Origin of the sequence: Pseudodesulfovibrio sp. S3 (assembly GCF_004025585.1) — a bacterium.
GTDB lineage: Bacteria > Desulfobacterota > Desulfovibrionia > Desulfovibrionales > Desulfovibrionaceae > Pseudodesulfovibrio.
Map to the genome: position 1 here is coordinate 1 of NZ_QTZO01000012.1, position 90,748 is coordinate 90,748.

Sequence of the window (90,748 nt, forward strand, 5' to 3'; positions counted from 1 at the left end):
GGCTTGCTGTCGTAGGGGGAGGCTTGTGCGGGAGGGGGGCGGGGACGAGAGCCGCTGTTGGATGCCGTTGGCATCCAAGGCGCTCCACTGGATGCGAAAGGCAATCCGCTTTTTTTCCGAACTCGCCACGTCGTTTTTGAAGCATCTTACAGCGAGGGGCAATTGGAAGCGGGGCTTAGAGCCTGTTGTGCGCGGCGGAGCGTGGCCCGGAAAGCGTTCGTTCACGAACTTTTTTTCCCGGGCAGTGGAGCCGCGCTACAGGCTCTTGGTCCCGATTCCAGGATTACAGCCCAAAAAAGGCGTTTTTGCCTACTTTTGTCGCCTTGAACAAAAGTAGGGCGCTGTAAGAGCGCAACACTTCAAAAGGATATAGAGCCTAACCCTCACCGCGAATGCGCTACGAACAAAACAACCAACCCCACCCTGAAGGGAATACGCGCTCATCACCACCGCGAATGCGCGCACACCCTCCCTTCAACAAATTCAACAAACCACCCCCACCACCCTTACAACGCCGAACAATTGGCCCCGAAGCCTAGAGCCTGTCTTGGGCGGCGAAGCGCAGCCCGATTGAGTCCACTGGGTGGACAATCGTTTCGGGCAGCGAAAGCCGCCTACAGGCTCTTGGCTTCGGGGCCAGGCTCACAGCGCAGAAAAGCGTTTTTTGCTTCATTTTTGTCGATTCGGACAAAAAGAAGTCGCTGTAAAAGCGAAACACTTCGTAGGGAAAACGAGCCTAAGCCTCACCGCGAATGCGCTACGAACCTAACAAACAACAACACTCGGTATAGAGAACGACTCATCACCACCGCGAATGCGCACACAACATATGAAGAGAAAGGGAAAAAAAGGGTCAGGCCTGCGCAGCCTCTCCTGTGGAGATGGTCCGTCCGTCCCTGGCCTTGTCCGTGTCGATGAACCGATGCAGCATCGTCTCCACCTCGCCGAGATTCACGGTGGTATCAAGACAGGGACCATTGGGCCGCTGGTTGAGTACCCCGTAAACAGGCAGGGGATAGGTGTCCTGGATGCCGCTGGAAAGGTCGCGGTAACAGGCCACGGCGATGATCAGCCGGGGCCTGAGCTGGACCACGATGCGGCGGGCGATGGTGCCGCCCGTGGCTATGGCCAGATTGACGCCGTACCTGTCGTGCAGGTCGAGCAGTCCGGCCATGGGGCATTTGCCGCACCGCTTGCAGTTGTTGATGTCATAGGTAAGGCGCCGGTCGCATTTGGAATTTTGCAGACAGTGCGGCATGAGCAGCAGGATGTCCTTGGGCGCATACCGTCCGGCTTCGGCCAGAACCAGTTCGTTATTGACTGTGATGAAGGAAAGTTTGATGTGCTGCTTATCGATGCCGAGCACGCGACCGAGCAGGACCATGAGCGGCAGGAAGAGCTTGATGGTCAGGCCCCGGAAACGCTTGGCTCCGGGCAGTGGCTTCTTGGTGATGATATTCAGGAAAAGGCCCCAATAGGCAACGCAGACGAACCCTATCAGGATGAGGATCACGCCGCCCAGCACCCATTTTGCCGCCGGGTGGATGGTGTCCAGCCCAATGAACGGGACCACCCATAGCAGGGCCAGGAACAGGCAGATGATCAGGCATGAAAAGCTGATCAGGCCGACAAAGAGGCGTTTGCGCGCTGTGCGTATGGACCTGGGCTGTTCCAAGGCACTTCCTACTTGCATTCCTTCATGTATCCGCAGCTGAAAGCCGTGGCATCCATGGCTTTTTTCCCCTGGGGCTTTACTTCCGGGGTCAGGTATATCTTGTCGGCGGTGACGATGCCGAGGTGGCCGTCCATCTCGCCGAGGATGGTGCCGGGAGCGACCTTGGGGGCCGACTCCTCCGAGACCATGCCGGGGGAGACGTTCAATCGGATGGTCTTGCCTTCCGGATTGGTCCAGTCGAAAAACGCGCCGGGCCAGGGATACATGGCTCGTATCTGGTTGTGGATGGCCTTGGCGGGGCGGTTCCAGTCGATCCCGCCTTCTTTTTTTTCCAGTTTTTTTGCGTAGGTGGCGATCGTATTGTCTTGCGGTTTGAGGTCGTAAGCCCCTGTTTGCAGCCGGGCCAGGGCCTCGCAGATGCAGATGCCGCCGAGCTTGGCCAGTTCGTCGTGGATGGTGCCCGCGTGGTCGTTGTGGCCGATGCGCAGGGCGCGCTGCACCATGACCGGACCGGTGTCCAGGCCCGCTTCCATCTTCATGATGGAAATGCCGGTGACCACGTCGCCGTTCTCGATGGCCCGCTGGATCGGGGCCGCACCGCGCCATTGGGGCAGCAGGGAGGCGTGGATGTTCAGCGGGTGCAGGACGGGGATATCGAGCACGCTCTGCGGCAGGATCAGGCCGTAGGCCGCCACCACCAGCACGTCCGGCTTGAGTCGGGCCAGTTGGTCGATGTCCGCCCGGTCCTTGAAATTCACGGGCTGGAATACCGGGATATCGTTTTCCAGGGCCACCACCTTGACGGGTGAGGGCTTGCACTGCTGTCCGCGTCCGCACGGGCGGTCGGGCTGGGTGTATATGCCGACGAGTTCGGCGGCATCGAACTTGAGCAGGATACTGAGCGCCTCGGCCGCGAAGTCAGGGGTGCCCATGAACACGGTGCGCAGGGGTTTCAGTTTCACTGCGCCCCAGGCCTCGGGAGTGTTTGTGCTGGTGGCCTTTACTTCCATCTGAGCGCCTTTTTTCTATATATGGCCTTTTTCAGGCGGCCGGTCCGGTCGGCCAGGGTGATGCCGTTCAGGTGGTCGATCTCGTGCTGCAGGATGATGGCCAAAAAACCGTCCGTATCCACGCAGACGTCCTTGCCGTCGCGGTCCAGGGCCTTGACTTTGACCCGTTCCTTGCGCTGGACCTTGACGTTCAGCTCCGGGCAACTCAGGCAGCCTTCTTCAGACTCCACCTCACCGTCACATTCCACGATCTCCGGGTTGATGAACACCCGCAGGTCGCCCCTGATCTTCGGGCCGGTCTGGTCCACGCAGATCAGTCGGATGGACTCGCCCACCTGGGGTGCGGCCAGACCCACCCCGTCGGACTCGTACATGGTCTCGATCATGTTCTCGATGAGCTCCTTGAGCTCAGGGGTGACCTCGGTGATCGTTTCGGCCTTGGCCGCCAAAACCTCATCGGGCCAGGTACATATTTCCAGTTTCATTTTTCTTGCCTCCGGCGGCCCAAGAACCTTTTGAAAAAGGTTTTTGGGAATCTCCAAAACTTTTTGTCGCGTCGCAGAGCCGGTATACGGCCTCGAAAAGATGGGTGCGACGTTAAGTGACAGGTCTTGTGTATATTAATAAGTTCTAAAATTCAAAAGGCGAGTGTTTGCACGACTCGCCATCTTCACCAAAGGTTTTTGCCATTGAGCGGTGCGCCTGTTGATTCCGCATGGCTTCGAACGGAGTGAGCTATAAAAAGTTTTGAAGGGAGAGCGCGAGAGGGAAACTTTTTCAAAAGTTCCCCTCTCGCATCTTTCTCCTAATCTTCTTTCTTCTTCTCGCGCAACCGGATGCCCAGTTCGCGGAGCTGTTTGCTCGGCACTTCGGACGGGGCTTCGGTCATGAGGCAGGTGGCCTTCTGGGTCTTGGGGAAGGCGATGACATCGCGGATGGACTTGGAGCCGGTCAGGATCATGATCAGCCGGTCCAGGCCAAAGGCGATGCCGCCGTGGGGCGGTGCGCCGTACTTGAGTGCGTCCATGAGGAAGCCGAACTTTTCTCGGGCCTCGTCGTGGTCGATGCCGAGCGCGGAGAACATGGCCACCTGCTGCTCCTGGGTGTGGATGCGGATGGAGCCGCCGCCCACCTCATAGCCGTTGATGACCAGATCGTAGGCGCGGGCAATGGCTTGGCCGGGGTCGTTTTTCAGCACTTCCATCTGCTCGGGCCGGGCCGAGGTGAAGGGATGGTGCCGGGCCACGAACCGCTTTTCGTCGGCATCGTATTCGAGCAGCGGGAAATCCGTGATCCAGACGGCTTTAAAGTCGCCTTCCTTGATCAGGCCGAAACGCTTGGCCAGTTCGCAGCGCAGGTTACCGAGGGCGGCATTGGCCACGTCGGCCGGTCCGGCCTGGAAGAAGAGGATGTCGCCGGGTTTGCAGCCGGAGCGCTCACGCAGGGTGTTGATCTCCTCTTCGGAGAAGAATTTGACGATGGGCGACTGCCACTCTCCGTCCTCTTTGACCTTGATCCAGGCAAGGCCCTTGGAGCCGTAGATTTCGACGAATTTGGTGTACTCGTCGATTTCCTTGCGGGACAGCTCTCCGCCGCCGGGCACGACCATGACCTTGACCAGTTCGGAGGAGGCAAAGACCTTGAAGCCGGAGTTTTTGAACACGTCGGTGATGTCGATGTGCTTGAGCTCGAAGCGCAGGTCCGGCTTGTCCACACCGTAGTCGCGCATGGCATCGTTGAACGTCATGCGGGGAACGGCGGGCAGGTCCACGTTGATGGTTTCCTTGAAGAGCGTCCTGACCATGCCCTCGGCCATGTCCTGGATGAGCGCTTCGTCGGGGAAGGACATCTCAATGTCGATCTGGGTGAATTCTGGCTGGCGGTCGGCGCGCAGATCCTCGTCGCGGAAGCATTTGACGATCTGGAAATAGCGGTCCATGCCCGAGACCATGAGCATCTGCTTGAACAGCTGCGGGGACTGGGGCAGGGCGTAGAATTGGCCCTGGTTGACACGGCTGGGCACCAGGAAGTCGCGGGCGCCTTCGGGTGTGGACTTGGTCAGTACCGGGGTCTCGATTTCGAGGAATCCCAGGGCGTCCAGGTAGCGGCGCACGCTTTGGGCGGCCTTGTTGCGGAGGATGAAATTTCGGGCCAGCGCGGGGCGGCGCAGGTCCAGGAAGCGGTATTTGAGCCGCAGGTTCTCAGATACTTCCACCCGGTCCTCAATGGGGAACGGCGGGGTTTCGGAGGTGTTGAGCAGCTTGTACTCGGTGACTTCGATCTCCACTTCGCCGGTGACCATGTTCGGGTTGGACATGCCTTCGGGGCGCGGGCGGACCTTGCCCTTGACCGCCACCACGTATTCGGGGCGGATGGCGTGGGCGCGCTCGTGCACTTCGGCGTTGTCCTCGGGATTGAAGACCACCTGGGTCAATCCTTCGCGGTCGCGAAGGTCGAGGAAAATCAGCCCGCCGTGGTCGCGTCGGAACTGGACCCAGCCCATGAGGCAGACCATCTCGTCCATGTTGGCGGCGGTCAATTCGTTGTTGTGGTGCGTTCTGCGCCAGCCGCCCAGGTCCTCGATGACGCGGTATTCGTCGTAATCTCTCTCTTGCTCAGACATTGTCTCTCCGTCTCAAATGATGTCGGTCCAGGGTGTCCGGACCGTTTTAGTCGTGTTTACAGACTCGCCAGGTACAGGGCGCGGTCCAGGGTTTCCTGTTCCATGTCGCCGACCATGTCCTTGACGGTGATGGTCTTGTTCGCCAGTTCCTCTCCGCCCATGATCAGGCAGGTTCGGGCGCCGGATTTGTTGGCCGATCTCATGCGGGATTTCATGGACCCGCCGCAGAAGCTGACTTCGCCCGAAAGTCCCTTGTCGCGCAGGGCCTGGGCAAAAAGCATGGCCTCGTTGGCCGCGTCCTGATCCACCACGGCCAGGTAGAAATCCGGTTTTGCGGCTTCGAGCTGATCCAACAGCAGGGCGAGGCGCTCCATGCCGCAGGCAAATCCCGTGGCCGAACAGTCCGGGCCGCCGAGGGTCTTGATCAAGCCGTCGTACCTGCCGCCGCCCGCCACCGCGGTCTGGGAGCCGATGTCGTAGCTGGCCACCTCGAAACAGGTGCGCACATAGTAGTCCAGGCCGCGCACCAGCCGGGTGTTCAGCTCATAGGCCACGCCCGCGCCGGTCAGGATGGATTTCACGTCCGAGAAATGGGTCTCGCATTCGCCGCAAAGATGGTCGGTGATGGCCGGGGCGTCCGCCACCAGTTCCTTGCAGGCGGGCACCTTGCAGTCGAGCACGCGCAGGGGATTGGTCTCCATGCGGCGCTGGCAGTCCTCGCAGAACGCGTTCTTGTCCTTGGACTTGTAGAAGTCGATGAGGGCCTGCTTGTAGGTCGGGCGGCATTCGTGGCAGCCCAGCGAATTCAGTTCGATGGTCAGTTTGGTCAGGCCTATCCGGTTGAGGAACGTCTTGAGCATGAGGATCAGCTCGGCATCGGCCTGGGCCTCGGGCGCACCGAAAATCTCCGCATTGATCTGGTGGAACTGACGCTGGCGGCCTTTTTGCGGACGTTCGTAGCGGAACATGGGGCCAAAGGTGAAAAATTTCGAGATGGCACCCGGCTGATGAATCTTGGACTCGATGAAGGCGCGGACCACACCTGCCGTGGCCTCGGGACGCATGGTAAGGGAGCGGTCCTTGCGGTCCGGGAAGGTGAACATCTCCTTGCCCACCACGTCCGTGTCTTCGCCGATGGATTTCTGGAAAAGTTCGGTCTTCTCGAGAATGGGCGTGCGCAGTTCGCCGAAACCGTATCGGGAAAACACCTCGCGGGCGTTGTTTTCCATGTGCGTGAACTTGGCGGCCTCTTCCGGGAAAAGGTCCACGAATCCTTTGATCTTTTGTATTTTGGCCATATCGTGTTCAATATCCTTAATGATTGTCATGTGGCTGGAACCGAATCTGGTTAGACCATACGCGTTGGATTGTCAAAAAGAGAGTGGCGTATTGTGCTGGGGAAATGACGAATATGTCAAATGGCACAGCGCCTCCGAAGTTCACGGAGGCGCAGCCAGGACGGTTTCTGTAGGATGGAGTGGTGTCAGATGAATATCAGGAAGCCGAAAAAACAGGCAGAAGCCAGTCCGAGTTGGAGCAGACGGCTTCTGGTTCCTTCAGCCTGACTGATGCCCCAGCAGATGGTCACAGGCACGGTAAATGCGGTGGCTGCCTTCACCCAGAGGGGCAGCGGCATGTGCAGGAGGACGGCCTGCGCGTAGACCACCAGCGGCATGTGCCATATATAGATGGTGTAGGAAGCCTTGCTCAAGGATTCCCGCCAAGGGGACGGTCCGGCCAGGAAGCGGCGGGTCAGGTTCACGGCCAGTGCTGTGGCGGAGACTGCCATTACGGCTCGGAGCAGCCCATGGATCGCGGCGTACCCGAGCGGGCTAGAGGGAGTGGTCATGAACGTGGGAACCAGGGCCAGCATGGCCGCCTGCGCCGAAAGGAACAGAAGGAGCCAGAGCCATGTGGTGCCGGGGAAAGGCCGTGGCGAATCCACGTGGGGACGGGCCAGGACCCCGAATACGAATATACCTGCATAGAGGGGCAGTCGGGTGGGTTGGAAGAGCAGGAATGGGCCGAATCTGGCCCAGGCCCAGTCCGGGACCAGCAGGTTGATGGCGGCGAATCCCAGGGCCGGAATCATGATGGCAAGCAGGATGAGGGGTTTCAGACTGTGGAAGTTGGGACGAAATCGGAACAGCCTGCGGCAGCCCGCATAGGCGAGGAAAAAGAGGAGCAACAGGGAAAGGAACCACAGGTGGTGGGGGGAAACTGCGTCCGCATAGTGTGCACCCTGCTGCATGTCGGCGATGACCACGAATCCCCAGTCCGTGAAAGTGGATATCCAGTGCATCCAGTATCTGAAGAACGTGAGAGGGGTCTCGGTTCTATGCAGGTAGCCCAGGTAGACCATGGTCGGCAGGTAGATAATGGGCAGGGCCAGCAGGGGGATGCCCAGTCGTTGGGATTTGGCCTTGAGGAATCCGGCAGTGCCGTTTCGGTCCAGGGAGGGCGTGGCAAATACGCCAGCCACGAAGAAGAGTACGGGGAGGGCGAAGGTGTCGATGAGCAGAATCAGAATGTCGAAGACCGGAGCCTGCGCATCCCGGGCGTGCCACCACGGGATGATCGCGGCGTATGCGCAGGCCGCGTGGAGCAGGACGATACACAGGACCATGAGGGCCCGGAGGTTGTCGAAGGAATGGTTTCTAGGCGGTGTCATTGTTCCCCCTTGCGGTTAAGAGGGGTGGTATTTCCCCCTTTTCCAGCGCATCCCTGGTGGCAGTCAATCCCGCCATGGAGAAGCGCATGATGTGGTCGATCAGCGGCTCCTGGTATTTGCTGATGCCGGGATGCTCCGGGTAGACCCGGCTGAACACCGGCCAAAAGGCCAGGTAGTAGAATATCTGGCCGCCCACGCTGGCCAGGCTGTCCCGGATCAGGAAGTCCGGGGCGTCCTCCCCGAGGATCTCCCGGATGATGCCTGACAGTTCCTCGTTGTCCGGACGGGTGAACTGTTCCACGAGGTCGTCAAGGTGCTGTGACGGCGACATCATCTCCCTGAGGACGATGGTGGTGATGTCCTTGGCCACAGGGTGGTCGCTGAATCCCACCTCCACCATGATGGTCAGGAACCGTCGCAGTTTTGCCTTCGGGGAAAGCCCGTTTGAAGGCTGCGCTTTTTCCTGTTCTGTCCTGCGCCGCAGGTTCTCTGCGAAAACCATGTCCAGAATGGCTTTGTAGAGCTTTGCCTTGGAGCCGAAATAGTAGTTCACTGCCGTGGCATTGGCCGTGCCGGCTTCGCGGCAGATATCCCGGACCGTTGCCTGGTCGTATCCGTCCCGGGAAAAAAGCCGCACTGCCGCGAAGAATATCTTGTCTTTGGTGGTCGGATTGTCCGGCATACCCATGGTCGTTCCTCCTGGTTGCCCGTCAAGGATAGCCGGTTGCCCGCCAAATAACAATGCAGGTGTATAATGCGATCGATTAATGCAATCGCATTAATCTGTGGTTCTTGTCAAGGGGGAGTATCAATAATTTGGATTTGACCTGGACAGACAAATTCTCCACTCTTGCCGGTGAAGGAGCAAAACATGACCACTATCACGGCCTGTACCATGGATTGCGGCGACGCCTGTTCGTTGGTGGTCGACGCGGAGAGGAGGTCCGTCAAGGGCAACCCGAAGCATCCGTTCACCAAGGGGTTCTGCTGCAAGAAGGGGAGCCGCTATTTCGAGCGGCTGGATGCCGAGGATCGCATTGTCGAACCGCTCGTCAAACGCGGTTCCGGGTTCGAGCCGGTGTCCTGGGATGAGGCCATGGGGCTGGTCGCCTCCAGGCTGGATGCGGCCCGTGCCGTGCCCGAGTCCATCCTGCATATCCATGGCCACGGCTACAGGGGAATCCTGGGCAAGGCCAGTTCCATCTTTTTCGAGAAGCTCGGCGCCGCCACCACCTACGGCGCGGTCTGCGACGACACCGGCATAACGGCCTGCGTCCGCGACTTCGGCGTGCTCAATCACAATGCTCCCGAAGATATCCTCAATGCCGACCGGGTGGTCAACTGGGGCCGGGACATGACCCGCTGTTCCATCCATCAGTTGGCGCTCATCCAGAAGGCGCGCAAGCAGGGTGCCGAGGTGCTGACCATCTCGCCCGGCGGCGACGGCACGCCTGAGTTCTCTGACGTCAACGTCCAGATCCGGCCCGGCACTGACCGGTTCCTGGCCGCAGCCGTGCTCAAGCTCTATCTGGAATCCGGCGCTCTCAATCCCTGGGTGCTCAATCGTACTGCCAATTGGCCCATTCTGCGAGGTCTTGTCGACGGCCTGAATTTCAAGGAGTTGTGCGCCGCATGCGAGGTCCGGGTGACCGATGCGGAGATGGTCTACGACTGGTACGCGGACACGGGCAACGTGGCCACGGTTCTGGGCTGGGGGTTGCAGCGTCACCTTTTCGGCGGTGAGAACGTCCGGTTCATCAACGCCCTAGCCATGATCTCCGGCAATGTCGGGGTCAAGGGCGGCGGGGCCTATTTCAATATTTCCTCGAACCGCAACCTGGGCACCTGGGCCCATCTGGTCAAGGGCGGGGTCAAGCCCGGCCAGCGGCGGGAATTGCTCATCCAGAATATCGGCATGGAGATTCGAAAGGCGGACCCGGCCGTGGAGTTCGTCTGGATAGACGGCCACAACGTGGTCAACCAGGTGCCGGACTGTCTGGCCGTGGTCGATGCCCTGGCCGCGCCCTTTGTGGTGGTTGTGGAGGGGTTCATGACCGACACGGCCATGCAGGCCGATGTCATCCTGCCGCCCGCCTTCATGTTCGAGCGGCGGGACGTGCTCGGTTCGTTCGTGCACAACTGCGTCAACCATTGTGCCCCTGCCGTGGAGCCGCGCGGTCAGGCCCGTTCCGATTTCGACATCCTTTCCGAGTTGGGTTCCCGTCTCGAAAAGCCGCTTGTCCTGCCGGATGCCGAGACCTGTATTCGCGAAGGACTCAAACCAGCCAATATTTCCTATGGCGAGCTCATGGAAAACGGGTTCGTCAGGGTGCATTATCCACAGGTGGCTTTTGAGAAAATGGAGTTCGGGCATCCGGACGGGCTGTACCGGTTCCCCGAGGAGCTGCACCCCGAGCCGGAGCGCGACCCGGATTACCCTCTCCAGCTTTTGACCCTGGTGCGTGGTGAATCCCTGCATTCGCAGATCGCAGAGCTGGACCAGCGGGGTATACCCACAGTATGGGTGTCCAAGAAGAACCCGGCCTGGGCCGCTCTCAATCCTGCCATGGATGCCTACCTGGTCACGGAACAGGGGGCCATGCAGGTGCGGGTGGAAACTCTGGAAGACCTGCATCCACGGGCCGTGATCATCCGCCGGGGCGGGTGGATGAAGTACGGCCACAGCGCCAATGTCATCATCAAACCCATGGTTACGGACATGGGCGACGGCACGGCCTACTACAGCCAGACCTGCCGTTTGGAAAACAGATAGCTGACCCAAGGAGAAAGAATGGAATCCTGGAAAAGAATACTGCTGGCGGCGTGCCTTATCTTAACCCTTGTTTCGGTCATTGGGTGCAGCGAGGAAGGCCCCATGGAAAAGGCGGGCAAACAGCTCGACCAGGCGGCTGAGGACGCCGGCAAGGCCGCCAAGAAGATATTCGAATAGGTACGCATTGTTGGGGGATGGTCGTGCTCCCGGTTTGATGGCGTCTGGCTCCTTGCTAATATCTTCGGACGGGGATACCTTTTGCGCATGCATGATCATTCACTAAAGCCGCTTCCTCCGGCGAGACGGGTGGCTCTTGAAGCCCTTTTCCGTTGTCTTATGGAAAAGCAGGATATTCAGGCCGCGCTTGATAAGGCCCTGAGCGCTGGCGTTGGCGATCCCCGCGATGTAGGCCTGGCCACGGAGTTGTCGTATGGCTACCTCCGGCTCAAGGGGCGGCTCGAATACATTCTTTCCCGATTCCTCAAGGACCCCGGAAAACTCGGTCCCAAGATGCGCCTTGCCATGGGCCTGGCGACTTACGAAATCCTGTTTCTCGACAAGATTCCGGCCTATGCCTCCGTGGACTGGGCCGTGGAGTTTTCCAAATCCAAGCCCGGCGCACGCATGGCCGGCCTGTTCAATGCCGTGCTCCGGCGCGTGTCCGAATTGGGCGATATCGCTTTTGATCCCGATTACTTCCGCAAGGATGCCTCCCTGCCCGAGTTCCTGACCCGATGGTACTCCTGCCCGCAGTGGCTGGTGGACATGTGGTGGCGCGAATACGGCCAGGAGGTTGCCACCAGATATCTGGAGGCACAGATCAAGCCGCCTGCGCTCGGCTTCAACCTTTTCGGCCACCCGGAAGCGGATGAGCTGTACGCCGAGATCGCGGGTTGGCCCGAGGTCATCGACATTGAGGGCATGAGTTTTGCGCTGCCTGCCGGTACGGTTTTCGAAGGGGAGCCGGACCCGCCCATGGCCCGCCAGTCCTTTGCAGCCCGCCAGGCCGTGGAGGCGCTGGGACCGGAATCCTGGCCCGGTCCGGTCTGGGACGCCTGTGCAGGACGGGGCGGCAAGACGCGAATCCTGCTGGAAAAAGGCATCGATGTCTTTGCCTCGGACCCGCACAGCGGGAGGCTGTCCGCACTGCAACACAATCTGCCCGGAGTGGAGACTTTCGTGGCCAATGCGGCCACGGCGTCCCCGCCCCGCAAACCCGGAACCATCCTTCTGGACCTGCCGTGCTCCGGGTTGGGTGTCCTGTCGCGACGTCCTGACACCAAATGGAAGCGCAAGCCCTCCGACTTGGCCGATCTGACCATCCTTCAATCGGAAATCCTGGAAAATGCCTTTGAGCAGGTTAAGCCCGGCGGCCGGATCGAGGTCATCACCTGTACCCTCAATCCCGAGGAAAACCAGGGACTGATCGGGCGGTTTCTCAAGGAGCATCCCGAGGTTTCCGTCAAGCGGGAATGGACTACCCCGTCGGATTCTCCGTTGAACGAGTTCTTTTACGCCGTGTCGCTCAAACTGGGCTGACGCCGGTGTCGTTGTTCTGTTGTGTGCGGACCCAGGGCGAAACAGTCCTGGGCCCGCATTGTCTTTCGGGGAGGGTCAGCGTCCCATCTTGGCCCCCATCCAACTGGCCGGGGTGACGGATTCGGGAACGCCTTCGCGAGCGTCCACGCCGCGGGCTTCCATGAGTTTGTCCTGGTACATCTGCCAGTATGATTGGGCCAGGGCCGTGGACCCGGACAGCGGATAGGCCAGGGTGGCGGCCAGCCGGGCGGACAGGGCCTCGGAGAGCAGGGCGTCGTACTTTTTTGGGTCTGTCTCTCGACGGACATAGGAGATGTAGAGGGGCGCTTCCTCGTCGCACAAAATGATGCCGGACTGAATCTCCCAGTCCTCCACCTCTTCTCCGTCCTGTCCTACTATGCGGATAATGCGCAGGAAGTCCGCAGGCAGGACGTACTTGTACTCCCATTTCCACAGGGGCGCAGTGGTTCCGGCGGCCAGTTCGGCCTGGGCCATGGCGCAGTTCCATGGGTGCGCCCGGAGCACGGCGTCGCGTACGGCGGGCCAGCGGTGGTTGCACAGCCCGGCTGCCTTGGACTCGTCGCCAAGGGACATGATGACGTCCTCTCCCAGATCCAGCAGGGCGTTGTTGCAGATTTCAATCACACTTGTTGCCATATCCATTACCTCGTTTCGCCTGAAGTTGCAGGGTGCATCCCGGTCGCCCGGAGCCGCGGCCGCGGGCGGTAAAAGCGTATCACGGGTTTTTCGCGATAGCCTGAACAGGCAAAGAATGTCAGGGAAAAGCGGACGATTGGTATATAAAAGCAGCTTGACACCGTTTGCCAGTAAGGGGCGAGGTGTGATTCCATCCACGGAATGAATGCCAAGGTTGACACGCGGCCCGGAAAGACTAACCCTGTCACATTCGGGAATGATTGCAGGCTGACACGACATCGGAGCAGCCAGTCATGACGGCGTAGAAGAGCGTCCTATTGGAGTTGTGCGAGTATCATGGAAGATGTTTCACTGATCGATCTCGTGAGCGGTATTTCCACCGCGCTTGATTATGTATCGCCTACGGTCACCGGCCATCACCGCAGGGTGGGGATGGCTTCGGTGGTCATGGGCAATCATTTCGGGATTGGTTCCCCTTCGATCCTTGACCTGCTGCTGGCCGGGTTGATGCATGATATTGGCGCGTTTTCCCTTGATGCAGTGCTTGACGGCCTGTCCTTCGATTCCACCCTTACGGAACATGCAGCGGTGGGGCATCGACTCCTCAAAGACCATCCTTTCCTTGAAAGGCCTTCCCGAATGATCAAGTACCACCATACCAACTGGGAGGACTTGCAGGCCGTTCGGTCGGAGGAGGATCGGGAGGTACTGCTCATGTCCAACATCCTCAACCTGGCCGACCGTGTGGATATCTTGCGAAATGCCGAACGGAAAGGCCACACCCGGGAAGAGGTTCAGGCCATTGTGGCCGGGTATGGTGCAGAGTTGTATGCGCCTGAGATCCTGTTTGCTTTTGAAGAGTTGTCTCAAAGCGGGTTGTTCTGGCCGCTGATGGAGAACATGAGCACGCCCGTGAAGAACGTGTTGGGTCAGGACCTCTTGGAGGTGCGTATCACCCCGGACCAACTGGTCGAATTTTCGCATTTTTTCTCGCACATCATTGACTTCAGGAGTCGGCATACGGCCACCCATTCCCTCGGTGTCGCCGAGACGGCCGTGCAACTGGCCAAGCTGGCCTGTATGGACGAGCAAGAGCAGAAGTGTATGCGCCTTGCCGCGAATCTGCATGATATAGGCAAGTTGTCCGTGCCAGTCGCACTTTTGGACAAACCTGCTGCCCTTGATGAACAGGAATATGCCAGGATGCAAGACCACGCTCTGGTTTGCGAGAAGGTGCTGCGCGCGCTTCCAGGGCTGGGAGAGGTGGCGGACTGGGCCTGCCAGCACCATGAAAGACTGAACGGCAAGGGGTATCCGCACGGTTTGAACGCCGGGCAGCTATCGCTGGGAAGCCGGATACTGCAGGTGGCGGATGTGCATACGGCCATAACCGAAGACAGGCCCTATCGCTCCGGGATGAACAAGGAGAGCGCCATTGCCGTGCTCCAATCCATGGCGAAACAGGGCTTTCTGGATAGGGACATAGTGGGCCTGGTCATCGAGAACCATGACCGTATCGATGCGATTCGGCGCATAGTTCAGGTCCGGGCCTTGTCCGATTTCAAGAAATTCACGTCCCTGGATCAGTAGCAGGCGGTCCGCCGGATCAGGCTTCTGCAAATATCTCCCGAATCTCCTTGATGTCCGAGGTCAGGCCAAGGGCGCACATGAGGCGTATCCGGGCCTTGGGACCGCCGAGCCGCCCAGCCATGATGACGCCCTTTGATTTCAGGTCGGCCCCGCCGCCAGGGTATCCATAGATGGGCCAGACTCCGCCTTCGATACAGCGGGTGGTCAAGACCACGGGCACCCGTGCCTGCAGACAGGTTTCTATGCCTTCGACCATGGCCGGGGGGACATTCCCGGCTCCGAATCCTTCGATGACAATTCCTTTTGCCCCAATGCTTATTGCATGATCGAGAAGTGATCGGTCAATGCCGGTATAGGCAGTGATGAGGGGTACTTCCGGGACAATGTTCTCGGGGCTGATCTTGCGGCGCGGGGAGGGGGTGGAGTTGCGTTTGGCCAGGATCACGGACTCTCCGGCAACGTAGCCGACCACGCCCGCCTCGCGGGATTCAAAGGCGTCCACGTTCAGGGAGTTGACCTTGACCGCTTCGCGCGCGGCAAAGATGCGGTCGGTCATGAGGATGCAAGCGCCGACGCCCGGGGGCAGGGGGAGTAGGCAGGCCCGGATGGTGTTGGCCAGATTGCGGATGCCGTCGTACCCGGATTCGGAATAGTAGCGCATGGACCCGGTCAGGATGACGGGCTTGTCGGAGTCGATGATCAGGTCGCACATGTAGGCTGTTTCGGCCAGGGTGTCGGTGCCGTGCAGCACCACCGCGCCGAGGACGTTCTCCTGCTTCAGGGCCGTTTCCACGTCGCGGGCCAGCCGGAACATATCCTTGGGGGTCATGTGAGGACTTGGCTTGTCCGACCACAGGATCGGGCGCAGGGCAACATCCGCTTCCGACGGTTTGAATTGGTTGAGCAGGGCTTCGAAGTTGCCGCCGGGAGCCACGCCGTCACTGCCCTCGACCGGGGACATGCCGATGGTTCCTCCAGTAAAAAATACTACTATTTCAGCTTTTTTTGTCATGTCTCATGCTTGTTGCGGTTGGTTGCGGTCGTTTGTTGACTCAGCTTGGAATAACACTTGCCGCTTGTTGCAGGGCCTTGCGGATGACTTCCTCGTGCACGGCCCCGGTGATGGGTGGCTGGCCGGGGATGAGGAAGGTCGGAATGGCGGTGACACCGGCCGCCCGTGCAGCCATGGACCCTTCGGCCACGGTGCCTGCATGGACCCTTTCATCGAGGGCGGTTTTCAACGCGTAGGTATCCAGTCCGCACCGGACCGCCTCATCCAGGATGACCGACAGGTCTCCGATGTTCCGGCCGTCAGTGAAATACGCCTCGAATATGCGCCCGTGAAAGGCCTGGAAGGCTCCGGCGTCCCTGGCGAACTCGGCGGCTTCAAGGGCGAGCCGTGAATTGGCGAGCAGGGTCATCTCTTTGAACCGGATGCCGTAGGGCTTGCCCCGTTGGTTGCAGGACATGGTCACCTGGTCGATGTCAATTTGATCGAAGAGTTCGGTCATGATCCGCCCCTGGGGTGGGGTGTCCGGGTGTATCTCATGGGGAATCCAGGTCTCCTCTATGTCGAACTCGTTCTTGAAGTGGTCGACAATGCCCTTGCCGACAAAGCAGAACGGTCAGATGAAATCCGAAAATATGGTGAGCTTGATCGGCATGGCCCGTCCTTTGGGTAACGTTTTCTCTACTCTAAGGATGGCACTTGAAAAGTAAAGTCGTTTCAGGGCGTGGTCTGCGCCGTAGATGCCTCACTGTGCCTTGGCCGCTTGCAGCAGGGCCTGCTTCAGCAGGTTGATCCGTTCCGTGTCGAGCAGCCGTTGGCCGTCCAGGGTGCGGACGTGGAATATGTCGGCGGCCCTGCCCTTGATGGTGGTGATCTTGGCCAGGTGGATGGACAGGGAGTGGTCGGCCAAGGTGCGGGCCATGTCAAAGAGAAACCCGGTCCGGTCCGTGGCGGCCACTTCGACCACGGTGTAGAAATCGCTTGTCTTGTTTTCGATGGACACCAGCGGGCGGAGCTTGGGGCCGGTGCGTCCCCTGGTCAGCGGCGAGTTGCGCCGCTCTTCCAGGCGCGCTGCCAGATCGAGTTTGTTGACCAGGGCGTACCCGATGGAACGGCTGACGCGGGCCCAGACCTCTTCGAGATAGAGGTTTTCAGGTGGTTCGTTCACGGTGAAGACATCCACCACCGTGCCGTCTTTCCAAGTGAAGATGTCGGCGGCCAGGATGTTCAGGCCGTGCAGGGAGATGGCTCCGGCCACGGTGGCGAACAGGCCTTGTTGGTCCATGGCGGCAATGGTCAGTTCATAGGTGTTTTCCGCCTTGCCCGGTGCGGCTTCGATGAAATTGACTCCTTTGCCGCCGATGGAGGAGGGTTTGCGTATGCGGTCTTCGGCCACGCCGTCCCTGAGCCGTTTTGCCAAACGGATGTGTGCGGCGATTGCCGTTGGAGTGAGGGCCAGAAAGGCACGATGGGGCATGGCCTGCACTGCCGCGCTGACAAGGGCCGAGTCCTGATCCGAGGCGGAGATGAACACGGCGCTTTTGGCGTGGGACAGGTGTTTGGCGGCGTCCGGCTCTGACAGGGGACCGTGCTCAAGGAGGTTGCGGACCTTGAAATAGAGTTCGCCGAACAGGGAGCGGGTCCAGGAATTCCAGGCGCGCGGGCCGGTGGCCATGGAATCGGCCACGGACAGAAGGTAGAGCATGTCCAGTCGTTCGGGCGTGGCCACAATCCCGGCGACTTCGGCGGCCACACGTTCGTCCGACAAGTCGCGCCGGGTTGCGGCCTTGGGGAGGAGCAGGTGGTGTTCCACCAGGAAAGCCACATCGTCGATGACCTGTTGTTCCCGTTCGTAGATGGTCAGAACCTCACGGGCGATATCGGCACCGGCCTTGGAGTGGCTCGGTTCGCCCTTGCCCAGGTCGTGAAAAAAACCGGCCAGGATCAGCCGCTTTGGGTCAGGGATTCGGGCTGCCAGTTCGCCTGTCCAGTCCGAGTCGTCGGACAGGAAGCTGGACAGAAGGGCAACGGTAGCCAGGGTATGCCTTCCTACGGGGTGGACGTGGTAGTCGTTGAACTGGATGAGGTGTTCCACGTCGCCGAATTCCGGGAAGAGGGCAGGCAGCAGGCGGGTTTCGAGCAGCCCCTCGCAGGCCACGCCGCAGTGCGGGGCCATGAAGATTTCCACCAGTATGGACAGGGTCTCTGCACGGGCCACGAGCCTGCCTGCGAACCGGCCGGGATTACGTCGGATGATGCGGCGTGCGCCCCAGGTCAGGGGCAGCCCGCTGCGGGCGGATTCCAGGAATGCGCCCAGTACGTTGCCAGCGGTTACAGCCGACTGGCTCTTGAAAAACAGGCCCTCGGGGCAGGCTGCGATGTTGCGGATGGAGAGCTTTGGCAGCGGAGCGGGGTGCTTTTCGGGAAAGCCCTCCTGGAACATGGCTTCGCGCATGGTCTTGATGCGGGTCATGGCCTGGTGCAGCCGGGAGAGGAAGAACTCCACGGCCCGACCCGTGTCCTGGGGGGATGCGTCCTTGACCGCAAAACCCATGAGTCGTGCCGTGGGCGGTTGGAGGTCAAAGAACAGCCGGTCGTTCTTGCGCCCCGCTGCCAGGTGCAGGGCCGTGCGTACCCGGTTCAGAAAGGCCTGGTCATCGCGAAGGCGCGAGAATTCCTCGGGCAGGAAGACCGGTTTCAGGCCCGTTGTTTCGAGCACGCGTCGCAGCCAGAACACCTGCTGGCCGTCGCGCAATCCGCCGAGTCCGTTTTTCAGTTCGGGTTCGAGCAGGCCGGAGGCGTCACCGTACTGCCGGGCGCGTGACCTGTTGTGATCGCGCAGGCTCCGGGCAAAAAAAGTGCCCGTCTTCTTGAGGACCTTGGCTTCAAAGTCGGTTTGGAACAGGTCGAAGACCTCGGCGTCTCCGGCCAGGGGGCGGGCGTCCATGAGCGAGGCCAGAACCTGGAAATCCTTTTTGGACAGCGAGACGCAGTCCGAGATGGTGCGCACGCCGTGGCCCAGGTCAAGGCCGAGATCCCAGAGCGGGAAGAGCAGGGTCTTGATGAAGGGTTCGGCCCCTGCGGGGATGCGCTGTTTGAACAGGACCAGTACGTCCACGTCCGAGCCTGGACAGAGTCTTCCTCGACCATATCCACCCACGGCGACCAGGGCAAAGGCGAATTTTTGTGCCCCGGCTTCCCTGATGCGGTCCCGGAAGTAGCGATCAACCAGATGGGTGTACTCCCAGGCGAACCCGCCCACGGAACCGGCTTTGGCCCGCTTCCACAGATCAGCCCTGGCCTGTTTCAGCTTGACGGCGGAGTCGGGCAGGTGGCTGTCTGGTCGCATGGGATGAACCTGGGGCGTCAAGGGTTGCATGACAAGATGGGAAAAAAGGCGGTCGGGGGCCTTTCCATTCCCCCGACCGCTGGCCGGCCTTGGGTCAGGCCGGTTCCGGGCAGGCGTCGGGACTCTCAAACCTCGCGTGCGGCCCGGGAGAATCGGCCCGGAATCGTCCGGGACGATGGTGTTCTAGATGTCCGGGATGGCCGGCCGGTTAAATGGCTTCTTCGCCGGTTTCGCCGGTACGGATACGGACCACTTCGTCCACTGTGGAGACGAAGATCTTGCCGTCGCCGACCTCGCCGGTATAGGCTGCGCTGCGGGCGGCTTCCACTACCTGGGATGCGAAGTCGTCTTCGACCACGGCCTCGATTTTGATCTTGGGCACAAAGTCCACCTGATATTCCGCGCCCCTGTACACTTCCTTGTGGCCACCCTGGCGGCCGCATCCCTTGACCTCGCTGATGGTCATGCCCTTGACGCCGATGCCCGACAGGGCGGTTTTTACCTCGTCGAGCTTGAAGGTCCGGGTGATGATTTCTATCTTCTTCATGTCACTGTCTCCTTACTGCCACTGATATCCGGTCTCTGAATGTTCGGCAATGTCCATGCCCTTGTCCTGCTCCTCTCCGGTTGCCTTGAGGCCGATGGTGGCGTCCACCGCCTTGAAGAGGATGAAGGTCATGACAAAGCAGAATCCCCAGGTGGCGACCACGGATACGAATTGGACCCAGAGTTGGTGGGGGTTGCCCGCGATCAGCCCTTCTGCGCCGACCGTGGCCAGCACGCCGGTGGCCAGTGCTCCGTAGGTGCCGCCCACGCCATGTATGCCGACCACGTCCAGGGCATCGTCATACCCGAACCTGTTCTTGAGCATGATGCCCCCGTAGCAGATGATGCCCGCACCCAGGCCGAGCACGATGGCCCACATGGGGGTGACAAAGCCTGCCGCCGGGGTGATGGCGACCAGACCGGCCACAGCGCCCGAGGCTGCGCCCAAGGTGGTGGCCTTTCCGCCGTGCACCCATTCCGCGATGATCCAGGACAGGGCCGCAGCGGCCGCAGCCATGTGGGTGGTCACAAAGGCGTTGGCTGCAACGCCGTCAGCGGACAGGGCGGAACCGGCATTGAAGCCGAACCAGCCGAACCAGAGAATGCCCGCGCCCAGAATGGTCATGGGCAGGTTGTGGGGGATGAACGCTCTGGTGCCGTGGCCTTTCCTTTTACCTATGAGGATGGCGCAGCACAGGGCCGCGGCCCCGGAGCTCATGTGTACGACCGCGCCGCCGGCAAAGTCCAGGGCGCCCATCTCGCCCATCCAGCCGCCGCCCCAGACCCAGTGGCACATGGGGGCATAGACCAGGATCAACCAGAGGGCGGAAAAGACCATGAATCCTGCAAACTTCATGCGCTCGGCAAAGGCGCCCGTGATCAGTGCGGGCGTGATGACCGCGAACATGCACTGGAAGATCATGAAGGTCAGGTGGGGCAGGTTTTCGGCAGGCGACCCGGCGTTGTCCAGGCCGACGCCGCTCAGGAAAGCGAAGTCCAGCCCGCCGATCAGCCCGTTGATGTCGGAACCGAAGGACAGGGAATATCCTATGACCGCCCACAGCACGGACACCAGCCCGAGCATTATGAAAGACTGCATTATGGTCGCGAGAACGTTTTTCGAGCGGACCAGCCCGCCGTAGAACAGTGCCAGGCCGGGGGTCATGAACATGACCAGGGCCGCACAGATCAGTATGAAAGCGTTGTCTGTGTAGTTCATCGTTATACCTCCGGGGTGCCCTAATGCAAAAGAGGGGCCAATGAAAAACGGCTAAAATAAGGGGTTTTATACAAAATGGTTTTGTTTTCGATTAACAAAAGTGCAAAAAAATCGTAAAATTTACGAAATTTGTTAAAAATGTGGATAATGATGTAGGTTTGCTCCGGGCGCGGTGCCATTCTTACGGGAAAGGCAGGGCGCTTTCCTGTGACCGATTTGACCACATTGCTTCAAAACGATAGGACTTGTTGAGATTATGAAAGAAGGGAGTCGGCGCTGCACGGCCAGGGAGGTTGGACCATGCACATGAGAACCAAGAGCGCGTTGGTCGTTATTGTCGGGCTGGCCCTGGCTTTTGCCGTGGTTTTCAGCTTCGATTACACGGATCGCTATGTCAGCGACCGTTTTAACAAGGCGATTCAAAACGCTCCGGCAGGGACTGGCGAGTCCTTTTCCCTGGACGCCCTGATGGAATACTACGACTGGGATTCGGTCTGTGTGGTTCTGCCCGGCTCGGATCACGGCTTCACCACCCTGATGGGCCGCGATTACGAACATCAGGCCACGGATATTGGCTCCTGGAGCCTGGTTTTCATCAAGGGAGAGGCGGTTACCGCCGAGATTACCATTGATCGGACCTTTCTCGAATACCCTGATAATCTGGAAGCGCACTGCTTCGACCGATGGGGTGCTGTCTTCTTCCTGAACAGGGATGATCAGGGCCAACTGCATCTTACCTTTTCCGGGCATTAGGGTTGAGTATGTCCAATCAAGCCCTGGAAAATGCAGCCCTTGCACTGAAGAATGCCCGGTGCGCCCTGGCCTTCACCGGGGCGGGTATCTCCGTCGAGTCCGGCGTTCCACCCTTTCGCGGGCCGGGCGGCGTGTGGTCAAAGTATGACCCGGACATGTTTGAAAAGGGATACTTCAAGCGCCACCCGGAAGAGGTCTGGCCTCTGCTGAAAGAGATTTTTTACGACACGCTCGGCCGGGCCAGGCCCAACCCCGCCCATACGGCCTTGGCCGAACTTGAAGCTGTGGGCAAGCTGGCCGGGATCATCACCCAGAACATCGACTCCCTGCATCAGGCCGCCGGAAGCGGGGTGGTCCATGAATACCATGGCTCCACCCGGCGTATGCAGTGTATGCACTGCCGGGAGTTCTTTGCCTCCGAGACCATATCCCTGGAAAAACTGCCGCCCCTGTGCCCGCATTGCAGCGGTCTGCTCAAGCCGGATTTCGTGTTTTTCGGCGAGGGTATTCCCACGGCCGTGCACATTGCTGCCGTTGAACTGGCCGAACAGTCGGACGTCTGCCTGATTATCGGCACGGGCGGTCAGGTCATGCCTGCCGGACGCATTCCCTATATCGTCAAGAATCGGGGAGGCACGATCATCGAGGTCAACCTTCACGATACGGATTACTCCTACACCACCAGCGACTATTTCCTGCAAGGCAAGGCGGGCGAGATGACCCCGAAGCTGGTCCGCTTGGCGTTGGCCTGACTGTCCGCTGAACCGGGATTCGTCGTTGCTCCCTCCCCACGGTGCTGATATTGCGTGGGGTCGGAGATAATAGCTGTAAACAATAAAGGCCTGATGTTGACAGTATAGGATCTTTATTTCTTATTCACAGTATAAGACCAGTACGTTATTGCAGGGCAAGGAATCTGTTAACCGTGAATTCAATGAGGGTTGCGTATGGAGATGTTTATCAATCTTACTCAAGCAATTGTCAGTCTGGTCATCGTGTACATGTTGGCCTTGTACTTACGGCATCGGAACGTTCTTGAGGAACAGCATTCCTTAATTCTTGCGCGGATCGTCACGGAATTATGTCTCCCTGCAGTGGTTTTTGTCAATCTGGCTAGCGCAAGCATATCCCCGGAATACATGCGTCCTGCATTCGTGATGTTAGGAGCAGAGCTGTTATGCATAGCTCTGGCCTGGGGTGCAGGAACGGCGTTTCGTTTATCCAGAGCGGAAAAGGGAGCAATAGTATTTTGTGCTGCCTTCGGGTCATCAACTTTTCTGGGATATGCGATTATAATGCAACTGTATCCCGACACCCCGCAAGCCATGACCGAGGCTGTTCTCATCTCAGAAGTCGGCGTCGGCTACCCCATTTTCATCTTGGGCCCCATGCTGGCTGCGTACTTCGGCAGTTCAGGGGTATCTTTCCGGGAGAACATCGGAGCCTCCCTGGCCTTTTTTAAATCTCCGGTCTTTTTTGCGCTGCTTCTGGGCCTGGCCTGGCAGCCACTGGGATTGCCCGGGGAAGAAAACGGCTTGCTCCGCCCTCTTTTTGATGTCTGTCATGTACTGAGTCAGGCATTGACGCCGCTTGCAATTCTTGCCGTCGGACTGATGTTCAAAATTCCAAATCTCAGGCAATGCCTGGTAATGCTGACGATTGTGGTTGCCATAAAACTCCTGATCAAACCGTTTATGCTGTCCTACGTGTCCGATTTAATGGGATTTGAAAAACTCTGGAAGGATGTTCTGGTCCTGTTGGGAGCGATGCCCCCGGCAGTGCTGGGAGTTGTTTTCTTGCGCCGGTACGGCGGAGATGCTTCCCTGGCCTCGGCCTTGTTGCTGGTGGCAACCATTCTGAGTTGCGTGACAATTCTGGGAGTTTTCTGGGCCGTGGGGTAGCTGGAACACCTGCTGCGCTTGCGAAGTCTGACCGTCCATGCCGGAAGAATGACTCGGCATGGATGTACTTGATAAAAGCCGGAAACTCACATGATCCCCAGTCCTTGAAACAGGGAGACCCTCACCCGTTAGGGAGCCTCTACTCGAAGCAGATACTATAATGGGAAACTTGACGATGTACGGGGAAAGCGTTTGACAGAGTGTCGCTTCAGCCACCCCAAAAGCCCCTCGCCTTACGATGGCCAGGGGCTTTTGGGCGGTCATGGATGCCGACTAGGCCAAGTCTTTTTGATGCCAGTTCCAGGCTGTGCGCACGATGTCGTGGACATCGCCGAATTGCGGGTGCCATCCAAGGATTTCGCGGGCGGCGGAGGCTGAGGCGACCAGGGCCGGGGAGTCTCCGGCGCGGCGTTCGGATTCCGTGACCGGAATCTCCCTGCCGGAGACCTCGCGGGCCACGTCAATGATCTCGCGTACGGAAAAACCGTTGCCGTTGCCCAGGTTGAAGGCGCGGGACGCACCGCCTGATTCCAGGAAGTCGAGGGCCTTGACGTGGGCGTCGGCCAGGTCCGTGACGTGGATGTAGTCGCGCAGGCAGGTGCCGTCCGGGGTCGGGTAGTCAGTGCCGAAGATGGTGATGTTGTCGCGCAGTCCCAGGGCCGCATGCAGGATGAGCGGGATGAGATGGGTCTCGGGCTGGTGGCGTTCTCCGATCTCGGCATCCCTGTCTGCCCCGGCCGCGTTGAAATAGCGCAGGCAGACGTGCTTCAGGCCGTAGGCGTGGTCATAGTCGGCCAGGATCTGCTCGATCATCCGCTTGGACCAGGCATAGGGCGACAGCGGCGAGAGCGGGTGATCCTCGGCGATGATGTCCGTGATTGGCTCGCCGTAGACCGCAGCGGTGGAGGAGAAGACCAGTCTTTTCACGTCCGCCTTGAGCATGGCGTCCAGGAGATTCAGGGTGTTGCGCACGTTGTTGCCGTAGTAGATGCGCGGCCTTTGCACGGATTCGCCCACGGCGATGAAGGCGGCGAAGTGCAGGACCTCGCCGATGTCGTGACGGGAGAACACGCCCTCGATAAAGGCGGGATCGCCCAGGTCGCCGTGCTCGAACGCTCCCCATTTGAGGAAGTCGCGGTGTCCGGCCACCAGGGAATCCAGGACCACCACTTCGCGCCCGAGCTGCGTCAGGGCCTTGGCCGCATGGGAACCGATATATCCGGCGCCGCCGGTGATGAGTGTCTTTTTCATGCCCGTTCAATACTCCACGCCGAAGGAAAAGAGAAGCCTGCTTCGCCCGTCCGAAAGGTTTGAGCTCTGTATTTTTGAAAAAGGCTTTGTTCCTGAGGGCGCGTGCTTTAGCCGAAGGCGCAATAAAAAAGTTTGGGAGAGTTCAGAGAACCCTTTTCAAAGGGCTCTCCGGCGAGGAGCCGCCGGAGGCCATCCTGAAAAGGGCCTCTGGAAGAGAGTACTCTAGGACTGCATCCGCCCGATCAGTTCCTTGAGGGAGGCGGCTAGGGTGGACAGGGCATCGAGGTCGGCCCTGGCTTCGGTCATGGCGTGCGCCGTTTCGCTGGAAATGGTGTTGATCTCTTCGGTGGCCCGGGCAACTTCCTCACTGGTGGCGGACTGCTCCTCGGCTGCCGTGGCGATGGAGCGCACCTGGTCGGCGGCCATGATCACGCTTTTGTGGATATTTTCGATGAATTTTCCAGCCTCGTTGGCCAGTTCCGTGGATTTCTGGATGGAGGAGACCGCGCTTTCCGTGGCCGTCACGTTTTCGTGGGTGCCGGTCCTGATGGCCTGAATGGCCTCGTCCACTTCCTTGGTGGCGGTCATGGTTTTTTCGGCCAATTTGCGGACCTCGTCCGCGACCACGGCAAAGCCGCGCCCGGCCTCTCCGGCGCGGGCGGCCTCGATGGCCGCATTCAGGGCCAGGAGGTTGGTCTGGTCTGCGATGTCGTCGATGACCTGCATGATCGCTCCGATGTCCTTGGTCTGCTGGTCCAGGACGGCCATGGATGTCTTCAGGGCTTCGGATTGGCGTCCCACACCCTGGATGGCTTCGACCACCTGGTTCACGAGCGAGGCGCCCTCTTCTGCCAGATCCCGCATCTGGTCGGCGTTGACCGATGCGTCGGATGCGTTGCGTGCTACCTCCAGGACCGTGGCGTTCATTTCCTCCATGGCCGTGGCGGTTTCTCCGGCCCGGTCGCGTTGGATTTCCGAACCGTGGCTGGCCTCGTCCACCTGTTGGGACAGGGTTGTGGAAGCGGTGTCCAGCTGTTCGGCGATGGCTTCGGCCTCTTTGGCAGCGTCCACGATGATCTTGTGCTGGTGCAGGGCTTCGGCCTCGCTCTGTTTGATTTGCGTGGTCTCGGTCAGGATGGTGAATGCGCCGACAATGCGTCCATCCAGGTCCTTGATGGGGGATATGTCCACCAGCAGGTGGTAGGGACGGCCCTTGCGCCCTTTGCCCTCGGTGACCTGGGCCACGACGACCTTGTCTTTGCGCATGCATTCGCCGAGCATGGTGGGTTTGTTCTTGTCGCCATAGATGAATTGAGCCATGTGCATGCCGATGAATTTTGAGGGCGGGTCGTCGATCTGGAGGAGGTCCAGCTCCGGCTGGTTGAGAAAGGTGATGATCTCGTTCGTGTCCACCACCACGCAGGGCTGGGTCAGGCCTGACAGCAACCCCTGGGCCAGGCCGAGCTTGGTCTTGAGTTCGCCCGTCATGCTCTTTACGGCTTCGATAGCCTCGCTGATGGCGTCTTTAGGCAGGTATTCGATGGTGGTGTCGTAGTTGCCCCTGGCCACCTCATGGGTGAAGTTCGAGAGCTTGCGCAGAGGTTTGATCAGGGTGCGCACCAGAATGATGCTTCCAAGAGTCGCACCCAGTATGCCTGCAACGACAATGATGCCGGCCATTATCAGGAGACTCTGCTTCATTTCAACCAATTTGGCCGGGTCTACCTGTAGCTCTCCGAGGGCCGTGTCCACCTGATAAATGATGCCGGCTGCAAGAGCGATGGCGGTCAACGCCACCATGCCGGTCACGCCGATGGAGAGCTTGAACCGAAAGGGAACTCTTTTGGGATCGAACATACACATGCCTCTGTGTGGTTTCAGATAACGAGCGTTTGCCCTTAACTGTTCGGGATATTACTCTAGATATTCTTTAGATTCTGTACGGGGGTCAGCCCTTTCTGTCAACATGCCCCGGCGCTCGAATCAAAAAAGCAGTGTGCTGACCGCGGCCCCGGCCAGGACCACCCACAGGACATCCACGCCCAGGCGCAGGGCCGCAAAGGCGAGCAGGGTGAAGACGGCTTCGGGCGCGTCCCACTGGACGCTCATGCCGAATCTGAATGCGACCGCAGCCATGAGACCTACCAGGGAAATCAGGCTGCCCTTGAGCACGCGCCGGGCCAGGGAGGAGCTGGTCAAACGGTCGGCAAAGGGTGTGGCGGCGCAAAGGAAGATGAGGGAGGGAGAAAACACGGTCACGGCCGCGACCAGTGCACCGACGGCCCCGGCCAGGGCGTATCCAAGGAATGCGCCCGTCATGACGATGGGACCGGGCGTGATCTGCCCCAGTGCGATGCCGTCCATGAACTGGCTGCCGGTCAGCCAGTGGCGAACTTCCACCACCTCATGAAGCATGAGCGGCACGGACACGTATCCGCCGCCAAAGGCGAAGCAGTCGATCTTGATCATGAGCAGGCCCAGATCGAACAGCCTGGGGTCGGTCAGGTAGAGGGCGCCCATGAAGACGGCCAGCCCGGCCAGGAGCAGTCCGGCGAATTTCAGCGGCTTGGTGTCGGTCCCGGCATGGTGGAGCGGGCGACCTCCCTGCTCATCCTTCAACAAGATTACGGCCAGAAAGCAGACCACGGCCATGGCCAGGATCGGGTTGCCCCTGAGGCCGAGCCAGACACCTGCCAGGCAGGCCAGGAGCCGGGCGGACAGGGAATCCAGGTATTGCCGGGCGAAGTTCAAGGCGGCGTGGAGAATGAGGGCCACGATGACGAGCTGCATCCCCTGGAACGCAGCGGTCACGGCTTTTACGTTGCGGGCCGAGAAATAGAGCGCGGACAGGCCGAGCATGAGCAGGAAGGCGGGCAGGCTGAAGCCCAGATACGCGGCCAGGGCACCGGGGCCGCCGCGTGCGCGCAGCCCCACGTAGGCCGCCACCTGCATGGCCGTTGCACCGGGAAGGAGTTGGGTCAGGGAGATGCCGAGCCGGAAGCTGTCTTCGTCAAGCCACTGTTCCCGATCCACGGCCATGGTTCGGATATACGGCACCATGGCAGGCCCGCCGAAAGCGGTCAGCCCGAGCCTGAAAAAACGGCAGAAGATGCGGATCAGGGAAGGGCTGGTCGAGGCGGCGGTCATTCTTCGAAGGCCAGTCGTTTGATGATCACGTTGGACACGAGCATACCGTTTTTGGTCAGCCTGAGTCGTCCCCGGCTGATGCGGACCAGATTTTCGCGGTGCAGGGCGGTGATGAGCTGTTCCTGCCTTTTGACCAGATCAAAGCCCGTGCGTTTGCGGTACTCCTTGAGATCAAGGCCCTGGCTGGTGCGCAGGGAAAGCATGACCATCTCCTTGAGCAAATCGTCGTCGGTCAGATCCTCGAAGTCGTTGCCCACCATGGCCCCCCGGATATAGGCATCGTATTCGTCCATGTAGCGCGGGGTGGAAAACCGCCTGCGCCCCAGGGTGGATACGGCGGACGGGCCGAGGCCGAGGTAGTCCGAACCGTCCCAATACCCGGAGTTGTGCGAGGACATGAAGCCCATGCGCGCGAAATTGGAAACCTCGTAGTGCATGAAGCCCATGGATTCGAGATATTCGGCCCCGTATATGAACATGCGGCCCTGCTCCTGGTCCTGGGGCAGGGTCAGGTCGCCGCCTTCGCCGCACCGTTTGGCCATGAGGGTGCCGGGTTCCAAGGTCAGGTTATACGCCGAAATATGTTCGGGCCGCATCTCGGCCACGATTCTGAGCTGGTCGAGCCAGACCTTGAGCCGCTGGTCCGGCAGTCCCCAGATGAGGTCCAGGCCGATGTTGCCGAATCCTGCCCGCCGCGCCTGGTCAAAGGCCTGGTAGGCCATGGCCACCGAGTGGGGCCGCCCCATGACATGGAGGTCGGCGTCCTTCAGGCTCTGCATCCCCAGGGACAGCCGGTTGAAGCCGATGGAGAGCAACCCCCGAAAATAGCTCGCGTCCTGGGCCGAATCCGGGTTGGCCTCGATGGTCACTTCCATGCCGGGGTTGAAGGTGAACGCCTTGTCCAGTTCCTTCATGATCCGGTCGAGCTGGCCCAGCGGGATCAGGCTCGGCGTGCCGCCTCCGAAATATATGGTGCGCAGTTTCGGTTTTTGCAGCCGCTGGCCCCAGAGAGCGATCTCCTGGAGCAGCAGATTGAAATACCAGGAAAAGGTGACCTGATTGAAGGACTGGGAATGGAAGGAGCAATAGTGGCAGCGGGACTGGCAGAACGGGACGTGGATGTAGAGCAACAGTCCTTTGCCGTTGTTCCCGTTGGTAGGCTTTCTCTTGCTCCCGGCCTCGGGGAAAGCGGGTTTTACCGGGACGTTTTCACCATAGATTCTGCCCATGGATCACCTCCGCACGTGGCGGCTGGAAAACGTGATCAGCGTGCCGATGAAGATATAGGCGGTCGCTGCCAGACCGATCAGGGCCACGGAGAGCGCCGCAGGGAATGCGCCCAAGGATACCAGCAGAAGGCCGGTTCCCTCATAGAGCATGATGATCGAGATGGCCCAGATGGAGATGACCCGGCCCTTGTGGGCGAACCAGGCGATGATCGCATAGGTGGCCACGGCCAGGATGCCCATTCCCCAAGTCTCGCCCGTATTCAGCGCCAGCCCTTTGAGTACTGCGGTCACGGTCTTGATGATCAGAAAACCGACGAGCACGGTCTCGCGCCGCAGGAGAAATTCGATCAGCGTGCGCATGGCCTAGCCCTTCAGTTCCTTCTTGTACCGCTCGTTTTCGCTGTACAGGCAGCCGCAGTACTGCTGCCGGTATATCCCCCACTCCTTGGAGGTCTCGATGCCCTCCTGCCAGCCTTCGCGGAAGTCGTGATAGAGAAAGTTCGTATGGGCCGATTCCAGGTCGTGTGCGAGGGCCGCGATGCCATCGTGTTTCTGGTGTTTTGAATAGAGCAGCGTGGTGGTGAAAAAATTGAATCCGCCCTTCTTCGCGATCTGCGCCGTGCGCTCCATGCGCATGGCATAACAGTGGAAACAGCGATTGTTCTCGCGGTGGGCCACGGCCCGGAACCACTCCTGCGGCCGGTATTCGTCGTCCTTGACGATGACCCTGATGCCGAGCTTCTCGGCCACGGCCAAACACCCGTCCCGCCGCTTCACGTATTCCATGAGCGGATGGATGTTCGGGTTGTAAAACAGACCCGTGACCTCATATCCCTGGTCCAGAAGGGTTTTCAGGGTGGTGATGGAACACGGTCCGCAACAGATATGGAGAAGCACTCTTTTCATATGGCAGCCAGTTTGAGCGCATTTGCCCCGGTTTGTAAAGGGAGGGGAGGGGGTGATGCCTTCCCCCAGACCTCCATCCCCTCCCTTTCCCAAACTTTTTGGTGTCGCTTTGCGGGGTGGGACGAAACATTGTCAAAGTGCTTTTCCTGTGCATTCTTTATCAAAACGGGGTGTTGCGGATATCCCGTGTTACGCTTTTCGCAAATAATCAAGGGCTGCCGTGGGCAGTTCAAAGGAGAAAGCGAATGCGCGTATTTGAAATGGAACTGAGGCGCGACCAGAACGGTCGCATTGTCGATAAAATCGAAATGGTTAAGGGAAGACCGGTCGCAGGGGTCTACGCTTATGACGCAGCGGGGCGTCTGTTTGAGGCGCGCATTGACGGGCGGCTTGTCTGCCGGTGCTATTACGACAAGGCGGGCCGCCGTATGCGGGATTATCTGCCCGCAACTGCCCAATGCCATGCGCCGGGAAGATGGGGCCGTGTTCATCCTGCACGTTGATCAGGTCGGCTCCTTGCGAATTGTTGCCGACACCAGTGGCTACGTGATAAAGGAGGTTCTGTATGATCCCTTCGGCGGCATCACGGAGGACATCAGTCCGTGGCTTGCCCGACCCCATCGGGGATGCCGGAGGCGGCCCGGACTGGTACGGGTATTGTCTGGATGATCCGGTCAACGGGGTGGCCCCAATGTCTTTTCATCGATCCCCGCTCCATGGTAGGCTGTTTTCCTGAACCGTCAGCGAGGACACTCCATGCCTGAATATACCGGTATCAATCATTTGGCCATGGTCACCGGCGATATGGACGCCACTATCCGTTTCTGGCGCGATCTGCTGGGGATGCGCATGATCATCGGGTTGGGGCATCCCGGGTATCGCCATTACTTCTTCGAGATATCCGAAAACGACATGATCGCCTTTTTCGAGTGGCCCGGTGTGGAGCCGCTGGAAGAGCGGGACCACGGGTTCCCGGTCAAGGGGCGGATCGGTTTCGACCACATTTCCTTTGGCGTGGCTTCGGAAGACGATTTGTGGGAGATCAAAGACAAGCTGGAGGCCGCCGATATCTGGTGTTCCGAGGTGGTCGATCACGGGTTCATCCATTCCATCTACGCCTTTGATCCCAACAACATCCCCATCGAGTTCAGTTCCAGTGTGCCCGGTGTGGACCTGCGCAAAACCCCGGTCATGACCGACACCGATCCCAGCAGCGAGGCTCTCAAGGGCCCGGAGCCGCAGACCGGGGTGTGGCCCGCAGTGGGCAGCCCCACGCCCGCGAGCGAACGGGCCTCCTACGAGGGCGAGGGTCGGAAGGTGATTGAGGCCCTGCGCAAGCTGGAGGCCGGGGAATAGAGCGGCCAGGCTGTCGAGTTTCTCTTGTAAATGGTCCGCAAGTCACCTAGGGCTTTTGGCTCAAGGAGAAACCGTGACCAGACCCGCTGCCCATATTTCCTTTCAGTACCCCTGCCGCAGGGGCGCCTTCATCCGCCGCATAAAGCGGTTTACCGTGGAGGCCGAGGCCCTGGACGGGCCGGACAGGGGCGTCATCCTCAAGGCGCACACCAACAATACGGGTTCCATGCTCGGTCTGCTCAAGCCGGGCGCAACGGCCCTGCTTTCTCCCGCCGCCAATCCCGACCGCAAGCTCAAGTACACCCTCGAAGGGCTGGAACTGTCCGGGGCCATGGTCGGGGTGAACACCCTCACGCCCAACCGCATGTTGTATGCGGCCTGGCAGGCCGGGGCCATGGCCGAGATGGACGGCTACGCGCATTTTCAGAAGGAAGCCAAGGTGGGGCAGAGCCGTCTTGACGCGCACCTCTTCGGCGAGCGCGGCGAGCTCTGGGTGGAATGCAAGAACGTGACCATGGTCGAGGACGGCGTGGCCTGCTTCCCGGACGCGGTCACCGAGCGGGGACAGAAGCATCTGCACGAGCTCATGTCCCTTGCTGAAACCGGGGTGCGGGTGGCCCTGTTCTTCCTGGTTCAGCGGCCTGACGGCCACTGCTTCGGCCCGGCGGATTTCGTTGATCCTGTCTATGCGCAGCTGTTTTATCGGGCCTTGGATGCAGGCGTGGAGGCGTGGCCGTATGTGGCTGAAGTGGATGAAAACGGCATACGCCTGGGCCACAGGCTGAAGGTGGTGCGGCCGTGAGTTCGCTTTTGGTCGGTGCAATCCTCATCAGCTTTTCGTCGGTCATGGTGGTCCTGGCCGGGCTGCCGCCGGATGTGACCGGATTCTATCGGCTGACGATCGGCGGACTGGCCATGCTGGCGTTCCTGGCCCGGCAGGGCAAGCTCGGGTTGTTCACGCCCAATGTCCTCAAGTGGGGGTTGGTGGCCGGGGTGTTCTTTGCCGGGGACTTCGTGTTCTGGCACCGGTCCATTACCTTTGTGGGACCCGGCCTTTCCACCATGCTCGGCAATTTCCAGGTCATTCCCATGGCGGTCGTATCCGCGCTGTTCTTCAAGGAGCGGATGCCGCCACGGCTGTATATTGCCATACTTTTGGCTCTGGCCGGACTCTATCTCATGGTGGGCGTGGGATGGGACGGGTTTACTTCCGACTATCGGATGGGCGTGATCTTCGGCCTGCTCACCGCAGTGTTCTATGCCCTGTACATGCTCTCCCTCAAGTATGCCCTGGCCAAGGACCGTGCGGATTCGCTGGTCATGGCTGCTGCCGCTGCCCTGTTCACCGGTGCGCTGCTCGGGGGCCTGGCCGTGGGGCAGGGCCAGGCGTTCGCTTTCCCGTCAGTTCAATCCGTGGTCGCCATTGCGGCCCTGGCTCTGATCTGTCACGCCGTGGGCTGGTTTCTGATCACCCGGGGTATCCAGGCCGTGCGAGGGGCATTGGTGGGGCTGATCCTGTTGTTGCAGCCCACTTTGTCCTTTCTCTGGGACATCCTGTTCTTCGGCAAGCCGGTCAACTGGGTGGAATTGTCCGGCGTGGGCTTGGCCCTGGTCGGCATCTACATCGGTTCCATCAAGGACAGGAAATGAAAAAACCGCCTTGCGGGCGGTTTATCGATCAATGATTCCGGTCTCAGTCCTTTTGCAGACAGACCCTTTTGCCTTCTTCCAGTTCCCGTTCCTTCTTGCGCAGTTCGCGGCGCAACTCGGCTTCCTTGTAGCGCCGTTTGGCCGTCTCGGTTTCGAGTTTCAACGGAGGCACGGGCGTGGGTCTTCCGTTTTCGTCCAAGGCCACGTAGGTCAGGTAGGCGGAGTTGGTATGACGGACTTCGCCGGTCCTGAGGTTTTCCGATTCCACGCGCACGCCGATTTCCATGGAGGAGCGGCCCACGTGGTTGAGACTTGCCTTGAAGGTGAGCAGTTCGCCCATGTAGGCGGGCTGTTTGAAGGCCATCCGGTCTATGGAGACCGTGACCGTGTTGCCGCGGGAATGTCGCTTGGCCACCACTCCGCCTGCGGTGTCGATATGCTTGAGTATGACGCCGCCGTGCAGATTGCCTGCCGGGTTGGCATCCTGGGGCAGAACCAGGTGGGTCATGAGCACCTCGGATTCTGCTGCTGATTTCGGTTCCATATTATTCCTCCCTGGATTTGCCGTATTGCACGCGCGCCTCCCAGACCAGTTTGCCGATCTTGCGGCCCAGGTCGGTCTGACGTGTTTTCATGAGGGCCTCGGCCGCTTCCAAATTGCCCTGCTGTTTGAGCAGGGTGGCGGACTCGAGGTCGCGCAAGTGTTTCTCGCACTCGCGTATCATAGCCGAAAGGTTCATGCTTTCCAATTCTTTTGGCACACGGACGCTGCGTACTTTCTTGCTCATCTCCACCCCCCGGAGTTTTCACTTTGTCATTCAAAGTGATGACAGAGCGTGGGGCGACGGTCAAGACCGTATTGCGCGATTTCCTCAAGTGGGGCAAGGTGTGGATATGAATGTCTCACCAGCCTTTCGGGGCATCGTCCGTAATATCTGCACCACCGTGACGCTCATCGGTCTGTGCCTGCTCGGCGTGGTCGGGCTGGAGGCCTATGAGGGCAAGCTGGTCGCGCTTTTTTTCCCCGGCATGGATCACAGCGTAAAACACCAGGCATACGCCCTGCTCCTGAGTTTGCCCGTGCCGCTTCATGTCGTGTTCATCGGCCTGATCATACAGAAGCAGTGGCTGACAAGGGGCATGGCCCGGTTCGCCTGGATCGGCATCGTCGTTTCGGGCCTGTGGCTCGGCGCGGCCCTGGCCGTGAAGGCGCTTGTTCTGTGACCGACTCCGGTCCGCAAAGGCTGTTTCCCGCAATGAAAAAGGCGCGCCATGCTCTGACACGGCGCGCCGATTGATGTTTTCAGCCTGATGCAGGCTACATCACCCGGCAGCCGTCTTCGGTGACAAGCACCTGGTATTCCCAGCGGATGCCGCCCCAGGCCGGGTCGTACAGGCCGGGCTCCACGGTGACCACCATGCCGGGTTCGAGGACGCCCTGGGCGGCTCTGGACAGGCTCGGCGGCTCATGGGTCTCCAGGCCGACGCCGTGGCCCAGGCCGTGGGTGAACATGCCTTCCACCCCGTCTTTCTGGAAGACCGCGTAGGAGGCCAGGTAGGCGTCCACGCAGGACAGGCCGGGGCGGATGATGTCAATGGCCGCGGCTTGAGCGGCGCGCACCTGATCCATGGTCTTTTTGAAGCGGTCGGACGGTGTGTCGCCCACCCAGAAGGTGCGGGTCTGGTCCGAGTTGTACCCCAGGTAGCGGCAGCCGGTGTCGATGAGCACCAGTTCGTTCTCGCGGAGTTTGGTCTCGCCCGGAATGGCGTGGGGCAGGGCCGCGTTGGGGCCGACTCCCACGATGGTGGAAAAGGCCATGCCTTCGGCTCCGTGCTCGCGGAAGAATTTCTCCACAAGCCAGGAAATCTCTCTTTCGGTCCTGCCGGGGATGAGTTGGCCTTCAATGTATTCGAACAATTCATGGTTGAGCCGGATGGACTCGTCCATGCGCCGGATTTCGTCGGCGTCCTTGATGATGCGCAGGCTCTCCACGATGTTTTCCGTGGGCGTCAGGCTGACGAACTCGGTGAGCTTGTCGTAGTCGAACAAATGCAGCGCCTTGGGTTCGAAACCCATGGCGGTCACGCCCTTGCCGTTGAGGAAGGTGCAGATCTCCAGATGCTTCTTGGCAGAGTAGACGCAGATGTTTTTTTCGTCCCACGTCTTGCGGGCCGCATCGACATACCGGGGATCGGTGAAGAGGTAGTCCTCGCCCGGGGTGATCACGAGCCAGCCAGAGGATTCGTTGCACTGGGCGTCGTGCAGTTCGAATCCGCTCAGATAATAGCGGTTGGCAGCCAGGGACACGAGCATGGCGGGCAGTTCGCGCGCCTGCATTTCCTCTTTCAGGGCTTCGCGGCGTTTTTCGAAGATGTCGGTGTTCATGAGGTGTATCAATCCAATGTGTAGGTCGTTTCAGGGGTGCCGCGAACCATGCGCTGCGCCCATTCCACCCCTTGCATGACGGAGTGGTCCATGTTGGACACCTCGTATTTCCAGCCGCCGAAACGGCCTCGCGAATAGATGCCCATGGCTTCCAGCCTCGGCTGGAGGACGCGGAGCGCGCCGTCGCGCTCCAGACACGGCACGGGATAGCCGTAATCCACGGCCATCTCCCATCGGCTCAGGATGTCGTTTACCCTGTCCGCGTGCAACATGGTGGTGTTTACCAGACCCTCGATGGTCCGGTCCATCAGTTCATCTATGTTTTCCTGCTTGTGTTTCGAAAAAGAGGATTCGCACATGAACCCGAGCTGCTCGCCGGGGCGGGCCACGTTGTTGGGGGAATAGTTGTGGAAATTGGTCACCCGGTAGAAGGGGGAATCCGGCTCGGGGTAGTACATCCAGCAGCGAGAGTTCCGTTCGGCCTGGTCGTGGATATCCAGCCCCACCCCGGCCACGTAAACCGAATTGTGCGTGAGCCTGCCTGCCGCGTTTGTCATGGCGTCGTCCTTGGCCGTGAGCCAGTCGCGAGCCAGGATGTCGATGGGCGCGGTATTGAGTAAAGTCTCATATTTCACGGTCAGTCCCGTTTCCGTGGTCGCGGTCCCGGCCTCGGCATCGATGGAGACCACGGCCTGATCATATCGTATGCGGTCTTTCACACGATCGGCCAGCCTGCGGAATATCTCGCCCGTGCCGCCGTGGAGCGGGAACTTGAAGGTGTTGTTCGGTCCCCAGGCCACGTCGTCCTGTTCTAGGATGATGTTCCGAAGCACTTTTTTGAGGTCCACCACGGACACGCGCTCGCCGATCCAGCCGAACTGCATCAGTTCGGGCGGCGTGGCCCAGACCTTGAAATTGTAGGGGGTCATGAAGTGCCTGGCGATGCCCGTCCCGAAGATGCAGTCGATCCATTGGGCGAAGTTTTCGGGCGCAATCTCGTTCCGGTTGCCCGGCAACAACCCCTTGACGCATTCCCAGCGCGCTTCCTTGGGCAGGTGGCGGATGTTGTTCTGGAACGGGTAGGGGACCCATGTCTTGTTGGAGCGCACCCAGGATTCGCGCTCATGCTCCAGCCGTTCGTCGCCGAGCAGGGAGTCCATGAGGTCGTCGAAATACGGGTAATGGGAAAAGACCACGTGCCCCCCGATATCCCAGGTAAAGCCGTGTTCGTCACGGAAACTGGAGGCCAGACCGCCCGCATGTCCGTGCCGTTCCAGTATCAGGAAGTCGTCCTGGCCCAGTTCCTTCAGGCGATGCGCTGCGCCCAACCCCGTGGGACCGGCTCCGATAATCAGGTATTTCGTTTTCACTGTGTTCTCTCTTGCAAGGGAAGTTCTTTCCAATCCCGTTTACTTATCAAGTTTGGTGCCAGGCATGTTTTGCCCTGTCAAACCGGCTGGTGAAAATTGATATTCTTAAGCAGCCGCTTCTTGTCCTTGATAGCCGCCTCGTGTGCCGCCTCGCCAAAGCCCTGCGCGATCATGTCCAGCCTCACATCGGCCATATCCACGCCGAGTTCGGCCTTGATCCGCTCCGACTCGTTCATGGCGGACTGCATGATTTCCATGGCCGTGTTGTCGTCCACGCCAGCCCGTTTCATGATGTCGGCCACACAGTTATCCACTTGATACCGGGCCATTACACGCCCCCTTTGATGATGCATTCGGCAGCCACACGGAACGCCTCGGAGAGCCGTCCAGCCTGTTCGACGCCACGGTCAGCCGCCTTGAGCTCCGCCAGCTCCTGCTCGGTCACACGACCGGCAGCGGCCATGGCCTGGACCTCCTCCACGTCACGCGCAAACGCCTCGTCCGACTCCATGTCGTCCATGGGGTCGGGCAGGTCGCGCTCCGGTCGTTCGGTACGCCAGTCCAGCCGCTCGGCCGGCGGGAATTCATTGAATCGTTCGGAAAGAATGCGGGAAAGGGATTCCCCGGCTTGATCGAGATCGGCCCCGTTGAACAAACGCACATGCGCCCTGCCGTCCGGCAGGAACTCGACGGAACCATTAGCCTTCCCGTTCACGGAAAATCGTTGCGGCCCCTTGCGCGACACGCCCGGCTGACCGTCCATGGTCCAGCGCACCGCGTCCTTGACGATCTCGGCAATGTCCTCGTCGGTCAACTCGACATCAAGCCCGCGCTCCCGCAGGAATTGCGCAAACCAGGCCTTGATCTGATCCCACATGGACCGCTCCATGTCGGTCAACTCGCCGCCCTGGACAAGTTTTTCGCCGATATGGGCCAGCATCTCCTCGGCAGCCTCGCGCCTGTGCGCCACATTGTCGAAATTCAGCCGGTAGGCCTGCCGGATATCCTCCAAGTTCTCGGCCCCGAAATGGTCATACACCGAATCCATCAGTGTATTGAACTTCGCATCATCCCCGATCAACCCGCGCAGCCCATGATGCACACCCTGTTCATGCATCCAGATTGCCACGGCCTGATCCACGGAATCAAAGGCATCCGCCACGATGTAGACAGACTGTCCATCGTTGACGCCGCGCACCCCGCCGACCATTTGCCGTTCCCGGTACTTTGCCTTGACGTGTTCCGGCAGCTCGGCATAGGTGTCCACCACCTTGAGCGGAGCCGCATTTTTCGCCTTGCGTTGCAACCGCTCCACAACCTTGCGCACTTCGCCCCGATGGTGTATACTTTCATCGAAAGAGGTATCGATCTGGACGACGCTCTCACTATGTGAGGCTTGGGTTGACCCCGGGGAGCCGCCGGGCGCCAGACGCGCCTCTTTCGCTTTCACCCAGTTATCAACACCCTTGGTGCTATCCATAAACGTTGTGGTAACATACGACTTTCTGCCGTTCTTGCCAGAAACGGTCTCGACAGCAACTGCTTGAGATATCCCACCATTATTTTTTACGAAGATATAAGATTTTCCACCGTACGTATTCTTACGGGGGTCTCCCTCTATTTTTTTATCATATCCTTCAAGGACATCCATAATTAGAGGAATAGCTTGATCGGCTTCACCCGGATGGCGTTTATAAATATGATTGACCGCGTGCGAAGTGAGTAAGACACTTCCTGTTTCATGGCTTTGACCTAGTTCAAAGAAGGAAGCCTTTCCTTTTGGGTTGTTGCGAACCTGATTGACAAACTTGCCAACCGTCGCCACATCATTACGATACATGGCCGCATGGAACCGAATCCCCGGCCCGTCTTCCCCGCCCACTTCGATATCCGCGATATGCCGCTTGACCCAGGTATCCGTATCCAAACCCTGCGCCGCTGCCAGCCCGTCCCACCGCGTCAGAAAGGCCTCTGCCTGCACAGAATCAAGCCCGCCATCAGCAAGTTGCTTGAACGCCTTGCCCCGGTTGAACTGCCCGGCCTCCACCACATCCTTCAGGATAGGCCCCACATCCACCGGCTTGCCGTCCGACACATCCAGTGTCGCCTTTTGCAACCCGCGCAACACGGTTTCCTTTGTCTCGCCTCGAAAATGCTTTGCCCAGGCTCCACCGGCCCCATGTTGAGGATAGTGGTCCTGTCAGGCAGGATAATAATCATTATAAGCCTTAGCCTCTTGCCAAGCGCCGGGGAGGCGCTTACTTTATACCCATGACCAGTAAATTTGATCCAGAATTGTTGTACGTGGAATGCAGCCAGTGCGGTCAACCGATCCTCTGGAAGCGTGGAATGACGACTCAACTGCTGAAGCTGGCCAACATCGACCCGTCCTCCCTTGACGAGCGGTGTGTGATCATGTCCGACGGGTGCCCTGCGTGCGTCCCGGAAATGACGACATTCACCACCCAGGTCATTCGCCTGAACCGCGAAAAGAGCGGGCAGAAGTCCAAATCGGCCATGGTCAATTAGAGCCGATCTGAACAGCTTGGACGAAAGCGTCTGTTTTCCGGATAACACCCCGGAAAACAGGCGTTTTTTTCTTTTCCCCGACCGTTTCCCCGAATGCTTGCCATTGTCTGATCCCGTCTGTCTGCTTTTGCTTGTCATTTGGTACCCGAACACCGACCGATTTTTCCCGGGCGCGTCTGCTCCGTCTCGCAAAATCCACGTCGGGCACTCGATAATATGTTGAATTAATGCGTTAAAATTTTTCATATTGTTCTGTCCGCAAGTCTTCTGCCCGCCATACCCCGTCAAGCTGTTTTTTTATACCCCTCAGCTCCGCTCGATAGCCGATCTCTTCCCGGCCCGAAACCCGGGGCTATGCTCTTTCGCAAATACGGGAACTGACCCCGAAAACAAGGAGCAGACGAGAAATGAGCTTAGCCACACCCGCAATCACCAATTTCACGGCAGGCGAGATCAGCCCGCGACTGGAAGGGAGGACCGATCTTTCAAAATACTACAACGGCTGCCGTATTCTGGAGAATTTTCATGTCCATCCGCACGGCGGGGCCACCCGGCGCTCCGGGTTCCGGTTCGTGGCCGAAACCCTGAACCCGTCCAAGCCCGTCCTGTTGATACCGTTCGAATTCAGCGCCTCCGAAACCTATGTGCTGGAATTCGGCGAGGACGACCAGGGCCAGGGGCGCATGCGCGTGTTCTCCGGCCATGGGGTCGTCCTTTCGGGCGGGGAAGAGTATGTCCGTGACATTCCCTACACCTCGACCGAGTTCGACCGGATACGCCATGCCCAGTCCGCAAACACCCTGATTCTGGTCCATCCCGACCATCCCCCACGGGAGATGCTTCGTGTGGATCACGACAATTGGACCCTCAAAGAGATGGCTTTCATCGGCCAACCGGAGAATTGGAAGGCCAATAATTATCCTTCTGCCGTGGGGTTCTATGAGCAGCGGCTGGTCCTGGCCGGGACGCCGGACAGTCCGGCCACCATCTGGATGTCCCGCACCGGCGCATTCGCCGATTTTCGTCTCAAGACCCGGGAAGTGCCCATTGACGGCTGGCGGGACCGGGAGATCAAGGACGGTAATGCGGACAGCATTCGCGACGGCAAGGCCGGGGATACCGTGGTGCTGCTGAACGGCGACGGCTTCGAGGCAAAGGACGGCCTCAAGGGACAGCATCCTGACGGGACCACCCGTTACTACAGGTACAAGGGGGCCAAGAACTACTCTGCCTCCGGTACGAACCTGACCATTACCTTTGCCGACGATCCGGCTGACAAGCAGATCGAGTCCATCTGGGATGATCGGGGTGTGTTGAATGAGGAGTACTGGGACTGTTTCGAGACAGGGGACCGAACGGATGCTCCGGCCGGGGAAGAGCCTCTGGACGACGACGGCCTTGAAGTGACCCTGTCAGGTCGTCAGGCCAACGGCATCGAGTTCATCGTTTCGCGCAGCAGCCTGTGGATCGGCACGGCGGGCGGGGAATGGACTTTGGCCGCATCGTCGAGCGAACCTTTGTCCCCGGGGAACGTCAAGGCCAACCATGAAGGCACCTGTGGTGCCTCCTCGACCAGGCCCGAGTCGGTGGGCTTCGCCACCCTCTATATCCAGCGGGCTGGCAGAAAGATCCGCGAGATGTCCTACCGGTACGAGTCCGATGCCTATGTTTCCAGGGATTTGACCCTGTTGTCCGAGCACATCACCGAAGGCGGCCTGACCCGGCTCGCCTATGTCCAGGAACCGGATTCCATACTCTATGGGGTGCGGTCCGACGGCGTGCTCGTGGCGTTGACCTATGTGCCGGACCAGGAGGTGGCGGCCTGGTCGCGGATCATCACCGACGGCGCGGTGGAGGAGGTCACCTCCATCTACAACGATGCAAAAAAGCGTGACGAACTGTGGATCGTGGTGGCCCGGGCCGTGAACGGCGAGCAACGCCGCTACATCGAATACCTGGAAGGGGACTTCGACGGCCGCATCGAAAACGCCTTCTACGTGGACAGCGGTTTGACGTATGCCGGCGATCCTACGGATATCGTGCAGGGATTGGATCACCTGACGGGCAGGACCGTGTCAGTGCTGGCCGACGGTGCCGTGCAAAGAGACAAGGTGGTGGGCCAGGACGGAACGCTTGTCCTGGACCGGCCCGCCTCGATCATCCACGCCGGGCTTGCCTATGCTTCACGGCTGCAACCCATGCGCCTGGACGCAGGCAGCCAGCGTGGAACCTCCCAGACCAAAAAGAAGCGCATCATCAAGGTTGCGGCCCGGTTCTACCAGACCTTGGGGGGCAGGATCGGGCCTGACGCGGCCAATCTGGAGCCGGTCTATTCCCGCTCGCCTGCAACGCCCATGGGACAATCTCCGGGCGCGTTTGACGGCGACAAGATCGTGAATTTTCCCAAGGGCTGGGGGCGAGACGGCCTGTTGACCATCGTACAGGACCAGCCCCTGCCCATGTCCGTACTGCTCATCGTCCCGCACCTGGCGGTCAATGAATAACCGGATAAACCATTTAAATAAAAAGAGGAATAATCATGGGAACCAATTCCACGCAGCCGCTGGATACCCTGGAGCAGGGATTCGGTCTGTTCAACGATTTTCAGCAGCGCATCAACAGCCGGTCAAAAGGCGAAAATTCGGTTCAGGCACGGCTTTGGGAGACCGAAGCCAAAGGCGATGCGCATGACATCCGGCAAAAGGCCGTCAAGGATGGCGAGGCCCTTCGCGAAGAACGGGAAAAGACTCGGTCCGGCCACAACACGGACTGGGGCGGCTCAAACCTGGCCATGTCCGGCTCCAAGAAGCTCATTCGGGATGCAGAGCGCATTCAGGACAGGCAGGACGAGGAGGACGTGCTTTTCCAGGGTGAGATGGGTGCGCGCGGGGTGTTGGACGACGCCCGGCACAGGTCGAACCTGTTGCGTATCAATTCCGGTCTGTCTGCGGATCGATCCACCCTGTCCCTGGGGTCCAAAATCTACGGAACAAGGAGCTAGGCATGACCCTGTCTTCCACTGAATCGAAAACCATTTATGGCGGCAACGGCTCCACTTCGGCATTTGCCATCCCGTTCATGTTCCTGTGCAATGACGACATCCAGGTGGTGCTCATCAATGTCGAGGATGTCGAATCCGTGCAATTCCAAGGAACCGACTACCAACTCACCGGGGCCGGGGAACAGACCGGAGGGGTGTGCACCATGACCGTGCCGCCTGAAGTCGGACAAACCCTGGTCATCCGTCGTGAACCGGCTATTGTACAGGAAGTGGACTATGTGGAGAACGATGCCTTTCCGGCTGCCACCCACGAGGCCGCCCTGGACAAGTTGACCATGATCTGCCAGACACTGGCCGAAAAACTGGATCGGACCATTTCTTTCCGCGTGTCCTCGGCGGTCACGGGCGTCACCTTGCCCGATCCGAGCGCCGACAAGATGCTGGGATGGGACAGTGCCGGAAACAAGCTGGTGAACCGAAACCTCGTGGCCCTCGGCTCCGTTCCCACTCCCGTTCCCATCAGTCAGGGCGGCACCGACGCGGACAACCCCACCGAAGCCCTGTTCAACCTGGGGTTCGGCTCGGCCGGGCTGACCGTGGCGGGGTGCGAGGAAAACAGCGAGGTCGTTGCCGCCATCGGTGCCCAACCGGCTGATGCGGACATTCTCAAGGCGGATACCGCCGACCTGCTTCGGGCCGTGTATGGAGACGAGGCGCAGGCGCACATCGGCACGGACCTGTCCAACCTGACCGTGGCCCGCAATAATGTCGCATGGACCTTGACCGCGGACAGCGCGTTCAGCGAGGTGGCCCTGCCCTATGACGGCACCTATGTCTTTCACGTCTATCCGGCCGGTAACGCCTTGACCCTTGCCGCCGCGTACAAGACCGACGGCAACCTGCCCGATCCTGATCCCGCTGCCGGAGAAATCCGTATTGCGGTGGAGCAATACAATTCGCGCAAGACCATCGTGAACTTGCAGAACATGGAGGCGTAACCATGCTGACGCCAAAAGAAACCGGCGGGACCGGCGGGGGCGGCGTCTATCCGCTCGATATCCCGTACTCGGCCCTGTGCGAAAGCGGGTACAGCTCCACGGGCGCGGTGGCCAACGACTGCACCATTGCCTTGGGGTTCAAACCCACTGCGGTGGACTCCACCAAAACCCTGTGCGACCCGACGCACCATTACCTTTTGACCATCAAAAAGACCGGCGACACCGTTGAAGTCTGGAAACAGGGCACGCAACTGGCTAATTATACCGGAAGTGTAGGAAGTAATTACGCTGGATTTATTGGTGCGCTGTTGTTGGCCTATGCTGGAACACACCATGGGTACTATAGTAGGCTGGTAATTGCCGAAAGCGGGTTAACACATACTGACTTCTGGCAACAATCCTCCACTGTCCCTGGCCTGTGGGTGCCGAAGTCTATCAGTGGTTTGACCCTGCACATGTTGCTTGACTTTTCCAACGCCGCCGACCTTGGAAACGATACGAGCGGGAACGGGAATCACTGGACCTTGACCAGTGCAACGCAATCCACAGATACGCCGACGAACAATTGTTGCACAATAAACCCCTTATCCTATTCAGGCGGTGGTTACGCAAACGGTAACTTGTCTTGGTGGGTGCCCGCAAACAACCGAGGCTGTCAGGGTTGGTACGGCATGACAACCGGCAAGCACTACTTTGAGTGCCAGCATACTAACGGTAGTTGTATGATTGGAGTTACCCCCTGGCCTAGCGATACTAATCATGTAGCATACCGCCAGCATGGGATCGGGTGGTATTCATATCCGGGCGATTCACGTATTATGCATAGTAATGCAAATACAATAAATCCATATGGTTCCCCTTATTCTCCCGGAGACATTGTACAAGTAGCGGTTGATATGGAGGTGGGTGCTGTATGGTTCGGCGTGAACGGCACATGGCATTATGGAGCCACAGAGGCTGAGATATTGGCCGGAGATACAACCCATGCTGCTGCAACATGGACGCCTGACGGGCGAACCTATTTTCCCGGTGCCGGTATGTATGGCGGCTCTACAGTGGCCTTTGCGTTTGCCGAGAGTGACTTGACGCACACGCCGCCAACCGGGTTCCTGACGCTTGAAGACAGGAACAGGGCGGAGCCGACGCTATTGAACCCGGAAGAGTATTTCACGGTTGCGTCATTTGTCGCGCCTTCTGCTGCCTCGCAAAATATCACGGCGGGCTGGGATGCGGAGAACGAAGACTGGCTTTTGATACTCAAGTCCGTGAGTGGTGGAGCATCAATCTGGATAGACACTATGCGGGGATTGAACAAGGCTTTGTACTGTCCCGGCACAGCCGTAGAATCCACATTGGCAGCCCCATTGACCGTATCGGGTAGCACCATAACCTTGCCGGACAACCTTCTTACGGACGGCCAGGCGTACATGGCCTATATATTCCGCAAATCGGCCACCGCCGGATTTGATATGGTCCAATATACCGGGAATGCCACAGCGGGTCACACCATCCCGCACGGCCTTGGAGCGGTGCCAAAATTCGTTGTTACAAGAGCACGGAACAATGGGCAAAGCTGGATTACGCAGGATGCTTATACCGGGCCGACCAAGTTTATGTATCTTGACGGCGGGGCGGTTGCCGCCACGAATGCGGCTCCTTGGAACAACGTAGCAGCAACATCCACAAACGTGACGCTTGGCAACGCCGCATACACAAACGGCAATACTGTCAATTTCATCATGTATCTTTTTGCCGACGCTGAGCTTTATAAGTTTATTGAGTACCAAGGCAATGCCAATGCAAATGGTGCGTATTTTGATACAGACGGCACGCCTCTTGCCACCATGTTTCATAGAAATACTGCCATAAATAGCAGGTGGTTCATGCACAACCGGGAGCGAAGTCCGGTCAATCCGGTGCAAGAATGGTGGTCTACCCAGGAAATTGCCGTATATACCACCGCGCTGTTTGACCTCCTGTCTACGGGTGAGAAGATGATCAGCACAGATACTTTCTCAAACGGGAACGGACAAGGGCACATAGCAATAGTCGCACGAACTCAGAACAAATACAGAAACGCCATTTAGGAGGCAGTATGTACAGATATCCAGACGGAACAATCAAATTGAACCCGCCGACGAAACTCGAATTTGCGGGCTTCATCCGCAAGTTTGCAGACCTGACCCGCGAACAGCGGGACGGGCTGGGCTACAACGAGGCCGTGCCTGTCGCCCGCGACCCGTTCACCACATACACAACAGAGTGGGCCAAGGGCGCGGATATGATCTACCGCGAAGAGATCACCAGTGCCGTGGTGGACGAAGCGGCCAGGGCCGAGCATGAGGCCGGACAGGTCAGGGCCGAGCGGGATCGGTTGCTTGCCGGGTGCGATTGGACCCAGGTAGCGGACGCGCCCGTGGATCAAACGGCCTGGGCCGCCTATCGCCAAGCCCTGCGCGACGTGCCGGAACAGGAGGGCTTCCCCGGCGCGGTGGAGTGGCCGGGGGTGCCGGAGTAGGGAGGCCGATTGTTCGGGCCCGGTTGAGACGTATTTATTGTCGTCTATTCCAAAGGGGTGTGCTCTCGTCAGGAGATGCACCCCGTTTGCTATTCGGCGGTCAGTCGGATGATCCGTTCCCGAAAGTTCGGATACCGTTCCATCAGCTCGGACCGGCTGGCGTGGGCGTAATCCGCGAATTCGAATCCCGGCGCCACGGTGCAGCCCATGAGAGCGAACGCGCCGCCCGGCACCAGGCGCATTCCCTGCCAGGAATGCCGGGGCACGAGAACCTGCGGTTTGTGCCCGGCCATCAGGTCGTTGCCCAGGGTGATCACCTGGCCGGTTCCGTCCGGGTGGAGTTGGAGCATTTCGCACGGACCGCCTGCATAGAAGTGAAAGATCTCGTCCGATTCGAGGCAGTGCATGTGGGAGAAGGTCTCGGGCGTGAGCAGATAGTAAATGGCGGTCGAGTGGCAGCGGTCAGCCGTATACCGGCCCGGCAGCATGTCCTTGGCAAAGGTTTCGTTTGCGCGGTGCGTTTCCAGAAACCAGCCGCCTTCTTCTGGGTGGGGGACCAGGCCGAGTCTGGTAATGATGTCGCGGGCGGTCGGTGTACTCATGATTCGCTCCCTAACCGTTGTAATGCGGCGGAGGCACGTCCAGGCCGCCGGACTGTTCCATGTCCGCGTCCATGTCCCGGACCTTTTTCGCCAGCCGTTCCACGACCCTGTTCAGGTCGGTGATCTGTTTCTGCTGCTCATAGAGCTGATCGTTCAGCTTTTCCATTGTCCTGTCCTGAAGGGCGACAAGGCTTTCCAGCCGCTCAAGGCGTTTTTCCATGGTTCCCTCCTTGGGGAGTCCAATATGCGCCAAGGGCAAGAGAAAGGCAATAACAGGCTTACGGCCTGTTGGTCAGGTAAACGCCTGAGATGACCATCAGGCCGCCAAGGGCCAGGGAAAGGTGGATGGGTTCGTTCAGAATCACGAAGCCCATGATCACGGCAAAGACCGGCACCATGTTGATGAAGATGCCCGCACGGGACGCGCCGATGATGCTGACGGCGCGGTAATACCAGAAATAGGCCAGGGCCGTTGCCAGGAAGCCGAGGAAGACAACGCAGATCCAGTCCACGGGCCTGGCGCGCAACACGTCGGCAACCAACCCCTCGGACAGGGCGGCGGGCAGGAGCATGAGGGTGCCGGTGAAGCTCGACCAGGCCACGGAGGCCAGGGGCGGCAGGGTTTTCATGACCGAGCGTCCACCCAGGGTGTAGGCGGTCCAACTGACGACACAGCCGAGAATCATGTAGTCGCCCCGGCTGATTCCTCCGGCAAACAGGGCCAGGGGGTTGCCGTCGGCGATGACCACGGACACGCCTATCAGCGAGGTCAGTGCGCCGAGGATGCGCACCGGTCCGAATTTTTCCTTGTAGAACAAGGCCGAAACCACGGCGATGCAGACCGGGATGCAGGCCACGATGAGGGCGGCCCGCCCAGCCGAGGTTGTCTGTAATCCGGTGAAGAAGAAATAGCTGTAGGCGAAAACCCCCGTACCTCCCAGGAAGGTCACCGGAAGTATCTGTCTTCGTTTGAGTCTGGGGAGACGGCCTTCGGCTCGCCAGCACATGATCAACAGGATGATCGAGGCCAGCCCGAAACGCAGGAATGCCGCGGTCATGGGGTGGATGGACTGGGCCAGGATGCGCCCGGCCACCCAGGTGCCGCCCCAGAGCATCATGCTGATGACGAGCAAGGTGTAGGTGTACGAGAGGGATTGCTTCATGGTTGAAAGCTATATATCCGCTCCAGCGACGAGTCCAGACCCCGGAGCCTGTTATTGCCGATGGGGGATATCGGCGACCCTTATGACCTCTGCTTCTTCGTCCCCTCGTACAGTTCATATTCCAGCAAGCGGCATTCGATCTTGGCGTTCCAGAAGATGCGGCGGCTCTTGGTGCGCAGCCCCACGCGCTTGGCCAGATCGCTGTTGCCGGTGAAGATGAAGCCGGTCTTGCCTCCGCACCGCTGCTTGAAGAAGTCCCCGATGGACTTGTAGACCTCTTCGAGTTTGTCCAGGTCGCCGAGGCGCTGGCCGTATTCCGGGTTGAGCATGATCAGGCCCGGCCCGTCCGGGATGTCGGTCTCGGAGAAGTCGCAGACCTCGAATTCGATGAAGTCGCCTACTCCTGCCAATCGGGCATTGTCCCGAGCCGCATCTACGGCCTCGGGATCGTGGTCCGTGGCGATGATCCGGCCCTTGATCTCGGGATTTTCCGCATCTTCGGCCTCGGCCAGCATCCCATCCCAGGTCTCGGGGTCGAATCCGAGTACCTGCATAAAGGCAAAATTGTCGCGCAACAGGCCGGGCGCGCCGTTCATGGCCATGAGCGCGGCCTCGATGGCCAGGGTGCCGGCGCCGCACATGGGCGCAATGAAATGGCTGCCTGTTTTCGCCAGCTCGGGCCAGCCGGAGGCCAGGATGCAGGCTGCGGCCAGGGTCTCCTGCATGGGGGCCGTGTGCGGCCGCTTGCGGTAGCCGCGCCGGGGCAGGGGGTCGCCCGTGGTGTCCAGGTAGATGGTAGCCTGGTTTTCGCGCCAGTGCAGGAACAGGCAGACGCCGTTGGTTTCCGGGCCGGAATCCGGCCGCTCATTGTATTTATCCATGAACCGATCGGCCACGGCATCCTTGACGCGCAGGCCTGCGAACCGGGAGTCGTTGACCGTGGTGTCGCGAATGGAGGCGTCCACCCGGAAATAGCCGTCACGGGCGATAAATTCCTCCCATGGCAGGGCCTTGATCTCGCGGTACAGCTCGTCCGCGTCAAAGGCGCGGAAGCGTTTCAGCTCGAAGAGCACCCGGTGGCCGGTGCGCACCCAGAGGTTGAGGCGCATGCAGTCGTTGAGCGTGCCGTAAGTCTCCACGCCCGCGTCCAGGGCATGGGTTCTGGCAAAGCCCAGTCCCTCAAGCTCTGCCTTGAGGTATTCGGGCATGTCCTTGGGGCAGGTGACCAGGATAGGGGCTTCTTGGGTGAAAATCGTCATAGGGTGTCTCCGGTGGAAACGGCTAGAGCGGACGCAGGTCCCACTGTGCAGCGGGGTCGGTGTCCGGTCGGGAAGGAGGTTCGGGCCTTTGTGGGGCGGATTCTTGTTTCTTGTTGGGCAGGGGGGTGGCAGCCGAGGCGGACAGGGCAAGGAACAGGGCCAGCCCCATGGCAGCGCCCAATGCCGGGCAGTACAGCAGGGGGGTGGACATGCCCTGGGCAAAGATGGCAGCGGCCAGTCCGGCTCCCATGCGTGTCGGCCGTCGCAAGAGCAGGATGAGGAGGCCGGACAGGAAGAGCAACGGCACGATCAATCCCCATCCCAGCAGCAACCGGAGCCAGAAGGACGGAATCTGTTGCAGGTGCACGCCGAACAGGGCCGGCGCTCCGGTGACCGCTTCCCAGATCGAGGTCATCTCGGGCGGAAAGGTCATAGGCAATGCGCGGTCCAGGGGCAGGCCGAAGATCAGGAGCGAGGGGTCCAGTGAAAACATGTTCAATGATTTGGCCCATAGCCAATAATCCACGAATCTGGACAGGTCCGACGGCGTGGCGGGCAGCAGAAAGGTCACCCCGATGAGCAGGAAACAGATCAGGCAGACGCACATGCGTACCACTCTGGACCCTCGGCCAAAGCACAGGAATATCCATCCGGCGGCGAACAGGCCGGTGCGGGACAGGCAGGCCATGATGCCCGCCAGGATCAAGGTGCGCCATATGGGCAAGCCCTGATCAGGCTCGAACAGGCCTCCGTCAGCCTTGCCCGGCCTCAGTCCGGCACACAGGGCCACGAGCAGCAGTCCGGCCAGCACGTTGCTGTCGCCGATCCAGCGCATGGCCGGTACGGCCTGGTGGACAAGGATTTCCACGACGAGATCCAGGATGCACAGGACGCCCAGGGCCGCTCCATATCGCTGGAACGCGGCCCGGTCGGGCAGGCCGAAGGTGACGGCCCATAGCCAGCAGAATCCGAGCATGACGACCGGGGTCAGTTCCGGGGCCATGGAGGCAAAGGTTTCCAGCTGCCGGAGGAGTTCTTTTTGGCGCAGGAACAGGATGGACACCAGCCCCATGAACATGGCGACTTCGAAGAAGAAACGCTTTTTGAGGCGGGCGCCGGACCGCCGGAAGAGAATGGCATGGACAGCGCCGAGTGCGGCCAGAATGACCCATGGCAGAAAGGGCGACCCATCTGTCGGGGGCATGTGTCGGATCAGCACAGTCCCCAGGGGCACGGCCAGATAGGCCACTGCAAGAGGGACAGCCGCCAGTCTGGATGCGGTCGGTGTCGAGGGGTGTGTCTGTTCCATACGCATGGTCATTTACCTCTTTGAGCAACACAGGTAAAGGCGGCTTTACGTCCGTCAAAAATGGTTTCTTCAATTATTTCAGGGCAACTTTTTTTATCGTAGGTCTTTTTTCGGGCCTTTTTTGGTTGTCAAATATTTAAGTTAACTTGATGTAATAACAGACTAAATTTAGCCGTGCCGCAGTGTGCTTTTATAACCTCCCTAAATGTTTTGAAAATATTGTCCGATAGGAATAAATAGTATATGGTAACAATGTGTTGCCAAGCCTGGGGGGGCATGGGTGGACAGTGGTATAATTGCTGGAGTATCCATGAAAAAGGTTACACAGAACTTTTCTGTGAAAGCGGTTCTTGCCTTTTTGGTCATGAGTGTCATGGGTGGGCTGCTTCCCGGTTGCGCCGTTGTCGGACCGCTGTTGAGCCTTGGCGGCATGGCCGGGTTTGCACCGCTCCAATATGCTTCCATAGCCTATACTGTGGGCGAATTTTCCTACGAATACGCTGCCAATGACCATGCGCCGAACGAGGTCATAGAAAACAAAATCGACTCCGTGGTCAGGGGCGAGGCCTTTACGTTGCCTGATTACATGCAGGCTGAACCGGCAGGCCCCGAGGCCCCGGTCATGGTGGCCGAGGCTGATTCGGCTGCCGAGGATCCCGCGCTTTTTGCCGATGCCCGACAGAAAAGGATCGAAAAACTGCTCGGTCACCGTCAGGAACAGTTGGAACGGCTGGAACTTAGGCGCATGGCCTTTCTTCAGGCCCGGTCCAAGGGCGACCACCTGAGCTTGACCCGGACCGCCATGGTCTCAAGCCCGGATCTGTTTCAGGGAGCGGTGGATGAGGTGTCCCTGGATTGAGCGATTTCAGGCCAGTGAGTATTTCAAACCCCGCCTCGCGGGGTTTTTTTGTCATGATCGGTCAGAGCGGCCTTGGATTCGTATTTGCCCATGCCTTGTCTTGGTGATCGTATGCGCCTGTCGGTTTAGCGTCTCGTCATCGTTGATTGCGCCTCTGAACATTCCGGGAATAATTTCAGGAATCCATGTGGGCAGGAGCCTCTTTGCTTGACTGCCTCATGGCGGTGGCCAGGCGGGCGCTGCCCTTGCCCTGTTTCCCGAATCATAAAAACCCGTTGATTGAGCAATTTTGTCCAAGCTTTTCCCTTGTGAGCAGACTATTCCTAGCAGACAGGACAGAGGTTGAATCATGGCCGTAATGCAATCCAATCGTTTCCAATTTGTAAAAGCCGAGAGCGAAATCGGCATGACGGTTCTCAATGCCGTCATGTCGGATTTTTCCTACGCCAAGCATGCGCACCAGGAGCTGGCTCTGGGTGTCACGATCGAGGGTGTCCAGGAGTTTTCCTGCAACGGCAGTTTGTTTCGCAGCCATCCGGGCAACATCATGCTGTTCAACCCCGGTGATGTGCACAACGGCAACCCGGGAAACGAGGATGCCTTGAAGTACACAATGCTTTATCTTGACCCGGACGACATGCTCCGACTCGTGGGCAGTACCGCGGATTCCGGCAGGGCGCAGTTTCGGTTTCTGGAAACGCATTTTGAGGACAGGTGTCTTCAGTCCCTGATCCTGAACATGTCGCATCTTGTTACCGCAACAGGCCGCTCATCCCTTGAATACGAACACTGTCTGTACGAGCTGGCGAAAAGGCTTGCCCAAAGAATGGGCATTTTCAGTCCTGATGCCTGGACCGGTCACAAAGATGTTTTGCTGTTGAGGGCCAAGGACTACATCCATGACAACATAGCAGAGGATATTTCGCTCGCTGATCTCAGCCGGGTGGCAAATATTTCGAAATTCCATTTCATTCGTTTGTTCCGAAGCCAGTTCGGGTTGACTCCCCACAAGTATATCCTCATCCACAAAATCAACAGGGTGAGAGAGGCTCTCGGAACCGGGGCATCCCCTTCCGTGCTTGCACAGGAGTTCGGTTTTTTTGATGCAAGCCACATGAATCGCCACTTCAAGCGGTCATACGGCATCACGCCCAAACAGTACCAACATCAGTTGATGAAATGAGGACCGCCGCATGGTTGGCATTCTACTCTATTGCGTGGCGGTGATGTACACCCCCGGCCCCGTGAATATCCTCAGCCTCAATTGCGGAGTGCAGCGCAGGTTCGCCGCACACATCCCGTTCTGCCTGGGAGTGGCTGTTGCGTTGAGTTTCTGGTTTCTGCTGATGGGCTATGCGGGCAGTGCGGTGGTCGATGAAAAAGCGATGCCTCTCATTACCGCTTTCGGCGTCAGTTTTATCCTGTATCTCGCCTACAGGGTCATCTCCTCGGACGTAGACACCGCTCGGGACGGAAACAACGCTGCCGTCCTCAAATTCAGTGACGGCCTGCTCATGCAATTGCTGAATCCGAAATCGTTTTTGGCCGTCCTGCCCGTGACCGCAGTGCAGTTCCCGGCCGCAGGTATTGGAGGAAGCGGGATCGCGGTCTGGTCCATCGGGCTTGGCCTTCTCGGTTTCGGAGCGCCACTCGCCTACGCCGCCTTTGGCTCGGCAGTGGCCCGACATGTCGAAAACAGCTGTTTTCTCAAGTATTTCAATGTTGTAATGGGCGTGACGCTGGCCGTTGTCGCTTTGGATATGGCGTATCAGCATATATACCTCGCGCTGCGATAGCAGCCCTGCCGAGAGGCTTGCAGGGGACGGGACCTGTGCCCCGGATGCCGTTTATCCCGCCGTGACCGTCAATATTTCTTTCCACACGGTGGTGTATCTCGGAGAGCGCATCTCCCGTTTCATCTTCCATCCCTGCTTTACGCCCGATGCGGCAAAAGAGACCGTGTCCCGGCCCCATCGGGAGTTGAGGCTGTCCACGGCCTGCATGAGCGGCCGGTCATCCGGCCTGTGTGCCGGAGGCAGGGCCAGCAGGTTGAGCCACCGGCCTCGCTCCGGCTCCAGTCCCGAAAGCATGATGCCGCACTTCTTGTATTGGTAGCCGTCACGAAAAATGCGCTCCATGCCGGATGTGGCTGCCCGGATCAGGGTGGGGGTGTGGGCCGTGGCCACGGCCAGGGGGACGGACAGGGCGTTGGAATACTGGGGCTGGCCGAGTTTGAAGGTGTTGGTCTCCAGGGAAATCAGCAGGTTTGAGGTCACCGACCGCTGTCTGCGCAATTTTTCGGCGGCCCTGGTTGTGTACTTTGCCGTGGCTTCCAGTATGTCTTCAAGCCGTGTCACCGGATGGCCGAAGGAACGCGAGGAAACAATGGTCTTCTTGCTTGCCGGGCCGTCCGTCAAACCAAGGCATGGCAAGCCGCGCAATTCAAGCAAGGTGTGCAGTCCGGCAACCGTCATCTTCTTTTGCACCCAGTCCCGTTTCAGCCCGCGAAACTTGAGCGCGTTGTCCACGCCCATCTTGCGGAGCCGTTTGGCGTGGCGCGGTCCGATGCCCCAGATGTCGCCGATTCCGGTCCATTCAAGTACCCGGTCTGGGGCAGGGCTGGTCCCGAAGTCGAAGACGCCCCGGCATCGGGCCTGCTTTTTGGCGAACCGGTTGGCCAGTTTGGCCAGGGTCTTGGTCGGGCCGATGCCCACTGACACCGGGATGCCGGTCCAGGCCTGGACCGTGGCCCGCAACCGGCGCCCGAAAGCCTCGGCCCCGCCCGGTACGCCGGTCAGGTCACAGAAAGCCTCGTCAATGGAATAGACCTCCACGCCCGGACAGAATCGCGACAGCACCCGCATGACCCGAGCGGACATGTCCCCGTACAAGGCGTAGTTGGACGAAAATACGGCCACCCCATGCCGTTCCAGCATGGACCGGCATTTGAAATACGGCGCTCCCATGGGCACGCCCACCCCTTTGGCCTCGTCCGAACGTGCGATCACGCACCCGTCGTTGTTGGATAACACCACCACGGGCCGCCCCACCAACTCCGGTCGAAACGCCCGTTCACACGAAGCATAAAAATTGTTGCAGTCCATCAATGCATAACTGTTCGGCATAGGTTCCCCCCCCTGGACTCCCCCTCCAGAACTTTTTGTCACCGCTTCGCGGGGCCTGGCAATCAAGACGGGTTTCGTCTGGTACCCAAGCAACCTCTCTTTCCGGCCTTACAAAGCAAATGGAAAGCCGCTTAAACCTTATGGACCACATGCAAGACCACGCCCCAGACCTGAAACTCCGTCTCCTCGGAGAGGGGGATCGGGGTGAAGTCCGGATTTTCCGGGGCCAGTTCCAGCCCTGTGGGCGTCTTCCTGAGTCGTTTCACCGTGAACTCGCCGTCCACCAGGGCGATGATCACGTTTCCCGGCCGCGGGGTCTGGGACCGGTCCACCACGAGGATGTCGCCGTGGTGGATGGATGCCCCGATCATGGAGTCGCCGGACACGCGCACGAAAAATGTCGCTTCCGGGCGGGGCACCAGATATTCGTTCAGGTCCAGGGTCTTTTCCAGATATTCTTCGGCCGGGGAGGGGAAACCGGCGGCCACGCTTTCGCCGGCCAGGCCGAGCTGTAACCGCATCCGGTAATCAAACCGCGATACCTGACCGACCCAGACCCCGGTCAGGCTGTCCGGATATGTATACAAGGGCATGTGTGCTCCGTTTTTTTTGTTAAGCTTAGAAAAACATTTTGCTGTCAAACAGTCTGTTTGTCAAGGTTTGATTGACATCGGTGTTGCGTCAATCGGGTCGAGAGAAAATGCGCTCTCACCGGTGAGTTGTTGACGATTGTGTGCGGCCCACTTGCAATTAACAGTGAAGTCATGCAGGTTTTTTCAGTATGCCAAGAATTGGGGTTTTAGGGCGACTGAAACAACGTCTACCTCTGGAGGAACCATGAAAAGACGTGATTTTTTGAGCAAAGCCGCCATTGCCGGTCTCGCGGGCGGCACTGCGTTGCTTGTAGGCTGTCAGGGCGAGGACAAACCTGCCAATCAGGCTGCCGCACCGGTGCAGGTCAAGAAAACCGTCACTTGGAAAATGGTCACCACATGGCCGCCCAAGTTGCCCATCTTGCAGACCGGCGCAGAAAATTTTGCCAAAAAAGTGGAGGCCCTGTCTGACGGCGAGATGGTCATTCAGGTCTACGCCGCCAATGAACTTGTCCCTGCACTGGGCGTGTTCGACGCTGTTTCCGCAGGCACGGCTGAGTGCGGTTCCGGTTCAGCCTATTACTGGGCTGGCAAGGACCCGGCATGCCAGTGGTTTTCCGCAGTTCCCTTTGGCCTGAACGCGCAGGGTCTGAATGCTTGGTTCTATTCCGGCGGCGGCCTCGACTTGTGGGACGAAGTCTATGGGCAGTTCAACCTGATCGGCCGCCCCATGGGCAACACCGGTGTCCAGATGGGCGGTTGGTTCAACAAGGAAATCAACGACATCAAGGATTTTGAAGGCCTCAAGATGCGCATCCCCGGCCTGGGCGGCAAGGTCATTGCCAAGGCTGGCGGCACCGTGGTCCTGTTGGCCGGCGGCGAAATATACACTTCCCTTGAGCGCGGCGTCATCGACGCCACCGAATGGGTCGGTCCCCTGCATGACCTGCGCATGGGCTTCTACCAGGCCGCCAAGTATTATTATTACCCTGGGTGGCACGAGCCTGGAACCTGCCTGGACGCCATGTTCAACAGGGATAAGTTCATGGCCCTGCCCAAGCGCCTCCAGGCCGTCCTCAAGACAGCCGCTGCCGAGACCAACCTTGAATCCCTGTGCGAATTCGAGGCCCGCAACGGTGCAGCCCTGGAAGAACTGGTCACCAAGCACAACGTGCAGCTCAAGCGCTTCCAGGAAAATATCCTGGCCGACCTGCGCGTCATGGCACGAGAGGTCATTGCCGAAGAGGCGGCCAAGTCCCCGCTGGCCACCAAGGTCGCTGCCGGTTTCGACACGTTCCAGAAGCAATGGGGAGCCTGGTCCGACGTGTCCTCGCGTGCCTATTTCGACACCATAGCCGAACGCTACATCAAGTAGTCCGGCGCCTTGGCGCAAAAACAAGGCGCGGCTGAAGAGGCCACGCCTTTTTTTGCGCCTCGCGCCGGAGTGCCGGCTTGCGATAGCGGGCCATCTGCACATTTTCCGGGTGCCTCCCAATCCTCAGCGTAGCTGGGCTACGCCTCCGGTTGGGAGGCACCCGGAAAATGCACATCTGACCCACTCTTGCAAGCCTCGGTGCGTCGGAGAGCCGCTGTTTGCAGCCTTTGGCGGCAAAGGCGCTCCGTGAGGGCGAAGGGATTGGCAGGGGAGCCGCTGTTTGCAGCCTTTGGCGGCAAAGGCGCTCCAGGGGGGGGAGAAAGACGTTGCTGGCGCAACGGGTGTGTGTGTTCTGTTAGTTGCTGAAGATGGCTCTGGGGAGCCAGGTGGCCATTTCGGGGAAGATGACTACCAGGCTCAGGCCGATCAGTTGGAGGATGACGAACGGGATGATGCCCTTGTAGATGTGTCCGGTCTTGACCTGGGGCGGGGCCACGCCCTTGAGGTAGAAGAGGGAGAAGCCAAAGGGCGGCGTCATGAACGAGGTCTGGAGGTTCACGGCGAACAGGATGGCGAACCAGAGCGGGTCGAATCCGAAGTCGGCCATGATCGGGGCCAGCACCGGGATGTGGATGAAGGTGATTTCGATGAAGTCCAGGAAGAAGCCGATGACAAAGATGATGGACATGACGATGAGCATGACCGTCCATTTACCGAAGGCCAGGTGGGTGATGTAGTCGCGGATGACGTGGTCGCCGCCCAGGCCCCGGAAGACCAGGCCGAAGGCGCTCGCGCCCACCAGGATGATGAAGACCATGCAGGTCAGCACGGTCGTGGTGGTCATGGTTTCCTGCAATCGTTTGAAGGTGAAGCGGCCGTTGGCGATGGACAGGATCATGGCCCCGGCGGCACCCACTGCCGCAGCCTCGGTCGGGGAGGCCACGCCCGCGAAGATGGAGCCGAGCACGCAGGTCATGAGCAGCAGCGGCGGGATGAGCGCCTTGACCACGCGGGTCCACAGACCGGCCCTGAGGATCTCTTTCCATTCCTTGTCCGGGATGGCCGGGGCGCAGGTCTTGTTGAAGTGCGAGTAGACGATGATGTAGAGGCAGTACAGGCCGACCAGGACCATGCCCGGAATGACCGCGCCCATGAACAATTCGCCCACGGACACGCCGATGATGTCGCCGAGCAGGATGAGCACGATGGATGGCGGGATGATCTGCCCCAGGGTGCCCGAGGCGGAGATGACGCCGGTGGACAGCTCTGTCTGGTAGCCGCGCCGGAGCATGGTGGGCAGGGAGATCAGGCCCATGGTGACCACGGTGGCGCCGACGATGCCGGTGGACGCGCCGAGCAGCATGCCCACGATGACCACGGACACGGCCAGGCCGCCGCACATGCGGCCGAACAGCAGGGCCATGGTCTCCAGCAGGTCTTCCGCCAGCCCTGACCGTTCCAGCATGACGCCCATGAAGATGAAGAGCGGCACCGCGATCAGCGTGAAGTTGTTCATGATGCCCCAGATGCGCATGGGGAGCAGGTTGAAGAAATCCCATCCGAAGCCGACGAGGCCAAAAATCAGGGACGTGCCGAGCAGGGTGAAGGCCACGGGGAAGCCGAACATCAGCAGGACGGTCAGCACCGCGAACATGATCAGCGGGAGGGCTTCCGTCATTTATGCGCCCTCCCTTTCGGTTCTTCATGAGGCCTGTCGATGAGTGTCAGGAATGACTTGATGCCCATGGAAATGCCCTGAAGGGCCACCAGGATGAAGCCGACGAGGATGAAGGCCTTGAGCACGTAGCGGGCAGGCAGTCCGCCCGGGTCCGGGGAGCCTTCGCCGATGACATAGGACATGCGGAAGAATTGCCAGGAGGTGTCGAGCACGAGAAAACAGCCCGGCAGCAGGAAGAGGATGACGCCCAGAAGGTTGGTCCAGGCTTGTCCTTTGGGGCTGAGTCGCTGGTAGAAGACGTCCACGCGCACATGCCCGTCCACCAGCAGGGTATAGCCTGCACCAAGGAGGAACACGACCCCGAACAGGTGCCATTCAAGCTCTTGGACGGCTACAAAGGAGGTGTCGAAAGCGTATCGCATAATCACGTCCGCGGTGACCACCATCACCATGAGCAGGGCGATATAGCCCGCCAGTTTGCCGAACCAGGTGTTCAGCCGGTCGATGCATCGGATGAGGCCAGTCAGAATTCCCATCAAAACCCTTCCTTGGAACGCAGTGGCATGTTCGTCCAACCAGATGAACACGTTGGGATCATCGCCCGGCAGGGCAGGCAGGAATGCCGGACAACCATCCATTATGACCGATGACACCGGGCAGGACTCCGGGTGATTGTAAAAAGGGGGACGCGTCTTGCAAACCGGGAATCGCCTGGCTGATCGGAGTTAAAGTGCTTTTTCCACGCCGTCGGCATTCGGTTTTATCGGGAAGGCAATATGGAAGGTGCTCCCCCGGCCAACCTCGGAGTCGGCCCGGATGGAGCCGCCGTACCGTTCCACGATCTGTTTGGTGATGGCCAGTCCCAGGCCGGCTCCGCGCGCGCCATAGTCTTGCGCGGTCTTGTCCTTGACCTGATGGAATTTGGTGAAGATGTTCTCTATGTCTTGGGCGGGGATGCCGCTGCCGGTGTCCTCCACCTGGATGGTGAGGGTCTGGCCGTCCGCTTCCGATCCGGCCCGCAGGATGACCCGGCCCGATCGGGTGAACTTGGCGGCATTGTTGAGCAGGTTGATGATCACCTGGGTCAGGCGGTCCGGGTCCACGGTCATTTCGGGCAGGTCGTCTGCGATCTCCACCAGCAGCCTGAGGTCGGGGTTTTGGGCATAGAGTCCGGTCACGGCCTGGGCCGCATGTCTGAGCACCGGGGCCGGAGCGATCAGCTGATCGTCCCAGTTCATGCGTCCGGCTTCGATGCGGGTCAGGTCCAGGAAGTCGTTGACCAGTCTGGTCAGTCGCTCCCCTTCCTGAACGATGATATCCAGGTTGTTGCATATGCGGCTTCCCATTTTGTGCATATCAGCCTGGCATTTGGCCGCAGGCAGGAAGACCTTGCAGAAGTCCCTGTGAATCAACTTGGCAAAGCCGAGCACACTGGTCAGGGGGGTCCGCAGTTCGTGGGAGACCGAGGACAAAAATGCGGTTTTGAGCTGGTCCAGTTCCTTGAGGCGCAGGTTGGCCTGCTCCAGCTGCAGGGCCTTGTTTTCCAGATCCATGGTGCGCTCGGCGACCAACCGCTCTAGCTGCCGGTTCATCTCGGCCAGCTCCTGTTCGGCCTGTTTCCGCTTGGTGATGTCCACGGCAAATCCTTCGATGATCTCCAGATCGCCGTTTTCGTCAAAGATGCCCCGGCTGTTGATGATGACCCATCTTTTGGATCCATCCTTGCGGAAGATTTCCGCTTCAAATCCAGAAACCGTTCCGCTTCTCTCCAGGATGGCGAGCATGTTCTTGCGGGTGTCGCTGCGGACGTAATGCTGGTCTTTGATGTGGGTGACTGCCTCAATCATTTCTTTGGGCGAGTCGTATCCGAGGAGCTGGGCCATGGCCGGGTTGGCGCTGATGAATTTCCCCGACGGGGTGGACTGGAATATGCCTTCGACCGCACTCTCGAAAAGGATGCGGTATTGTTCCTGGGCGTCGAGCTGTTTTTGCTGGGCGCGTTTGCGCTGGCGGCGGCTGTCGGCTTCGCGCAGTTCGCGTTCCACTGCCGGGATGAGTCTGGCCCAGTTGCCTTTGCGGACATAGTCGCTGGCCCCCTCCTTGAGGATCATGACCGCATTGTCCTCGATCAGCACTCCTGAGATGACGATGAACGGGATGTCCAACCCCTTTTCCTTGACTATTCTCAAGGCCTCATGCCCGTCAAAGGCCTGCATCTGGTAGTCGGACAGGATGATGTCCCAGGTGCCTTTGTCCAGGGCGTCGGTCAGGGCCCTGGCCGTTTCCACCATTTTCCAGTCCGGCTCGTAGCCGCCCCGACGGAGTTGGCGCAGTGTGAGCAGGCCATCATCTTCACTGTCTTCAACGATCAAAACACGGATCGGTATGCCCATTTGGCCTCCTCTGGTCATCATTCACCCGGAAAAATATCGTACAGCCCCTGCCAGTCTCGGCCTCGGCCAGGATTTCGCCGTGATGGCGGTTGACGATCCGGCGGGCCGTGGCCAACCCTGTGCCCGGGCCCGGATATTCATCTTCGCCGTGCATGCGCTGGAACACGCCGAACAAGCGGTCTTTGGCGTAATGCATGTCGAATCCGGCTCCGTTGTCGCGGATGAAGCAATAGTGTAGGCCGCCATGCTCTTCGATCCCGAAGGTGATGCGGGGATCATTTGCTGCGGCCGTGAATTTCCAGGCGTTGTCCAGCAGCCTGGTCAGCAGCGTCCGGGCGAGCAGCCGGTCCATGATTACGGTGACACCCTGTTCCACAGTCAACTTCGGGGTGTGGTCTGGGTAGGTTTTAGCCAGGACGGCATTGACCTCTTCGGCCAGTGCCGAAAGATTCACCGCCTCAGGGGTGATGTCGTTCCGGGACTCGCGGGACATCTCCAGCAGGGCATCGATGTACCGGTTGATCTTCATGCCGTTGCTGCGCACCCGTTCCAGAGAGTCTCTGCCCGAGTCTCCCAGAGCATCGGCATGGTCTTCGATGACGGCTTGGCTGAACCCGTCGATGGCCCTGAGCGGCGCGCGCAGGTCATGGGAAATGGCATAGAGCATGAGGTCCATCTCCCTGTTCAGCTCTTCAAGCATGCGTTGGCACTGGGCGGGCGTCATGGCGTTGGCTGGCCTCCGTTCGGACCGATGTTCAGGACCAGCCAGTACAGCCCCAGTTGCCGCACCGCCTCTGAGAACTGGTTGAAGTCCACGGGCTTGCGGATATAACTGTTGGCTCCCAGGCTGTATCCGTCCAGGAGATCCTGCTGTTCTTTGGAGGAGGTCAGGATGATGACCGGCAGCAGCCTGGTCCGTTCGTCCTCGCGGATGCGCGTCAGTACTTCCAGGCCGTTTATCTTGGGCAGCTTGAGGTCGAGCAGGATGATCTGGGGGGTATCCTTGCAATCCCGGCCGGCATGTTTCCCGGTGCAGAAGAGATAATCCAAAGCCTCGGCCCCATCCGTTGCTATGACCACGTTGTTCATGATGTTGTTCTTTTGGAAAGCCCGCAAGGTCAGAGCGACATCGTCAGGGTTGTCCTCTATCAACAGGATGGATTTTGCAGCGTCTTGGGACATGATGATCTCCCGCGTCTATAGTGTGAATGAAAATGTCGCGCCCTTGCCGATTTCGCCTTCGGCCCGGATTTGGCCGCCGTGCTTGCGGATGACGCGGTCCACTATGGCCAGACCGATGCCGGTTCCTTCGAACTCGTCCTGGGTGTGCAGGCGGGAAAAGGCCTGAAACAGTTTGTCGGCGTAGCGCATGTCAAACCCGGCCCCGTTGTCTCGCAGCACGAACCACTTGGTGCCGTCAATGGTTTTGGCCTTGAATGTGACCTTGGGGTGTTCGTTGGCACTGCTGAATTTCCAGGCATTGCCCACGAGATTGGTCATCAGCAGCCGGACGAGGTGCGGGTCGGCGCGGGTCTTGAGGTCCGGTTCGATTTCTATCTCCACAATGGTGTCGGGGTCGTGCTCCCTGATTTCCAGGATCACATCGAGCATGATTTCGCCCAGATCCACTGTTTCGCAGGTGACGCCGAGACGGCTCATGTGCGTCAGGGCCAGAATGTCGTCGATGAGCATGCCCATGCGCTGGCTGGCCAGCCGGACGCGGTCAAGATAATTGAGGGCTTCCTGTTCGAGCTTGTCTCCGTAGTCTTCGATCAATGCCTGGCTGAAGCCGTCGATGGCTCTGAGCGGCGCACGCAGGTCGTGGGATACCGAGTAGGAGAATGATTCCAGCTCGGTGTTGGCCGCTTTCAGTTCCATTGTCCGTTCCCTGACGCGTCTTTCCAGATCTTCGGCCTGGGAGGAGAGCAGGGCTTCCCGTTCCATGTAGTAGTCCACGCGCTGTTTGAGTTCCCCGGGCGAGAGCTTCAGCTCGGCCAGGATTTCGGCATACATGCTGGAGAGCTTGTCTCGCTCTTTTTCCGTGTAGACATTGGCGGACATGATGGCTGCATGGGCTTCGGCCGTGCCGACGGCCCCGGCCAGGGCGTTCTCCACCTCGCCCAACAGTTCAGCCAAATCGGCAAGAGATATCATGCGCTGCTCGGCCAGACCGGCTCGCCGCACGCTCTTTACGAACAAGGCTCCGGCTTCTGAGTCGTCCATGTAGCGCGTCAGGGCCGCGACGATGCTGTGGGTCTTTTCCTCCAGGTCGATGCTGGCCTCGCTGGAGGCGATGGCTCGTTTGTCCTCGCGTTGGAGGATGTTGACGAATCCCTTGGCCAAGGTCATGCCCGTGGCGCTTTGGGTGCAGGCCATGGACCCGGACACGTAAAGACCGATGTTGACGAACATGGACCAGAACACACTTTGGCCCAGGGGGTCCATGGAGGTCAGACCGAACAGCGCTTCCGGCTTGAGCAATTCGATGCCGAAGGGGCCGTTTAGGGTCATGGACTGGAATGCCCAGTCGCTGCGGGCAAAGGCGGGGACGACCAGGGTATAGAACCAGATGGTGTAGCCGCCGGCCAGGGCGAGTTGCGCACCGATCTTGTTGCCCTGTTCCCAGAAGAGCCCCCCCAGGATTGGCGGTGCAAATTGGAGGGCTGCGGCAAAGGATATCAGTCCCATGTTGACCAGCATGAACGAATTGCCCACCGCGACTTCGAACCAGTATCCGGTCAGAATCACCAGGGCCACACAGAACCACCGGAGCCTGATCAGATGGCGTCGCAGGAACATCAGTTGTTTGAAATTCCCTATGATGGGCAGCAGGATATGATTGGTGAGCATGGTCGAGAGCGTCATGCTTGAAATCATGACCATGGAAATGGCCGCGGACACGCCTCCGATATAGACGAGCATGGTCAGCCATGGGCGTGAGTACCACATGGGCAGCTTGAGAACGAAGGTGTCGGCCATGTCCGGTGAAAAACCGATACGCAATCCCTCCAGCGCGATGGGCACCACGAAAATGGAGATGAGCAGCATGTAGAGGGGGAACAGCCACATGGCCGTGGTCAGGTGTCTTTGGTCACTGTTCTCGATGACGGCCACATGGAACTGGCGGGGCAGGAACATGATGGCGGACATGGACAGGACCAGATAGGTGGCCCAGGTCGAATACGGAGTTTCCACGGGACCGGTCAATGAGATGATTTCGTTGAGGTGCAGGCCCATGGCTTCGGCATTGGCGAAGACGTCGCGGAATCCGTTGTGGGCCACGAAGGTAATGAAGATGCCGCAGGCCAGGAATGCGGCCAGCTTGACGATGGATTCCACGGCGACCACGGTGATCATGCCCGGATGCCGTTCCGTGGGATCGAGTTTGCGGACGCCGATCATGATGGTGAAGCCGATCATCAGGATGATCGAGAGGGGGCCGACCTGCTCCCGCACCCAGGAAGTTGTGGGGCCGGGATCTCCGGCGATGGTGTTGAAGGTCGCGACAACGGATTTGATTTGCAGGGCCAGATAGGGAGTGGAGCCCACCAGGGCCGCGCAGGAGGCCATGGCCGCCAGACTGAGAGACCGATCGTATCGGGCAGAAATGAAATCCGCGATGGAGGTGATGTGGAACTTGTTCTTGATGCGCACCATGCGCCGCATGATCTGCCACCACAGTATGATGGTCAGGGTGGGACCGATGTAGATGGTGGTGAAGAGCATGCCCGAGCTCACGGCCTTGCCCACACTGCCATAATAGGTCCAGGATGTGGCGAACACGGCCAGGGACAGTCCATAGACAAAGGGATTTCCGGCGATTCTTTTGCTCAAGGGCGAACGGCTTTCCACCCACAGGGCCAGCAGGAAGAGCAGACCGAAATAGATGAGCATGACAATGACCACGACCAGTGGATTGAACATGTTCAGTCCTTCTTGTCCGTGGTTGTTGCGCGGTGGAGGGCGTACCCTGTGACCATGAGCAGAGCCACTATTACCGTCCAGACGACGAATATGTAATAGAATGCGGTAACGCCTCCGTCGTCTGCCGTGATGGACAACAGAGGCCAGTTGAAGAACAGCACGCCTACATGGAAGAGCAGGATGGCACTGGTTCGGTTTTTGAAGAATCCGATGATTCTGTTCAAGCACGTCCTCCGGTGTGTTGGGGTCTTTTCCATGCCTGCCGGTAGAGTGGGGTCTGAATAATTTGAACATAACAGGTTGCGGCAAAAGTGCAATTATAGATAGGCGGTTGTTTTGCCGGGCAAAAGAAAGCCCGGCCCCGCAATTGCGGAACCGGGCGGTTGTGGGAAGGAGGTTGGGGTTTAGTAATGCATGTCCTCATCGGTCATCGGGGTTGCAAGGGTCTTGTAGGCCCAGAATTGGTACGCGATGACGAGGGGCACGAACACCAGGGCCACGCCGAGCATGATCTGCAGCGTCAGGAGGCTGGATGCGGAGTTCATGATGGTCAGGCTGTTGGCCGGGTTGGGATTGGACGGGATGAGGGCCGGGAAGATGCCGACCACGCCGAACAGTGCCGTGCCGCCGATGTACAGGCAGGAGGATGCCCAGGCCATCCAGTATTTCCTGGCTCCGAGGTAGGTGCGCATGAGCACCAGTCCGGCCACAGGCAGGAGCAGGATGACGAACAGCACCGGGTAGACCAGGTAGTTGTTGAACAGCTTGGTGGACAAGGCGGTGAAGGCCAGGAACAGGACCGTCAGGACCACCACGCCGGGCCACAGCTTGACGGCGATGCCCTCTGCGCGGACCTGCAACTCCCCGGTGGTGCGGATGCACAGCCAGAGCGCTCCGTGCATGAGGAAGATGCTCACGAACAGGATGCCGCCCGCAATGCCGTAGGGGTTCAGCAGGCCGAGCAATCCGGCCTGGGAGAACCCGGTTTCATCCAGGGGGATGCCCTGGAAGATGTTGCCGAAGGCCACGCCGAGCAGCAGGGCGGGCAGGAAGGAACAGACCGCGTGGGCGGTGTCCCAGATCTTTTTCCATGCGTCGCTGTCCACCTTGGAGCGGAATTCGAATGAAACTCCGCGCACGATGAGGGTGAACAGGAGGAGCATCAGGGCCGTGTACAGGCCGCTGAACATTTGGGCATAGGCGTAGGGGAAGGCGGCAAAGGTGACGCCGCCGGCCGCGATCAGCCAGACCTCGTTGCCGTCCCAGAAGGGACCGGTGGCGTTGAACATCGCCCTTTTTTCGGCTTCGTTCTTGGCCAGGAAGGGGAGCAGGGTTCCTACTCCCAGGTCAAAACCGTCCAGCATGAAGTATATGGCCCAAAGCACTCCCCAGAGGACGAACCAGATCATCGCCATGTAGTAGTGCAGCGAACCGATTTCCAGTATAGTTTCCATAAGTTTCTCCTTTAATCCGCTGTGTTAGACCTGGATCGGGCTGTTGTCTTCAGGCCCTTTCTTGGCGAGCTTGATCATCAGCCAGATTCCGGCGGCACCGAGCAGGGAGTAGAGCAGGGTCATGAGCACCAAGGAGAAGCCCACTTCGCCGGTCGCTACCGGGGATACCGCATCACTGGTCCGCATGAGTCCGTACACTATCCACGGCTGGCGGCCCACTTCCGTCAGGGTCCAGCCCGCCCAGATGGCGATGTAGGGCAGGGGAATGCAATAGGGCAGTACCTTCAGGTAGAGGGGATACTTGTCGAGTTTGTTGCGCATGAGCCAGCCAAAACCGGCAAGGAGCGGGAAGAGCGTGCCCAGGCCGACCATCAGGCGGAAGGAAAGGAAGGTCAGGATCACGGGCGGCCGGTCTTCCTTGGGGAAGTCGTTCAGCCCCTTAACCTCGGCGTTGAAGTCGTTGTAGGCCAGGAAGCTCAGCACGCCGGGCAGGGGCAGGGCTTCCAGCACGTTGCCGTCTTCACCCGGAATGACCAGAAGATTCATGGGCGCATTTCTCTGGGTTACCCAATGGGATTCCATGGCCGCCAGCTTTGCGGGCTGGGTCAGGGACATGTTGTTGCCGTGGATGTGTCCCTCCACCGCTGTGAAGATGGAGAAGACCAGGGCAACGGTCACGCCGATGTTGAAGGATTTCTTGAAGAAGCTTTCGTTGCTCTTGCGCAGGAGGTGCCAGGCGGAAACGCCCATGAGGAAGAAACCGGCCAGCAGCAGGGATGCCGGGATGATGTGGAAGAATTCCAGCCAGGCATATTTGTTGACAATGATTGCGAAGAAGTCGGTCAGCTCCGCACGCCCGTTGCGCAGGGTGTACCCCACCGGGTTCTGCATGAAGCCGTTGGCGATGAGAATCCAGATGGCGGACAGGTTCGATGCGCCTGCCACCAGCCAGGCAGTGGTGGCGTGGGCTTTGGGCGAGAGCTTTTCCCATCCGAAGTGCCAGACGCCGATGAAGGTGGACTCCAGGAAGAACGCGGCTGTGGCCTCGATGGCCAGGAGCGAGCCGAAGATGTCGCCTACATAGGCGGAATATCTCGACCAGTTGGTGCCGAACTGAAATTCCAGGGTGATGCCGGTGACAACGCCCAGGGCGAAGTTCACCAAAAATATTTTGCCCCAGAATTTGGCCATTTTCTTGTATACCTCGTTGCCGGTGCGTACATAGGCCGTTTCCATGCAGGCAATGAGCACGGAAAGACCGAGCGTCAGCGGCACGAAGATGAAGTGAAACATGGTGGCCGCAGCAAATTGCAGCCGAGAAAGCATCAGCACATCCATACAAACCCCCTTGCGGATATTGCTTTGAAACACCTTATCGATCAATTAAAAGTCAACATTTGAAGGTGTATACCTTCCCGTAAAGAACAAGGCAAGAATAATTATTATTCTCAGCCTACTTGTTTTTCATGCTGATGGGCTGTCCCGTGGATTCGAGCACTGCCCTCCAGTAATTGGAGCAGGTGTTGATTCGTTTCTTGCCTTTGGTCACCAGGTCCATGGGTATATGGACGTACCGCCCGTTCCAGCGCGAGATGACCAGCCCGGTACGGCCCGACATGCCGGCATGGACCGCGTGTATGCCCAGGAACGAGCAGTATATGCGGTCGTTGGCATTGGCCGGTACCGAGCGGATGATGTAGCTCGGGTCGATGTATTTCAACGTGGCTTCAATACCCTGATTTTTGAAATGATTGAGAATTTCTTCCTTGAGCAGGGTGGCGATGTCGCTCAGTTTGACGTTGCCCGAAGCGTCTTTTTTCCCGGACTCCTTGAGCATGTCCTGCCCTGCGCCTTCGGCAACGACGATGACCGCATTGCCGCTTTTCTTCATGCGCTTGTCCAGGGCGGCCAGGAAGCCGTTTTCGCCGTGGATGTCAAAGGGGTCTTCGGGGATGAGACAGAAATTGATTTCCTGGCAGGAAAGGGCGCTTTGTGCCGCGATAAAGCCCGCGTCCCTGCCCATGACCTTGACCAGGCCGATTCCCCAAGGCGCTCCGGTGGCCTCCACGTGCGCTCCTCTGAGGGCCAGGGTGGCGGTTTCCACCGAGGTGTCGAAACCGAAGGACGGCGACGCATAGTTGATGTCGTTGTCAATGGTCTTGGGCAATCCCACCACGGAAATGGACAGGCCTCGATTGGCGATTTCGTCCACGACCTTGGAGGCGGCGCGCATGGTGCCGTCACCGCCGATCATGAACAGGATGGAGACGTTCATGCGTTCCAGGGCGTCCACAATGACCTCCGGGTCCTGGGGGCCGCGGGAACTGCCCAGAACAGTGCCGCCGAATTCGTGTATGCGGCTGACGAAATCCGGGGTCAACTCGATGACGTCGTAGCCTTGTTCCGGCGCGAAACCGGCGAGGCCGTACTGGATGCCGAGCACGGACGAAACCTTGTATTCATGGTGGGCGGTCATGACAATGGCCCTGATCACGTCGTTCAGTCCCGGGCACAGGCCGCCGCAGGTGACCACAGCGCACTTGGTCTTGCTGGGGTCGTAATAAACCTTGTCACGGGGACCTGCCGGTTCGAAATAGACATGCACCGGCTTTTTCTTGCTTCGGCTGGTTCCTTCCACGTTCTTTCGGGAAATATTGACCAGTACGGCATCGTCTTCTTCGACAAACCAGCCGAATTTGATCGGATTCATGACCTTGGCGGTGCCGACGGTGGCTATTGTGGTGTCTTTAGGTGTGCCACCTTCACCATTGGATGCTTTCATTTGGACCTCTTGGCTTACGGAAATGGGATATTGGACTTATTGTTATAATGATTTTCGGTCGCGGGCAAATTATAAATGCGTTTTATCGACGTGTTACAGATGGTGTGGCCTCACCGAGGCGCCTGGTGCCCGGGGGGTGATCCGGGCCGACCCCGCTGAAGGAGTTTTTCGCTCACTTGACCTTTGCAGGTAAAGTCCTATTTACTGGCTTTGCGACTCATTGTGATGATTGGAGGTTGTCACTCATATGACTAGTCAGATCAAGACCGTGCTGTTCCTGGGCCTGCTCACCGGCCTGCTCATGATGCTCGGCGGGGCCATGGGTGGCCGGGCCGGGTTGTTCCTGGCCTTTGCCCTGGCCATGCTCATGAACGTGAGCAGCTATTGGTATGCGGACAAGATCGTGCTCGGGATGTACAAGGCCCGCGAACTTTCGCCCGGCGACGCTCCGCACATCCATCGGGTGGTCGAGGAAATGGCGGCCAATGCGGGCATTCCCAAGCCGCGCATCTTTCTCATTCCCCAGGACGCCCCCAACGCCTTTGCCACGGGACGTGACCCGGAACATGCCGTGGTGGCCGTCACGCGGGGCATCGTCAACATGCTCAGCCCTGCCGAGCTCAAGGGCGTGCTTGCCCACGAATTGGGGCATATCGCCAACCGGGACATCCTCATCCAGACCATCGCCGCAGTGCTGGCCGGTGCCATCGTGTACATTGCCACCATGCTTCAGTGGACGGCCATATTCGGAGGTATGTCCGGTGACGACGACGAGGGAGGCAGTCCGCTGGCCGCTCTGGCCATGGCCTTTCTCGCCCCTGTTGCCGCCACCCTGATCCAGATGGCCATTTCCCGGTCGCGCGAATATCTTGCCGATGCCACCGGGGCGCGTCTGTCGCATCCCTTGGACCTTGCCGGGGCTTTGGGCAAGCTCGACGCCGTCTCGCGCCAGGTGCCGCTTGAGGGCAACCCGGCCACGGAAAACATGTTCATAGTCAATCCCTTCAGCGGCCGCAGGGCCACGTCCCTGTTCGCCACGCATCCTCCCATCGAAGACCGCATCGCCAGGCTCCGGGCCATGGCTCAAGGCAGGTAATATGAAACAGCTTTCACTCCTCCTCGCTCTCGCCGCACTGCTCCTGGCAGCCGCTCCTGTCCATGCCGACCATCGGCGTACCCCGGTGGTCATGGCTGTGGAAGCGGTCAGTCCGTCGGTGGTGAACATCACGGTGACCGTGAAATCCCAGGCAGGAGGACGTTCTCCCTTTGGCGATCCTTTTTTCGACCAGTTCTTCAAGGAATTTTACGGACAGCAGCAAAAGCAGACCCAGAGCCTGGGGTCCGGCGTCATCATCGACGGCGACAAGGCCCTGGTGCTGACCAACGCCCATGTGGTCTCATCGGGCGGCGACATCCTGGTCCGCCTCAATGACGGTCGGGAGTTCCGGGCCGAACTGGTCGGTTCGGATTCGGATTTTGACCTGGCCGTGCTCAAACTCACCAACGCTTCGGGCCTGCCCCAGGTCTCCATGGGCGATTCCGGCGACATCTACATCGGAGAGACCGTCATCGCCATCGGCAACCCGTTCGGGTACTCCCATACCGTGACCACCGGCGTTGTTTCCGCCCTGAATCGGCCCATGAAGACCGACAAGGGCGCTTACGGGAGCTTCATCCAGACCGATGCGGCCATCAATCCCGGCAATTCCGGCGGCCCGCTTCTGAACATCAACGGTGAACTCATCGGCATCAACACCGCCATCCAGGCCCGGGCAGAGGGCATCGGGTTCGCCATTCCCATCAACAAGGCCAAGCACGTCATTGCCGAACTCCTCGACTCCGGCCATGTCGCGCCCATCTGGCTGGGCATGTTCGGTCAGGACATTGATCAGGCTGCGGCCCGGTATTTCAATCTCAAGAGCCTCAAGGGGATGCTCGTGAGCGAGGTCTATCCCGGAACCCCTGCTGCCGGGGCCGGTATCAAGCCCGGTGATATTGTCCTGTCCCTGAACGGGCAGACCGTGGACAACAAGACCGATTACCTGACCAGGCTGTACAGCATGACCAAGTCCGAATCCCTGAATCTGGGCGTCCTGCACGACGGAAAGCAGTCCAGGCATTCCTTGCGGCCCCAGGTGCTGGACAAGGGCATGGCCCTGGATCTGGTCCGCACGCGCTGGGGTTTTGAACTGGCAGATCGTCCCAGTGGAACCGGCGCCGAGGTGACTCTGGTGGTGGCCGGCTCCGCCGCCGCCAAGCTCGGGTTGCAGCGCGGCGACATCATCCACCAGATCGGCAACCGCAGCCTGACGTCGGGCATTGACCTGCTCAACGCCTTTTTGCGCAACCGCATGCAGCAGACCGTCATGATGCGCGTCCAGCGTGGGCGCAACCTCTACACCGTCAGACTGACAATCTAGGAGCAGAGCCATCCGGGACCAACGACGATATTGGACCGACGCGTGTGCGGCCAAGACCTTCACCACTCCGTTCAGGCTGGATGTGTTTTCGCAATACGTCCCCAAGAATGCCCGTATCCTTGATTTCGGCTGCGGCTATGGCCGGACTTTGGCTGAGTTGAGCGCAGGCGGGTACACCGAGCTGACCGGCATCGATTTTTCCCCATCCCTGATCGAGCGAGGCCGGGCTGAGCATCCCGAGCTTGACCTGGCCGTCTACCCCGGCGGCCCGTTGCCCTATGAAGACAACGTCTTTGACGCGGCCATCATGCTCGGCGTGCTGACCTGCATGCCGGAAACCCGGGGCCAGGCCGAGGCCCTGCTTGAGCTCAAGCGCGTGCTCTGTCCCGGCGGTCTGCTCTACGTCAACGATTTTCTGCTCAACCGCGACAAGCGCAACCTCGACCGGTATCAGGAAGGCCAGGAGAAGCACGGCATCTACGGCATCTTCGACCTGCCGGACGGCGGCATAGTGCGTCATCACGACCGCAACCACATGGAGGCGCTCTTCTCCGGCTTCCACACTCTCCTCTTTGAAGAAACCGTGTACGAGACCATGCACGGGCATCATTCCCAGGGTTTCTATGCCATGGTGCGGATGCCGGGGTAGGGGGCTTTCGATCGCAGGGCATGCGGTTTGGGGAGAGCTGCCGTTTGCGTTCGAGCGTCCAAGATGCTTTGGCAAAGTGAAGATATGCGATGATGTATGCTCAGGGCATAAATAAACCCGGCTGCTCCAAATGGAGCAGCCGGGTTTATGTCGTTTATCTCAAGTCGTCTACTGCAACAGGTCGGGCCTGGCAATGTCGATCTCGGCGTTCTTGCTGAGGTCATCCATGAATGCAGCCAGGTTTTCCTGCTGGTAGTTCTTGTTTGCCTGTTCGATCCAGTATTCTTTCTGTTCCTTCCATGTCTCGTCAGAGGCAGGAATGTGTTCGTTCAGGCGTGCCGCGACAACGATGCCGCCGGACAGGGTGTAGACCAGTTCCATCCAGCTCGTGTCCTTGGCCTCGAACGCGGCCGTGGTCAGGGGGGTGCTCTGGCCCAGATTCGGTATGTTGCCCTGACGGTCAAAGGGTTCGGAGGTCTTGATGCGGGACGCGTAGGTCTTTGCTGCGGCAGCGCTGTCCGGACCGGTCAGGGCAGCCAGGATTTTCTCGGCCTCTTTTTCGGCCATTACAGCGCCTTTCTGGCCCTTGATGGTGTTGACGATGGTCGGTTTGACCAGGTCAAGTTCCATGAGGGTGGGCGGAGTGTCGGACACCTTTTCCACGAGCATGTAGCCGCCGTTGATGGCTGCCGGGGTCTGCTGGACAGCGCCCGGAGCCAGGGTCTCAATGGCATTGGCTGCGTCCGCGGTTAAACCAAAGGATTGGGCAAGGAACTGGGTGGGCATCGGCTCGGTGGTCACGGCCTTGAGGCCGACCTCGGCGGCGATTTCGTCGATGGTCATGCCGGAAACCAGACGGTCCATGGCCTGGTCGAGCAGTTCGGTGACTTTCTCGGAAGCCTTTTCCTGGGCGATCTGGGCCTTGAGCTCGTCCCTGGCATCTTCCAGGGTCTTGGCAGAGGCTTCCGTGCGATCCTCAACCTTGATGATGTGCCAGCCGAACTGGGTCTTGACCAGGCCGGAAATCTCGCCCTTGTTCAGGGCAAAGGCAACCTCTTCAAATTCGGGGACCATGGCGCCGCGTCCGAACACGCCGAGGTCGCCGCCGCGGGGTCCGCTGGGGCCTTCGGAATATTCGACGGCCAGGGCTGCGAAATCCTCACCGGCCTGGGCCTTCTTGAGCACTTTCTCTATCTTTTTCTTGGCGTTTTCCTTGACGGAATCCGGGTCGGAATCCTTGACCATCACCAGGATGTGGCGGGCATGGACCTGTTCCGGTTGTTGCAGGGATGCCTGGTTGGCTGCGTAGTAGGCTGCGATCTCCTCATCCGTCACGTTCTGGTATTCGGCCAGGGCGGCGGGAGTGAAGGGAATGTATCGCAGGGTGACTCGGGCCGGAATCATGAACCGGTCTTCGTTGGCCTGGAAATAGGCGGCCACTTCATCGTCACTGACGGTAATTTCGTTGCGGAAGTCGGCGGGGGTGATTTCGATGTAGTCGATACGAACCTGTTCGCCGACCCAATCAAAGATATGGCGGGCCTGTTCGGGAGAAACCTGGGCAGAGGCGGTCGCGGCCATTTTGACCTTCTCGATGGTCAGTTCCTGCTTGTAGTCGGCCTCGAACTGGGCCGGGGTCATGTGGATCTGCTTGAGGACAGCCTGGTAGACGTTCTTGTCGAACGCACCGTTGTCGTTCTTGAACATGGGCTGGGCCGCAATGCCAGCGAAGACTTCCTTGTCCGAGGCGGCAATGCCGAGCTTGGCGGCTTCGGCCAGAAGCAACTTCTGGCTGATCAGTTCGCCTATGACCATCTGCTTGAATTGCGGCGTCTTGAGCTGGGCCTGGGAGACGTTCGGGTTGGAGCGCCCAATGGACTCGACCATGCGCTGGTAAGCCTGGTCGAATTCCGCTCGGGTGACGATCTGATCATTCACCGAAACCAGGACCGGGTCTCCCGTGTTGCTCAGTCCTGACATGCCGAAGGCAAAGACAAAGACGACGATGATGACGGCAAAAAGAATCTTGACGATCCAGCCGGACGCGTTTTCACGCATTATCTCTAACATTTCTGCTCCGATAGCTGTATTGGACAGGCTGCCTTCCCTTTGTGGAGAGGCAACACCATGCCTGTGTTACTCTTGGCCTTGCCTGACGGCGTTAAGGAGGCCACCTGCCTGGATAATCTCCAGTTCCTTTTTGGTCAAATCATTTATGACCGGGATGGCTACGCCAGCGCCGGTGAGAATGTCGACAGTGCCGCCGGGAGTGATGTCCCCTGCAGGGATGGTCAGGTCGGCCCCTTCGGACAGCTTGTCGTAGTCGGCCGGATTCACCAGCAGCAGCGGCAGGATGCCGAAGTTGACCAGATTGGCCCGGTGGATGCGGGCCAGGGATTTGACGATCACTGCCTTGACGCCGAGGTGGCGCGGGCCGAGGGCCGCGTGTTCGCGGCTGGAGCCCTGGCCGTAGTTCTCGCCGCCCAGGATGACGCCTTTGCCGTGTTCCGTCATCCGGCCCACGAACCCCTCGTCCACGCGGCTGAAGATGTACTGGCTGATGGCCGGGATGTTGGAGCGCAGGGCCGTGATCTGGGCGCCGGCGGGCAGGATGTGGTCGGTGGTGATGTTGTCCCCCACCTTGAGCAGCACCTTGGCCTCGACGGTCTTGGGCAGGGCGTCGAAATCTTCCAGGGCCACGATATTGGGTCCGCGCAGGACTTCAACAGCCCCGGCATCTTTGGTCGGAAAGACGAACAGGTCGCGAATGGAAGGCACTTCCTCGGGCAAATGCACGCGCTCCGGAGCCGGACCCCATGTGGCGGGATCGGTGAACTCGCCGTCAAGGGCGAGACGGGCAGCGGTCTGGGCCGAGGCCAGATAGACCTGGCCGTCCTGGGTGCCGGACCGGCCTTCGAAATTGCGGTTGAAGGTGCGTACCGAAACACCGGCCGAGACCGGGGAGCCGCCCATGCCGATGCACGGGCCGCAGGAACATTCGAGCAGGCGCGCGCCCGCATCCAGCAGGGGCTCGATCAGCCCTTCGCGGGCCAGCATCTTGAGCACCTGCTTGGAGCCGGGGGAAATGAGCAGGTCGGTTTCGGGCGGGGTCTTTTTCCCGGACAGAATCTGGGCGGTGTTCTTCATGTCCGAGTAAGAGGAGTTGGTGCAGGAGCCGATGGCGCACTGATCGATCTTCTTGCCCGCCAGGTCCTTGACCTTGCACACCTGGTCCGGCATGTGCGGCTGGGCCACCATGGGCTCCAGCTCGGACAGGTTGATGGTGATGACGTCGTCGTATTCGGCATCGGCGTCGGCCACCAGTTCGGTCCAGTCGTCCGCACGGCCCATCTTGGCCAGGAAATCCCTGGTCCGTTCATCGGACGGGAAAATGGAGGTGGTGGCGCCCAGTTCGGCACCCATGTTGGTGATGGTGGCGCGGTCCGGCACCGAGAGTGCTGCCACGCCGGGACCGGCGTATTCGAAGACCTTGCCCACGCCGCCCTTGACGGTCAGTCGGCGCAGCAGTTCCAGGATGACATCCTTGCCCTGGGCCCATCCGGTCAGTTCACCGGTCAGCTCCACCTTGACCACTTGGGGCATGGGAATGAAGTAGGCTTCTCCGGCCATGGCCAGCGCCACGGACAGGCCGCCCGCGCCCATGGCCATGGACCCGATGCCGCCTGCAGTGGGCGTGTGGGAGTCCGAGCCGATCAGGGTTGCGCCGGGCTTGGCGAAGTTCTCCAGATGCAGTTGGTGGCAGATGCCGGTTCCGGCAGGGGAAAAGACTGCGCCGGATTTGGCGGCCACGGTGCGGAGATAGCGGTGATCGTCGGGGTTGCGAAAACCCATCTGCAACGTGTTGTGGTCCACGTAGCTGACGGACAGGTCCGTGCGCACCCGGCCTATGCCGATGGCTTCGAACTGCAGCCAGGCCATGGTGCCGGTGGCGTCCTGTGTCAGGGTCTGGTCGATGCGCAGCCCCACCTCTTTGCCGGGAACCATTTCGCCGGAAACGAGGTGCTTTTCAATGATCTTTCGGGTGATGTTCTTGCCCATGCTTTCTCCTCAAATACGCAATAGGGTCTCTCTCAAAACCGCCTGTGCGGATGGAACCGTCCGGGTCTCTCAACTCCCGGTCACGCATGTTCCAGGCGGGGGAATTCCTCTTCCTACAAGGTGTCCGTCCTGTTTCGGATCAGAACAGGAAACCGTTTTTGATACCGTCGGCAGTATCCAGTTCGGCAATACCGAGGTTGATCCGGTTGATCTTGTTGGTGCGGAATTTGATTTCCACATCCAACCGCAGTTTGTCCTGCTGCAACCGGAAGATTTCCTCGTGATGGTAGATGCCGTTCTTGGGGTCTTCGGCTTCCATGAGCTGGCGTACCGCCAGCTTGGTCTTGTCGCGTTCCAGGGTCAAGGCTGCAGCCTCCGCCTCCAGGGTGGGGACGTCGTTACTGAGCCGTGTCTTATCGGATTTTGATTCTTTTGCGTGAGTCATCTTTTATCTCTCTTACCGGCTTGGGTTTCATCACGCCGGTGGGCAGGGAGTTGTAGAAGTTCCAGAATTCGGGCCAGGTTGCAGTCACCTCGCCATGGTTTTCCAGCACGATGCCGCCAGGCACGGAGTAGGCGGCAAGGGCGCACCCCATGGACCAGATCGGGTCCGGGCTGAACCATGTGCCGTCCCACTGGAAGGTGCCTGCCTTGAGCTCGATCACGTCGTCCGCCAATTCGTAGCTTGCGCCCAGGCGGTCGAGCAGCTCCACGGCCACGTCGTTGTCCGCGCCGGAAATCCGGGCGTTGCCGATCTTCAGGGCCAGGGCCAGGGCCAGGGGCATGAAGTCCGGGGAGTTGCCCAGGGTGATGTCGGCGGATTCAGGCAGTTCGCCTTCCATGGTGGCAAAGACGTTCTCTGTGGCCACGTCGACCCTGAGGCCGAGCGCCTTGAGCTGTGCGAGTACGCGGTCCGCCTGGTCGTTTTTGGGCCAGGAACCTTCGATGTTGATGCTGCCGCCGCTTAAAATCGGCAGGGCCATGAGCAGGGAGTTCAGGCGCACGGACAGGGGCAGTCTCGGATTGTGGTCCATGGTCGGGACACCGTCGGATACCGTGACCGAATCCTTTTCCAGCTTGGCGGTGATGCCGCAGGCGGTGAGCACTTCGACGGCTTCGGCCACCCTGTCGCGGGCATCGCTGGTCAATCCCTGTATGGTCAATCCGCCGGGGAAGGACCAGGCCGCCAGGGTCAGGGCGGCTGCAAAGTCCGGGTCCAGGGAGCCGGGCAGGGTCACGGCTTCGTCCATGAATCCGCCGCATTCGAGCCGGACGGGCAGGCCGGGGTTGTTCGGGTTCATGGGTACCAGGCGTGCGCCCAGGGAAGGCAGCACCTTGTTCAGGGCGGAGGCGTCGAGAAGTTGCAGGGCCGGTTTGCCGGTAAACTTGCAGCGGCCCGCATGGCCCAGGGCCAGACAGAGCAGCATGTAGAAGTTGAAGGGATCTTCACCCACGAAAGCCATGTTGCCTTCGAATTCCAGGGTCTTGCCACCTTCATTCCTGATCCAGTCGTCGTCCCAGGTGATGGGCGCGCCCACCTGCTTCAGGGCCTTGGCCAGGTCCTTGTTCGGGGCGTTCATGGTCACCGGGGCCAGTTTTATCTGCGTGCCGGAACTGGCGGCCATGGCCAGCATCATGCGGGTGTAGCGGAAGGACCGGGGACCGGCGATGCCGGCCTTGATGTGATCCACGCGCGGGGCGAGCTTGTAGCCTTCGCCTTCGAATTTCTGGCGAATGTCGGCCAGGGAGAACTGGTTGAGCAGTGTGAAGAGCTGCTTGGAGAGTTTGGCGTCCAGGCCGGCATCTCCGGCCATCTGGTCAAAGGAGCCGCGCAGCAATTTCTCCAGCTTGGGATCGACCAGGGATTTCTGGCGGGATTTGCGCCATGCGCCTTCCTTGCGGATGAGGAACGCCCGCTTTTCCAGCAGGCCCAGAATCTGGCCGTCGATGTCGGAAATATCGGTATAGCGGTGCCCGGCAACCAAGTCGGACTTGCCCGGGGCGTCTTCATCCTGGACAGGCCTTTCGGGTTTGCGTCCGAAGAAGTCGCGGCCGTCACGGTTGCCGCCACGCTTTTCGAATTTGCGCGGTCCACGGCTGTCTTCGCGTTGCGGGCGGTTCGGTCTGTCGCTGTTTCGGGAGGTGTCGCGGCTGTCGTCGCGGCGGGGACGGCTCGGTCCGTCGCTGCTTCGGGAGGTGTCACGATTGCTGTCGCGCGGAGGGCGACCGGAGTCGCGGGTATCTTTGCGCGGGCGGTCCGAGGAGGGACCACTGCTGTCGTCTTTGCGGATCTTGATCATAGTCTTTCCGTCTTCCTTATAAATGATATGGTTCCCCGTAAAAACAGGGAAAGGCTTCTCTAGCCCGAAAGAGCGCGATATGCAAGCACTGGGTATCTGTCGTCTGTGGCGGTTTTTTGCTGCGAATCACTTAGCATGTCGGGACTGGACAAGTTCCGCCGGAAGATGCAGATTATACAGAAGCGTGTTGCTGGATCGAACAGTGGTCGGACCACCTGCTCGGACAGAGGCATGGCCCATGAAATTTGATTCCTTACGGACACATCCGTGAAACCAACCTCTTGAAATAGAATGGAGGATCACAATGAAAAAGATTTTGATTGCAGCATTGTTGGTGTGTTTTCTCGCCGCCGGATACGGTTGTGCGGGTAAGGCCCAGCAGAGTGCGACGGTCGGCGGCCTGGCCGGAGCAACCATCGGTGCCCTGACTTTCAACAACAAACTGCTCGGTGCAGCCGTTGGTGCCGGTGTCGGCGTACTCATGGGCTACATCGTGGGCAACGAATGGGAAAAGCACGACGAACAGCAGGTTCAGAAGACCCTTGAAACCGGCAAGTCCAACCAGTCGACCGCCTGGACCAACCCGGACACCGGAGCCAACTATTCCGCCACGCCCAGCCCTCCCTACATGGAAGAGAACAAGGTCTACCGGGATGTGGTCATCAAGGACGAGAAGGACGGCGAATCCATCATGGCCAAGGCTTGGCGTGACGACAAGGGCGTCTGGCATCTCAAGCAATAGTTTTGCCTGAACGAACAGTCCTTTCGTTTTACTGTCTCTACAAGGGGAGCCGCGATTTACATTGGCGGCTCCCCTTTTTTTGCGAGCGGCGAAAATAAAGCGGTTTCTACAGAGCAGGGGGCCGCCGGAGCGCACCGAGTACGCCCCGCAGGGTCACGGCCCCGATGACGGTCACGCCGCCGGCAACGGCCCACAGACCGGGGAATTCTCCGTAGCCCACGGCCACGAAAATCGGGTTGAAGATCGGCTCCAGCATCATGATGAGGATGGCCTCGAGCGCACCGAGCCGCTTGATGGCCCAGGTATACAGGACGAGCGAAACGCCCTGTTGCAGGATCCCGAGATAGAGCAATCCCATCCAGCTTTCGGCTGAAGGCAGCGCATCGAACATGAACGGCAGGCCGCACAGGGCGGTCAGGACATGCCCCATGATGACCGATTCCACGGGGGATGCGTCTTTTTGCGCCCGCATGCACAGGGTAAAGACGGCATAGGACAGGCCCGTGCCCATGGCGATGATATTGCCCCAAAGGCCGGAGGGTGAGAGCCTGTCCAGGAAGAAAAGGGTCATGCCGCCCACGGTCACCCCGATGAACACCCAGTCGCTTTTGCGCGTCTTTTCCTTGAGCAGCCACGGCGCGAGCAGGGCCACATAGACCGGCGCGGTATAGGCCAGCAGGATGGCATTGGCCGAAGTGGTCAGCTTGGTGGCCACCACATTGGTGATGAGCAGCCCGGCATACCCAATGGCCGCCCCCCACTGGATGGGCGAAAAGCAAAAATGCAGCCGCTTGCGGAAAAGCACAGCCAGGGTAAGGGCTGCCAATCCGCTGCGAACCCCGGTAATGGCCATGGGGTTCCACTCGATAAGCTTGATGGCCAGCCCCCCGGAACTCCAGATGAGTGCTGTGGCCGCCATGAGCAATATGGCTTTGGTCTTGTCGGTCATACGATCTATTTCTTGCGGCAAAAGCACAACGAAATCAACCACGAATATTCCTTACTCCTTACGCAAGCGACTTTGGGGCGGCACGCCCCAAACAGCGGCTCTTCCTCTCCGTCGGCGCGAGGCTTGGGAGAGTGGTGCAGATGTGCATTTTCTCGGACGCAGCCCAACCGGAGGCGTAGCCTGGCTACGGTGAGGATTGGGCAAAGCCCGAAAAATGTGCAGATGTGCCGCTTTCCCAAGCCGGGTCCGGCAGCCTTCATCTGACACATGAAAAGGGGAGGCTGCGTGAGCAACCTCCCCTTGGAATGGTCAGCTAAAGCCGACCGGCAGCAAACTATTTCATTGCGGAGCCGGAAGCGGCCTTCTGCATCTTGACCTCGACCTTTTCGGTCAGGCTTGCGTAGTAGGCGCGCAGGCGGACGAGGACTTCGTCACGACCAAAGTGATCGACGACGTCTTCGCCATCGGACAGGGCCTTACGCAGCTTGGTGCCGGACAGGATGACGCGGTCTTCCTTGGTGTGCGGGCAAGTGCGCATGGAAGCCATGCCGTCGCACTTGTAGCAGTAGAAGGTCCAGTCGATGTTCATGTTGCGGCAGAGCAGGGCCTTGCCGGGCTCGGCGGTGCAGCCGTCCTGGTAGGGGATCTTCTTGAAGATGTCCTGAGCCTCGAACAGGCCGTAGAAGTCACCGACGCCAGCGTGGTCACGACCGATCAGCATGTTGTTGATGCCGTAGTTCTGACGGAAGGTGGCGTGGATGAGGCCTTCGCGGGGACCGGCATAACGCATGTCCAGGGGGTAACCGGCGTTGATGACGTTCTCGGGAACGAAGTAGTTGTCGATCAGGATCTGGATGCACTCGATGCGGACGTCACCCGGGATGTCGCCGGGCTTCAGGTTGCCGATCAGGGAGTGGATCACGACGCCGTCGCAAACTTCGACAGCGATCTTGGCCAGGTATTCGTGGGAGCGGTGCATGGGGTTACGCAGCTGCAGGGCGGCAACGTTGGACCAGCCACGCTTTTCCATCTCGGCACGGATCTGGGCGGGGGTCAGGTAGACACCGGGGAAACGCTTGGCGTAGTCGCCTTCGGACAGGACCTTGACCGGGCCGGCCAGGTTGTACTTGCCCTGGGCCATGACCATCTGGACGCCGGGATGATCTTCCATGGCAACGGTCCAGAACTTGTCGTCAGCGGAGTCTTCGCCTTCGCCCTTGTAGACGAGTTCGCATTCCCACTTCTTGTCGGCTTCGGTCATCTCGTATTTTTCTTCGATCTTCATGGTGGCGTAGACGGTGCCGTCTTTGGCCTTCAGAGCGACTTCGTCACCGACCTTGACGTCTTCGTCATTGGTGTCCAGAGTGACCGGGATGGGCCAGAAGGTGCCATCGGCCATCAGGAACTTTTCACAAACGCCGGCCCAGTCGGCCTTGTTCATGAAGCCGTTCAGCGGAGAGAAACCGCCGATGCCCATCATGATCAGGTCGCCTTTGGCGCGATCGGAGATGTCGAGAGTCTTGAGGCCAGCGGCCTTTTTGATTTCAGCTTCGAGCTCAGCGCCTTTGAGCAGGCAACAGACGAGACCTTTTCCACCGTGAGGTGCTACGAGGTTAGACATTTAAGCCTCCTAAAAAAAATGTTTTCTCATTCATTCCATAGCCTTAAATTCATGGCGTGCCGATTCAGCCGCTTATAAACCATGATTATTTCCCATATCGAGGGTTCGCCTTTATTGTACGTTTGTGAAAGTCGTGTCAAGCGGTTTTTTCCGGCGATCACCTTACAAATTTATTGTATTGGGCGGCAGTTTGACGCCATAGACTTTGTCATAAAAAAGTCTAGAGAAATCAACAGCAAAGCCAGGGATTAATGCCGCTATTCCAACTAGTTGCAGGGCAGGGTTTTATTCGGTTGTTCCAGGGGAAAAAAGACTTGCAATTGCCTGTTTGTTTGCACTAAAAATTGGGAAGTTTAAGATGGGAACACTCACTGCGACGTCAGCCAGCCTTTTCGGGTGGGAATGAGGATAGGCATTAGGTTTGCGGACAGTGCCCCAGAAGCCAGAGCCAGGCTTGGCGAAATACGCTTGTTCAAAAATTCACTTTCACGTTGACAAGGTTGTTCCGTCTTGCTAATTCCCAAATTCCGCCCGCTTGTCGGGAGGCGATTTTTGTTTAGGTAGAGGATGTCGGTTATTGTGAATAATAAAACCCTATTTAGGAGGAGAAGTTATGCCGACCTTTGTTAACCCGGAAAAATGTGACGGCTGCAAGGGTGGCGAAAAGACCGCTTGCATGTACATTTGCCCTAACGATCTGATGATCCTGGATCCCGCCGAAATGAAGGCTTACAACCAGGAACCGTCTGCGTGCTGGGAATGTTATTCCTGCGTGAAGATTTGCCCCCAGGGCGCTATTGAAGCCCGCCCGTACGCCGACTTCGCCCCCATGGGTGGTACCTCCATCCCGATGCGCTCCGCTGAAGATATCATGTGGACCATCAAATTCCGTAATGGCAGCGTGAAACGCTTCAAGTTCCCCATCCGTACCACTGCTGAAGGCTCCATCAAGCCCTTCGAAGGCAAGCCCGAACCCGGCGATCTGGAATCCGAACTCCTGTTCACCGAAACCGAGCTGGTCGCCCCGAAGGCTACCGCCATGGAAGAAGCTCCAGTTACTGAAGCTGACCTGAAGAAAGAGTGGAAGATGGAAGACTACGCCAACCTGGTCTAGTGCCGGTTCGCGTTTTTTTGTCTGATTAGACTGCTTGAATCACGTTAAATACTAGGAGTAATATTATGCCTCTGCTTCCTATGAAAGAAGCTTCCAAAGGTGTTGCTCTCGCCGAGCCGGAAATCATCGAAAAAAGCGTTGATATCCTGATGGTCGGCGGCGGCATGGGTAACTGCGGTGCCGCTTTTGAAGCCATGCGCTGGATCCAGAAAGTTGATCCTTCCATCACCCTGGAACTCGTGGACAAAGCTGCCATCGAACGCGGTGGTGCTGTTGCACAGGGTCTGTCCGCCATCAACACCTACTGCGGCGACAACGATGTCGACGATTACGTCCGCATGGTCCGTACCGACCTGATGGGCATCGTCCGCGAAGACTTGATCTTCGACCTGGGCCGCCACGTTGATGATTCCGTCCACCTCTTCGAAGAATGGGGCCTCCCCATTTGGGTCAAGAAAGACGGCAAGAACCTCGACGGCGCCAAAGCCAAGGCAGAAGGCCTGGCCATCCGCAACGGCGACGCTCCGGTTCGTTCCGGCCGCTGGCAGATCATGATCAACGGTGAGTCCTACAAGTGCATCGTTGCTGAAGCCGCCAAGAACGCCATTGGTGAAGACCGCTACGTTGAGCGCGTGTTCATCGTAAAGATGCTGCTGGACGCCAATCAGCCCAACCGCATCGCCGGCGCTGTCGGTTTCTCCACTCGTGAGAATAAAGTCTACCTGTACAAGTGCAACGCCGCTGTTGTCGCTTGTGGTGGTGCTGTTAACGTGTACCGTCCCCGCTCCACTGGTGAGGGCATGGGTCGCGCTTGGTACCCCGTTTGGAACGCAGGTTCCACCTATACCATGGTTGCCCAAGTTGGCGGCGAAATGACCATGATGGAAAACCGCTTCGTCCCCGCCCGTTTCAAAGACGGTTACGGTCCGGTCGGCGCATGGTTCCTCCTCTTCAAGGCCAAAGCCACCAACTACAAGGGTGAAGATTACTGCGAGACCAACCGCGCCATGCTGAAGCCTTACGAGGATCGCGGCTACGCCAAGGGTCACATCATCCCCACCTGCCTGCGTAACCACATGATGCTCCGTGAAATGCGTGAAGGCCGCGGCCCGATCTTCATGGACACCAAGACTGCCCTGCTGAACACCGTCGGCGGCGACCTGTCCGGTCCCGAATGGAAGCACCTCGAGTCTGAGGCTTGGGAAGACTTCCTCGACATGTGTGTTGGCCAGGCCAACCTGTGGGCTGCCACCAACTGCGCTCCTGAGGATCGCGGTTCCGAGATCATGCCCACCGAACCTTACCTCCTCGGCTCCCACTCCGGTTGCTGCGGTATCTGGTGCTCCGGCCCGGATGAAGAATGGGTTCCCGAATCCTACAAGGTCAGAGCTGACAACGGCAAGGTCTACAACCGTATGACCACCGTCAACGGCCTCTGGTCCTGTGCTGATGGTGTCGGCGCCTCCGGTCACAAGTTCTCCTCCGGTTCCCATGCTGAAGGCCGCATCGTCGGCAAGCAGATGGTCCGTTGGGTTGTCGACCACAAGGACTTCACCCCCACTCTGAAGGAAACCGCTGCTGACCTCGCCAAAGAGATCTACCAGCCCTGGTACACCTACGAAGCCAACAAGAACGGTTCCACCGATCCTGTTGTCAACCCCGCTTACATCACTCCCCACAACTTCATGATGCGCCTTGTTAAGTGCACCGATGAATACGGTGGTGGTGTTGCTACCCTGTACATGACCTCCAAGGCTCTGCTGAACACCGGTTTCTGGCTGCTCGGCATGATGGAAGAAGACTCCCACAAGCTGGCAGCTCGTGACCTCCACGAACTGATGCGCTGCTGGGAACAGTTCCACCGCCTCTGGACCGTCCGCCTGCACATGCAGCACATCGAGTTCCGCGAAGAATCCCGTTACCCGGGCTTCTACTACCGCGGCGACTTCATGGGCCTGGACGATTCCAAGTGGAAGTGCTTCTGTAACTCCACCTACGATCCGGCCACCGGCGTGACGACTATCTTCAAGAAGCCTTACGTCAAGATCATCCCCGACGCCTAAGCTTAGGTAATGATCATCCCGTGTCCGCGGGCCCCCGGCCCGCGGACACTTTTAAGATTCCGGGGCTAAAATGGTCTGAATCCGGGCCGGGAACGGGCTCCCGGTCCTGATTTAGGCCATTTTTTGGCTTGAGCCTCAACTTTATTCGGGAGGAGTTAAGAGAATGTCGAATAATAGTATTCTCGTTGTAGGCGGGGGGTTCGCAGGAATCACCGCCGCCCTCGAAGCTGCCGAAATCGGCTACGAGGTGTACATCGTTGAAACCAATCCCTACATCGGGGGTCGGGTTGCACAGCTGAATCAGTATTTCCCCAAGCTGTGCCCTCCGTCCTGTGGTTTGGAGATTCAGTTCCAGCGCATCAAAAACAACCCTAACGTCAAGGTCATCACCATGGCCGATGTAGCGTCCGTTTCCGGTTCCGCCGGCAACTACGACGTGAAGATCACGCAGCGTCCCCGCTTCGTGAACGAAAAATGTACAGCCTGCGGCGAGTGTGAGAAAGCCACGTCCAAGAAAGTCGAATCCGAATTCGATTTTGGCACCGGCTCACGCAGCCTGGCGTACAAGACCCATCCTTTCATGTTTCCCATGCGCTACGTTGTCGACGCCCAGAACGCATCCGAATCAGAGTTGGCCGCCATCAAGGACGCCTGCCCGTACGATGCCGTGAACCTGGACGATGCTCCCAAGACCATCGACTTGGCCGTGGGCGCCATTGTCGTGGCCACCGGATGGAAGCCGTACGACATCAAAAAGCTGACCAATCTTGGCGGCGGCACGTTGAAAAACGTGGTCACCAATATGCAGTTTGAGCGTTTGTGTGCGCCGAACGGTCCCACCAACGGCAAAATCCAGCGGCCTTCCGACGGCGCAGAGCCCAAGAAGATCGCCTTTGTCCAGTGTGCCGGTTCCCGTGATCAGAATCATTTGAACTACTGCTCCTACATCTGCTGCATGGCATCACTCAAGCATGTCCGCTACATCCGGGAACGTTCCGACGCCAGCGCCACGATCTACTATATTGATCTGCGCACCCCCGGTCGTTATGACAAGTTCAAGTCCATCACCGAGACTGACGACAAACTCAGCCTGGTCAAGGGTAAGGTCGCAGACATCGTCGAGGACGCAAATGGCAACCCGATTCTCACTGTCGAAAATGCGCTCACCGGTATCAAAACCGACGAGAAGTACGACATGGTCGTTCTGGCCACCGGCATGGAGCCCAGCATCGCTGGTCTTCAGGTTCCGGCCGGCTCCATCGACGCTGACGGTTTTGTCATTGACGGCGAAGGCATCATCGCTGCCGGTTGCGCCAAGCAGCCCCTTGACGTCATGAAGACCGCCCAGTCCGGCACTGCTGCCGCGCTGAAGGCGATTCAAACCGTGGTAGGGAGGTAACCAATGGCTGAAAAGCTTGGAGTATATATCTGTGGCGGTTGCGACATCGGTGCCAACATCGATGTTGACGCGCTGGCAGCTTTCACTGCCAGCGGCAAACACTCCGCCAGTGTTGCCGTGGCCAAATCCAATCCGGTGCTTTGCAGCCCGGAAGGCAAGGCCATGATAGAGGCCGACATCGCTGAAAACGGACTGGACGGCGTGGTGTGCTGCGCCTGTTCCCCCCGCGCCAAGTGGGACGTGTTCAAGTTCGGCGACAAAGTCCAGGTGGAACGCGTGTCTCTGCGTGAGCAGTGCGTGTGGTCCTACCAGGAAGATCCCCAGTTCCCTGGTCAGATGGAAGTCATCGCCAAGGATTACTGCAACATGGGAATCATCAAACTGATCAACAGCAGGATCCCCACACCGGAACTGCCCAATGTCTTCAAGACAATAATGGTCGTGGGCGGCGGTTATACCGGCCTGAATGCGGCCCTGAACGCAGCCAGCCTCGGCTACTCCGTGGTCTTGGTCGAGAAGGACGAGAAACTTGGCGGCAAGGCTGCCGACATGTACAAGTCCTTCCCGCTGGGCGCTCCCTACAGTGACCGCGAACAGCTGATCGACGTGGCCGACCTGATTTCCAAGGTCGAGGCCAACGACAAGATCAAGGTCGTCACCGGATCTACGGTTGAGGCCCTGGCCGGTGCTCCGGCTCAGTACAAGGCGACTGTCGGTGGTGCCGAGTACGAGATCGGCGCCGTGGTCATGGCTTCCGGCTGGGTGCCGGGCAACGCCAAGTTCCTGGCTCCCCTGGGCTACGGTTCCATCAAGAACGTGGTTACCACTGCCGAGCTCGAGAAGATGGCTGCCAACGGCGGCATCAAGACCGCTGAAGGCAAGACCCCGTCTTCCGTGGCCTTCATCGTCGATACTTCCCTGCTCATGAAGGGCGTCGAGTACGGTGCCTGCGGCGAAGCCTGCGATGCCCCTGAAGACCTGCCCTGTGATGATACCAAGGAAGGCGCGGACGAGGAATGCGAAGTCTTCACGTACGAAGACAAGGAATCCGCCAAGCATCTGGCCTACAGCTCCGAGTTGACCTCCCTGATCGCTTTGAAGCAGGCCAACTACGTGCGCGAACTCGCACCCGACGCCGTGGCCTACGTGATCTACGATCACATGATGGTCCCCGGCATCAACGAGAAATACTATCAGGCAGCCCAGGATGATCCGGGCGTCATGCTGACCAAGGGCACGGTTACGGAAGTATCCCAGGCCGGTTCCGCCGTGGTCATCAAGGCCAAGAACACCCTGTTGGGTGCCGACGTCGAGCTGGTTGCCGACATGGTCGTCGTACCGACCGCCATTGTCCCGACCACCGCTTCCGACCCGGTCATGAACTTCGTCTACCGCCAGGGCCCGGCTTTCCCGGACCTTGAGCTGTTCGACGGGTTTGCCGATTCCAACTACATCTGCTTCCCCTACGAGACCCGCCGCACGGGCGTCTACGCCGCCGGTTGCGTGCGTCAGCCCATGGGCCTCGGTCTTGCCGCAGAGGATGCAGCCGGTGCCACGCTGAAAGCCATCCAGTGCATCGAATCCGCCAACCGGGGCATGTCCGTGCATCCCCGCTCCGGCGACCTGAGCTTCCCCGAGTTCAACTTCATGCGCTGCACCCAGTGCAAACGCTGCACCGAGGAATGCCCGTTCGGCGCCCTGGATGATGACGAGAAGGGTACGCCGCTTCCGAACCCCACCCGCTGCCGCCGTTGCGGTACCTGCATGGGTGCCTGTCCGGAACGCGTCATCTCCTTCTCCAACTACGGCATCAACCAGATCGGTCAGGCCATCAAGGAAGTCAAGGTTCCCGACACCCTGGAAGCAGGCGGTCCCCGCATCATCGTCCTGGTCTGCGAGAACGACGCCTACCCGGCCCTGGATATGGCTGCCATGCGCGGCAAGTCCTGGTCCCCGTATGTCCGCTTCCTGCCCGTCCGTTGTCTCGGTTCGGTCAACGCCATCTGGGTGGCTGACGCCATGTCCAAGGGTGTTGACGGCGTGATGATGCTCGGCTGCAAGTTCGGTGACGACTATCAGTGTCACTTCGTCAAGGGCTCGGAACTGTGCAACCGCCGCAAGGAAAACATTGCTGAGTCCCTCGGACGTCTCGGTGTCGAGCCTGAGCGTGTTGAGCAGTACGAGGTTTCTATCGACATGTACGATCAGGTTCCGGCCATGATCGACGAGTTTGTCGATAACATCGTCACAAACTTTGGCCCCAACCCGTTCAAGGGTTACTAGGAGGTACGGCATGTCTAATACCGTCAAGGTACAACCGGACCTTAAGTTCGTGAAAGAGTTGCAGGCCGTAGGCGGCGACTCCCTGAAAAAATGCTACCAGTGCGCCACATGCTCGGTCGTGTGTCCCCTGTCCCCGGCTGACAACCCGTACCCTCGCAAAGAGATGGTCTGGGCTCAGTGGGGCCTCAAGGATCGCCTGGTTAACGATATCGACATCTGGCTGTGCCACAACTGCGGCACCTGTTCCGACCTTTGCCCCCGTGGCGCCAAGCCGGGCGACCTTTTGTCCGCCCTGCGCAACATGGCCTACCGCAACCTGGCTCCGCTGCCGATCATCGGCAAGCTGATGTCCAGCTCCAGCGGGATGCTGCCCCTGGCCGCCGTTCCGGCGCTCCTCTACGGGCTCATCTGGGTCATCATGGCAGGCAAGCTCGGTTCCTTCCTGCCCAGGTTCGAGTTCGTGGATCACGCCTGGAAACCCGCTGCGGACGGCATCATTGCCTTTGGCGGCCTGTTCCCCGGCGACTATACCATCGACCCGGTCTTCATACTGGTGTTCCTGTTCATGCTGTGGGGCTTCTTTGCAGGCGTCCGCAACATGCTCAAGGCTTTTGATGCACAGCCCAAGACCTTCATCGTGGGCCGCAAGAATGAGCCCTGCTTCATCTCCTGCCTGATCGACACGGTCAAGTACGAGATCCTGCAGCACACCCAGTTCCTGGATTGCAACGACGAAGATGCCGACGAACTGGACATCAAACGCGCCACCGGCCACCGCTGGCTGATGTTTGCCTTTATCGCCCTGATGATCGTCACCGGCGTGGTCGCTGCCGGTCACTGGGGTGGCTGGGCCTTGAACTTCCTGGGCTTCCACAGCCTTGGAAACATTGTCTCCGCCATCGGTCACACCCCCATGCCGTTCTATCACCCGATCAAGCTTCTCGCCCTGGTTGGCGCGGGCCTGGGTGTCTACGGTCTCATGGCCCTGACCAAACGTCGTGTGAACCTGGATCAGGCCAAGCAGTCCTCCAGCTGGTATGACTGGTACCTGATCACCCTGATTTGGACCATCTTCCTGACCGGTATCGGCGCCTTGGTGTTCCGCGTTCTCGACGTGGCAATCCTGGCTTACCCGATCTACTACGTGCATCTGATCGCTGTGTTCATGATGCTCGCATACCTGCCGTGGTCCAAGCTGGGCCACCTGGTATACCGTACTGTGGCTCTGTCCTATGCCAAGAAGATTGGCCGCATCCCCATGGGCGCCGACAAATAGTCGCCTGGGTGAACATACAATAGAAGCTTACTTAGTTAAGGAGGCATCACATGGCTGAAGCAAAGGTATTCCCAATGAACGCTTTCGTGTCTGTTCTGCGCGGCGAAGCCGCTGACCAGACTCAGCTCGATATGCTGGCTTACATCACCCAGGCTGAAACTCTGGACGCTGACGTCGCTCCGGTGGCGCAGGCTCTGTCCAAGGCCTGGATCTACGAACAGGAACCCGGTCTGACCGCCTACGCTGAAGGCGACATCGCCAAGCTGGGCAACCAGGTCAAGATCGAAGCCCTGCCCGAAGGTGAGGCTGTCCGCGCCCAGGCTGTCCTGAACATCCTGGCCGCCATGAAGGCTGACAACGCCGCCCTCAAGGCCGAAGTTGAAAAACTGACTGCCGAGAAGGCTGAACTGGCTGCCAAGATCAGTCCCCTGGAAGCCAAGGTCAAAACCATCGACGCACAGAATGCTGCCGGCGAACAGAAAGTCGCCGTGGCCTCTTCCAAGCTCGACGAGATGACCAAGAAGCTCAACGACCTGATGGCGGAAGTCGACAAGGTCAAGAGCCAGGGCGTCGTGGTTGCCGGTGTTGCCGGTGACGGCGCTGCCGCACCTGCCGACGCAGGCATGTCCTCCGGCCCGCAGGTCGGCGGCGAACCCGAAGCCGATTTTGGCTTGGGCGGAGATGCATTCGGCGGCGACACCTGGTAGTCCCGGATTCTGAACAAATAAAAAAGGCCCTGCGCTTCGGCGCAGGGCCTTTTTTATTTGTTCAGAATCCGGGAGTGGCGGCTTGGGATAGCGGGCCATCTGCACATTTTCCGAGGGGCCGTCAGATCCTCACGTAGAGGGACTACGCTGCGGTCTGCCGACCCCTCGGAAAATGCACATCTGACCCACTCTTCCAAGCCTCAGGGGGTCGGGGGAAGAGAGCCGCTGTTTGGGGCGGGGACGCCCCAAAGATGGAGCGCCTTTGGGTTGATCACCTAGGTTTTTTTGCATTGGCGGCGAGTCGAGCGCGAGCATCCAACACTTCGTTACCCAATGATTCGGGTTCTGGGGGTTGAGGAGGGACTGCTTCGGGAAAGGGCTCTATTTCTGAACCGCAATGCTTGCACTTGACGGCCTTTTTCTTGATTAATTCAGCGCAGAAAGGGCATTCCCTTTCATTGGAGTATAGCTTTTGGGGATCAAGTTGCCTGTCGTAGCGGCATTCTTGGCATATTCGCAAGTGAGCGTATTGATTGTGACCGCACTTAAGGCATGTCGCAAATTCATCTTCGTCGCGAGCGGGTGTCCGTTCGGAAGGCAGAGATGTGTGCCATCCACACCAGCATTCTGTCTGATCACCTGTTAGGAATCGGTGGCATTCTGGATTGCCACAAGGACGAATGTTTGGCTTACCATTAATTGTACTGTAATTTTTCATGAAGATTGAGTGCGGTAGAGCGATGATGAACAGAAGAGTTCCATAAATCCACCAAGCACCCATGGACCTGCCTTTGGAACGAGCAATGAAGGCGGGGATGAGGCCAATCAGCATAGCGGTTAATAGGACACCCACTCAAAATCTCCTGTTATGGTAATAAAATATTTGTACTACAATATTGTCTGTGAGTAAATATCCGCTAGTGTGTGTTTGAAAATGAAGTACCAATTTCTTCCCGCCAACGGCGGGCTACACAAAGTTTCGGAAGAGGAGGGG

79 protein-coding genes and 1 pseudogene are annotated in these 90,748 nt (G+C 59.1%); 32 read left to right on the plus strand and 48 right to left on the minus strand.

Going from position 1 to position 90,748, the window contains the following annotated elements; all coding sequences use genetic code 11:
* Window positions 1–853: 853 nt before the first annotated feature.
* From DWB63_RS12610 to DWB63_RS12640, 7 genes are all read right to left on the minus strand, one after another.
* Window positions 854–1,693, minus strand: coding sequence for a DUF116 domain-containing protein (locus tag DWB63_RS12610; protein ID WP_128329202.1), 840 nt, complete (start codon window positions 1,691–1,693; stop codon window positions 854–856).
* Window positions 1,684–2,685, minus strand: coding sequence for a methionyl-tRNA formyltransferase (gene fmt / locus DWB63_RS12615; RefSeq protein WP_128329203.1), 1,002 nt, complete (start codon window positions 2,683–2,685; stop codon window positions 1,684–1,686). Before fmt ends, DWB63_RS12610 begins: the two co-directional genes overlap by 10 nt.
* Window positions 2,676–3,170: a peptide deformylase gene (gene def, locus DWB63_RS12620; protein ID WP_128329204.1), complete on the minus strand. Its 495-nt coding sequence runs from the start codon at window positions 3,168–3,170 to the stop codon at window positions 2,676–2,678. Before def ends, fmt begins: the two co-directional genes overlap by 10 nt.
* 320 nt (window positions 3,171–3,490) lie before the next feature.
* Window positions 3,491–5,308 carry an aspartate--tRNA ligase gene (gene aspS / locus DWB63_RS12625; protein WP_128329205.1) on the minus strand — a complete coding sequence of 606 codons (1,818 nt, stop codon included), beginning with the start codon at window positions 5,306–5,308 and terminating at the stop codon, window positions 3,491–3,493.
* Between the two features lie 56 nt (window positions 5,309–5,364).
* Window positions 5,365–6,606: a histidine--tRNA ligase gene (gene hisS / locus DWB63_RS12630; RefSeq protein ID WP_128329206.1), complete on the minus strand. Its 1,242-nt coding sequence runs from the start codon at window positions 6,604–6,606 to the stop codon at window positions 5,365–5,367.
* 185 nt (window positions 6,607–6,791) lie between these two features.
* Window positions 6,792–7,979 carry an acyltransferase family protein gene (locus DWB63_RS12635; RefSeq protein ID WP_128329207.1) on the minus strand — a complete coding sequence of 396 codons (1,188 nt, stop codon included), beginning with the start codon at window positions 7,977–7,979 and terminating at the stop codon, window positions 6,792–6,794.
* The gene (locus tag DWB63_RS12640) at window positions 7,966–8,667 is read right to left on the minus strand and encodes a CerR family C-terminal domain-containing protein (RefSeq protein ID WP_128329208.1); all 702 of its coding nucleotides are present in this window, start codon (window positions 8,665–8,667) and stop codon (window positions 7,966–7,968) included. Before DWB63_RS12640 ends, DWB63_RS12635 begins: the two co-directional genes overlap by 14 nt.
* Window positions 8,668–8,850: 183 nt before the next feature.
* Between DWB63_RS12640 and DWB63_RS12645 the strand changes: the two genes are divergently transcribed.
* The 3 genes from DWB63_RS12645 (at window position 8,851) to DWB63_RS12655 (ending at window position 12,291) form a co-directional block, all read left to right on the plus strand.
* Window positions 8,851–10,752, plus strand: a complete 1,902-nt coding sequence (locus tag DWB63_RS12645; RefSeq protein WP_128329209.1) for a molybdopterin-dependent oxidoreductase — start codon at window positions 8,851–8,853, stop codon at window positions 10,750–10,752.
* An 18-nt stretch (window positions 10,753–10,770) separates the two neighbouring features.
* Window positions 10,771–10,929: a transport-associated protein gene (locus tag DWB63_RS12650; RefSeq protein ID WP_128329210.1), complete on the plus strand. Its 159-nt coding sequence runs from the start codon at window positions 10,771–10,773 to the stop codon at window positions 10,927–10,929.
* 87 nt (window positions 10,930–11,016) lie between these two features.
* On the plus strand, window positions 11,017–12,291 hold the full coding sequence (locus DWB63_RS12655; protein WP_128329211.1) for a transcription antitermination factor NusB: 1,275 nt from the start codon (window positions 11,017–11,019) through the stop codon (window positions 12,289–12,291).
* A 75-nt stretch (window positions 12,292–12,366) separates the two neighbouring features.
* Here the strand turns inward: DWB63_RS12655 and DWB63_RS12660 are convergent, their stop codons facing one another.
* Entirely contained in the window at window positions 12,367–12,948 is a 582-nt protein-coding gene (locus DWB63_RS12660) for a hypothetical protein (protein ID WP_128329212.1), read from the minus strand.
* Window positions 12,949–13,284: 336 nt separating this feature from the next.
* Between DWB63_RS12660 and DWB63_RS12665 the strand changes: the two genes are divergently transcribed.
* The gene (locus tag DWB63_RS12665) at window positions 13,285–14,538 is read left to right on the plus strand and encodes an HD domain-containing phosphohydrolase (protein ID WP_128329213.1); all 1,254 of its coding nucleotides are present in this window, start codon (window positions 13,285–13,287) and stop codon (window positions 14,536–14,538) included.
* A gap of 16 nt (window positions 14,539–14,554) precedes the next feature.
* Here DWB63_RS12665 and DWB63_RS12670 read toward each other — a convergent pair whose 3' ends face one another.
* The 5 genes and pseudogenes from DWB63_RS12670 to DWB63_RS12690 form a co-directional block, all read right to left on the minus strand.
* Complete coding sequence (locus DWB63_RS12670) at window positions 14,555–15,550, minus strand: asparaginase (protein WP_128329214.1); 996 nt, start codon at window positions 15,548–15,550, stop codon at window positions 14,555–14,557.
* Between the two features lie 40 nt (window positions 15,551–15,590).
* Window positions 15,591–16,151: pseudogene (locus DWB63_RS12675) on the minus strand (DsbA family protein); the annotation flags it as partial.
* A 141-nt stretch (window positions 16,152–16,292) separates the two neighbouring features.
* The gene (glnD, locus tag DWB63_RS12680) at window positions 16,293–18,896 is read right to left on the minus strand and encodes a [protein-PII] uridylyltransferase (protein WP_128329216.1); all 2,604 of its coding nucleotides are present in this window, start codon (window positions 18,894–18,896) and stop codon (window positions 16,293–16,295) included.
* Window positions 18,897–19,104: 208 nt separating this feature from the next.
* The gene (locus DWB63_RS12685) at window positions 19,105–19,443 is read right to left on the minus strand and encodes a P-II family nitrogen regulator (protein WP_128329217.1); all 339 of its coding nucleotides are present in this window, start codon (window positions 19,441–19,443) and stop codon (window positions 19,105–19,107) included.
* A 12-nt stretch (window positions 19,444–19,455) separates the two neighbouring features.
* Complete coding sequence (locus DWB63_RS12690) at window positions 19,456–20,661, minus strand: ammonium transporter (RefSeq protein WP_128329218.1); 1,206 nt, start codon at window positions 20,659–20,661, stop codon at window positions 19,456–19,458.
* Between the two features lie 300 nt (window positions 20,662–20,961).
* Between DWB63_RS12690 and DWB63_RS12695 the strand changes: the two genes are divergently transcribed.
* The 3 genes from DWB63_RS12695 to DWB63_RS12705 all read left to right on the plus strand — a co-directional run bounded on the left by DWB63_RS12695 (window position 20,962) and on the right by DWB63_RS12705 (window position 23,315).
* A complete protein-coding gene (locus DWB63_RS12695; RefSeq protein WP_128329219.1) occupies window positions 20,962–21,414 on the plus strand; it encodes a hypothetical protein in 453 nt (150 codons plus the stop codon).
* Window positions 21,415–21,422: 8 nt separating this feature from the next.
* Window positions 21,423–22,166, plus strand: coding sequence for an NAD-dependent deacylase (locus DWB63_RS12700; protein WP_128329220.1), 744 nt, complete (start codon window positions 21,423–21,425; stop codon window positions 22,164–22,166).
* 195 nt (window positions 22,167–22,361) lie between these two features.
* Window positions 22,362–23,315, plus strand: coding sequence for an AEC family transporter (locus DWB63_RS12705; protein WP_128329221.1), 954 nt, complete (start codon window positions 22,362–22,364; stop codon window positions 23,313–23,315).
* Window positions 23,316–23,588: 273 nt separating this feature from the next.
* Here the strand turns inward: DWB63_RS12705 and galE are convergent, their stop codons facing one another.
* The 6 genes from galE to DWB63_RS12735 all read right to left on the minus strand — a co-directional run bounded on the left by galE (window position 23,589) and on the right by DWB63_RS12735 (window position 29,848).
* Window positions 23,589–24,566 carry a UDP-glucose 4-epimerase GalE gene (galE, locus tag DWB63_RS12710; protein WP_128329222.1) on the minus strand — a complete coding sequence of 326 codons (978 nt, stop codon included), beginning with the start codon at window positions 24,564–24,566 and terminating at the stop codon, window positions 23,589–23,591.
* Between the two features lie 222 nt (window positions 24,567–24,788).
* Entirely contained in the window at window positions 24,789–26,423 is a 1,635-nt protein-coding gene (locus tag DWB63_RS12715; RefSeq protein WP_164879887.1) for a methyl-accepting chemotaxis protein, read from the minus strand.
* 126 nt (window positions 26,424–26,549) lie between these two features.
* On the minus strand, window positions 26,550–27,713 hold the full coding sequence (chrA, locus tag DWB63_RS12720) for a chromate efflux transporter (protein ID WP_128329224.1): 1,164 nt from the start codon (window positions 27,711–27,713) through the stop codon (window positions 26,550–26,552).
* Window positions 27,710–28,942 carry a radical SAM family heme chaperone HemW gene (hemW, locus tag DWB63_RS12725; protein ID WP_128329225.1) on the minus strand — a complete coding sequence of 411 codons (1,233 nt, stop codon included), beginning with the start codon at window positions 28,940–28,942 and terminating at the stop codon, window positions 27,710–27,712. Before hemW ends, chrA begins: the two co-directional genes overlap by 4 nt.
* A gap of 3 nt (window positions 28,943–28,945) precedes the next feature.
* Window positions 28,946–29,302 (minus strand): hypothetical protein, encoded by a 357-nt coding sequence (locus DWB63_RS12730; protein WP_128329226.1) that lies wholly within the window; start codon window positions 29,300–29,302, stop codon window positions 28,946–28,948.
* A 3-nt stretch (window positions 29,303–29,305) separates the two neighbouring features.
* Window positions 29,306–29,848 (minus strand): epoxyqueuosine reductase QueH, encoded by a 543-nt coding sequence (locus DWB63_RS12735; RefSeq protein WP_128329227.1) that lies wholly within the window; start codon window positions 29,846–29,848, stop codon window positions 29,306–29,308.
* A gap of 245 nt (window positions 29,849–30,093) precedes the next feature.
* Here DWB63_RS12735 and DWB63_RS12740 point away from each other — a divergent pair, with 245 nt between their 5' ends.
* The 4 genes from DWB63_RS12740 (at window position 30,094) to DWB63_RS12755 (ending at window position 32,854) form a co-directional block, all read left to right on the plus strand.
* A complete protein-coding gene (locus DWB63_RS12740; protein ID WP_128329228.1) occupies window positions 30,094–30,351 on the plus strand; it encodes a hypothetical protein in 258 nt (85 codons plus the stop codon).
* Window positions 30,352–30,604: 253 nt separating this feature from the next.
* Window positions 30,605–31,204 carry a VOC family protein gene (locus DWB63_RS12745; protein WP_128329229.1) on the plus strand — a complete coding sequence of 200 codons (600 nt, stop codon included), beginning with the start codon at window positions 30,605–30,607 and terminating at the stop codon, window positions 31,202–31,204.
* 73 nt (window positions 31,205–31,277) lie between these two features.
* Window positions 31,278–32,006, plus strand: coding sequence for a DNA/RNA nuclease SfsA (gene sfsA, locus DWB63_RS12750; protein WP_128329230.1), 729 nt, complete (start codon window positions 31,278–31,280; stop codon window positions 32,004–32,006).
* Window positions 32,003–32,854: a DMT family transporter gene (locus DWB63_RS12755; protein WP_128329231.1), complete on the plus strand. Its 852-nt coding sequence runs from the start codon at window positions 32,003–32,005 to the stop codon at window positions 32,852–32,854. Before sfsA ends, DWB63_RS12755 begins: the two co-directional genes overlap by 4 nt.
* Window positions 32,855–32,897: 43 nt before the next feature.
* On the opposite strand, the gene DWB63_RS12760 is transcribed toward DWB63_RS12755, so the two are convergent.
* Together DWB63_RS12760 and DWB63_RS12765 are read right to left on the minus strand one after the other, a co-directional pair.
* Entirely contained in the window at window positions 32,898–33,398 is a 501-nt protein-coding gene (locus tag DWB63_RS12760; protein WP_128329232.1) for an acyl-CoA thioesterase, read from the minus strand.
* Window position 33,399: 1 nt separating this feature from the next.
* Window positions 33,400–33,642, minus strand: coding sequence for a hypothetical protein (locus DWB63_RS12765; protein WP_128329233.1), 243 nt, complete (start codon window positions 33,640–33,642; stop codon window positions 33,400–33,402).
* A 106-nt stretch (window positions 33,643–33,748) separates the two neighbouring features.
* Between DWB63_RS12765 and DWB63_RS12770 the strand changes: the two genes are divergently transcribed.
* A complete protein-coding gene (locus DWB63_RS12770) occupies window positions 33,749–34,078 on the plus strand; it encodes a hypothetical protein (RefSeq protein WP_128329234.1) in 330 nt (109 codons plus the stop codon).
* A gap of 94 nt (window positions 34,079–34,172) precedes the next feature.
* Here the strand turns inward: DWB63_RS12770 and DWB63_RS12775 are convergent, their stop codons facing one another.
* From DWB63_RS12775 to DWB63_RS12790, 4 genes are all read right to left on the minus strand, one after another.
* On the minus strand, window positions 34,173–35,240 hold the full coding sequence (locus DWB63_RS12775; protein WP_128329235.1) for an aminopeptidase P family protein: 1,068 nt from the start codon (window positions 35,238–35,240) through the stop codon (window positions 34,173–34,175).
* A gap of 8 nt (window positions 35,241–35,248) precedes the next feature.
* On the minus strand, window positions 35,249–36,610 hold the full coding sequence (locus DWB63_RS12780; protein WP_128329236.1) for an FAD-dependent oxidoreductase: 1,362 nt from the start codon (window positions 36,608–36,610) through the stop codon (window positions 35,249–35,251).
* A gap of 77 nt (window positions 36,611–36,687) precedes the next feature.
* Window positions 36,688–36,939, minus strand: coding sequence for a hypothetical protein (locus DWB63_RS12785; RefSeq protein WP_128329237.1), 252 nt, complete (start codon window positions 36,937–36,939; stop codon window positions 36,688–36,690).
* Window positions 36,939–38,735 carry a hypothetical protein gene (locus DWB63_RS12790; protein ID WP_128329238.1) on the minus strand — a complete coding sequence of 599 codons (1,797 nt, stop codon included), beginning with the start codon at window positions 38,733–38,735 and terminating at the stop codon, window positions 36,939–36,941. Before DWB63_RS12790 ends, DWB63_RS12785 begins: the two co-directional genes overlap by 1 nt.
* Before the next feature lie 146 nt (window positions 38,736–38,881).
* Between DWB63_RS12790 and DWB63_RS12795 the strand changes: the two genes are divergently transcribed.
* The 6 genes from DWB63_RS12795 (at window position 38,882) to DWB63_RS12820 (ending at window position 45,656) form a co-directional block, all read left to right on the plus strand.
* Complete coding sequence (locus DWB63_RS12795) at window positions 38,882–39,139, plus strand: hypothetical protein (protein WP_128329239.1); 258 nt, start codon at window positions 38,882–38,884, stop codon at window positions 39,137–39,139.
* Window positions 39,140–39,546: 407 nt separating this feature from the next.
* Complete coding sequence (locus DWB63_RS12800) at window positions 39,547–41,643, plus strand: hypothetical protein (RefSeq protein ID WP_128329240.1); 2,097 nt, start codon at window positions 39,547–39,549, stop codon at window positions 41,641–41,643.
* Window positions 41,644–41,678: 35 nt separating this feature from the next.
* Window positions 41,679–42,140: a hypothetical protein gene (locus DWB63_RS12805; protein ID WP_128329241.1), complete on the plus strand. Its 462-nt coding sequence runs from the start codon at window positions 41,679–41,681 to the stop codon at window positions 42,138–42,140.
* A 2-nt stretch (window positions 42,141–42,142) separates the two neighbouring features.
* Window positions 42,143–43,138: a hypothetical protein gene (locus DWB63_RS12810; protein ID WP_128329242.1), complete on the plus strand. Its 996-nt coding sequence runs from the start codon at window positions 42,143–42,145 to the stop codon at window positions 43,136–43,138.
* A gap of 2 nt (window positions 43,139–43,140) precedes the next feature.
* Window positions 43,141–45,225, plus strand: a complete 2,085-nt coding sequence (locus DWB63_RS12815; RefSeq protein WP_128329243.1) for an SPRY domain-containing protein — start codon at window positions 43,141–43,143, stop codon at window positions 45,223–45,225.
* Between the two features lie 8 nt (window positions 45,226–45,233).
* A complete protein-coding gene (locus tag DWB63_RS12820; RefSeq protein WP_128329244.1) occupies window positions 45,234–45,656 on the plus strand; it encodes a tail fiber assembly protein in 423 nt (140 codons plus the stop codon).
* Between the two features lie 89 nt (window positions 45,657–45,745).
* Here the strand turns inward: DWB63_RS12820 and DWB63_RS12825 are convergent, their stop codons facing one another.
* The 5 genes from DWB63_RS12825 to DWB63_RS12845 all read right to left on the minus strand — a co-directional run bounded on the left by DWB63_RS12825 (window position 45,746) and on the right by DWB63_RS12845 (window position 49,989).
* The gene (locus DWB63_RS12825; RefSeq protein WP_128329245.1) at window positions 45,746–46,258 is read right to left on the minus strand and encodes a cupin domain-containing protein; all 513 of its coding nucleotides are present in this window, start codon (window positions 46,256–46,258) and stop codon (window positions 45,746–45,748) included.
* Window positions 46,259–46,268: 10 nt separating this feature from the next.
* Window positions 46,269–46,478, minus strand: coding sequence for a SlyX family protein (locus tag DWB63_RS12830; RefSeq protein WP_128329246.1), 210 nt, complete (start codon window positions 46,476–46,478; stop codon window positions 46,269–46,271).
* A 58-nt stretch (window positions 46,479–46,536) separates the two neighbouring features.
* A complete protein-coding gene (locus DWB63_RS12835) occupies window positions 46,537–47,421 on the minus strand; it encodes a DMT family transporter (protein ID WP_128329247.1) in 885 nt (294 codons plus the stop codon).
* Between the two features lie 80 nt (window positions 47,422–47,501).
* Window positions 47,502–48,680 carry a THUMP domain-containing protein gene (locus tag DWB63_RS12840; RefSeq protein WP_128329248.1) on the minus strand — a complete coding sequence of 393 codons (1,179 nt, stop codon included), beginning with the start codon at window positions 48,678–48,680 and terminating at the stop codon, window positions 47,502–47,504.
* A 22-nt stretch (window positions 48,681–48,702) separates the two neighbouring features.
* Window positions 48,703–49,989, minus strand: a complete 1,287-nt coding sequence (locus tag DWB63_RS12845; RefSeq protein WP_164879888.1) for a hypothetical protein — start codon at window positions 49,987–49,989, stop codon at window positions 48,703–48,705.
* A 310-nt stretch (window positions 49,990–50,299) separates the two neighbouring features.
* Here DWB63_RS12845 and DWB63_RS12850 point away from each other — a divergent pair, with 310 nt between their 5' ends.
* The 3 genes from DWB63_RS12850 to DWB63_RS12860 all read left to right on the plus strand — a co-directional run bounded on the left by DWB63_RS12850 (window position 50,300) and on the right by DWB63_RS12860 (window position 52,644).
* Window positions 50,300–50,848 (plus strand): hypothetical protein, encoded by a 549-nt coding sequence (locus DWB63_RS12850; RefSeq protein WP_128329250.1) that lies wholly within the window; start codon window positions 50,300–50,302, stop codon window positions 50,846–50,848.
* Between the two features lie 349 nt (window positions 50,849–51,197).
* Complete coding sequence (locus DWB63_RS12855; protein WP_241648844.1) at window positions 51,198–52,031, plus strand: AraC family transcriptional regulator; 834 nt, start codon at window positions 51,198–51,200, stop codon at window positions 52,029–52,031.
* Between the two features lie 10 nt (window positions 52,032–52,041).
* Window positions 52,042–52,644, plus strand: a complete 603-nt coding sequence (locus DWB63_RS12860; protein ID WP_128329251.1) for a LysE family translocator — start codon at window positions 52,042–52,044, stop codon at window positions 52,642–52,644.
* A gap of 51 nt (window positions 52,645–52,695) precedes the next feature.
* Here the strand turns inward: DWB63_RS12860 and DWB63_RS12865 are convergent, their stop codons facing one another.
* Both DWB63_RS12865 and umuD read right to left on the minus strand, forming a co-directional pair.
* Complete coding sequence (locus tag DWB63_RS12865; RefSeq protein WP_128329252.1) at window positions 52,696–53,973, minus strand: Y-family DNA polymerase; 1,278 nt, start codon at window positions 53,971–53,973, stop codon at window positions 52,696–52,698.
* Window positions 53,974–54,104: 131 nt separating this feature from the next.
* Window positions 54,105–54,566 carry a translesion error-prone DNA polymerase V autoproteolytic subunit gene (umuD, locus tag DWB63_RS12870; protein WP_128329253.1) on the minus strand — a complete coding sequence of 154 codons (462 nt, stop codon included), beginning with the start codon at window positions 54,564–54,566 and terminating at the stop codon, window positions 54,105–54,107.
* Window positions 54,567–54,810: 244 nt separating this feature from the next.
* Here umuD and DWB63_RS12875 point away from each other — a divergent pair, with 244 nt between their 5' ends.
* Window positions 54,811–55,941, plus strand: coding sequence for a TRAP transporter substrate-binding protein (locus tag DWB63_RS12875; protein WP_128329254.1), 1,131 nt, complete (start codon window positions 54,811–54,813; stop codon window positions 55,939–55,941).
* Window positions 55,942–56,296: 355 nt separating this feature from the next.
* On the opposite strand, the gene DWB63_RS12880 is transcribed toward DWB63_RS12875, so the two are convergent.
* From DWB63_RS12880 to DWB63_RS12920, 10 genes are all read right to left on the minus strand, one after another.
* A complete protein-coding gene (locus DWB63_RS12880) occupies window positions 56,297–57,619 on the minus strand; it encodes a TRAP transporter large permease subunit (RefSeq protein WP_128329255.1) in 1,323 nt (440 codons plus the stop codon).
* Window positions 57,616–58,272: a TRAP transporter small permease subunit gene (locus DWB63_RS12885; protein WP_241648845.1), complete on the minus strand. Its 657-nt coding sequence runs from the start codon at window positions 58,270–58,272 to the stop codon at window positions 57,616–57,618. Before DWB63_RS12885 ends, DWB63_RS12880 begins: the two co-directional genes overlap by 4 nt.
* Before the next feature lie 72 nt (window positions 58,273–58,344).
* Window positions 58,345–60,012: an ATP-binding protein gene (locus tag DWB63_RS12890; RefSeq protein ID WP_164879889.1), complete on the minus strand. Its 1,668-nt coding sequence runs from the start codon at window positions 60,010–60,012 to the stop codon at window positions 58,345–58,347.
* Window positions 59,981–60,736, minus strand: a complete 756-nt coding sequence (locus DWB63_RS12895) for an ATP-binding protein (RefSeq protein ID WP_128329257.1) — start codon at window positions 60,734–60,736, stop codon at window positions 59,981–59,983. The genes DWB63_RS12890 and DWB63_RS12895 overlap by 32 nt, the downstream gene beginning before the upstream one ends.
* Window positions 60,733–61,194, minus strand: a complete 462-nt coding sequence (locus DWB63_RS12900; RefSeq protein WP_128329258.1) for a response regulator — start codon at window positions 61,192–61,194, stop codon at window positions 60,733–60,735. The genes DWB63_RS12895 and DWB63_RS12900 overlap by 4 nt, the downstream gene beginning before the upstream one ends.
* A gap of 15 nt (window positions 61,195–61,209) precedes the next feature.
* Entirely contained in the window at window positions 61,210–63,936 is a 2,727-nt protein-coding gene (locus DWB63_RS17430; RefSeq protein ID WP_206613167.1) for an ATP-binding protein, read from the minus strand.
* Window positions 63,937–63,938: 2 nt separating this feature from the next.
* Complete coding sequence (locus tag DWB63_RS17345) at window positions 63,939–64,160, minus strand: hypothetical protein (RefSeq protein ID WP_164879890.1); 222 nt, start codon at window positions 64,158–64,160, stop codon at window positions 63,939–63,941.
* A gap of 180 nt (window positions 64,161–64,340) precedes the next feature.
* Window positions 64,341–65,390, minus strand: a complete 1,050-nt coding sequence (gene cydB, locus DWB63_RS12910; RefSeq protein WP_128329259.1) for a cytochrome d ubiquinol oxidase subunit II — start codon at window positions 65,388–65,390, stop codon at window positions 64,341–64,343.
* A gap of 24 nt (window positions 65,391–65,414) precedes the next feature.
* Window positions 65,415–66,728, minus strand: a complete 1,314-nt coding sequence (locus tag DWB63_RS12915; protein WP_128329260.1) for a cytochrome ubiquinol oxidase subunit I — start codon at window positions 66,726–66,728, stop codon at window positions 65,415–65,417.
* Between the two features lie 115 nt (window positions 66,729–66,843).
* Window positions 66,844–68,172 carry an ATP-dependent 6-phosphofructokinase gene (locus tag DWB63_RS12920; protein WP_128329261.1) on the minus strand — a complete coding sequence of 443 codons (1,329 nt, stop codon included), beginning with the start codon at window positions 68,170–68,172 and terminating at the stop codon, window positions 66,844–66,846.
* Window positions 68,173–68,419: 247 nt separating this feature from the next.
* On the opposite strand from DWB63_RS12920, the gene DWB63_RS12925 reads away from it, so the two are divergent.
* The 3 genes from DWB63_RS12925 to DWB63_RS12935 all read left to right on the plus strand — a co-directional run bounded on the left by DWB63_RS12925 (window position 68,420) and on the right by DWB63_RS12935 (window position 71,241).
* Window positions 68,420–69,268, plus strand: a complete 849-nt coding sequence (locus tag DWB63_RS12925; protein WP_128329262.1) for a zinc metalloprotease HtpX — start codon at window positions 68,420–68,422, stop codon at window positions 69,266–69,268.
* Window position 69,269: 1 nt separating this feature from the next.
* Window positions 69,270–70,592, plus strand: coding sequence for a trypsin-like peptidase domain-containing protein (locus DWB63_RS12930; RefSeq protein WP_128329263.1), 1,323 nt, complete (start codon window positions 69,270–69,272; stop codon window positions 70,590–70,592).
* A gap of 82 nt (window positions 70,593–70,674) precedes the next feature.
* Window positions 70,675–71,241 carry a class I SAM-dependent methyltransferase gene (locus DWB63_RS12935; protein ID WP_128329264.1) on the plus strand — a complete coding sequence of 189 codons (567 nt, stop codon included), beginning with the start codon at window positions 70,675–70,677 and terminating at the stop codon, window positions 71,239–71,241.
* Window positions 71,242–71,409: 168 nt separating this feature from the next.
* On the opposite strand, the gene DWB63_RS12940 is transcribed toward DWB63_RS12935, so the two are convergent.
* From DWB63_RS12940 to DWB63_RS12955, 4 genes are all read right to left on the minus strand, one after another.
* A complete protein-coding gene (locus DWB63_RS12940; RefSeq protein WP_128329265.1) occupies window positions 71,410–73,311 on the minus strand; it encodes a SurA N-terminal domain-containing protein in 1,902 nt (633 codons plus the stop codon).
* A gap of 66 nt (window positions 73,312–73,377) precedes the next feature.
* Window positions 73,378–75,300, minus strand: coding sequence for an aconitate hydratase (locus DWB63_RS12945; RefSeq protein WP_128329266.1), 1,923 nt, complete (start codon window positions 75,298–75,300; stop codon window positions 73,378–73,380).
* Between the two features lie 139 nt (window positions 75,301–75,439).
* Window positions 75,440–75,745, minus strand: coding sequence for a hypothetical protein (locus DWB63_RS12950; RefSeq protein WP_128329267.1), 306 nt, complete (start codon window positions 75,743–75,745; stop codon window positions 75,440–75,442).
* On the minus strand, window positions 75,714–77,600 hold the full coding sequence (locus tag DWB63_RS12955; RefSeq protein WP_128329268.1) for a chorismate mutase: 1,887 nt from the start codon (window positions 77,598–77,600) through the stop codon (window positions 75,714–75,716). Before DWB63_RS12955 ends, DWB63_RS12950 begins: the two co-directional genes overlap by 32 nt.
* 304 nt (window positions 77,601–77,904) lie before the next feature.
* Between DWB63_RS12955 and DWB63_RS12960 the strand changes: the two genes are divergently transcribed.
* Window positions 77,905–78,342 carry a glycine zipper domain-containing protein gene (locus DWB63_RS12960; protein ID WP_128329269.1) on the plus strand — a complete coding sequence of 146 codons (438 nt, stop codon included), beginning with the start codon at window positions 77,905–77,907 and terminating at the stop codon, window positions 78,340–78,342.
* A 106-nt stretch (window positions 78,343–78,448) separates the two neighbouring features.
* Here the strand turns inward: DWB63_RS12960 and DWB63_RS12965 are convergent, their stop codons facing one another.
* A complete protein-coding gene (locus tag DWB63_RS12965) occupies window positions 78,449–79,291 on the minus strand; it encodes a DMT family transporter (protein WP_128329281.1) in 843 nt (280 codons plus the stop codon).
* 334 nt (window positions 79,292–79,625) lie between these two features.
* Window positions 79,626–80,912, minus strand: coding sequence for a sulfate adenylyltransferase (gene sat, locus DWB63_RS12970; RefSeq protein ID WP_128329270.1), 1,287 nt, complete (start codon window positions 80,910–80,912; stop codon window positions 79,626–79,628).
* A gap of 613 nt (window positions 80,913–81,525) precedes the next feature.
* Between sat and aprB the strand changes: the two genes are divergently transcribed.
* The 6 genes from aprB to DWB63_RS13000 all read left to right on the plus strand — a co-directional run bounded on the left by aprB (window position 81,526) and on the right by DWB63_RS13000 (window position 89,754).
* Window positions 81,526–82,026, plus strand: coding sequence for an adenylyl-sulfate reductase subunit beta (gene aprB / locus DWB63_RS12975; protein ID WP_128329271.1), 501 nt, complete (start codon window positions 81,526–81,528; stop codon window positions 82,024–82,026).
* 65 nt (window positions 82,027–82,091) lie between these two features.
* Window positions 82,092–84,089, plus strand: coding sequence for an adenylyl-sulfate reductase subunit alpha (aprA, locus tag DWB63_RS12980; RefSeq protein WP_128329272.1), 1,998 nt, complete (start codon window positions 82,092–82,094; stop codon window positions 84,087–84,089).
* Window positions 84,090–84,207: 118 nt separating this feature from the next.
* The gene (locus DWB63_RS12985; protein ID WP_277749742.1) at window positions 84,208–85,488 is read left to right on the plus strand and encodes a CoB--CoM heterodisulfide reductase iron-sulfur subunit A family protein; all 1,281 of its coding nucleotides are present in this window, start codon (window positions 84,208–84,210) and stop codon (window positions 85,486–85,488) included.
* 3 nt (window positions 85,489–85,491) lie between these two features.
* A complete protein-coding gene (locus DWB63_RS12990) occupies window positions 85,492–87,771 on the plus strand; it encodes a hydrogenase iron-sulfur subunit (protein WP_128329274.1) in 2,280 nt (759 codons plus the stop codon).
* A gap of 10 nt (window positions 87,772–87,781) precedes the next feature.
* The gene (qmoC, locus tag DWB63_RS12995; RefSeq protein ID WP_128329275.1) at window positions 87,782–89,047 is read left to right on the plus strand and encodes a quinone-interacting membrane-bound oxidoreductase complex subunit QmoC; all 1,266 of its coding nucleotides are present in this window, start codon (window positions 87,782–87,784) and stop codon (window positions 89,045–89,047) included.
* Window positions 89,048–89,097: 50 nt separating this feature from the next.
* Window positions 89,098–89,754, plus strand: coding sequence for a hypothetical protein (locus DWB63_RS13000; protein WP_128329276.1), 657 nt, complete (start codon window positions 89,098–89,100; stop codon window positions 89,752–89,754).
* Window positions 89,755–90,748 lie beyond the last annotated feature (994 nt).

Bases quoted from the DNA above. Each gene is read 5' to 3' on its own strand.
- DWB63_RS12610 (WP_128329202.1), bottom strand. From the start codon at position 1,693: ATGCAAGTAGGAAGTGCCTTGGAACAGCCCAGGTCCATACGCACAGCG.
- fmt (WP_128329203.1), bottom strand. From the start codon at position 2,685: ATGGAAGTAAAGGCCACCAGCACAAACACTCCCGAGGCCTGGGGCGCA.
- def (WP_128329204.1), bottom strand. From the start codon at position 3,170: ATGAAACTGGAAATATGTACCTGGCCCGATGAGGTTTTGGCGGCCAAG.
- aspS (WP_128329205.1), bottom strand. From the start codon at position 5,308: ATGTCTGAGCAAGAGAGAGATTACGACGAATACCGCGTCATCGAGGAC.
- hisS (WP_128329206.1), bottom strand. From the start codon at position 6,606: ATGGCCAAAATACAAAAGATCAAAGGATTCGTGGACCTTTTCCCGGAA.
- DWB63_RS12635 (WP_128329207.1), bottom strand. From the start codon at position 7,979: ATGACACCGCCTAGAAACCATTCCTTCGACAACCTCCGGGCCCTCATG.
- DWB63_RS12640 (WP_128329208.1), bottom strand. From the start codon at position 8,667: ATGGGTATGCCGGACAATCCGACCACCAAAGACAAGATATTCTTCGCG.
- DWB63_RS12645 (WP_128329209.1), top strand. From the start codon at position 8,851: ATGACCACTATCACGGCCTGTACCATGGATTGCGGCGACGCCTGTTCG.
- DWB63_RS12650 (WP_128329210.1), top strand. From the start codon at position 10,771: ATGGAATCCTGGAAAAGAATACTGCTGGCGGCGTGCCTTATCTTAACC.
- DWB63_RS12655 (WP_128329211.1), top strand. From the start codon at position 11,017: ATGCATGATCATTCACTAAAGCCGCTTCCTCCGGCGAGACGGGTGGCT.
- DWB63_RS12660 (WP_128329212.1), bottom strand. From the start codon at position 12,948: ATGGCAACAAGTGTGATTGAAATCTGCAACAACGCCCTGCTGGATCTG.
- DWB63_RS12665 (WP_128329213.1), top strand. From the start codon at position 13,285: ATGGAAGATGTTTCACTGATCGATCTCGTGAGCGGTATTTCCACCGCG.
- DWB63_RS12670 (WP_128329214.1), bottom strand. From the start codon at position 15,550: ATGACAAAAAAAGCTGAAATAGTAGTATTTTTTACTGGAGGAACCATC.
- glnD (WP_128329216.1), bottom strand. From the start codon at position 18,896: ATGCGACCAGACAGCCACCTGCCCGACTCCGCCGTCAAGCTGAAACAG.
- DWB63_RS12685 (WP_128329217.1), bottom strand. From the start codon at position 19,443: ATGAAGAAGATAGAAATCATCACCCGGACCTTCAAGCTCGACGAGGTA.
- DWB63_RS12690 (WP_128329218.1), bottom strand. From the start codon at position 20,661: ATGAACTACACAGACAACGCTTTCATACTGATCTGTGCGGCCCTGGTC.
- DWB63_RS12695 (WP_128329219.1), top strand. From the start codon at position 20,962: ATGCACATGAGAACCAAGAGCGCGTTGGTCGTTATTGTCGGGCTGGCC.
- DWB63_RS12700 (WP_128329220.1), top strand. From the start codon at position 21,423: ATGTCCAATCAAGCCCTGGAAAATGCAGCCCTTGCACTGAAGAATGCC.
- DWB63_RS12705 (WP_128329221.1), top strand. From the start codon at position 22,362: ATGGAGATGTTTATCAATCTTACTCAAGCAATTGTCAGTCTGGTCATC.
- galE (WP_128329222.1), bottom strand. From the start codon at position 24,566: ATGAAAAAGACACTCATCACCGGCGGCGCCGGATATATCGGTTCCCAT.
- DWB63_RS12715 (WP_164879887.1), bottom strand. From the start codon at position 26,423: ATGTTCGATCCCAAAAGAGTTCCCTTTCGGTTCAAGCTCTCCATCGGC.
- chrA (WP_128329224.1), bottom strand. From the start codon at position 27,713: ATGACCGCCGCCTCGACCAGCCCTTCCCTGATCCGCATCTTCTGCCGT.
- hemW (WP_128329225.1), bottom strand. From the start codon at position 28,942: ATGGGCAGAATCTATGGTGAAAACGTCCCGGTAAAACCCGCTTTCCCC.
- DWB63_RS12730 (WP_128329226.1), bottom strand. From the start codon at position 29,302: ATGCGCACGCTGATCGAATTTCTCCTGCGGCGCGAGACCGTGCTCGTC.
- DWB63_RS12735 (WP_128329227.1), bottom strand. From the start codon at position 29,848: ATGAAAAGAGTGCTTCTCCATATCTGTTGCGGACCGTGTTCCATCACC.
- DWB63_RS12740 (WP_128329228.1), top strand. From the start codon at position 30,094: ATGCGCGTATTTGAAATGGAACTGAGGCGCGACCAGAACGGTCGCATT.
- DWB63_RS12745 (WP_128329229.1), top strand. From the start codon at position 30,605: ATGCCTGAATATACCGGTATCAATCATTTGGCCATGGTCACCGGCGAT.
- DWB63_RS12760 (WP_128329232.1), bottom strand. From the start codon at position 33,398: ATGGAACCGAAATCAGCAGCAGAATCCGAGGTGCTCATGACCCACCTG.
- DWB63_RS12765 (WP_128329233.1), bottom strand. From the start codon at position 33,642: ATGAGCAAGAAAGTACGCAGCGTCCGTGTGCCAAAAGAATTGGAAAGC.
- DWB63_RS12770 (WP_128329234.1), top strand. From the start codon at position 33,749: ATGAATGTCTCACCAGCCTTTCGGGGCATCGTCCGTAATATCTGCACC.
- DWB63_RS12775 (WP_128329235.1), bottom strand. From the start codon at position 35,240: ATGAACACCGACATCTTCGAAAAACGCCGCGAAGCCCTGAAAGAGGAA.
- DWB63_RS12785 (WP_128329237.1), bottom strand. From the start codon at position 36,939: ATGGCCCGGTATCAAGTGGATAACTGTGTGGCCGACATCATGAAACGG.
- DWB63_RS12795 (WP_128329239.1), top strand. From the start codon at position 38,882: ATGACCAGTAAATTTGATCCAGAATTGTTGTACGTGGAATGCAGCCAG.
- DWB63_RS12800 (WP_128329240.1), top strand. From the start codon at position 39,547: ATGAGCTTAGCCACACCCGCAATCACCAATTTCACGGCAGGCGAGATC.
- DWB63_RS12805 (WP_128329241.1), top strand. From the start codon at position 41,679: ATGGGAACCAATTCCACGCAGCCGCTGGATACCCTGGAGCAGGGATTC.
- DWB63_RS12810 (WP_128329242.1), top strand. From the start codon at position 42,143: ATGACCCTGTCTTCCACTGAATCGAAAACCATTTATGGCGGCAACGGC.
- DWB63_RS12815 (WP_128329243.1), top strand. From the start codon at position 43,141: ATGCTGACGCCAAAAGAAACCGGCGGGACCGGCGGGGGCGGCGTCTAT.
- DWB63_RS12820 (WP_128329244.1), top strand. From the start codon at position 45,234: ATGTACAGATATCCAGACGGAACAATCAAATTGAACCCGCCGACGAAA.
- DWB63_RS12825 (WP_128329245.1), bottom strand. From the start codon at position 46,258: ATGAGTACACCGACCGCCCGCGACATCATTACCAGACTCGGCCTGGTC.
- DWB63_RS12830 (WP_128329246.1), bottom strand. From the start codon at position 46,478: ATGGAAAAACGCCTTGAGCGGCTGGAAAGCCTTGTCGCCCTTCAGGAC.
- DWB63_RS12835 (WP_128329247.1), bottom strand. From the start codon at position 47,421: ATGAAGCAATCCCTCTCGTACACCTACACCTTGCTCGTCATCAGCATG.
- DWB63_RS12840 (WP_128329248.1), bottom strand. From the start codon at position 48,680: ATGACGATTTTCACCCAAGAAGCCCCTATCCTGGTCACCTGCCCCAAG.
- DWB63_RS12845 (WP_164879888.1), bottom strand. From the start codon at position 49,989: ATGGAACAGACACACCCCTCGACACCGACCGCATCCAGACTGGCGGCT.
- DWB63_RS12850 (WP_128329250.1), top strand. From the start codon at position 50,300: ATGAAAAAGGTTACACAGAACTTTTCTGTGAAAGCGGTTCTTGCCTTT.
- DWB63_RS12855 (WP_241648844.1), top strand. From the start codon at position 51,198: ATGGCCGTAATGCAATCCAATCGTTTCCAATTTGTAAAAGCCGAGAGC.
- DWB63_RS12860 (WP_128329251.1), top strand. From the start codon at position 52,042: ATGGTTGGCATTCTACTCTATTGCGTGGCGGTGATGTACACCCCCGGC.
- DWB63_RS12865 (WP_128329252.1), bottom strand. From the start codon at position 53,973: ATGCCGAACAGTTATGCATTGATGGACTGCAACAATTTTTATGCTTCG.
- umuD (WP_128329253.1), bottom strand. From the start codon at position 54,566: ATGCCCTTGTATACATATCCGGACAGCCTGACCGGGGTCTGGGTCGGT.
- DWB63_RS12875 (WP_128329254.1), top strand. From the start codon at position 54,811: ATGAAAAGACGTGATTTTTTGAGCAAAGCCGCCATTGCCGGTCTCGCG.
- DWB63_RS12880 (WP_128329255.1), bottom strand. From the start codon at position 57,619: ATGACGGAAGCCCTCCCGCTGATCATGTTCGCGGTGCTGACCGTCCTG.
- DWB63_RS12890 (WP_164879889.1), bottom strand. From the start codon at position 60,012: ATGGGCATACCGATCCGTGTTTTGATCGTTGAAGACAGTGAAGATGAT.
- DWB63_RS12895 (WP_128329257.1), bottom strand. From the start codon at position 60,736: ATGACGCCCGCCCAGTGCCAACGCATGCTTGAAGAGCTGAACAGGGAG.
- DWB63_RS12900 (WP_128329258.1), bottom strand. From the start codon at position 61,194: ATGTCCCAAGACGCTGCAAAATCCATCCTGTTGATAGAGGACAACCCT.
- DWB63_RS17430 (WP_206613167.1), bottom strand. From the start codon at position 63,936: ATGTTCAATCCACTGGTCGTGGTCATTGTCATGCTCATCTATTTCGGT.
- cydB (WP_128329259.1), bottom strand. From the start codon at position 65,390: ATGGAAACTATACTGGAAATCGGTTCGCTGCACTACTACATGGCGATG.
- DWB63_RS12915 (WP_128329260.1), bottom strand. From the start codon at position 66,728: ATGGATGTGCTGATGCTTTCTCGGCTGCAATTTGCTGCGGCCACCATG.
- DWB63_RS12920 (WP_128329261.1), bottom strand. From the start codon at position 68,172: ATGAAAGCATCCAATGGTGAAGGTGGCACACCTAAAGACACCACAATA.
- DWB63_RS12925 (WP_128329262.1), top strand. From the start codon at position 68,420: ATGACTAGTCAGATCAAGACCGTGCTGTTCCTGGGCCTGCTCACCGGC.
- DWB63_RS12930 (WP_128329263.1), top strand. From the start codon at position 69,270: ATGAAACAGCTTTCACTCCTCCTCGCTCTCGCCGCACTGCTCCTGGCA.
- DWB63_RS12940 (WP_128329265.1), bottom strand. From the start codon at position 73,311: ATGTTAGAGATAATGCGTGAAAACGCGTCCGGCTGGATCGTCAAGATT.
- DWB63_RS12945 (WP_128329266.1), bottom strand. From the start codon at position 75,300: ATGGGCAAGAACATCACCCGAAAGATCATTGAAAAGCACCTCGTTTCC.
- DWB63_RS12950 (WP_128329267.1), bottom strand. From the start codon at position 75,745: ATGACTCACGCAAAAGAATCAAAATCCGATAAGACACGGCTCAGTAAC.
- DWB63_RS12955 (WP_128329268.1), bottom strand. From the start codon at position 77,600: ATGATCAAGATCCGCAAAGACGACAGCAGTGGTCCCTCCTCGGACCGC.
- DWB63_RS12960 (WP_128329269.1), top strand. From the start codon at position 77,905: ATGAAAAAGATTTTGATTGCAGCATTGTTGGTGTGTTTTCTCGCCGCC.
- DWB63_RS12965 (WP_128329281.1), bottom strand. From the start codon at position 79,291: ATGACCGACAAGACCAAAGCCATATTGCTCATGGCGGCCACAGCACTC.
- sat (WP_128329270.1), bottom strand. From the start codon at position 80,912: ATGTCTAACCTCGTAGCACCTCACGGTGGAAAAGGTCTCGTCTGTTGC.
- aprB (WP_128329271.1), top strand. From the start codon at position 81,526: ATGCCGACCTTTGTTAACCCGGAAAAATGTGACGGCTGCAAGGGTGGC.
- aprA (WP_128329272.1), top strand. From the start codon at position 82,092: ATGCCTCTGCTTCCTATGAAAGAAGCTTCCAAAGGTGTTGCTCTCGCC.
- DWB63_RS12990 (WP_128329274.1), top strand. From the start codon at position 85,492: ATGGCTGAAAAGCTTGGAGTATATATCTGTGGCGGTTGCGACATCGGT.
- qmoC (WP_128329275.1), top strand. From the start codon at position 87,782: ATGTCTAATACCGTCAAGGTACAACCGGACCTTAAGTTCGTGAAAGAG.
- DWB63_RS13000 (WP_128329276.1), top strand. From the start codon at position 89,098: ATGGCTGAAGCAAAGGTATTCCCAATGAACGCTTTCGTGTCTGTTCTG.